The 113520-nt window shown below is 72.0% G+C and carries 107 protein-coding genes and 1 riboswitch; of the genes, 79 read left to right on the forward strand and 28 right to left on the reverse strand.

The features are described from left to right. Positions 1–223: 223 nt before the first annotated feature. The gene (bldD, locus tag ACIPYQ_RS27400; RefSeq protein WP_007263032.1) at positions 224–724 is read right to left on the reverse strand and encodes a transcriptional regulator BldD; all 501 of its coding nucleotides are present in this window, start codon (positions 722–724) and stop codon (positions 224–226) included. A 288-nt stretch (positions 725–1012) separates the two neighbouring features. Between bldD and pyrR the strand changes: the two genes are divergently transcribed. The 14 genes from pyrR to ACIPYQ_RS27470 all read left to right on the forward strand — a co-directional run bounded on the left by pyrR (position 1013) and on the right by ACIPYQ_RS27470 (position 17721). Continuing rightward, on the forward strand, positions 1013–1588 hold the full coding sequence (gene pyrR / locus ACIPYQ_RS27405) for a bifunctional pyr operon transcriptional regulator/uracil phosphoribosyltransferase PyrR (RefSeq protein WP_326592206.1): 576 nt from the start codon (positions 1013–1015) through the stop codon (positions 1586–1588). A gap of 107 nt (positions 1589–1695) precedes the next feature. Continuing rightward, positions 1696–2688, forward strand: a complete 993-nt coding sequence (locus ACIPYQ_RS27410; protein WP_361764765.1) for an aspartate carbamoyltransferase catalytic subunit — start codon at positions 1696–1698, stop codon at positions 2686–2688. A 2-nt stretch (positions 2689–2690) separates the two neighbouring features. Continuing rightward, positions 2691–3977 (forward strand): dihydroorotase, encoded by a 1287-nt coding sequence (locus tag ACIPYQ_RS27415; protein WP_319721156.1) that lies wholly within the window; start codon positions 2691–2693, stop codon positions 3975–3977. Continuing rightward, positions 3974–4555, forward strand: a complete 582-nt coding sequence (locus tag ACIPYQ_RS27420) for a hypothetical protein (RefSeq protein ID WP_361764761.1) — start codon at positions 3974–3976, stop codon at positions 4553–4555. The genes ACIPYQ_RS27415 and ACIPYQ_RS27420 overlap by 4 nt, the downstream gene beginning before the upstream one ends. After that, complete coding sequence (gene carA, locus ACIPYQ_RS27425; RefSeq protein ID WP_361764758.1) at positions 4552–5700, forward strand: glutamine-hydrolyzing carbamoyl-phosphate synthase small subunit; 1149 nt, start codon at positions 4552–4554, stop codon at positions 5698–5700. The genes ACIPYQ_RS27420 and carA overlap by 4 nt, the downstream gene beginning before the upstream one ends. Continuing rightward, entirely contained in the window at positions 5693–9001 is a 3309-nt protein-coding gene (gene carB / locus ACIPYQ_RS27430) for a carbamoyl-phosphate synthase large subunit (RefSeq protein WP_401256105.1), read from the forward strand. Before carA ends, carB begins: the two co-directional genes overlap by 8 nt. Before the next feature lie 99 nt (positions 9002–9100). Further along, complete coding sequence (locus tag ACIPYQ_RS27435) at positions 9101–10210, forward strand: quinone-dependent dihydroorotate dehydrogenase (protein WP_361764752.1); 1110 nt, start codon at positions 9101–9103, stop codon at positions 10208–10210. Then, positions 10207–11049 (forward strand): orotidine-5'-phosphate decarboxylase, encoded by an 843-nt coding sequence (gene pyrF / locus ACIPYQ_RS27440; protein ID WP_401256108.1) that lies wholly within the window; start codon positions 10207–10209, stop codon positions 11047–11049. The genes ACIPYQ_RS27435 and pyrF overlap by 4 nt, the downstream gene beginning before the upstream one ends. A 304-nt stretch (positions 11050–11353) precedes the next feature. Beyond that, positions 11354–11677, forward strand: coding sequence for an integration host factor (locus tag ACIPYQ_RS27445; protein ID WP_030008746.1), 324 nt, complete (start codon positions 11354–11356; stop codon positions 11675–11677). 61 nt (positions 11678–11738) lie between these two features. Continuing rightward, positions 11739–12302: a guanylate kinase gene (gmk, locus tag ACIPYQ_RS27450; RefSeq protein ID WP_361764747.1), complete on the forward strand. Its 564-nt coding sequence runs from the start codon at positions 11739–11741 to the stop codon at positions 12300–12302. Between the two features lie 75 nt (positions 12303–12377). Continuing rightward, the gene (gene rpoZ, locus ACIPYQ_RS27455) at positions 12378–12650 is read left to right on the forward strand and encodes a DNA-directed RNA polymerase subunit omega (RefSeq protein ID WP_004948662.1); all 273 of its coding nucleotides are present in this window, start codon (positions 12378–12380) and stop codon (positions 12648–12650) included. A 107-nt stretch (positions 12651–12757) separates the two neighbouring features. After that, positions 12758–13972 carry a bifunctional phosphopantothenoylcysteine decarboxylase/phosphopantothenate--cysteine ligase CoaBC gene (gene coaBC, locus ACIPYQ_RS27460; protein ID WP_401256111.1) on the forward strand — a complete coding sequence of 405 codons (1215 nt, stop codon included), beginning with the start codon at positions 12758–12760 and terminating at the stop codon, positions 13970–13972. 196 nt (positions 13973–14168) lie between these two features. Continuing rightward, positions 14169–15377, forward strand: coding sequence for a methionine adenosyltransferase (metK, locus tag ACIPYQ_RS27465; RefSeq protein ID WP_079404387.1), 1209 nt, complete (start codon positions 14169–14171; stop codon positions 15375–15377). A gap of 244 nt (positions 15378–15621) precedes the next feature. Then, positions 15622–17721, forward strand: a complete 2100-nt coding sequence (locus tag ACIPYQ_RS27470) for a primosomal protein N' (RefSeq protein ID WP_401256114.1) — start codon at positions 15622–15624, stop codon at positions 17719–17721. A 143-nt stretch (positions 17722–17864) separates the two neighbouring features. Here ACIPYQ_RS27470 and ACIPYQ_RS27475 read toward each other — a convergent pair whose 3' ends face one another. Further along, a complete protein-coding gene (locus ACIPYQ_RS27475) occupies positions 17865–18413 on the reverse strand; it encodes a hypothetical protein (protein ID WP_361764737.1) in 549 nt (182 codons plus the stop codon). 308 nt (positions 18414–18721) lie between these two features. Between ACIPYQ_RS27475 and fmt the strand changes: the two genes are divergently transcribed. From fmt to ACIPYQ_RS27530, 11 genes are all read left to right on the forward strand, one after another. Continuing rightward, positions 18722–19666, forward strand: a complete 945-nt coding sequence (gene fmt / locus ACIPYQ_RS27480; protein ID WP_361764735.1) for a methionyl-tRNA formyltransferase — start codon at positions 18722–18724, stop codon at positions 19664–19666. Between the two features lie 96 nt (positions 19667–19762). Then, entirely contained in the window at positions 19763–21223 is a 1461-nt protein-coding gene (locus ACIPYQ_RS27485; protein ID WP_361764732.1) for a transcription antitermination factor NusB, read from the forward strand. Positions 21224–21355: 132 nt separating this feature from the next. Further along, entirely contained in the window at positions 21356–21814 is a 459-nt protein-coding gene (locus ACIPYQ_RS27490) for a hypothetical protein (protein WP_401256119.1), read from the forward strand. A gap of 7 nt (positions 21815–21821) precedes the next feature. After that, the gene (locus tag ACIPYQ_RS27495; protein ID WP_401256122.1) at positions 21822–23657 is read left to right on the forward strand and encodes an alpha/beta hydrolase; all 1836 of its coding nucleotides are present in this window, start codon (positions 21822–21824) and stop codon (positions 23655–23657) included. Between the two features lie 113 nt (positions 23658–23770). After that, positions 23771–24640, forward strand: coding sequence for a hypothetical protein (locus ACIPYQ_RS27500; protein WP_401256124.1), 870 nt, complete (start codon positions 23771–23773; stop codon positions 24638–24640). Beyond that, a complete protein-coding gene (locus tag ACIPYQ_RS27505; RefSeq protein WP_401256127.1) occupies positions 24637–25197 on the forward strand; it encodes a hypothetical protein in 561 nt (186 codons plus the stop codon). The genes ACIPYQ_RS27500 and ACIPYQ_RS27505 overlap by 4 nt, the downstream gene beginning before the upstream one ends. Before the next feature lie 102 nt (positions 25198–25299). After that, positions 25300–25986, forward strand: a complete 687-nt coding sequence (gene rpe / locus ACIPYQ_RS27510) for a ribulose-phosphate 3-epimerase (RefSeq protein WP_361764718.1) — start codon at positions 25300–25302, stop codon at positions 25984–25986. A gap of 105 nt (positions 25987–26091) precedes the next feature. Continuing rightward, positions 26092–27141: a sugar-binding domain-containing protein gene (locus ACIPYQ_RS27515; protein WP_361764715.1), complete on the forward strand. Its 1050-nt coding sequence runs from the start codon at positions 26092–26094 to the stop codon at positions 27139–27141. Between the two features lie 102 nt (positions 27142–27243). After that, positions 27244–27465, forward strand: coding sequence for a CarD family transcriptional regulator (locus tag ACIPYQ_RS27520; RefSeq protein WP_189740325.1), 222 nt, complete (start codon positions 27244–27246; stop codon positions 27463–27465). Between the two features lie 49 nt (positions 27466–27514). Beyond that, on the forward strand, positions 27515–27979 hold the full coding sequence (locus ACIPYQ_RS27525; RefSeq protein ID WP_401256132.1) for a ribonuclease domain-containing protein: 465 nt from the start codon (positions 27515–27517) through the stop codon (positions 27977–27979). Then, complete coding sequence (locus tag ACIPYQ_RS27530; protein WP_401256135.1) at positions 27976–28395, forward strand: barstar family protein; 420 nt, start codon at positions 27976–27978, stop codon at positions 28393–28395. Before ACIPYQ_RS27525 ends, ACIPYQ_RS27530 begins: the two co-directional genes overlap by 4 nt. Before the next feature lie 84 nt (positions 28396–28479). Here ACIPYQ_RS27530 and ACIPYQ_RS27535 read toward each other — a convergent pair whose 3' ends face one another. The 5 genes from ACIPYQ_RS27535 to ACIPYQ_RS27555 form a co-directional block, all read right to left on the reverse strand. Continuing rightward, positions 28480–28950 carry a group II truncated hemoglobin gene (locus ACIPYQ_RS27535; protein ID WP_401256137.1) on the reverse strand — a complete coding sequence of 157 codons (471 nt, stop codon included), beginning with the start codon at positions 28948–28950 and terminating at the stop codon, positions 28480–28482. A gap of 5 nt (positions 28951–28955) precedes the next feature. Beyond that, a complete protein-coding gene (locus tag ACIPYQ_RS27540) occupies positions 28956–29276 on the reverse strand; it encodes an antibiotic biosynthesis monooxygenase (protein ID WP_319722270.1) in 321 nt (106 codons plus the stop codon). Positions 29277–29349: 73 nt separating this feature from the next. Continuing rightward, the gene (locus ACIPYQ_RS27545; RefSeq protein ID WP_401256141.1) at positions 29350–29859 is read right to left on the reverse strand and encodes a hypothetical protein; all 510 of its coding nucleotides are present in this window, start codon (positions 29857–29859) and stop codon (positions 29350–29352) included. Between the two features lie 54 nt (positions 29860–29913). Then, positions 29914–31659, reverse strand: a complete 1746-nt coding sequence (locus tag ACIPYQ_RS27550) for an FAD-dependent oxidoreductase (protein WP_401256144.1) — start codon at positions 31657–31659, stop codon at positions 29914–29916. Beyond that, positions 31656–31928: a UBP-type zinc finger domain-containing protein gene (locus ACIPYQ_RS27555; RefSeq protein ID WP_401256147.1), complete on the reverse strand. Its 273-nt coding sequence runs from the start codon at positions 31926–31928 to the stop codon at positions 31656–31658. Before ACIPYQ_RS27555 ends, ACIPYQ_RS27550 begins: the two co-directional genes overlap by 4 nt. 281 nt (positions 31929–32209) lie before the next feature. Between ACIPYQ_RS27555 and ACIPYQ_RS27560 the strand changes: the two genes are divergently transcribed. From ACIPYQ_RS27560 to ACIPYQ_RS27700, 29 genes are all read left to right on the forward strand, one after another. Then, entirely contained in the window at positions 32210–33034 is an 825-nt protein-coding gene (locus ACIPYQ_RS27560) for a type 1 glutamine amidotransferase domain-containing protein (protein WP_361764694.1), read from the forward strand. A gap of 42 nt (positions 33035–33076) precedes the next feature. Continuing rightward, positions 33077–34714: a thiamine pyrophosphate-binding protein gene (locus tag ACIPYQ_RS27565; protein WP_401256150.1), complete on the forward strand. Its 1638-nt coding sequence runs from the start codon at positions 33077–33079 to the stop codon at positions 34712–34714. A gap of 50 nt (positions 34715–34764) precedes the next feature. Further along, complete coding sequence (locus ACIPYQ_RS27570; protein ID WP_362238731.1) at positions 34765–35199, forward strand: nuclear transport factor 2 family protein; 435 nt, start codon at positions 34765–34767, stop codon at positions 35197–35199. A gap of 23 nt (positions 35200–35222) precedes the next feature. Further along, the gene (locus tag ACIPYQ_RS27575; protein WP_361764685.1) at positions 35223–35678 is read left to right on the forward strand and encodes a nuclear transport factor 2 family protein; all 456 of its coding nucleotides are present in this window, start codon (positions 35223–35225) and stop codon (positions 35676–35678) included. Between the two features lie 13 nt (positions 35679–35691). Beyond that, positions 35692–36063 (forward strand): nuclear transport factor 2 family protein, encoded by a 372-nt coding sequence (locus tag ACIPYQ_RS27580; protein WP_351297093.1) that lies wholly within the window; start codon positions 35692–35694, stop codon positions 36061–36063. 10 nt (positions 36064–36073) lie between these two features. Then, positions 36074–37678 carry a GMC family oxidoreductase gene (locus ACIPYQ_RS27585; protein ID WP_401256155.1) on the forward strand — a complete coding sequence of 535 codons (1605 nt, stop codon included), beginning with the start codon at positions 36074–36076 and terminating at the stop codon, positions 37676–37678. Then, a complete protein-coding gene (locus tag ACIPYQ_RS27590; protein WP_401256158.1) occupies positions 37671–38282 on the forward strand; it encodes a DJ-1/PfpI family protein in 612 nt (203 codons plus the stop codon). Before ACIPYQ_RS27585 ends, ACIPYQ_RS27590 begins: the two co-directional genes overlap by 8 nt. After that, positions 38282–38725: a VOC family protein gene (locus tag ACIPYQ_RS27595; protein ID WP_361764674.1), complete on the forward strand. Its 444-nt coding sequence runs from the start codon at positions 38282–38284 to the stop codon at positions 38723–38725. Before ACIPYQ_RS27590 ends, ACIPYQ_RS27595 begins: the two co-directional genes overlap by 1 nt. A 1-nt stretch (position 38726) precedes the next feature. After that, on the forward strand, positions 38727–40550 hold the full coding sequence (locus ACIPYQ_RS27600; protein WP_401256162.1) for an AGE family epimerase/isomerase: 1824 nt from the start codon (positions 38727–38729) through the stop codon (positions 40548–40550). A gap of 37 nt (positions 40551–40587) precedes the next feature. Then, positions 40588–40938, forward strand: a complete 351-nt coding sequence (locus ACIPYQ_RS27605) for an STAS domain-containing protein (protein WP_030008823.1) — start codon at positions 40588–40590, stop codon at positions 40936–40938. Next, positions 40935–43073 carry a glycogen debranching protein GlgX gene (glgX, locus tag ACIPYQ_RS27610; protein ID WP_401256166.1) on the forward strand — a complete coding sequence of 713 codons (2139 nt, stop codon included), beginning with the start codon at positions 40935–40937 and terminating at the stop codon, positions 43071–43073. The genes ACIPYQ_RS27605 and glgX overlap by 4 nt, the downstream gene beginning before the upstream one ends. Positions 43074–43089: 16 nt before the next feature. Then, positions 43090–43401 (forward strand): STAS domain-containing protein, encoded by a 312-nt coding sequence (locus ACIPYQ_RS27615; RefSeq protein WP_351297106.1) that lies wholly within the window; start codon positions 43090–43092, stop codon positions 43399–43401. Beyond that, entirely contained in the window at positions 43398–43871 is a 474-nt protein-coding gene (locus ACIPYQ_RS27620) for an anti-sigma regulatory factor (RefSeq protein WP_362234281.1), read from the forward strand. The genes ACIPYQ_RS27615 and ACIPYQ_RS27620 overlap by 4 nt, the downstream gene beginning before the upstream one ends. Further along, the gene (locus ACIPYQ_RS27625; RefSeq protein WP_361764664.1) at positions 43853–45109 is read left to right on the forward strand and encodes a PP2C family protein-serine/threonine phosphatase; all 1257 of its coding nucleotides are present in this window, start codon (positions 43853–43855) and stop codon (positions 45107–45109) included. Before ACIPYQ_RS27620 ends, ACIPYQ_RS27625 begins: the two co-directional genes overlap by 19 nt. After that, positions 45110–45871 (forward strand): P-loop NTPase, encoded by a 762-nt coding sequence (locus tag ACIPYQ_RS27630; RefSeq protein ID WP_401256170.1) that lies wholly within the window; start codon positions 45110–45112, stop codon positions 45869–45871. Between the two features lie 70 nt (positions 45872–45941). Continuing rightward, the gene (locus ACIPYQ_RS27635) at positions 45942–46682 is read left to right on the forward strand and encodes a type 1 glutamine amidotransferase domain-containing protein (RefSeq protein ID WP_401256173.1); all 741 of its coding nucleotides are present in this window, start codon (positions 45942–45944) and stop codon (positions 46680–46682) included. Between the two features lie 33 nt (positions 46683–46715). Further along, on the forward strand, positions 46716–48200 hold the full coding sequence (locus tag ACIPYQ_RS27640; RefSeq protein ID WP_401256176.1) for an aldehyde dehydrogenase family protein: 1485 nt from the start codon (positions 46716–46718) through the stop codon (positions 48198–48200). A 23-nt stretch (positions 48201–48223) separates the two neighbouring features. Continuing rightward, positions 48224–48868 (forward strand): NADPH-dependent F420 reductase, encoded by a 645-nt coding sequence (locus tag ACIPYQ_RS27645; protein ID WP_401256179.1) that lies wholly within the window; start codon positions 48224–48226, stop codon positions 48866–48868. 2 nt (positions 48869–48870) lie between these two features. Next, the gene (locus tag ACIPYQ_RS27650) at positions 48871–49395 is read left to right on the forward strand and encodes a (2Fe-2S)-binding protein (protein ID WP_401256182.1); all 525 of its coding nucleotides are present in this window, start codon (positions 48871–48873) and stop codon (positions 49393–49395) included. A 5-nt stretch (positions 49396–49400) separates the two neighbouring features. Then, positions 49401–51806, forward strand: coding sequence for a xanthine dehydrogenase family protein molybdopterin-binding subunit (locus tag ACIPYQ_RS27655; RefSeq protein ID WP_401256185.1), 2406 nt, complete (start codon positions 49401–49403; stop codon positions 51804–51806). Continuing rightward, the gene (locus tag ACIPYQ_RS27660; RefSeq protein ID WP_401256188.1) at positions 51803–52633 is read left to right on the forward strand and encodes an FAD binding domain-containing protein; all 831 of its coding nucleotides are present in this window, start codon (positions 51803–51805) and stop codon (positions 52631–52633) included. The genes ACIPYQ_RS27655 and ACIPYQ_RS27660 overlap by 4 nt, the downstream gene beginning before the upstream one ends. A gap of 54 nt (positions 52634–52687) precedes the next feature. Continuing rightward, positions 52688–53944, forward strand: coding sequence for an MFS transporter (locus ACIPYQ_RS27665; RefSeq protein WP_401256191.1), 1257 nt, complete (start codon positions 52688–52690; stop codon positions 53942–53944). After that, positions 53941–55452, forward strand: a complete 1512-nt coding sequence (locus ACIPYQ_RS27670; RefSeq protein ID WP_401256194.1) for an ATP-binding protein — start codon at positions 53941–53943, stop codon at positions 55450–55452. Before ACIPYQ_RS27665 ends, ACIPYQ_RS27670 begins: the two co-directional genes overlap by 4 nt. A 12-nt stretch (positions 55453–55464) precedes the next feature. Beyond that, positions 55465–55806, forward strand: coding sequence for a nuclear transport factor 2 family protein (locus ACIPYQ_RS27675; protein WP_030830361.1), 342 nt, complete (start codon positions 55465–55467; stop codon positions 55804–55806). 116 nt (positions 55807–55922) lie between these two features. Then, the gene (locus ACIPYQ_RS27680; protein WP_401256198.1) at positions 55923–56570 is read left to right on the forward strand and encodes a TMEM175 family protein; all 648 of its coding nucleotides are present in this window, start codon (positions 55923–55925) and stop codon (positions 56568–56570) included. Positions 56571–56642: 72 nt separating this feature from the next. After that, a complete protein-coding gene (locus tag ACIPYQ_RS27685; RefSeq protein ID WP_401256201.1) occupies positions 56643–57956 on the forward strand; it encodes an IS701 family transposase in 1314 nt (437 codons plus the stop codon). After that, positions 57956–59116 (forward strand): XdhC family protein, encoded by a 1161-nt coding sequence (locus ACIPYQ_RS27690; protein ID WP_401256204.1) that lies wholly within the window; start codon positions 57956–57958, stop codon positions 59114–59116. The genes ACIPYQ_RS27685 and ACIPYQ_RS27690 overlap by 1 nt, the downstream gene beginning before the upstream one ends. 136 nt (positions 59117–59252) lie before the next feature. Beyond that, entirely contained in the window at positions 59253–60695 is a 1443-nt protein-coding gene (locus tag ACIPYQ_RS27695) for a GuaB1 family IMP dehydrogenase-related protein (protein ID WP_361767935.1), read from the forward strand. Positions 60696–61499: 804 nt separating this feature from the next. Next, complete coding sequence (locus ACIPYQ_RS27700) at positions 61500–62039, forward strand: sigma-70 family RNA polymerase sigma factor (protein WP_401256207.1); 540 nt, start codon at positions 61500–61502, stop codon at positions 62037–62039. Here the strand turns inward: ACIPYQ_RS27700 and ACIPYQ_RS27705 are convergent. From ACIPYQ_RS27705 to ACIPYQ_RS27735, 7 genes are all read right to left on the reverse strand, one after another. Further along, positions 61997–64822, reverse strand: a complete 2826-nt coding sequence (locus tag ACIPYQ_RS27705) for a LuxR C-terminal-related transcriptional regulator (protein WP_401256210.1) — start codon at positions 64820–64822, stop codon at positions 61997–61999. The two genes, ACIPYQ_RS27700 and ACIPYQ_RS27705, sit on opposite strands and share 43 nt — an antisense overlap. Before the next feature lie 61 nt (positions 64823–64883). Continuing rightward, a complete protein-coding gene (locus ACIPYQ_RS27710; RefSeq protein ID WP_361767944.1) occupies positions 64884–66128 on the reverse strand; it encodes a histidine kinase in 1245 nt (414 codons plus the stop codon). Beyond that, complete coding sequence (locus ACIPYQ_RS27715) at positions 66125–67882, reverse strand: cation acetate symporter (protein ID WP_401256214.1); 1758 nt, start codon at positions 67880–67882, stop codon at positions 66125–66127. Before ACIPYQ_RS27715 ends, ACIPYQ_RS27710 begins: the two co-directional genes overlap by 4 nt. A gap of 135 nt (positions 67883–68017) precedes the next feature. Further along, on the reverse strand, positions 68018–68293 hold the full coding sequence (locus ACIPYQ_RS27720) for a hypothetical protein (protein WP_385901520.1): 276 nt from the start codon (positions 68291–68293) through the stop codon (positions 68018–68020). A gap of 196 nt (positions 68294–68489) precedes the next feature. Next, entirely contained in the window at positions 68490–69311 is an 822-nt protein-coding gene (locus ACIPYQ_RS27725) for a LytR/AlgR family response regulator transcription factor (protein ID WP_401256218.1), read from the reverse strand. A gap of 117 nt (positions 69312–69428) precedes the next feature. Further along, positions 69429–70382: an SCO0930 family lipoprotein gene (locus ACIPYQ_RS27730; protein ID WP_401256381.1), complete on the reverse strand. Its 954-nt coding sequence runs from the start codon at positions 70380–70382 to the stop codon at positions 69429–69431. 118 nt (positions 70383–70500) lie between these two features. Continuing rightward, a complete protein-coding gene (locus ACIPYQ_RS27735) occupies positions 70501–71520 on the reverse strand; it encodes a GDSL-type esterase/lipase family protein (RefSeq protein WP_401256221.1) in 1020 nt (339 codons plus the stop codon). Between the two features lie 482 nt (positions 71521–72002). Between ACIPYQ_RS27735 and ACIPYQ_RS27740 the strand changes: the two genes are divergently transcribed. Then, positions 72003–73478, forward strand: coding sequence for an amino acid permease (locus ACIPYQ_RS27740; RefSeq protein ID WP_361767962.1), 1476 nt, complete (start codon positions 72003–72005; stop codon positions 73476–73478). 16 nt (positions 73479–73494) lie between these two features. Further along, complete coding sequence (locus tag ACIPYQ_RS27745; RefSeq protein WP_030027017.1) at positions 73495–73950, forward strand: Lrp/AsnC family transcriptional regulator; 456 nt, start codon at positions 73495–73497, stop codon at positions 73948–73950. Between the two features lie 61 nt (positions 73951–74011). Here the strand turns inward: ACIPYQ_RS27745 and ACIPYQ_RS27750 are convergent, their stop codons facing one another. Both ACIPYQ_RS27750 and ACIPYQ_RS27755 read right to left on the reverse strand, forming a co-directional pair. Continuing rightward, positions 74012–74311 carry a WhiB family transcriptional regulator gene (locus ACIPYQ_RS27750; protein ID WP_401256226.1) on the reverse strand — a complete coding sequence of 100 codons (300 nt, stop codon included), beginning with the start codon at positions 74309–74311 and terminating at the stop codon, positions 74012–74014. Between the two features lie 110 nt (positions 74312–74421). Continuing rightward, positions 74422–75138 carry a GNAT family N-acetyltransferase gene (locus tag ACIPYQ_RS27755; RefSeq protein ID WP_401256229.1) on the reverse strand — a complete coding sequence of 239 codons (717 nt, stop codon included), beginning with the start codon at positions 75136–75138 and terminating at the stop codon, positions 74422–74424. A 451-nt stretch (positions 75139–75589) separates the two neighbouring features. Here ACIPYQ_RS27755 and ACIPYQ_RS27760 point away from each other — a divergent pair, with 451 nt between their 5' ends. The 3 genes from ACIPYQ_RS27760 to ACIPYQ_RS27770 all read left to right on the forward strand — a co-directional run bounded on the left by ACIPYQ_RS27760 (position 75590) and on the right by ACIPYQ_RS27770 (position 78747). Next, positions 75590–76009 carry a hypothetical protein gene (locus ACIPYQ_RS27760; RefSeq protein WP_401256232.1) on the forward strand — a complete coding sequence of 140 codons (420 nt, stop codon included), beginning with the start codon at positions 75590–75592 and terminating at the stop codon, positions 76007–76009. 199 nt (positions 76010–76208) lie between these two features. Next, the gene (locus ACIPYQ_RS27765) at positions 76209–77009 is read left to right on the forward strand and encodes a carbon-nitrogen hydrolase family protein (protein WP_361767974.1); all 801 of its coding nucleotides are present in this window, start codon (positions 76209–76211) and stop codon (positions 77007–77009) included. A gap of 40 nt (positions 77010–77049) precedes the next feature. After that, positions 77050–78747 (forward strand): NAD(P)/FAD-dependent oxidoreductase, encoded by a 1698-nt coding sequence (locus ACIPYQ_RS27770; RefSeq protein ID WP_030729671.1) that lies wholly within the window; start codon positions 77050–77052, stop codon positions 78745–78747. A 68-nt stretch (positions 78748–78815) separates the two neighbouring features. On the opposite strand, the gene ACIPYQ_RS27775 is transcribed toward ACIPYQ_RS27770, so the two are convergent. The 4 genes from ACIPYQ_RS27775 to ACIPYQ_RS27790 all read right to left on the reverse strand — a co-directional run bounded on the left by ACIPYQ_RS27775 (position 78816) and on the right by ACIPYQ_RS27790 (position 82923). Continuing rightward, positions 78816–79397 (reverse strand): hypothetical protein, encoded by a 582-nt coding sequence (locus ACIPYQ_RS27775; RefSeq protein ID WP_401256236.1) that lies wholly within the window; start codon positions 79395–79397, stop codon positions 78816–78818. Between the two features lie 42 nt (positions 79398–79439). Continuing rightward, entirely contained in the window at positions 79440–80117 is a 678-nt protein-coding gene (locus tag ACIPYQ_RS27780) for a DUF5995 family protein (RefSeq protein ID WP_401256239.1), read from the reverse strand. Positions 80118–80193: 76 nt separating this feature from the next. Then, the gene (locus tag ACIPYQ_RS27785) at positions 80194–81591 is read right to left on the reverse strand and encodes a uracil-xanthine permease family protein (protein ID WP_401256241.1); all 1398 of its coding nucleotides are present in this window, start codon (positions 81589–81591) and stop codon (positions 80194–80196) included. A 93-nt stretch (positions 81592–81684) separates the two neighbouring features. After that, positions 81685–82923: an MFS transporter gene (locus ACIPYQ_RS27790; protein ID WP_401256244.1), complete on the reverse strand. Its 1239-nt coding sequence runs from the start codon at positions 82921–82923 to the stop codon at positions 81685–81687. A 55-nt stretch (positions 82924–82978) separates the two neighbouring features. Between ACIPYQ_RS27790 and ACIPYQ_RS27795 the strand changes: the two genes are divergently transcribed. After that, positions 82979–84130 (forward strand): ROK family protein, encoded by a 1152-nt coding sequence (locus ACIPYQ_RS27795; RefSeq protein WP_401256246.1) that lies wholly within the window; start codon positions 82979–82981, stop codon positions 84128–84130. Positions 84131–84691: 561 nt separating this feature from the next. On the opposite strand, the gene ACIPYQ_RS27800 is transcribed toward ACIPYQ_RS27795, so the two are convergent. From ACIPYQ_RS27800 to ACIPYQ_RS27810, 3 genes are all read right to left on the reverse strand, one after another. Further along, positions 84692–85441, reverse strand: a complete 750-nt coding sequence (locus tag ACIPYQ_RS27800; protein WP_401256249.1) for an SDR family oxidoreductase — start codon at positions 85439–85441, stop codon at positions 84692–84694. A gap of 53 nt (positions 85442–85494) precedes the next feature. After that, positions 85495–86394, reverse strand: a complete 900-nt coding sequence (locus ACIPYQ_RS27805) for an RNA polymerase sigma-70 factor (protein WP_401256251.1) — start codon at positions 86392–86394, stop codon at positions 85495–85497. A 78-nt stretch (positions 86395–86472) separates the two neighbouring features. Beyond that, entirely contained in the window at positions 86473–88824 is a 2352-nt protein-coding gene (locus ACIPYQ_RS27810; protein WP_401256253.1) for a chitinase C-terminal domain-containing protein, read from the reverse strand. A gap of 297 nt (positions 88825–89121) precedes the next feature. After that, a riboswitch (FMN riboswitch) is annotated at positions 89122–89252 on the forward strand. Between the two features lie 150 nt (positions 89253–89402). Between ACIPYQ_RS27810 and ribD the strand changes: the two genes are divergently transcribed. From ribD to ACIPYQ_RS27860, 10 genes are all read left to right on the forward strand, one after another. Then, the gene (ribD, locus tag ACIPYQ_RS27815) at positions 89403–90539 is read left to right on the forward strand and encodes a bifunctional diaminohydroxyphosphoribosylaminopyrimidine deaminase/5-amino-6-(5-phosphoribosylamino)uracil reductase RibD (RefSeq protein ID WP_401256256.1); all 1137 of its coding nucleotides are present in this window, start codon (positions 89403–89405) and stop codon (positions 90537–90539) included. Continuing rightward, entirely contained in the window at positions 90540–91169 is a 630-nt protein-coding gene (locus tag ACIPYQ_RS27820; RefSeq protein WP_362239195.1) for a riboflavin synthase, read from the forward strand. Then, positions 91166–91822, forward strand: coding sequence for a nicotinamide mononucleotide transporter family protein (locus ACIPYQ_RS27825; RefSeq protein WP_361765248.1), 657 nt, complete (start codon positions 91166–91168; stop codon positions 91820–91822). Before ACIPYQ_RS27820 ends, ACIPYQ_RS27825 begins: the two co-directional genes overlap by 4 nt. Continuing rightward, the gene (locus ACIPYQ_RS27830) at positions 91819–93108 is read left to right on the forward strand and encodes a bifunctional 3,4-dihydroxy-2-butanone-4-phosphate synthase/GTP cyclohydrolase II (protein ID WP_361765251.1); all 1290 of its coding nucleotides are present in this window, start codon (positions 91819–91821) and stop codon (positions 93106–93108) included. The genes ACIPYQ_RS27825 and ACIPYQ_RS27830 overlap by 4 nt, the downstream gene beginning before the upstream one ends. Before the next feature lie 51 nt (positions 93109–93159). After that, the gene (gene ribH / locus ACIPYQ_RS27835) at positions 93160–93645 is read left to right on the forward strand and encodes a 6,7-dimethyl-8-ribityllumazine synthase (protein ID WP_007262951.1); all 486 of its coding nucleotides are present in this window, start codon (positions 93160–93162) and stop codon (positions 93643–93645) included. Positions 93646–93703: 58 nt separating this feature from the next. After that, the gene (locus tag ACIPYQ_RS27840) at positions 93704–93985 is read left to right on the forward strand and encodes a phosphoribosyl-ATP diphosphatase (RefSeq protein WP_361765254.1); all 282 of its coding nucleotides are present in this window, start codon (positions 93704–93706) and stop codon (positions 93983–93985) included. Between the two features lie 56 nt (positions 93986–94041). Beyond that, entirely contained in the window at positions 94042–94890 is an 849-nt protein-coding gene (gene hisG, locus ACIPYQ_RS27845) for an ATP phosphoribosyltransferase (protein WP_319730507.1), read from the forward strand. Between the two features lie 44 nt (positions 94891–94934). Next, positions 94935–95399, forward strand: coding sequence for a PH domain-containing protein (locus ACIPYQ_RS27850; protein ID WP_401256263.1), 465 nt, complete (start codon positions 94935–94937; stop codon positions 95397–95399). A gap of 200 nt (positions 95400–95599) precedes the next feature. Next, entirely contained in the window at positions 95600–97030 is a 1431-nt protein-coding gene (locus tag ACIPYQ_RS27855; protein ID WP_362241459.1) for a hemolysin family protein, read from the forward strand. Next, positions 97027–98070, forward strand: coding sequence for a hemolysin family protein (locus ACIPYQ_RS27860; protein ID WP_401256267.1), 1044 nt, complete (start codon positions 97027–97029; stop codon positions 98068–98070). Before ACIPYQ_RS27855 ends, ACIPYQ_RS27860 begins: the two co-directional genes overlap by 4 nt. Positions 98071–98223: 153 nt before the next feature. On the opposite strand, the gene ACIPYQ_RS27865 is transcribed toward ACIPYQ_RS27860, so the two are convergent. Both ACIPYQ_RS27865 and ACIPYQ_RS27870 read right to left on the reverse strand, forming a co-directional pair. Continuing rightward, a complete protein-coding gene (locus tag ACIPYQ_RS27865; RefSeq protein ID WP_401256270.1) occupies positions 98224–100143 on the reverse strand; it encodes an AAA family ATPase in 1920 nt (639 codons plus the stop codon). Positions 100144–100531: 388 nt separating this feature from the next. Next, positions 100532–101167, reverse strand: a complete 636-nt coding sequence (locus ACIPYQ_RS27870) for a uridine kinase (RefSeq protein ID WP_401256273.1) — start codon at positions 101165–101167, stop codon at positions 100532–100534. 109 nt (positions 101168–101276) lie between these two features. Here ACIPYQ_RS27870 and ACIPYQ_RS27875 point away from each other — a divergent pair, with 109 nt between their 5' ends. The 5 genes from ACIPYQ_RS27875 to ACIPYQ_RS27895 all read left to right on the forward strand — a co-directional run bounded on the left by ACIPYQ_RS27875 (position 101277) and on the right by ACIPYQ_RS27895 (position 105649). Beyond that, complete coding sequence (locus tag ACIPYQ_RS27875) at positions 101277–102644, forward strand: peptidase C39 family protein (RefSeq protein ID WP_401256276.1); 1368 nt, start codon at positions 101277–101279, stop codon at positions 102642–102644. Between the two features lie 153 nt (positions 102645–102797). Further along, the gene (locus ACIPYQ_RS27880) at positions 102798–103232 is read left to right on the forward strand and encodes an SPW repeat protein (protein ID WP_401256278.1); all 435 of its coding nucleotides are present in this window, start codon (positions 102798–102800) and stop codon (positions 103230–103232) included. Positions 103233–103399: 167 nt separating this feature from the next. After that, positions 103400–103552 carry an SCO1431 family membrane protein gene (locus ACIPYQ_RS27885; protein ID WP_107050446.1) on the forward strand — a complete coding sequence of 51 codons (153 nt, stop codon included), beginning with the start codon at positions 103400–103402 and terminating at the stop codon, positions 103550–103552. Positions 103553–103621: 69 nt separating this feature from the next. Then, complete coding sequence (locus tag ACIPYQ_RS27890) at positions 103622–104329, forward strand: TetR/AcrR family transcriptional regulator (RefSeq protein WP_401256281.1); 708 nt, start codon at positions 103622–103624, stop codon at positions 104327–104329. Positions 104330–104476: 147 nt separating this feature from the next. Continuing rightward, positions 104477–105649, forward strand: a complete 1173-nt coding sequence (locus tag ACIPYQ_RS27895) for an acyl-CoA dehydrogenase (protein ID WP_361765279.1) — start codon at positions 104477–104479, stop codon at positions 105647–105649. A gap of 720 nt (positions 105650–106369) precedes the next feature. On the opposite strand, the gene ACIPYQ_RS27900 is transcribed toward ACIPYQ_RS27895, so the two are convergent. Then, positions 106370–106927, reverse strand: a complete 558-nt coding sequence (locus ACIPYQ_RS27900) for a hypothetical protein (protein ID WP_401256284.1) — start codon at positions 106925–106927, stop codon at positions 106370–106372. Between the two features lie 124 nt (positions 106928–107051). Further along, positions 107052–107780 carry an alpha/beta fold hydrolase gene (locus tag ACIPYQ_RS27905; RefSeq protein WP_401256287.1) on the reverse strand — a complete coding sequence of 243 codons (729 nt, stop codon included), beginning with the start codon at positions 107778–107780 and terminating at the stop codon, positions 107052–107054. 458 nt (positions 107781–108238) lie between these two features. Between ACIPYQ_RS27905 and ACIPYQ_RS27910 the strand changes: the two genes are divergently transcribed. Further along, positions 108239–109372, forward strand: a complete 1134-nt coding sequence (locus tag ACIPYQ_RS27910; RefSeq protein WP_401256290.1) for a hypothetical protein — start codon at positions 108239–108241, stop codon at positions 109370–109372. Positions 109373–109387: 15 nt separating this feature from the next. Next, entirely contained in the window at positions 109388–110479 is a 1092-nt protein-coding gene (locus tag ACIPYQ_RS27915) for a phosphotransferase family protein (RefSeq protein WP_401256293.1), read from the forward strand. A gap of 34 nt (positions 110480–110513) precedes the next feature. Here the strand turns inward: ACIPYQ_RS27915 and ACIPYQ_RS27920 are convergent, their stop codons facing one another. Continuing rightward, entirely contained in the window at positions 110514–110993 is a 480-nt protein-coding gene (locus ACIPYQ_RS27920; protein WP_401256296.1) for a hypothetical protein, read from the reverse strand. A gap of 217 nt (positions 110994–111210) precedes the next feature. Between ACIPYQ_RS27920 and ACIPYQ_RS27925 the strand changes: the two genes are divergently transcribed. Both ACIPYQ_RS27925 and ACIPYQ_RS27930 read left to right on the forward strand, forming a co-directional pair. Further along, on the forward strand, positions 111211–111651 hold the full coding sequence (locus ACIPYQ_RS27925; RefSeq protein WP_030011705.1) for an Lrp/AsnC family transcriptional regulator: 441 nt from the start codon (positions 111211–111213) through the stop codon (positions 111649–111651). A gap of 112 nt (positions 111652–111763) precedes the next feature. Beyond that, positions 111764–113383, forward strand: coding sequence for an amidohydrolase (locus tag ACIPYQ_RS27930; protein WP_401256299.1), 1620 nt, complete (start codon positions 111764–111766; stop codon positions 113381–113383). The last annotated feature ends 137 nt before the right edge of the window (positions 113384–113520 follow it).

Below are 113520 nucleotides of genomic sequence, written 5' to 3' on the forward strand. Positions count from 1 at the left end.
GGTGCGCCCCGGGGTCGTCCCGGGGGGGCGCGCCGGGTCCACGTCCCTCACCCGGCCCCGCCGCCGCGAGCCCCCCCCGGGGGTGGGCCCCCGGGGGGGGCCCCCCGCGGGGGCGCGGCGGCCCCTCCGCTTTTCGAGAACAACGAAAACCGGCGGGTGCCGGGAACCCTCTCGGGCTCCCGGCACCCGCCGGTAACGTTTCTGCTGGTCCTGGAAGCGGGGACTAGATGTCCTCGTGCGCCACCGCGCGGCGCGCGTCCGCGTCCAGCACGCCCCAGCTGATCAGCTGTTCGGTCAGGACCGAGGGGGACTGGTCGTAGATGACGGCCAGGGTGCGCAGGTCGTCCTGGCGGATCGACAGCACCTTGCCGTTGTAGTCGCCGCGCTGGCTCTGGATCGTCGCCGCGTAGCGCTGCAACGGGCCGGCCTTCTCGGCGGGAACGCCCGCGAGGCGCTCCAGGTCGAGGCGCAGTTTCGGCGGCGGCTCGGCAGCCCCGCCGGGAGTCGTGCCGGGCAGCAGTTCCTGCACCGGAACCCCGTAGAAGTCCGCCAGCTCCGCAAGGCGCTGGACGGTCACGGCGCGGTCCCCGCGCTCGTAGGACCCGACCACCACGGCCTTCCACCGGCCCTGGGACTTCTCCTCGACACCATGGAGGGAAAGGCCCTGCTGGGTGCGGATGGCGCGGAGCTTGGCCCCGAGCTGTTTGGCGTATTCGCTGGACATAACGCTCCCGGACGCTGTGACGCTGTGACGACATGGACGCTGTGACGACATTGACCACGTGCGGCTCCGCCGCGCGGCTGGTAACTCACTGTGAGGTTACGCAGCGTTACTTGGATGCGTCAAGCCGAATGGTCTTCGCCGCCCCCTCACGAGGGGCCCCAGCAGCCCCGTGAGAGCCCCTCCGCACCAGGCCGGTGCCGACGACCGGTCGCGCCCTGGTACCGTGGGACACGTACATCAGACGTCCTTTAAGGTCCGTCCCGTGAGGCGGAGAAGGAGGTCCTTTTCATGGACACCCAGCAGCACGCAGATTCCATGCGCCCGGTACTCGAAGCGCAGGACATCGCGCGGGTCCTGACCCGCATCGCCCACGAGATCGTCGAACGCGCCAAGGGCGCCGACGACGTGGTGCTCCTCGGCATTCCCACCCGCGGTGTGTACCTCGCCCGCCGGCTGGCCGCCAAGCTCGAAGAGATCACCGGCACGAAGATCCCGGTCGGCTCCCTCGACATCACCATGTACCGCGACGACCTGCGGATGAAGCCCGCCCGCGCGATCGGCCGCACCGAGATCCCCGGCGACGACCTCGACGGCCGCCTCGTCGTCCTCGTCGACGACGTGCTCTTCTCCGGCCGCACCATCCGCGCCGCGCTCGACGCCCTCGGCGACCTCGGCCGCCCGCGCGCCGTGCAGCTCGCCGTCCTCGTCGACCGCGGCCACCGCGAACTGCCGATCCGCGCCGACTACGTCGGCAAGAACCTCCCCACGTCGCTGCGGGAGACCGTCAAGGTCCAGCTCCAGGAGGAGGACGGCCGTGACGCCGTGTTGCTCGGCCAGCGGACCGCCCAGGCAGCAGGTCAGTAGACCATCCGCGTGACGGGCCCCGACCGGGCCCGCGCCGCGGCCTGCCCTGCCCGCTCGCACCTCCGCCCGTCAGTCCGTCTGCCCTCCCGACCTACGGAGCCATCCAGATGAAGCGCCACCTCATCTCGGCCGCCGATCTCACGCGCGACGACGCCGTCCTGATCCTCGACACCGCCGAGGAGATGGCCCGCGTCGCGGACCGGCCGATCAAGAAGCTGCCCACCCTGCGCGGCCTCACGGTCGTCAACCTCTTCTTCGAGGACTCGACCCGCACCCGGATCTCCTTCGAGGCGGCCGCCAAGCGGCTCTCCGCCGACGTCATCAACTTCTCCGCCAAGGGTTCCTCCGTTTCCAAGGGCGAATCCCTGAAGGACACCGCGCTGACCCTGGAGGCCATGGGCGCCGACGCGGTCGTCATCCGCCACCACGCCTCCGGCGCGCCCTACCGGCTCGCGACCTCCGGCTGGATCGACTCCGCCGTGGTCAACGCCGGCGACGGCACCCACGAGCACCCCACCCAGGCCCTGCTGGACGCCTTCACCATGCGCCGCCGCCTGGTCGGCCGCGACGCCGGCCTCGGCAAGGACCTGAACGGCCGCCGGATCACCATCGTCGGCGACGTCCTGCACAGCCGCGTGGCCCGCTCCAACGTCCACCTGCTGCACACCCTCGGCGCCGAGGTCACCCTGGTGGCCCCGCCCACGCTCGTCCCGATCGGCGTCGAGACCTGGCCGTGCGAGGTCTCGTACAACCTCGACGACGTGCTGCCGAAGTCCGATGCGGTGATGATGCTGCGTGTGCAGCGCGAACGCATGAACGCCGCCTTCTTCCCGACCGAGCGCGAGTACTCCCGCCGGTACGGGCTCGACGGCGACCGCATGGCGAAGATGCCCGAGCACGCCATCGTGATGCACCCCGGCCCGATGAACCGCGGCATGGAGATCACCGCCCAGGTCGCCGACTCCGACCGCTGCACGGCCGTCGAGCAGGTCGCCAACGGCGTGTCCACCCGGATGGCCGTCCTGTACCTGCTGCTCGGAGGCTCCGAGCCCGCCGTCACCACCACCCCCGCCGCCGCGCGCACCGAGGAGACGAAGTAACCATGAGCAAGATCCTTATCCGTGGCGCGAAGGTACTCGGCGGCGAGGCGCAGGACGTCCTGATCGACGGCGAGACCATCGCCGAGGTCGGCACCGGCCTGTCCGCCGAGGGCGCGACCGTCATCGAGGCCGAGGGCCAGGTCCTCCTCCCCGGCCTCGTCGACCTCCACACCCACCTGCGCGAGCCCGGTCGCGAGGACTCCGAGACCGTCCTCACCGGCACCCGCGCCGCCGCCTCCGGTGGCTACACCGCCGTGTTCGCGATGGCGAACACCTTCCCGGTCGCCGACACCGCCGGCGTCGTCGAGCAGGTCTGGCGCCTGGGCAAGGAGTCCGGCTACTGCGACGTGCAGCCCATCGGCGCCGTCACCGTCGGCCTGGAGGGCAAGCAGCTCTCCGAGCTGGGCGCCATGCACGACTCCGCCGCCCGCGTCACCGTCTTCTCCGACGACGGCAAGTGCGTGGACGACGCCGTGATCATGCGCCGCGCCCTGGAGTACGTGAAGGCCTTCGGCGGCGTCGTCGCCCAGCACGCCCAGGAGCCCCGCCTCACCGAGGGCGCCCAGATGAACGAGGGCATCGTCTCCGCCGAGCTCGGCCTGGGCGGCTGGCCCGCCGTCGCCGAGGAGTCGATCATCGCCCGCGACGTCCTCCTCGCCGAGCACGTCGGCTCCCGCGTCCACATCTGCCACCTCTCCACCGCCGGCTCCGTCGAGATCGTCCGCTGGGCCAAGTCCCGCGGCATCGACGTCACCGCCGAGGTCACCCCGCACCACCTCCTCCTCACCGAGGAGCTCGTGCGCTCGTACAACGCGGTCTACAAGGTCAACCCGCCGCTGCGCACCGAGCGCGACGTGCTGGCCCTGCGCGAGGCGCTCGCCGACGGCACGATCGACATCGTCGCCACCGACCACGCCCCGCACCCGCACGAGGACAAGGACTGCGAGTGGGCCGCAGCCGCCATGGGCATGGTCGGCCTGGAGACCGCGCTCTCCGTCGTCCAGCAGACGATGGTGGAGACCGGACTGCTCGACTGGGCGGGCGTCGCCGAGCGGATGTCCTTCGCTCCGGCGCGCATCGGCAGCCTGGAGAACCACGGCCGTCCCGTCTCGGCAGGTGAACCCGCGAACCTGACCTTGGTCGATACCTCGTACCGTGGTGTCGTGGACCCCGCACACTTCGCCTCCCGCAGCCGCAACACGCCTTACGAGGGCCGTGAGCTGCCGGGGCGCGTCACTCACACCTTCCTGCGGGGCCGGGCAACGGTCGTGGACGGGAAACTGGCGTGACACCTGCAGTAATCCAACTGGCCGCCGAGGCCGCCGAACGACAGTCGGCGGAGGTGACCAGCGTCGGCGCCCGCATCGCGTGGGTGATCGGCCTGATCGTCTTCATCGCGTTCGTGTACTGGCTGATGCGGCAGGGCTGGAAATGGCGCGGCGCCCTGCAGAACGATCTGCCGGAGCTGCCCGCCGCCCCCGACGGTCTTCCCGAGCACCGGCTGGCCCTGACCGGCCGGTACCACGGGTCCACCACCGCCGGGCAGTGGCTCGACCGGATCGTCGCCCACGGTCTGGGCCTGCGCAGCCGGGTCGAGCTCACGCTCACCGACGCGGGCCTCGACGTGGTCCGACCGGGGGCCAACGACTTCTTCGTACCGGCCGCGCAGCTGCGCGGCGCCCGCCTCGACAAGGGAATCGCGGGCAAGGTACTCACCGAGGGCGGTCTGCTCGTCGTCACCTGGGCGCACGGCGACAAGCTGATCGACTCCGGATTCCGCTCCGACCGCGCGGCCGAACACGCCGCCTGGGTCGAAGCGATCAACCTCATGAACTCATCCATCACGACGGAAGGCGCCGAACGATGACGACCTCCACCAGGGGAGCAGCCAAAGCTCCCGCCGTACTCGTCCTGGAGGACGGTCGGATCTTCCGCGGCCGTGCCTACGGCGCTGTGGGGGAGACCTTCGGCGAGGCCGTGTTCTCCACCGGCATGACCGGCTACCAGGAGACCCTCACCGACCCGTCGTACCACCGGCAGGTCGTCGTGATGACCGCCCCGCACGTGGGCAACACCGGCGTCAACGACGAGGACCCCGAGTCCTCCCGCATCTGGGTAGCCGGCTACGTCGTGCGCGACCCCGCACGCGTCCCCTCCAACTGGCGCTCGCAGCGCTCGCTGGACGAGGAGCTGGTCAAGCAAGGCGTCGTCGGCATCTCCGGCATCGACACCCGCGCCCTGACCCGCCACCTGCGCGAGCGCGGCGCCATGCGCGTCGGCATCTTCTCCGGCGACGCCTGGACGGGCATCCGCGACGAGGCCCTGCTGGCCAAGGTCCAGTCCCAGCCGCAGATGAAGGGCGCGAACCTCTCCGCAGAGGTCGCCACCAAGGAGGCGTACGTCGTCCCCGCGATCGGCGAGAAGCGCTTCACCGTCGCCGCCGTCGACCTCGGCATCAAGGGCATGACCCCGCACCGGATGGCCGAGCGCGGCATCGAGGTGCACGTGCTGCCCGCCACCGCCACCGTCGAGGACGTCTACGCGGTCAACCCGGACGGCGTGTTCTTCTCCAACGGCCCGGGCGACCCGGCCACCGCCGACGGCCCCGTCGCCGTCATGCAGGGCGTGCTGGAGCGCAAGACCCCGCTCTTCGGCATCTGCTTCGGCAACCAGATCCTGGGCCGCGCGCTCGGCTTCGGCACCTACAAGCTGAAGTACGGCCACCGCGGCATCAACCAGCCGGTGCAGGACCGCACCACCGGCAAGGTCGAGGTCACCGCGCACAACCACGGCTTCGCCGTCGACGCGCCCCTCGACAAGGTCTCGGAGACCGCCTACGGCCGCGCCGAGGTCTCCCACGTCTGCCTGAACGACCAGGTCGTCGAAGGCCTCCAGCTGCTCGACCAGCCGGCCTTCTCCGTCCAGTACCACCCCGAGGCGGCTGCCGGCCCGCACGACGCCGCGTACCTCTTCGACCGCTTCGTATCCCTGATGGAGGCCGAGCGTGCCTAAGCGCACCGATATCCAGTCCGTCCTGGTCATCGGCTCCGGCCCGATCGTCATCGGACAGGCCGCCGAGTTCGACTACTCCGGCACCCAGGCCTGCCGCATCCTCAAGGCCGAGGGCCTGCGGGTCATCCTGGTGAACTCCAACCCCGCGACGATCATGACCGACCCGGAGATCGCCGACGCCACGTACGTCGAGCCGATCACCCCCGAGTTCGTCGAGAAGATCATCGCGAAGGAGCGCCCCGACGCGCTCCTCCCCACCCTCGGCGGCCAGACCGCGCTCAACACCGCGATCTCCATGCACGAGCAGGGTGTGCTGGAGAAGTACGGCGTGGAGCTCATCGGCGCCAACGTCGAGGCCATCAACAAGGGCGAGGACCGCGACCTCTTCAAGGGCGTCGTCGAGGCCGTCAAGGCCAAGATCGGCTACGGCGAGTCCGCCCGCTCGGTCATTTGCCACACCATGGACGACGTCATCAAGGGCGTCGACACCCTCGGCGGCTACCCCGTCGTCGTGCGCCCCTCCTTCACCATGGGCGGCGCCGGCTCCGGCTTCGCCCACGACGAGGACGAGCTGCGCCGCATCGCCGGCCAGGGCCTCACGCTCTCCCCGACCACCGAGGTGCTCCTGGAGGAGTCCATCCTCGGCTGGAAGGAGTACGAGCTGGAGCTGATGCGCGACACCAAGGACAACGTGGTCGTCGTCTGCTCCATCGAGAACTTCGACCCGATGGGCGTCCACACCGGCGACTCGATCACCGTCGCCCCGGCGATGACGCTGACCGACCGCGAGTACCAGCGGCTGCGCGACATCGGCATCGCGATCATCCGCGAGGTCGGCGTCGACACCGGCGGCTGCAACATCCAGTTCGCGATCGACCCGGCCGACGGCCGCGTCATCGTCATCGAGATGAACCCGCGGGTCTCGCGCTCCTCGGCGCTCGCCTCCAAGGCCACCGGCTTCCCGATCGCCAAGATCGCCGCCAAGCTGGCCATCGGCTACACGCTCGACGAGGTCCCCAACGACATCACCGAGAAGACGCCGGCCTCCTTCGAGCCGTCCCTCGACTACGTCGTCGTCAAGGCCCCGCGCTTCGCCTTCGAGAAGTTCCCGCTCGCCGACGCCACGCTCACCACGACCATGAAGTCCGTCGGCGAGGCCATGGCCATCGGCCGCAACTTCACCGAGGCCCTCCAGAAGGCCCTGCGCTCCCTGGAGAAGAAGGGCTCGCAGTTCACCTTCGTCGGCGACCCGGGCGACAAGGACGAGCTGCTGCGCACCGCGGTCCGCCCGACCGACGGCCGCATCAACACCGTCATGCAGGCCATCCGCGCCGGCGCCACCCAGGAGGAGGTCTTCGAGTTCACGAAGATCGACCCCTGGTTCGTCGACCAGCTCTTCCTCATCAAGGAGATCGCGGACGAGCTGACGGCGGCCGACAAGCTCTACCCCGAGCTGCTCGCCGAGGCCAAGCGCCACGGCTTCTCCGACGCCCAGATCGCCGAGATCCGCGGCCTGCGCGAGGACGTCGTCCGCGAGGTCCGGCACGCCCTCGGCGTCCGCCCGGTCTACAAGACGGTCGACACCTGCGCCGCCGAGTTCGCCGCGAAGACCCCGTACTTCTACTCCTCGTACGACGAGGAGTCCGAGGTCGCCCCGCGCACCAAGCCCGCGGTCATCATCCTGGGCTCCGGCCCGAACCGCATCGGCCAGGGCATCGAGTTCGACTACTCCTGCGTCCACGCCTCCTTCGCGCTCAGCGACGCCGGCTACGAGACCGTGATGGTCAACTGCAACCCGGAGACCGTCTCCACCGACTACGACACCTCCGACCGCCTGTACTTCGAGCCGCTGACGCTCGAGGACGTGCTGGAGATCGTCCACGCCGAGTCGCTCGCCGGCCCCATCGCCGGTGTCGTCGTCCAGCTCGGCGGCCAGACCCCCCTCGGTCTCGCCCAGGCGCTCAAGGACAACGGCGTGCCCGTCGTCGGCACCTCGCCCGAGGCCATCCACGCCGCCGAGGACCGCGGCGCCTTCGGCCAGGTCCTCGCCGAGGCGGGCCTGCCGGCCCCCAAGCACGGCACCGCCACCACCTTCACGGGTGCGAAGGCCATCGCCGACGAGATCGGCTACCCGGTCCTCGTCCGCCCGTCCTACGTGCTCGGCGGCCGCGGCATGGAGATCGTCTACGACGAGGCCCGCCTGGAGTCGTACATCGCCGAGTCCACCGAGATCTCGCCGACCCGCCCCGTGCTGGTCGACCGCTTCCTCGACGACGCGATCGAGATCGACGTCGACGCCCTCTACGACGGCCACGAGCTCTACCTCGGCGGCGTCATGGAGCACATCGAGGAAGCCGGCATCCACTCCGGCGACTCGGCCTGCGCGCTGCCCCCGATCACCCTCGGCGGCTACGACATCAAGCGCCTGCGCGCCTCCACGGAGGCCATCGCCAAGGGCGTCGGCGTCCGCGGCCTGATCAACATCCAGTTCGCGATGGCGGGCGACATCCTCTACGTCCTGGAGGCCAACCCGCGCGCCTCCCGGACCGTCCCCTTCACCTCGAAGGCGACCGCCGTCCCGCTCGCGAAGGCCGCCGCGCGCATCTCGCTCGGCACCACCATCGCCGAGCTGCGCGAGGAGGGCCTGCTGCCGAAGACCGGCGACGGCGGCACCCTGCCGATCGACGCGCCGATCTCCGTCAAGGAGGCCGTCATGCCGTGGTCGCGCTTCCGCGACATCCACGGCCGCGGCGTGGACACCGTCCTCGGCCCGGAGATGCGCTCCACCGGCGAGGTCATGGGCATCGACGCCGTCTTCGGCACCGCCTACGCCAAGTCGCAGGCCGGCGCCTACGGCCCGCTGCCCACCAAGGGCCGCGCCTTCATCTCCGTCGCCAACCGCGACAAGCGCTCGATGATCTTCCCGGCGCGCGAGCTCGTCGCCCACGGCTTCGAGCTGATGGCCACCTCCGGCACCGCCGAGGTGCTGCGCCGCAACGGCATCAACGCCACCATCGTGCGCAAGCTCAGCGAGGGCGAGGGCCCGAACGGCGAGAAGACCATCGTCCAGCTGATCCACGACGGCCAGGTCGACCTGATCGTCAACACCCCGTACGGCACCGGCGGCCGCCTCGACGGCTACGAGATCCGCACGGCGGCCGTGGCCCGCGGAGTCCCCTGCCTGACCACGGTCCAGGCACTCGCCGCGGCCGTCCAGGGCATCGACGCGCTCAACCGCGGCGACGTGGGCGTGCGCTCCCTCCAGGAGCACGCGGAGCACCTGACCGCGGCCCGCGACTGATCAGTCCGCACAGCCCGTACAGCCCGGAAACGGGAGGGGGGACACCGGTTTCACGACGGGTGTCCCCCTTTCCATGAGCGCAGAGGGATCCTCTCGACGATGTACGAACTCTTCTTCAACCTGGTCTTCAAGCGGATGGACCCGGAGAAGGCCCACTACACGGCCTTCCGCTGGATCCGCCTCGCGGCCCGCACCCCCGTGCTGCGCACCTTCGTGGCGGCCTGGCTCGCCCCCCGCCACAAGGAGCTCCGCACCGAGGCCCTCGGCCTGCGCATGCACGGCCCCTTCGGCCTCGCGGCCGGCTTCGACAAGAACGCCGTCGCCATCGACGGCATGTCGATGCTCGGCTTCGACCACGTCGAGATCGGCACGGTCACGGCAGAGCCGCAGCCCGGCAACCCCAAGAAGCGGCTGTTCCGCCTCGTGCCGGACCGCGCCCTGATCAACCGCATGGGCTTCAACAACGAGGGCTCCGCGGCCGTGGCGGACCGCCTGGCGGCCCGCCGGCCCGTCTTCAAGACGGTCGTCGGCGTCAACATCGGCAAGACGAAGGTCGTGCCGGAGGAGGAGGCGGTGGCGGACTACGTCGCCTCCACCGAGCGGCTCGCCCGCCACGCCGACTACCTCGTCGTGAACGTCTCCTCGCCGAACACCCCGGGCCTGCGCAACCTCCAGGCCACCGAGTCCCTGCGCCCGCTGCTCACGGCCGTACGGGAGGCCGCGGACCGCACCGTGACCGACCGCCGGGTCCCGCTGCTGGTCAAGATCGCCCCCGACCTCGCCGACGAGGACGTCGACGCGGTCGCCGACCTGGCCCTGGAGCTGGGTCTCGACGGCATCATCGCGACGAACACCACCATCGCGCGGGAGGGACTGGGCCTGAAGTCCTCCCCGTCCCTCGTGAAGGAGACCGGCGGGCTGTCCGGCGCCCCGGTCAAGGAGCGTTCGCTGGAGGTCCTGCGCCGCCTGTACGCCCGTGTGGGGGACCGGCTGGTCCTGGTCGGGGTCGGCGGCATCGAGAACGCCGAGGACGCCTGGCAGCGCATCCTGGCCGGTGCCACGCTGATCCAGGGCTACAGCGCCTTCATCTACGAGGGCCCCTGCTACGCCCGCGCCATCCACAAGGGCCTGGCCGCGCGCCTGGCCGTCAGCCCGTACGCGACGCTCGCCGAAGCGGTGGGCGCCGAGACCCGAAAGGCCGCGAAGTGAGCCCTGTGACCCCGTTCGGCACCCGCCTGCGCCAGGCGATGGACACCCGCGGCCCCCTGTGCGTGGGCATCGACCCGCACGCCGAGCTGCTGGCCCAGTGGGGCCTGTCCGACGACATCGCGGGCCTGGAGCGGTTCTCCCGCACCGTCGTCGAGGCGCTCGCGGAGTCGGTGGCGGTCTTCAAGCCGCAGGCGGCCTTCTTCGAGCGGTTCGGCTCCAAGGGCGTGGCCGTCCTGGAGCAGACCGTCGCGGACGCCCGCGCGGCCGGGACCCTGGTCGTGATGGACGCCAAGCGGGGCGACATCGGCTCGACCATGGCCGCGTACGCCTCGGCCTTCCTGGACCCGGCCTCGCCGCTGTTCTCGGACGCCCTCACGGTCTCCCCGTACCTGGGCTACGGCTCGCTGAAGCCCGCGGTGGACCTGGCCCGCGCCTCGGGCGCCGGCCTGTTCGTGCTCGCCCTGACCTCGAACCCGGAGGGCGCGGAGGTCCAGCGGGCGGTCCGGGAGGACGGCCGGACCATCGGCGCGACGATGCTGGCGCACCTGGCGGAGGAGAACGCGGACGCCGCCCCGATGGGGTCCTTCGGCGCGGTGGTCGGAGCCACGCTGGGCGACCTGTCCTCCTTCGACCTGGACATCAACGGGCCGCTGCTGGCCCCCGGCATCGGCGCGCAGGGCGCGACGGCGGCGGACCTGCCGGCGGTGTTCGGCAAGGCCGTGCGCAACGTCGTCCCGAACGTGTCGCGGGGCGTCCTGAAGCACGGCCCGGACGTCACGGCGCTGCGCGACTCGGCGCGCCGGTTCGCCGACGAGATCGGCGAGGCCGTCTCCGCGTAATCGTTCGCCCGAAGAGGCCGCCCGCGTCCCTCGCGGCGCGGCCTCTCGCACTTCTTGGCGAAACCCGAACGCTCTTCATCGGACAAAACAGAGGTATTTTGTCCGTGATGTACGGTTCAGTGGAGGCTGACCAGGACTTTTCGTCCGTTCTCGCTGACTGGAGCGGTGTTGGCCGCTAGTCTCCGAGCAGAGTGAACGTGCAGCGAACGCGTTTCCATCGCTGTTCGGGAGCTCGCCAGGTGTGGTGCCTTCGGGCTGCCCACCGGTCCGTATCCGACAGTTCGACATCCGAGGTGACGTAGGCGTGGCTCTTCCGCCCCTTACCCCTGAACAGCGCGCAGCCGCGCTCGAAAAGGCCGCCGCGGCTCGCCGGGAGCGGGCCGAGGTCAAGAATCGACTCAAGCACTCCGGTGCCTCGCTCCAAGAGGTCATCAAGACGGGCCAGGAGAACGACGTCATCGGCAAGATGAAGGTCTCCGCCCTGCTGGAGTCTCTGCCTGGCGTGGGCAAGGTGCGCGCCAAGCAGATCATGGAGCGTCTCGGCATCTCCGAGTCCCGGCGTGTCCGAGGTCTCGGTTCCAACCAGATCGCCTCTCTGGAGCGCGAGTTCGGCAGCACCGGCGCCTGAGGCGTCGACTGAAGTTCTCCCGGCGTTCTCAGGCAGTCCCGAGAACCTGGATAATCGCTCTATGGCAGCAGAGGTTCGTCCGCGGCTGACCGTGCTCTCCGGCCCCTCAGGGGTCGGCAAGAGCACGGTCGTCGCGCATATGCGCAAGGTTCACCCCGAGGTATGGCTCTCGGTGTCGGCCACCACCCGCAAGCCGCGGCCCGGTGAGCGACACGGAGTCCACTACTTCTTCGTCAATGACGACGAGTTCGACAAGCTGATCGCCAACGGCGAGCTGCTGGAGTGGGCCGAGTTCGCGGGCAACCGCTACGGCACACCGCGCGGCGCGGTGCTGGAACGCCTGGACAGCGGCGAGCCGGTACTGCTGGAGATCGACCTCCAAGGGGCACGGCTCGTCCGCGAGTCGATGTCCGACGCCCAGCTCGTCTTCCTGGCGCCGCCGAGCTGGGACGAACTCGTCCGCCGGCTCACCGGCCGGGGCACCGAGTCGGCCGAGGTCATCGAGCGACGGCTCGCCTCCGCCAAGATCGAGCTCGCTGCCGAATCGGAGTTCGACACCACCCTCGTCAACACCTCCGTCGAGGACGTGGCTCGTGAGCTGCTAGCCTTGATGGAGGTCGTCTGATTCGTTGGTCGATTTTTCATGATCGAGCGGATCTTGATCGATTCGATCTTTCCCACATTCTTCGGAAGGTAGAGCGTGTCCTCTTCCATCACTGCGCCCGAGGGCATCATCAACCCGCCGATCGACGAGCTGCTCGAGGCCACGGACTCGAAGTACAGCCTCGTGATCTACGCGGCCAAGCGCGCGCGTCAGATCAACGCGTACTACTCGCAGCTCGGTGAGGGCCTGCTGGAGTACGTCGGCCCGCTGGTGGACACCCACGTCCACGAGAAGCCGCTTTCGATCGCGCTGCGCGAGATCAACGCGGGTCTGCTGACCTCCGAGGCCATCGAGGCCCCGGCCCAGTAAGGCGCGAGAAATCCTTTCACCACAGGCCCGGCAGAACATCTGCCGGGCCTGTGGTGTGTCATGGGGAGGAACGACGGACGTCGACAAGGCTCGAAGGGGAGTGCGTGGTGGGTAAGCCGAAGGTCGTGCTGGGGGTCAGCGGCGGGATCGCCGCCTACAAGGCGTGCGAGCTGCTCCGCCTGCTCACCGAGTCCGGCCACGAGGTGCGGGTCGTGCCCACGGCGGCCTCGCTGAACTTCGTCGGCGAGGCGACCTGGGCCGCCCTGTCCGGGAACCCGGCCTCCACCGAGGTGTGGGAGACCGTGCACGAGGTGCCGCACGTGCGCATCGGGCAGTCCGCCGACCTCGTCGTCGTCGCCCCGGCCACCGCCGACATGCTGGCGAAGGCCGCCCACGGGCTCGCCGACGACCTGCTCACGAACACGCTGCTCACCGCCCGATGTCCGGTGGTCTTCGCCCCCGCCATGCACACCGAGATGTGGGAGCACCCCGCCACCCAGGAGAACGTGGCCACGCTGCGCCGGCGCGGCGCCCTCGTCATCGAGCCCGCCGTCGGCCGGCTCACGGGCAAGGACACCGGCAAGGGGCGGCTGCCCGACCCCGCGGAGATCTACGAGGTCTGCCGCAGAGTCCTGGCACGCGGAGTGAGCGAACCGGACCTCGCCGGGCGGCACGTGGTGATCAGCGCGGGCGGCACGCGGGAACCGCTCGACCCGGTCCGCTTCCTCGGCAACCGCTCCTCGGGCAAGCAGGGCTACGCGCTCGCCCGTACGGCCGTCGCCCGCGGGGCCCGCGTCACCCTGGTGGCGGCCAACACCGCGCTGGCCGACCCGGCCGGGGCGGACGTCGTACGGGTGGGGACGGCCGTGCAGCTGCGGGAGGCCGTGCTCAAGGCGGCCGAGGACGCCGACGTCGTGGTGATGGCCGCCGCCGTGGCCGACTTCCGGCCCGCCGAGTACGCGGGCGGGAAGATCAAGAAGAAGGACGGGCAGGATCCCGCGCCGGTCGCCCTCGTACGCAATCCGGACGTTCTCGCCGAGATTTCGGCCGACCGGGCCGCGCCCGGGCAGGTGGTGGTGGGATTCGCCGCCGAGACCGACGACGTCCTCGCCAACGGCCGGGCCAAGCTCCTGCGCAAGGGGTGTGATCTTCTCGTCGTGAATGAGGTCGGCGAGGCACGAACCTTTGGTTCCGAGGAGAATGAGGCGGTCATCCTGGCCTCCGAGGGGTTGGAGATCCAGGTGCCCTATGGACCGAAGGAAGCCTTGGCCGAAGCCATTTGGGACCAGGTGGCCGTCCGGCTGCAGCCGCGACGCGCCTGAGCCGATTGCCCTTCTCCTGATCACCTCCGTGCGTCAGAATGAGGTGCCGCAGGTCACACGGCTCCCATAAGGCGAGACGGGTGGTCCCGGAAACGGTGGCGACCGATAAACTGCATGAGGAACGTGATCGGGCGCAGCCCCCGATGTGGTTCCGCCAAATGATCAGCCAGCAGCCGCTGCAACCCCAGGGAGCGTTGTGTCCCGTCGTCTGTTTACCTCGGAGTCCGTGACCGAGGGCCACCCTGACAAGATCGCTGACCAGATCAGCGACACGATCCTCGACGCGCTCCTCTCCGAGGACCCCACCTCGCGCGTGGCCGTGGAGACCCTCATCACCACCGGTCTCGTGCACATCGCGGGCGAGGTGACGACGAAGGCCTACGCGCCGATCGCGCAGCTCGTCCGCGAGAAGATCCTCGAGATCGGCTACGACTCCTCGAAGAAGGGCTTCGACGGCGCCTCTTGTGGCGTGTCGGTGTCCATCGGCGCCCAGTCCCCGGACATCGCGCAGGGTGTCGACACCGCCTACGAGAAGCGGGTCGAGGGCGACGAGGACGAGCTCGACAAGCAGGGCGCCGGCGACCAGGGCCTGATGTTCGGCTACGCGTGCGACGAGACCCCCGAGCTCATGCCGCTCCCGATCCACATCGCGCACCGGCTCTCGCGCCGGCTGTCCGAGGTCCGCAAGAACGGGACCATCCCGTACCTGCGCCCCGACGGCAAGACCCAGGTCACCATCGAGTACGACGGTGACAAGGCCGTGCGTCTGGACACCGTCGTGGTCTCCTCGCAGCACGCCTCCGACATCGACCTGGACTCGCTGCTCGCACCGGACATCCGCGAGTTCGTCGTCGAGCACGTGCTGGCCCAGCTCGTCGAGGACGGCATCAAGCTCGACACCGAGGGCTACCGGCTGCTGGTGAACCCGACCGGCCGTTTCGAGATCGGCGGCCCGATGGGCGACGCCGGCCTCACCGGCCGCAAGATCATCATCGACACCTACGGCGGCATGGCCCGCCACGGTGGCGGCGCCTTCTCCGGCAAGGACCCGTCCAAGGTCGACCGCTCCGCCGCGTACGCGATGCGCTGGGTCGCCAAGAACGTCGTCGCCGCCGGTCTCGCCTCGCGCTGCGAGGTCCAGGTCGCGTACGCGATCGGCAAGGCCGAGCCCGTCGGTCTCTTCGTCGAGACCTTCGGCACCGCCAAGGTCGAGGTCCAGAAGATCGAGGACGCGATCGGCGAGGTCTTCGACCTGCGCCCGGCCGCGATCATCCGCGACCTGGACCTGCTGCGCCCGATCTACGCGCAGACCGCCGCCTACGGCCACTTCGGCCGTGAGCTGCCGGACTTCACGTGGGAGCGCACCGACCGCGTCGACGCCCTGCGTGCGGCCGCCGGTCTGTAAGCAGCACCGCTTGTAGCGAACGGCCCCGGACCTCCAGGTCCGGGGCCGTATTGCGTTGGTGCGGCCCGTGCCGCGCGGATAGGCTGGCGCAGCCCTCCCGGTGCGAGGGGTGACGGCTTCATCTGGAGCGGGGTGCGAACCCCGTGTCGAAGGATCGCAGGACCCGCCGCCGCCCAGGCCGATCTCGGCAGGGCCCCACGCACCGCGCCCGCCGCTGTCGGTGCCCTTTGGTAAGAATGCTGATGTGAGCAGCGCGAATGATTCCCCGCCGGAGCAGCTCGCGCTGATCCGGGAGATGGTCGCCGAGGCGAAGGCCAAGGCGCCCAAGGCGAAGCCGCGCACCTGGCGGGGGGCCGCGCTCGCGGCCGAGCTGCCCGTCGCCCGGGTCCTCGTGAACAAGGGTGTGCTCCACCTCGACCGGACCTTCGACTACGCCGTGCCCGCCGAGCTCTCCGAGGCCGCGCAGCCCGGGGTCCGCGTCCGCGTCCGCTTCGGAGCCGGCGCCCACCACGTACGCGGGGGCCGCCGCGAGGGCGGCAGCCTCATCGACGGCTTCATCGTGGAGCGCCGCGCCGAGTCCGACTACAACGGGGCTCTCGCCGCCCTCGCCCAGGTGGTCTCGCCCGAGGTGGTCCTCGGCCCCCGCATGCTCGCCCTCGCCCGGGCCGTCGCCGACCGGTACGCGGGCAGCCTCGCCGACGTGCTCCAGCTCGCGCTGCCACCGCGCAACGCCAAGGCCGAGGCCAAGCCCTCACCGGAGCCCCTGCCACCGCCCACCGCGCCCGAGCCCGCCGGCTGGGAGCGGTACGGCGCGGGGCCCGCCTTCCTGCGGGCCCTGGCCACCGGCGCCGCCCCCCGCGCGGTGTGGACCGCCCTGCCCGGACCGGGCTGGGCCGACGAACTCGCCCGGGCCATGGCCGCCACCCTGGCCTCCGGCCGCGGGGCCCTCGCCGTGGTCCCCGACGGACGTACCGCCGCCCGGGTCGACGCGGCGCTGACCGCCCTGCTCGGCGAGGGACGGCACGCGCTGCTGACCGCCGAGTCCGGGCCGGAGAAGCGCTACCGCCAGTGGCTCGCCGTGAGCCGGGGCTCGGTGCGTGCCGTCGTCGGGACCCGGGCGGCGATGTTCGCCCCCGTGCGGGACCTCGGGCTGGTCGCCGTCTGGGACGACGGGGACTCCAGCCACAGCGACGACAACGCCCCCTTCCCGCACGTCCGTGAGGTACTGGAGCTGCGCGCGGTCAGCGACGGCTGCGCCTTCCTGGCCGGGAGCACGAGCTGCACCGTGGAGGCCGCGCAGCTGGTCGAGTCGGGCTGGGCCCGGCCGCTGGTCGCGAGCCGCGAGACGGTACGGGCCTGCGCGCCCCGGATCCGCACGGTGGGCGACGAACTCCTCGCCCGCGACGAGGCGGCCCGCGCCGCGCGCCTGCCGAGCCTGGCGTGGGAGACCGTACGGGAGGGGCTGAAGACCGGGCCGGTGCTCGTCCAGGTGCCGCGGCGGGGCTACGTGCCCCGGCTCGCGTGCGAGCGGTGCCGGACGCCCGCCCGCTGCCGGGTGTGCGCGGGCCCGCTGGAGGCCCCCGACCAGCGGGACCTGCAGTGCGGGTGGTGCGGGCGCGGCGAGCCGTCCTGGCACTGCGAGGAGTGCGGCTCGTTCCGGCTGCGGGCCCAGGTGGTCGGTGCCCGGCGGACGGCCGAGGAGCTGGGCCGGGCCTTCCCGGCCGTGCCCGTACGGACCTCCGGGCGCGACCACGTCCTCGACGAGGTGCCCGAGCGGCCGGCGCTCGTGGTGTGCACGCCCGGCGCCGAGCCGGTGGCCGCCGGCGCGGGGTACGCGGCCGCGCTGCTGCTCGACGGCTGGGCCATGCTGACCCGGCCCGACCTGCGGGCGGGCGAGGACGCGCTGCGGCGGTGGATCGGGGCCGCCTCGCTGGTCCGGGGGGACGGGCAGGTCGTGGTGGTGGCCGAGCCGACGCTGCGGCCGGTCCAGGCGCTCGTACGGTGGGACCCGGTGGGCCACGCCGTACGGGAGCTCGCGGAGCGGGCCCAGCTCGGCTTCCCGCCGGTCTCGCGGATGGCGGCGGTGGCCGGACGGGGCGAGGTGGTGGAGGCCTTCCTGGCGGGCGCCGGGCTGCCGCCGGACGCGGAGATCCTGGGCCCGGTCCCGATACCGGGGCGGCGCGGGGAGCGGTCTCCGGGGGACCGGGCGCTGGTCCGCGTCCCGCCGGGCAGCGGCGCGGCCCTTGCGGCCGCCCTGAAATCGGCGCAGGCGGCCCGGATGGCGCGGGGGGTGCCGGCGGCCGACGCGGTGCGGGTGCGCATCGACCCGCCGGACATCGGCTGACCGGGCCGGCGGCGGCGTCCGCAGGGGGGAACGCCGAAGCCCCCGGCGGGAGACGCGCGGGTCGTCCCGCCGGGGGCGGATCAGGGGCGGCGAGCGGCGGCGGCCGGCCGTCGGGGGTCGGCGTCCCGGCGGCGGGACACAGGTCAGCCGTTGCGCGGACCGGGGAAGGCGGGGGAGCGGGGAGCCTCCCCGAGCGTGCGGCCCGGGGTCCCGCCGGCCGCGGCCTGGGCCTCCTCGCGCACGGGCTGCGGCGGCACCGAGCGGGCGGCCGGCACGGTGGGCAGCGGCCCCAGGGGCCGGGCGGTCGAGCCCTCGGCCAGCGGCTCCGCGGACTCGGCGGACTGGGCCCGCCGGGCACCGTAGCGGCGGTGTACGGCCTGCTTGGTGACGCCGAGCGCCGAGCCGACCGCGTCCCATGAGAAACCGAGCGAGCGGTCGAAGTCCACGGCGGCGGTGACCAGCGTCTCGACGCTGTCCCGCAGCTCCTGCGCGAGGCGGACGGTGGGCGCGGGCGCCCGGCCGTAGACGACGAAGCCCGTGGAGGGACCGGAGCGGCGCGGGCGGTACACGTTGCCGAGCTGGGCGGTGAGCGTACGCAGAGCATCCACCTGCCGGCGAACCCGCTCGATGTCCCGCACCAGGAGGTGCAGGCTGGCCCGGGCTTGGGCGTCGTGGGTGGCGTGGTCGGCCATGAAGAAGCCTCTCGAACCGGTGCTGAAGGGCGGATCGGGCCGCAGACACCGTTCACACGCGGCCCGTTTCGGTCAATCTCTCTTGACCAACGCGCCACCCGGCGCCCAGGTCACGCTGAGGGGGCGTGTCGGCATATGCGAGAGGCGCGTGTGTGTGCGTACGCCCCCTCGGCGCCGCAGGCCACCCCTGGTGGGGTGGCCGGCGGACCCTGGCCGGACGCCCCCCGGACGGCCGCCGGATCGCCCGTGGGCGCGTGCCCCATAGACTGGTGCGCTGCTGACAGCCGAGATAGCGAGGTAGGACCCCAGTGAAGCTCGTCTTCGCAGGCACCCCCGAGGTCGCCGTACCCGCCCTGGACGCCCTGATCGCCTCCGGGCGGCACGAGGTCGCCGCCGTCGTCACCCGGCCGGACGCACCGGCCGGCCGCGGCCGCCGGCTCGTCGCCAGCCCCGTCGCCGAGCGCGCCGAGGAGGCCGGCATCGAGGTCCTCAAGCCCGCCCGGCCCCGCGACCCCGACTTCCAGGCCCGGCTGCGCGAGATCGCCCCGGACTGCTGCCCCGTCGTCGCCTACGGGGCCCTGCTCCCCAAGAGCGCCCTCGACATCCCCAAGCACGGATGGGTCAACCTGCACTTCTCGCTGCTGCCCGCCTGGCGCGGTGCCGCGCCCGTCCAGCAGTCGATCATGGCGGGCGACCAGGTCACCGGCGCCTCCACCTTCCTCATCGAGGAGGGCCTGGACTCCGGCCCCGTCTACGGCATCCTCACCGAGGAGATCCGCCCCACCGACACCAGCGGCGACCTGCTCACCCGGCTGGCCTTCGCCGGCTCGGGGCTGCTGGCCGCCACCATGGACGGCATCGAGGACGGCACCCTGCGCGCCGTCGCGCAGCCCCACGACGGGATCTCCCTCGCGCCCAAGATCACCGTGGAGGACGCCCGGATCGACTGGACGGCGCCCGCGATGCGCGCCGACCGCGTGGTGCGCGGCTGCACGCCGGCCCCGGGCGCCTGGACCGTCTTCCGCGGGGAGCGGCTCAAGCTGATCTCGGTGGCCCTGGTGGCCGACCGCACCGACCTGGCCCCGGGCGAGCTGGCCCCGGCCAAGAACAACGTCCACGTCGGAACCGGCTCGCACGCCGTGGAGCTGCTGTGGGTGCAGCCCCAGGGCAAGAAGCCGATGCGCGGCGCCGACTGGGCCCGCGGGGTGCGGATCGCGCCCGGCGAGCGGCTCGGCGGGGCCGACGTAGGCTGAATCCAGCCGACCCGAATCCGGCCACGCCGACCGTGGCGGCCCGCCCCCCTTTCACGTCATGACCGCAGCACCTCGTAAACCCGGAGCACCTTTCACGTGAGCGAACAGCCCCGTCCCCGTCGCAACCCCGCAGGTCAGCGGCAGGCCAAGCCCTACCGGCGGCCCCAGAAGGACCCCGTCCGGATGCTGGCCTTCGAGGTGCTGCGGGCGGTGGACGAGCGCGACGCCTACGCGAACCTCGTGCTGCCCCCGCTGCTGAAGAAGGCCCGCCAGGACGAGAGCTTCCAGGCGCGCGACGCGGCACTGGCCACCGAGCTGGTCTACGGGACGCTCCGCCGCCAGGGCACCTACGACGCCGTCATCAAGGCGTGCATCGACCGGCCGCTGCGGGAGGTGGACCCGCCGGTGCTCGACGTGCTCTCGCTCGGCGCGCACCAGCTGCTCGGAACCCGGATCCCCACGCACGCGGCGGTCTCCGCGAGCGTGGAGCTGGCCCGGGTGGTGCTCGGGGACGGGCGCGCCAAGTTCGTGAACGCCGTGCTGCGGAAGATCGCCGCGCACGATCTCGACGCCTGGCTGGAACGGGTCGCGCCGCCGTACGAGGACGACGCCGAGGAACACCTCGCCGTGTACCACTCGCACCCCCGCTGGATCGTCAGCGCCCTGTGGGACGCGCTCGGCGGCGGCCGCGCCGGGATCGAGGACCTGCTGGAGGCCGACAACGAGCGGCCCGAGGTCACCCTGGTCGCGCGCCCGGGCCGCTCCACCCCGCAGGAGCTGCTGGACGCGGTCGGCGAGGAGTCGGCGCTGCCCGGCCGCTGGTCGCCGTACGCCGTCCGGATGGCCGAGGGCGGCGAGCCCGGCGCGCTGGAGGCGGTGCGCGAGGGCCGCGCCGGCGTGCAGGACGAGGGCAGCCAGCTGGTGGCGATGGCCCTGGCGGCCGTGCCGGTCGAGGGCAGCGACGAGCGCTGGCTCGACGGCTGCGCGGGCCCCGGCGGCAAGGCGGCGCTGCTCGCCGCGCTCGCGGCGCAGCGCGGCGCGTTCCTGCTCGCCTCGGAGAAGCAGCCGCACCGGGCCCGGCTCGTGGAGCGCGCGCTCGCGGGCAACCCCGGGCCGTACCAGGTGATCGCGGCGGACGGCACCCGGCCGCCGTGGCGGCCGGGCTCCTTCGACCGCGTCCTGATGGACGTCCCGTGCACGGGCCTGGGCGCGCTCCGCCGTCGCCCGGAGGCGCGCTGGCGGCGTCGCCCGCAGGACCTGGAGGGCTTCGCGCCGCTCCAGCGCGGACTGCTGCGGGAGGCGCTGTCGGCGGTCCGGGTGGGCGGCGTCGTGGGCTACGCGACGTGCTCGCCGCACCTGGCGGAGACCCGGGTCGTCGTGGACGACGTCCTGAAGGGGCGCGGCGCGGGCGCGTCGCCGGTGTCCGCGGAACTGATCGACGCGAGGCCGTTCATGGCGGGCGTGCCGGGCCTGGGCGACGGCCCCGACGTCCAGCTGTGGCCCCACCTGCACGGGACGGACGCGATGTACCTGGCCCTGCTGAGGCGCACGGCGTAGGGCCGGGCCCCGGTCCCGTGCCCATCCAGGGGTCCCGTGCCCGTCTAGGTACGGGTACTCATGAGCTGCGCTGCGGTGCGAGGTAGTGTTCCCGGCTGGTGATCAACAAGAACGGTCGGGGGCTGCGCGCGCATGGCGTGGGACGAGTGGGAACAGATCAAAGCCGGTGCGGGCGACGGGCAGCACGTGGCCATGAGGCTCAACCAGGTGCCCGCCGATCCCGGCACCGGCGCCCCGAGCGCCGTGACGGGCGGCCTTCAGTCCAGCAAGAAGGCGTGGACCACGGCCGGTGCGGGCGTCGGATCCCTGCGCCAGACCATCGGCACCACGCTCACCAGGCTCGAGGACGGGCAGAGCGGGATCGGCTCGACCGCCGGGTGCCTGACCGCGGCCGCGCAGAAGGAGGTGTACGACTCCTGGAAGAAGTACGCCGAGAGCGTCAGCGAACGGTGCGGCGCGCTCCAGGGAATCCTGAACCAGGTGGGCCGCGACGTGTTGACGACCGACGACGGCGTCAAGGCGGAGATGGACCGGCTGAACGCCACCTACGCGGACACGGACGTAGTCGGCGGCCAGGCCAAGGGCCGGTGACGGGGCGATGGACTACGCGACCCTCAAGGCCTTCAAGCCGTCCGAGTTCGAGGAAGCCGCCGATGGCTACCGCACCATGGGCAACTCGGCCCAGGCGGCCAGGGAGCACATCGAGAACGCGGTCGCCACGGGCATGCGCAAGTCGCTGACGGGCGAGGCGGCGGACGCCGCGCAGAAACAGCTCCAGGTCTTGGCGAAGAACTTCCACTACACGCAGACCGAATGCGGTGTGATCAGCACGGCGCTCAACGGGTTCGCCTATGACATGGCGGCCGCCAAGCGGAAGCTGGAGGCGGCGATCGCGGACGCGCAGGCGGACGGCTGCAAGGTGAACGACGACGGCTCGGTCGCGTTTCCCGCCGGACAGAAGTCGGGCGCCGAGAAGCCCACCGAGGGCGGCACCGTGACCGGGAGCGCGGGCGGGACCGAGACCTCCGACGCGGTGGAACGCCAGGCGGCGAACATCCACCCGAACCCGAACTACGGCAAGGCGATGGCGTACGCGAACCGCATCGCCGACGCGCTCAAGGAAGCGACGGACGCGGACGCCAAGTGGGAGCCGAAGATACGGGCCCTCAAGGCCGACGACGACCTGACCGTGTCCGGCAGTGACTGGACGGACGTCACGTCGGACACGGACACCGTGCGCGGGGCGGCCGATGCCTACCTCGGCACGATCAAGGCGCCGCCCAAGAACGACTGGCCCCAGGACAACGCCAACTGGTGGAACGGCCTCACCGAGGAACAGCGCGAGGACTACGTCTCCATGCACCCCGCGAGCATCGGCGCGCTCGACGGCCTTCCCTCCGCCGTACGCGACGACGCGAACCGCATCGTCCTCGCGGAGCAGCGCGGCGCCAAGCAGGTGGAGTACGACGCCTGGCTCAAGAAGGAGCCGGAGCAGTACAGGCCCTACATCAGCCCCATCACGGGCCGTGAGGTGAAGGGCGCGATGGTCCCGACGGACGAGTGGAAGAAGTGGGAGGAGAAGAGGAAGGAGATCGAGGACGGCTCCAAGGGCATGGACGCCATACAGAAACGATTCGACACCTACACGAGCGAGAGCAACCGCCCCTATCTCCTCGGCTTCGACGGCAAGGACATGGGGCGCGCCATCGTCTCCATAGGCAATCCGGACACTGCCGACAACGTGGTGACGTACGTGCCCGGGACGTTCGCCGAGCTGAAGTCCATCGACGGGGACATCGGTAGGGCCGAGAAGCTCCAGTTGAGGGCGGAGCGCCAGGACATGGCCCACTCGACGGCCTCGATCGTGTGGCTCGGATACGACGCCCCACAGGGCATCACGACCGATGCGACGGAGACCAAGTGGGCGGACAACGCCAGGGAGCCGCTCGGTAACTTCATCCAGGGCATCGAGGAATCCAACCACCGCGAGGGCGGCGTGAACCAGACGCTCCTGGGGCACAGCTACGGGTCCCTGGTGGTGGGCGAGGCGATGAGCATGCACGTGGACCTGCCGGTCGACAACGCGATCATGGTGGGCAGTCCGGGCGTGGGAGTGGACCACGCGAAGGACCTGAACATCCCGCCGGACCGGGTCTTCGCGGCCACGGCGGGCTGGGACCTCATCAACATCGCCCCGCCGCCGGCCGGGCCCTTGGCCCCCCTCAACCCGAAGGCTTACATGGAGCTCTTCGACGACCATTCGATCGTCCACGGAACCGACCCGACGAGCGACGACTTCGGGGGCCAGGTCTTCGAGGTCCCCGACGGGAAGTTGCCGCTCGAGGACTGGGAAATGATGCCCGCGCACTCCCAGTACTGGGACGAAAGGCCCCTCGACAGCCTGGCGAAGATCGTCACCGGAGGACGACCGTGAATCTACGCAAACTGATCCCGGCTGCCGCAGTGCTGGCCATGACGATCATGGTGACCGCGTGCGGGGCGCAGGGGGATGGACAGAAAACCGGCGGAAAAGCACCGAAGGTCACGATGAACGAGCAGCAGGCGATCGACCGGGCAGAGGAAATCATCCACCAGGCGGTGGGGGGCATGTCCCCCCAGCCGACACTGGAGCGCATAGGCCCCACGCCCGTCGGACCCTGCATCGCCAGAGACGACCATGGCCCCGACGACCGCCTGGCGGTCAATGTCGCCTACAAACTGACGGGCGTTCCGGGGGGCGAGGCCCAGAACCTCGTGCGGCAGGCGCGGGACGCCTGGCTGAAGCAGGGCTACAAGCACAACACGTCGGGCGAGGTCGACTGGTCCAGCCCCTTTCCGACGGTCTACATGCGCACCGGTCCCGACGACTTCTGGATGGACGCCGTGACCGGCGTCGTGGACCGGGCCAAGGGCGAGGGGGTCGCCTCCCTCGCTGTGACGTCGCCCTGCTTCCTCCCGCCGGGCAAGAGCAAGGCCTCGGGGGTGACCCCGGCCAGTCCTGCCGCGTTCGAGGCCCCGTCGGCCGACGATCCCGCCACGCGCCGGGCCCTCGCCCACTCCAGCCGGATCTACGACGCGCTGCAGGTCGGATCGGCGCCCACGCAGCCCGGGGAGGGCCTCAGCACGGTCCGGGACGAGTCGGGCGCCTCGGTGCACCACGCCTGGTCGACCGAGCCGCTGCCGGAGGGCGAGAGGGCGGCTGCCGTGGCGCGCGCGCAGACGTTCTTCCAGAGCGCGGGATGGACCGTGCGCCGTGTACCGACGCCTGAGGGCCCCCCGGCCGTCGTCGCCGGCCACCCCGGAGAGCGCACGGTCGCGCAGGTCGCGGCCTCGACCACCGGGGCGGTGCGCGTCGCGGTGACGACACCCGCCACCGGTCCGGCATCCGCGGACGCAGGAAGGCCGGCCTCCGCGTGACCCCACGGAAGGCGTTCCCGGTCGCCGCGCTGCTCGCGCTGACGGTCACGGCGACCGCATGCGGGGGAGGGGCGGCGAAGCAGGTCACCATGACCGAGCAGCAGGCCGTCGACCGGGCGGAAGAGATCATCCGGCAGGGGGTGGGCACCATGTCGCCCCAGCCGACGCTGGAGCGTTTCGGCCCGGCGACCATCGGCACCTGCATCGCCAGGAACGACAGCCGCAGTGACGACCGGCTGCAGGTGACCCTCTTCTACAAGCTCACCGGGGTCCCCGGGACCGAGGCCGGGCACCTCGTGCTGCAGGCGCGGGACGCCTGGCTGAAGCAGGGCTACAAGTACAACTCGTCGGGCGAGGCGGACATGTCCGGGCCCTTCCCCTGGGTCAGCATGCGCACGGAGCCCGATGACTTCTGGATGGAGGGCATCACCGGGGTCGTGGACCGCGCCAAGGGCGAGGGTCTCGCTTCTCTCAAGGTGACGTCGCCCTGCTTCTATCCGCCCGGCAAGAGCAAGGCCTCGGGGACGGCTGCGGGGCCAGTCCGGCCCGGCCTTTAAGGGGCGGTGAAGTGTTGTCGGTGATCGGTTAAGCGTTGCTACGCCCGTCCCGACTTGCGGGGTCGTGGCCGGAACCGGCCGGAGGCATGGCAGGCTTGGGGCATGGCCGCGCAGATTTATCCCAGCATCCTGTCCGCCGACTTCGCCCGACTCGCCGAGGAGGCGAAGGCCGTCGAGGGGGCCGACTGGCTTCATGTCGACGTCATGGACAACCACTTCGTCCCGAACCTCACCCTCGGCGTGCCCGTCGTGGAGTCCCTGAGCCGGGCCACGGACATCCCGCTGGACCTCCACCTGATGATCGAGAACCCGGACCGCTGGGCCCCGCAGTACGTGGAGGCCGGTGCGGGTTCGGTCACCTTCCACGCCGAGGCCGCGGCGGCGCCGGTGCGCCTCGCGCGGGAGATCCGGGCCAAGGGGGCGCGGGCGTCGATGGCGCTCAAGCCCGCGACGCCCATCGAACAGTACGAGGACATCCTCCCCGAGCTCGACATGCTGCTGATCATGACCGTCGAGCCCGGCTTCGGCGGCCAGCCCTTTCTCGACATCATGCTCCCCAAGATCCGCCGGACCCGGGAGCTGATCTCCAAGCACGGCCTGGAGCTGTGGCTGCAGGTCGACGGCGGGGTTTCGGCCTCGACCATCGAACGCTGTGCCGAGGCCGGCGCCGACGTCTTCGTCGCGGGCAGCGCGGTCTACGGCGCGGTCGATCCGGCCGCCGCCGTGCGCACGCTGCGTGACCAGGCGGGTGCGGCGATCGCCGCCGCGCCGTGGGCTTGCGACCACTGAGCCAAGGGTTGATGAACAGCTCGGTGAACGGGAGCTGTCCAGGCTGATCAACGGCCGTCGGATCTGACAGGATGAACGGCGAGTCGAGAGTGTGAACACGAGAGTGTGAACAGCAGTGAGGAGAACGCGGTGTCTGCAATGTCGGCGGGACGGTCAGCCCTGCGGATGGGACCCGCGGAGCTGGTGCAGGCGGCGGCCATGGCGCGCCGTTTCTACCTCGAGGGCAAATCCAAGATCCAGATCGCCGAGGAGTTCGGCGTGAGCCGCTTCAAGGTGGCCCGGGTCCTGGAGACCGCCCTGGAGCGGGACCTCGTACGGATCGAGATCCGGGTACCGGCCGAACTCGACGCGGAGCGCTCGGACGCTCTCAGGGCCCGGTACGGGCTCCGGCACGCCGTCGTGGTGGAGTCGCCCGCCGACGCCACCGAGGACGCGCCGGACCCGGAGAACCTGGGCGCGGTCGCCGCCGACCTGCTGGGCGAGCTGGTCAACGAGGGCGACGTCCTGGGCCTGGCGTGGGGACGGTCGACCATTCACATGGCCGCCTCCCTGCACCGGCTGCCCCAGTGCACCGTCGTGCAGCTGACCGGTGTGTACGACGCGGGGACCGCCGAGCGCGGTTCGGTCGAGGCCGTGCGCAGGGCCGCCCAGGTCTCGGGCGGCGACGCGCACCCGATCTACGCGCCGATGCTGCTGCCCGATCCGGCGACCGCGGCTGCCCTGCGCAACCAGACGGGGATCGCGCGCGCCTTCGAGTACTTCGACAAGGTGACGGTCGCGGCCGTCTCCATCGGCTCGTGGGAGACGGGCATCTCCACCGTCCACGACATGCTGACGGACGAGGAGCGGGCCCACTACGCCTCGCTGGGCGTCGCGGCCGAGATGTCCGCCCACCTGTTCGACTCCGAGGGTCGGCGGGTCGGCCGGGACCTGGGCGAGCGGTGCATCACCGTCGAGGCGGACCGGCTGCGGCGGATCCCGGAGGTCGTGGCGATCGCGGGCGGGCTGCGCAAGGCCTCCGCGATCGGGGCGGTGCTCCGGTCCGGGCTGGTGACCAGCCTCGTCACCGACACGGCCGTCGCCGACTACCTGCTGACCGAGTCGGCCCCCGGGCTGCGGCCGGCGCTGGACCGGGCCGATCCCGACGACCTGTAGCGGCGGATCGGCGGTCCGCCGCCACGGCTGGTGCGGATGGTGCCGGAATTGAGATCCGAACGGCGGACCGCGCGGCGGCCTGCTGGGCGCATACTGGTTCCAATGACAAAGTCAGCAGTACCTCGCCGCCATTTGCCGTCCAGCCCGTTCAAGGCCCCCGTGGAACAGCCCATCCGGCAGTTCAGCGTCGGCGACCGGGTCACTCACGATGAGCACGGCCTCGGCCGTGTCGTCGGAATCGAGGAGGGGATCGCTGTTCTCGTCGACTTCGGTTCGGTCCAGAAGCGCATTCTGAGTCCCTACACCAAGATGGCCGCACTCTGAGGCCACCGGGCGATTCGCGAGCGAATCGGATATTTGGCACGATCGGTGCATGATCTTTCGGAACGTGCCCCGATCGTTGCTGCGTTTACTGGGGGCCGCGTTCCTCTGTGCCGCGCTGGTCGGCGCGGTGGGCTGTGGCGGGCAGCAGCCCGCGCCCGCCGCCGCCAGCGCCAGCGCCAGCGCGAGTGTGCGCGGGGCCAGTCCCGGCAGTGATACCGCTCCCGCGTGGGCGAAGGGCATGGCCGTCGTACGGGCCGACACGCTGCCGCAGCAGGCCCGTGACGTGCTCGCGCTCATCGACAAGGGCGGGCCGTATCCGTACCGGCAGGACGGCACCGTCTTCGGGAACTTCGAGAAGGCCCTGCCCAAGCAGAAGCGCGGCTACTACCACGAGTTCACGGTGCGGACCCCGGGGGAGCGGGACCGCGGGGCCCGGCGGATCGTGACGGGTGAGGGTGGGGAGTTCTTCTACACGGACGACCACTACGACACCTTCAAGGCGGTTCTCCGATGACCCTGGACCCGCAGCCGCTCGAGCCCGCGCTCGCGGCGGCCGATGCCGCCGGCTGGACGACCGTACGGCTGGACCTGGACGGCGTACGGGGCAAGGCGGAGCTGATGCGGCGCTGCGGGGTCGCCTTGCGGCTGCCGGAGTGGGTCGGCGGGAACTGGGACGCGCTCGCGGACGCGATGCGGGACCTTTCCTGGCTGCCGGAGGCCGGGGGGCGGCTGGTGGCCGTGACCTCGTGGCGTGGCTATGCCGATGTGCGGCCCGCGGAGTGGGAGACCTTCGTGGAGGTGCTGGAGGAGGCGGTGGACTTCTGGCGGGAGCAGGGGGGTGGGCCGGGGCTCACCGTGCTGCTGGCCGAGGCCGGGCCGGCTGCCGCGGCTCCGGCCCGGACCCCGCGCCTCAAGCGCCGTCCGGGCTGAAAGATCGGGGCTCCGCCCCCGGCCCCGCGCCTCAAGCGCCGGCGGGGCTGGATTGGGCGGAGCCCCGGTTCTTTCAGGTGGGACTCAGTCCGACTTCGGGATCCACGGTGGGGTCTGGCCCCAGGACCAGACCGGGATCTTGGCCGCGTCCACCGGGGGTGGGTTGGGGCCCGAGTAGATCAGGGCCATGCGCGTGCCCCACTCGATGTAGTAGGCGAAGACTCCGCGGAACTCGGGGTCCGTCGGGAGGCCGACCTCGTCGGCCGTGTCCATGAGCAGGTCCACCCAGCGGCGGCGCTGCTTCTCGGTGATCCCGCGGCCCAGGTGCTTGGTGGCCATGTGCTGGTGGCCGCCGTGGTGGTCGGTGTAGTCCGAGGGGCCGCCGAAGACCTCCGCCAGCCAGACCGCGACGTGCTGCGGGTGCTCCGAGTCCATGCCGGCGAAGACCGGGGCCAGGATCTCGTCCTGCAGGGCGTGGGCGTAGAAGGCGTCGGTGAGGCGGTCCAGCGCCTCCGCGCCGCCCATCCACTCGTAGATGGTGGGTGTGGTGCTCATCGTCGTCAGGTGGCCTTTCCCGTGCCCACGACGCCCGTCACGAGGTAGTGCTGCATCTCCTCGATGGCCGTCACGTACGGTCGGATCGCACTGAAGAACGCCGGGAAGTGCTCGCCCTTGCGGAATCCGCCCAGGTGGGCCTCGATCGAGGTCCAGCGGATGCGCAGGATGTAGCGCTCCTTCTCCTCCTCGCACCGGGCCAGTTCGTAGTCGATGCACTCGGGTGACGCGGCCAGGGCCTCGGCGGCCCGGGCGTACGCGTCCTCGAAGGCCGGCTGGTCGTCCAATGCGATCCGGTAGCGGATGTATTCGACGGTGGTGGTCATGGGTGCGTGCCTCTCCCTGGTTGGTGGTCCCGGCCAGCCTTACGCGATCATGCGCCGGAGTGGGGCCGATCGGTCATTCGGACCCGGACTTCCTGGAGTCGGTCTCGCCGGAGACGTCCGGGCCCTGCTCGCGGACCTGGCGGACCTTGTCCAGGGAGTCGCGCAGTTCGGTCAGCCAGGTGTCGGTGTTGCGCCCGACGAGGCGGACGCACCAGGCCAGGGCGTCGGCCCGGCTGCGGGCGACCCCGCCGGCGACCAGGGTGTCGAGGACCTGGCGCTCGGACTGGCGCAGGCGGGTCATGACCGGGACGGCGAGGTGGGTGAAGAGCGTTGTCTCCTCACCCGCCCGCACGCCCCAGGCCACCTTGCGGCGGTAGAGGGACTCGGCCTCGCGGGCCACCTCGATGCGCTGTTCGCGGGTGCGTTCGCGGAACTCCTTGACCGACTCGGCCGCCGGTATGACCCCGACGACCGTGATCTCCTCGCGGTCGGCCGTGACCGAGACGAGGGACTCGTAGACGTCCACCGGCAGGCGCTCGGCGAACCACGCGCGGAGCTGTTCGCTCTGTTCGGCTGTAATCATGTAATCAACGTTGCATCCGATACCTTCTTGATCGCAAGGATCCTGCGTTCGCTCTCAGCCCATCGAGCGGTAGCGGTGGATCAGGGAGACGGCCATCGCGCCCTCGCCCACGCCCGAGGCGACCCGCTTGACCGAGTGGGCACGGACGTCGCCCGCCGCGAAGACGCCCGGGACGCTCGTCTCCAGCGGGTAGGGGGCCCGCTCCAGGCTCCACTCGGCCGGGAGTTCGCCGCCGTTCGCGATCAGGTCCGAGCCGGTGAGGACGAAGCCGTACTCGTCCCGCTCGACGACGCCGGCCAGCCAGTCGGTGTGCGGGCGGGCGCCGATGAAGGTGAACATGAACCGGGCCGGGACCTCCTTGTCCTCGCCGGTGTCCGCGTCGTGGAGGGTCAGCCGCTCCAGGTGTTCGTCGCCGTCGAGGCGGACCACGGTCGTGCGGACCCGCACCTCGATGTTCGGGGTGCGGTCGATCTCGTCGATCAGGTAGCGGGACATGCTCGCGTCCAGGGAGGCCGCGCGGACCAGGATCGTCACCCGGGCCGCGTACTTGGCGAAGTGCACCGCCGCCTGGCCGGCCGAATTGGCGCCGCCCACGATGAACACGTGCTGCGAGATGCACGCGGAGCTCTCGGTGGTGGCCGCGCCGTAGTAGAGCCCCGCGCCCTCGAAGCGGTCCGCGCCGGGGGCCTCCAGACGGTTGTACGAGACGCCGGTGGCCAGCAGGACCGTCTCCGCGCTGATCTCCGTGCCGTCCGCCAGGGTGAGGATCTTCGCCGGATCGTCCCGGGTCAGCGAGACCACCTCCACCGGGTGCAGGATCTCGGCGCCGAACCGCGAGGCCTGGATCGTGGCCCGGCGGGTCAGGTCGCCGCCCGAGAGGCCCGAGGGGAAGCCGAGGTAGTTCTCGATGAGGCTGGAGGTGCCCGCCTGGCCGCCCGGGGCGCGGGAGTCCAGCATGAGGGTCGACAGGCCCTCCGAGGCCGAGTAGACGCCCGCCGCCAGGCCCGCCGGGCCCGCGCCGACGATGACGCACTCGTAGTGCGGGCGCGAGGCGGTGGTGGCCAGGCCCAGGCGCTGGGCGAGCTGGGTGTCGGTGGGGGCGGAGAGCACCGTGCCGTCCGGGAAGCGGACGAGGGGGAGCGCCCCGTCGGGCTGGGCCGCGATCAGCGTCAGCGCCTCGGGGTCCCGTTCCACGTTGAGGAAGCGGAACGGCTGGCCGTTGCGGGTGAAGAAGTCCCGGACGGCGTGGGTGCCGGGGGAGACCAGGTGGCCGGCGACTATGATCCCGTCGTACGCGGGGCGGTAGGTGGCCAGCCAGTCCGACAGCAGGTCGTCCAGGACCGGGAAGAGCCGCTCGTGCGGCGGGTCCCACGGCTTGAGCAGGTAGTAGTCCAGCCGGACCCGGTTGATGGCGGTGATCGCCGCGTCGGTCTCCGCGTAGGCCGTCAGCAGCACCCGGCGGGCGTCCGGGAAGCGGCTGACCGCCTCCAGCAGGAACTCGACCCCGGTGACGTCGGGCATCCGCTGGTCCACGAGGAACAGCGCCGGGTCGTGGCCGCGCTCGTCGAGGGAGTCCAGGATCTTCAGGGCGTCGGCCGCGGAGGAGGCGCCAAGCACCCGGTAGCGGTCGCCGTAGGCGCTGCGCAGGTCGCGGCGGACGGCGCGCAGCACCTGCGGGTCGTCGTCCACGGCGAGTATGACCGGCTTCTTGTTCTCGGCGCGCTCGGCGCGCTCGGCGCGCTCGGCGGCGGCCGCCGCGGACACGGCCGGGGCGGCGGAGCTCTCCGGGGCCGCGCTCATGCCGGGTCCAGCATCAGCTGGTCGGCGTAGCACCAGGCCCAGTCCTCGCCGGGCTCGTGGGAGGCGGCGATGGCGTGCTCGGTGGTCCGGTAGTGCCGGGTGGCGTGACGGTTCTTCGACGAGTCGCAGCATCCGACGTGCCCACAGCTGAGGCACATCCGCAGGTGCACCCAGGTGTCGCCGGCTGCGAGGCACTCCTCGCAGCCCGCGGCCGTGGGTTTCACCGGACGTATCTGATCGATGTGTGTGCACAACAGGTCCATCGTCATCGTCCCCGTCCCTCTCTCGTGCTCGTTCACCAACACGGCCCGCGCGCCCGTGATTCACGGCGCGTCCAGACCATAGGGCGGGGGCGCGGGAATGGTTCATCGATTCGGCCGAAGTCAGGTAGTCCTGAAGCTACTTCCTGACGTCCGCCGGTGACTTCATGAGGTGCTGACGCCACCTGGTCGGCTACCTCACGAAGTCGCATACCAGCGCTTTGACGCACGCCCCGGGCGCGGCCAGTGTGGGGGACGCCAACGACAACAGGCGGCGCCTGGAGGAATACGTGAGCAGAAAGATTCTGGTCATTGTCTCCGAACACGGTTACTGGGCCGAGGAACTGATCGGACCCGTGTCGAAGTTCGACGAGCGGGGCTACGAGGTCACATTCGCCACGCCGACCGGAAAGCGTGCACACGCTCTTCCGCCGAGCCTCGACGCGAACTACATCGATCCTCCACTGGGACGCTCGGTCACCAGCGAGGAGAACGCCCGGCTGGGGCGGGAGTTCGAGCAGTCGAGCCGGCTGGACTCGCCGCTCGACATCGAGGCGTGGGTCCCCGAGCGTCCGTACACGAGCGACGAGGGCTACCTGCGCAAGCTGGAGCAGTACCACCGGGACCTGGACAAGCTCGACGCCGACATCGCGGACTACGACGCGATCCTCATCGTCGGCGGCAGCGGCCCGATCGCGGACCTCGCCAACAACGAGCGCGTGCACGCCCTGATCCTGGCCTTCAAGAAGGCCGGCAAGGTCGTGGCCGCGGAGTGCTACGGGGTCGCCTGCCTGGCCTTCGCCCGGGACTGGAGCGACCGCAGGAGCATCATCTGGGGCAAGCACGTGACCGGCCACTGCAAGGAGTACGACTACAAGGACGGCACCGGATTCCTCGGTACCGACTTCAACATGGGGCCGCCGCCGTATCCGCTGGAGTACATCCTGCGCGATGCGACGGGCCCGCGCGGCGCGTACCACGGGAATTTCGGCAAGCCGGTCTCGGTGATCGTCGACTTCCCCTTCGTCACCGGACGTTCCACCCCCGACTCGTATCTCACGGGGCAGAAGATCGTGGAAGTCCTGGAAGACGGTCTCACCCGATACGGCTGGTAATCCCGGAGGCCGCGGAGAAATCGGAGAGTTGAGGGGGAATTCATGGAAGCCACTCCCGGACGGGAAAGGCTGATCGAGCAGTTCAAGGCCGACGGCCTGAAGGTGATGTTCGGAAATCCGGGGACGGTGGAACAGGGATTCCTCGACGCGGTGGACGCGGCGGAGGACTTCACCTACATCCTCGCCCTCCAGGAGACCGTCGCCGCCGGCATCGCCGACGGGTACGCCCGGGCGACCGGCGGCGCGGCCCTGCTCCAGCTGCACTCCGGGGTGGGGCTCGGCAACGGCATCGGCATGCTCTACCAGTCGCTGCGCGGCCACACCCCGCTCGTCGTGGTCGCCGGTGACGCCGGGGTGCGCTACGACGCCATGGACGCCCAAATGGCGTCCGACCTGGTGGCGATGGCCAGGCCGGTGACGAAGTACGCGACCCGGGTCACCGACCGGCACTCCGTGCTCCGCACCGTCCGGCGCGCCGTGAAGATCGCGCTCACCCCGCCCCGGGGGCCCGTGTTCGTGGCGCTGCCGATGGACGTGCTGGACGAGCTCAACTCCGAGCCCGTCCTGCCGGCCACGGTGCCGCTCACGGACGTGGCGCCCTCGCCGGCCTCGGTGGGGCGGGCGGCCGAGCTGCTCGCCTCCGCGCGGCGGCCGGTGGTCCTCGTCGGGGACGGGGTCTCGCTCTCCGGGGCGCAGAACGAGCTCGCCGCCGTCGCCGAACTGCTGGGCGCCGACGTGTACGAGGTCGACTCGTCCGAGGTGAACATCGCGGCCTCGCACCCGCTGCGGCGCGGCCAGACCGGCCACATGTTCGGCCCGCACAGCAAGGAGCTGGTCGGGGACGCCGACGGGGTGCTGATCGTCGGCACCTATGTCTTCCCGGAGGTGTTCCCCGAGCTGGAGAACCCCTTCCGGGCGGGCGCGAAGGTCGTCCACATCGACCTCAACGCCTACGAGATCGCCAAGAACCACCCCGTGGACCTGGGCCTGGCCGCCGACCCCCGGCAGGCGCTGCGCGCGCTGGCCGGCGTACTGGACCGGCTGCTGACCCCGCAGCAGCGGGCGGCGGCGTCCGCCCGGCTCGACGTACGGATCCGGGAGCGGGCCCGTGAGGCGCGGGCGGCCACGGACGACGGCTCGCCGATGGCCGTCTTCCTGAAGACGCTGGCCGAGCGCACCGGCGGGGACCTGATCGTCTTCGACGAGGCGCTGACCACCTCGCCGCTGGTCACGCGGTACCTGCCGGCGGAGCGGCCCGGCGACTACCACCTCACCCGGGGCGGTTCGCTCGGCGTGGGCTTCCCGGGCGCGGTCGGCGCCAAGCTGGCCCGGCCGGACCGGCTCGTCGTCGGCTTCGCGGGCGACGGCGGGTCGATGTACACGTACCAGGCGCTGTGGACCGCCGCCCGGCACGGCATCGACGCGAAGTTCGTGGTCTGCAACAACCGCAAGTACCGGCTGCTGGACGACAACATCGCCGAGTACTGGCGGGAGCGGGACATCCCGGAGCACGGCTTCCCGGGCTCCTTCGACCTCTCGCACCCCGAGATCGACTTCGCCGGGCTGGCCCGGTCGCTCGGCGCCGGCGGGATGCGCGTGGAGAAGCCGGACGAGGCGGTCTCCGCCGTGGGCCGGATGCTGTCCCACCCCGGCCCCTTCCTCGTCGACATCCAGATCTGACAGCCGACAGCCATCCGACGCAAGTCCCAGCACGGACAGGAGGAGACCGCATGCCCGCCGAGCGGCAGCTGACCGAGGACGCGATCCGCAGTTTCGCCGAGAAGTGGTACGTGGCGCTGGACCGGCACGTGGGGGCGGCCGAGGTGCTCGCCCTGATCACCGAGGACCTGGAGTTCAAGGTCCCCGAGGACACCTTCCTCGGACACGAGGGCTTCGGACGCTGGTACGAGGCCGTCACCCACCGCTTCTTCGACGAGGTGCACACGGTCACGAAGGTGGAGCCCGTCATCGAGGGCGACCGGGCGGTCGTCCGGGTCCTCGTCAACTGGCAGGCCAAGATCTGGGACCCGCCGGCCGCCCGCAGCGAGTGGCTCGGCTTCGACGCCGATCAGACGTGGACCGTGGTCGCCGGTCCGAACGGACCGCTGATCAAGCAGTACACCGTCAACGACCTGGCGCCGATGCCCGGTTCCGGCTCCCTCTGACCGCCGGCGAAGGAGAAGCCACCATGACCGAAGTGACGCAGGAGCGGGTGCGGGCGGCCTACGCCGCCCTCGGCTCCGGCGACCGGGCGCGCATCCTGGAGTACTACTCCGAGGACCTGCGCTGGCTGGTGCCGGGCAACCACCCACTGGCCGGCTGGTACGAGAGCCTGGACGCCTTCCTGGAGCTGATGGGCCAGACCCACAAGCTCACGGGCGGCACCTTCCGGATGGACCTGGAGGCGGTCCTCGTCGGCGAGGACTGTTCCGCGGACGTGTGCCGCAACGTCGCCCTGCGGGCCGGCGCGGACGAGGCGAGCGGCTCCCCGTACGAGCGGATGGACTACCCGGTCTTCCACTACATGCGCTGGCGGGACGGCCGGATCGTCGAGGGCCGCGACGGGCTCTTCGGGGACTCGGCGTCCGCCTTCAGCCAGTTCTGGGCGCCGTTCGCGCCGGACGGAACACGCAGGGACCGATAGGGGGATGAGCGCGATGGACGCACGACAGATCCTTCAGAAGTACTACGAGTACGCCAACGCCGGTGACTGGGACCGCTGGTGCGACCTGTTCGCCGACGACCAGGTGATGGACGAGCAGCTGGCCGGCCACATCGAGGGACTCGAAGTCCTGCGCTCGATGATGAAGGGCATGGGCACGATGTACCGGGTCTTCCGGAACGAGCCCGTGCACTTCCTCGTCGACGGTGAGAAGGCCGCGGCCGTCTCGCACCTGACCGCGGTCAGCGCCTCGGGCGAGCCCATCGAGGCCGAGGTCATGAACTTCTTCCGGATCGTGGACGGAAAGATCGCCTACATGGCGAACTACCACGACACGGTTCCCTTCCAGGTGCTGAGCCAGGGCTGAGGGGGGACCCGTGAGCGCGGAAGAGTACGACTACGTCGTCGTGGGATCCGGCACCGCGGGCAGCGTCCTCGCGAACCGGCTCTCCGAGGACCCGGACGTCTCCGTCCTCGTCCTGGAGGCCGGCGGCTCCCGGATCCCGCCCGAGGTGGACGACCCGTCCTCCTGGTACAAGCTCCTCGGCGGCCCCGTGGACTGGGGCTACACCAGCACCCCGCAGCCCGGCCTGGACGGCCGCCGCACCTACGAACCGCGCGGCAAGGCCCCCGGCGGCAGCAGCAACCTCTACATCATGATGCACATCCGCGGCCACGCCTCGGACTTCGACAACTGGGCCTACCAGGGCGCGGCCGGCTGGGCGCACGAGGACGTGCTGCCGTACTTCGCCCTGCTGGAGGGCCAGGAGGACGCCACCGCCGCCACCACCGGCACCCGGGGTCCGCAGCGGATCACCCACGCCGGGCGGCACGGCCCCAACCCGGTCTCGCGCGCCTTCATCGACGCGGCCGTCGAGCTGGGCCACGAGGAGATCGCCGACTTCAACACCGACGGCCCCCGGCGCGGCCTCTTCGGCACCGGCTGGCACCACATCGACGTGGCCGACGGCCGCCGCCAGGGGGTGCTCGCCGCCTACCTGGAACCCGCCCTGGACCGAGCCAACCTGACCCTGCGCACCAACGCGCAGAGCACCCGGCTGCTCTTCGACGGGGACACCTGCACGGGCGTCGAGTACGCCCAGCTCCGGGCCCCTGCCGAGTTCGTCGGCCGGACCGTCCGGGACGCGCACAGCAGTGCCGCGGCGCCCGGGCTGCACACCGTACGGGCCCGCCGGGAGGTGATCGTGGCCGCCGGGGCGATCGAGTCCCCGAAGCTGCTGCTGCTCTCCGGCATCGGCCACCCCGAGCAGCTGCGCGAGCACGGCATCGAGGTCACCGCGGCCCTGCCCGGGGTCGGCGAGAACTTCCACAACCACGTCCTGACCGGACTGATGGCCGAGGTCACCCAGGAGCTCCCGCCGCCGGCGCAGAACCTTTCGGAGAGCGCTCTGTTCCTGTCCTCGCGGCCCGGGCTGCCCGCCCCCGACCTGCAGATCGCCTTCGTCCACGTGCCCTTCGACGTGATCGTCGGCCAGGACCACCCGAACACGGTGTCCATCCTGCCCGGCGTCGTACGGCCGGTCTCGCGCGGCTGGATCAGGCTCGCGAGCGCCGACCCGCTGGCCCACCCGCTGATCAACCCGAACTACCTGGGCGACCGCTGGGACCTGGAACGGATGGTGCAGGGCGTCAAGACCGCCCGGGAGATCTTCGCGACCTCCGCCTTCTCGCCCTGGTACAAGCAGGAGCTCCAGCCCGGACCCGGCTACGTGAGCGACGACGACCTGCGGACCTTCGTGAAGCAGAAGTCGGAGAGCTACCACCACCAGGCCGGCTCCTGCCGCATGGGCATCGACGACCTCTCCGTCGTCGACCCCGAGCTGCGGGTGCACGGCGTACGGAACCTGCGCGTCGTCGACGCCAGCGTGATGCCCGCCGTCCCGTCGGGCAACTGCCACACCGCCATCGCGATGATCGCCGAGCGCGCGGCGGACTTCCTGAGGGGGACCTCCCGTGCCTGACGCCGTGCTGCGCGAGGGTGCGCTGTCCGGGACCCGGATCGCGGTCCTGGTCGAGAGCGACTACTACGAGCCGGAGATCTTCTACTACCAGCACCGGTTCGCGGAGGAGGGCGCCGAGGTCGACTTCCTGACCCGGCTGTGGGGCAACGACTCCATCACCTTCACCGGGCACGAGTACCGGGCCCCCTTCACCGTGAACGGCTCCCTGGAGGGGCTGAGCGACGACGACCTGCGCCGGTACGCGGCGGTCATCGTGCCCTCCGGGATGGTGGCCGACCGGCTGCGCTACACCGAGGACGTGGACGTCCTCGCCCCGGCGACGGAGCTGCTGCGCCGGGCCTTCGAGGAGCCGACGGTCCTCAAGGGGATCATCTGCCACGGCATGTGGCTGGCCTCCTCGATCCCGGACAAGGTGCGCGGCCGCAAGGTGGTCTGCCACAACAACCTCATCGGGGACGTCCGGAACATGGGCGGCCAGTACGTCGACGAGGACGTGGTGGTGGACGGGGACCTGGTCACCGGCCGCACCGGCGCCCACCACCACCTCTTCGCCCGCCGGCTCATCGAGCTGATCGCGGCGGGGCGGGGTCGGGGGGCCGCCTGATGGCCGGCCTGGTCTGGTCGCACGTGGGCCTCAACTGCGTGGACCAGAAGACCACGGAGGACTTCTACACCCGCTACTTCGGCTTCTCCCGGGCCCGGGTGGTCGACCTCGGGGAGTCGCAGATCGTGTTCCTGCGCAAGGGGGACGCGTACCTGGAGCTCTTCGCGGTCGGCGTCGAACCGGCGCGCGCGGCGAACGAAGACGGTCCGCAGACCCCGGGGCGGATGCGCCACCTGGCCTTCCAGACCGACAGCGTGGACGCGTTCCTGGCCGAGCTGGGGGACGCGGCCGAAGTGACCCTGGGGCCGCTGGACTTCGACGACTTCATCTGCGGCTGGCGGACCGTGTGGGTCCGCGATCCGGACGGAGTGATCGTCGAGGTCAGCCAGGGATATGAGGACGACCGCTCTCACGAGGGCTCTCACGACAAGGACGGTGCTTGACATGGCGGATGCCGTGAGCTTCTCCTTCTCCGACACCATCGCCGGCTACGTCGAACGCTTCGACTCCGGGGCGCGCGTGCTGCGTCTGAAGACCTCCGACGGGCGCGGGTTCGACGTCTCGCTCGCCGGCGACCCCAGCGCCGAGCTGGTCCGCAACCTGGACGAGCCCTACATCGACGCCTCCGGGCACATCGACGAGATGCTCTCGCCGGGCCGGTTCCTCTTCGTCTACGGAGTCCACTACCCGGAGCACGGCGGGCGGTTCGACGCCAAGCGCCTGGTCTTCCTGGGCCGCGGCGCCGAGGACTACCGCTTCGAGGAGCCCAGCTGGTGGATCAAGCAGATCGAATCCCTGGCCGACTTCTACAAGCGGGCGCAGTTCGGCGACGGGCCGGTGGACTTCACCGAGTACCGCACCGAGATCCGGCTCGGCGGTGACAAGACCGCCAGCCACGTCCAGGAGACCGACACGATCTCCCGCCTGGTCTACGGCATGGCCTCGGCCTATCTGCTGACCGGCAAGGACGAGTACCTGGAGGTCGCCGAGCGCGGCACCGAGTACCTGCGCAAGCACATGCGGGTCGTGGACAGCGAGGAGGACGTGGTCTTCTGGTACCACGGCATCAGCGTCGACGGGGACAGCGAGCGCAAGCTCTTCACCTCGGAGTTCTCCGACGACTACGACGCGATCCCGATGTACGAGCAGATCTACGCGCTGGCCGGCCCCGTCCAGACGTACCGGGTCACCGGCGACGTCCGGATCAAGAACGACGCGGACGCCACCATCCGGCTCTTCGACAAGTTCTTCTTCGACCCGGAGCAGGGCGGCTACTACTCGCACATCGACCCGATCCTCTTCAGCGCCGACCACGAGTCCCTCGGCGAGAACGCCGAGCGCAAGAACTGGAACTCGGTCGGCGACCACGCGCCCGCGTACCTGATCAACCTCTACCTGGCGACGGGCGAGCAGAAGTACGCCGACTTCCTCGAGTACACCTTCGACACCATCGCGGACAAGTTCCCGGACTACAAGAACAGCCCCTTCGTCCAGGAGCGCTTCTTCCGCGACTGGTCGCACGACACCGCCCACAGCTGGCAGCAGAACCGCGCGGTCGTCGGCCACAACCTGAAGATCGCCTGGAACCTGATGCGGATGAACTCGCTGAAGGCCAAGCCGGCGTACGAGGACCTCGCCAGGAAGATCGGCGAGATCATGCCGGCGGTCGGCAGCGACGTGCAGCGCGGCGGCTGGTACGACGTCGTCGAGCGGACCAAGTCCGGGGACGAGGAGACGTATCGTTTCGCCTGGCACGACCGCAAGGCCTGGTGGCAGCAGGAGCAGGCGATCCTCGCCTACCTCATCCTGAACGGCACGGTCGGCGGCGAGGCGAACCTGCGCGAGGCCCGGCAGGCGCAGTCCTTCTACAACACCTTCTTCCTCGACCACGACGAGGGCGCCGTCTACTTCAACGTGCTCGCCAGCGGTACGCCGTACCTGCTCGGCACCGAGCGCCTCAAGGGCAGCCACTCGATGTCCATGTACCACTCGGCGGAGCTCTGCTACCTCTCCGCCGTCTACAACAACCTGCTCGTCAACGGCCGGGAGATGGACTTCCACTTCCAGCCCGACCCGACCGGCCTGCCCGACCGCGTCCTGCGCGTCTCGCCCGACCTGCTCCCGGCCGGCTCGGTGCGGATCGCATCCGTGGAGATCGACGAGAAGCCCTACACGGACTTCGACGCGGACGCCCTCACCGTGCGGCTGCCCGACGTCCAGGGCCGGGTGAAGGTCAAGGTCCGGCTGCGTCCAGTGGCCAAGAAGTAGCGCTCAACGGGGGGCGCCCCAACCAGAGGGGAATGCAATGACTCTCAACGTCAAGGAACGCCGCAACAAGACGGGCACCGTGCTCGTCGCCACCGGCGAGATCAACAGCGAGACATCCGGTTCGCTGCTCCAGGCCCTGCTGCCGCTCGTCCGCGAGGGCAAGCCGCTGAAGATCGACCTCACGGCCGTCACCTACGTCTCCAGCGCGGGCCTGCGCACCCTGCTCGTCGTCTACCGCGAGGCGCAGCACGCCGGCGTCGCCGTCACCCTCTACGGGGTGAGCGAGGAAGTCCGGTTCGTCATGTCGGCCACCGGCTTCCTCGACTTCTTCGAGACCGGCGAGGCCGTCGCGGCGGCCGCCAAGGCCAAGGCCAAGGCCGCGCGATGAGCGAGACCCGGTCCGAGCAGGTCCTGCGCGTCGACGCGTACCCGACCCACGAGCTGGGCGGGTACCGCGTCCGGGCGGGCAAACCGTTCCCCTTCGGGGCCAACGTGGTCCCCGGCGGGGTCAGCTTCTCCGTCTTCTCCGACCAGGCCACCTCCATGACCCTGGTCATCTACAAGCGCGGAGAGCCCGAACCGATGGCCGAACTGGAGTTCCCCCAGGAATTCCGCACCGGCAGCGTGTTCGCCATGACCGTCTTCGGCCTCGACCACGAGAACATCGAGTACGGGTACCGGGCCGACGGCCCCTACGACCCGGTCACCGGCCACCGCTTCGACGCCCGGCAGGTCCTCTCCGACCCCTACGCCCGGCTGATCGCCGGCCGTGACGTGTGGGGCGTGGAGCCGGACCGCAGCCGCGGCTACCAGTACCGCTCCCGCGTCTGCCTCCAGGACTTCGACTGGGGCGACGACACCCCGCTGGGCATCCCCGCCGAGGACCTCGTCGTCTACGAGGCCCACGTGCGCGGCTTCACCCGGCACCCCAACTCGCAGGTCACCGCGCCCGGCACCTTCGCCGGGCTGCGCGAGAAGATCCCGTACCTCAAGGAACTCGGGATCAACTGCATCGAGCTGCTCCCGGTGTTCGAGTTCGACGAGAGCGACAACCCGCGCTCCAACCCGGAGACCGGCGAGAAGCTCTTCGACTACTGGGGCTACAACACCATCTCCTTCTTCGCGCCCAAGGCCGGCTACGCGGCCACCGGGCGGTACGGGATGCAGGGCGACGAGTTCCGCACCCTGATCAAGGACCTGCACGCGGCCGGCATCGAGGTCATCCTCGACGTCGTCTTCAACCACACCGCCGAGGGCAACGAGCAGGGCCCGACGATCTCCTTCAAGGGGCTCGACAACGCCACGTACTACATGCTCACGCCCGAGGGGTACTACTTCAACTTCAGCGGCACCGGCAACACCGTCAACTGCAACCACCCCGTCGTGCGCAACTACGTGCTCGACTGCCTGCGCCACTGGGTCGCCGATTACCACGTCGACGGCTTCCGCTTCGACCTGGCGGCCATCCTCGGCCGGGACCTGGACGGCACTCCGCTGCCCAACCCGCCGCTGCTGGAACTGCTCGCCTACGACCCGGTCCTGCGGCACACCAAGCTCATCGCCGAGGCCTGGGACGCCGGCGGCCTCTACGAGGTCGGCAACTTCCCGGCGTACGGCCGCTGGGCGGAGTGGAACGGCAAGTACCGCGACACCGTGCGCCGCTTCCTCAAGGGCGACGCCGGGGTCACCGGAGAACTGGCCACCCGCGTCGCCGGCTCGCCCGACCTGTACTCCACCCGCGGCACCGCCGCCTCGGTCAACTTCCTGACCGCGCACGACGGCTTCACCCTCGCCGACCTGGTCTCCTACAACGACAAGCACAACGACGCCAACGGCGAGAACAACAACGACGGCGCCAACGACAACAACAGCTGGAACTGCGGCGCCGAGGGGCCCACCGACGACCCGGAGATCAACGCGCTGCGCACGCGCCAGATGAAGAACGCGATCGCCATCCTCTTCACCAGCCAGGGCATCCCGATGCTGCTGTCCGGGGACGAGGTCGCCCGCACCCAGCAGGGCAACAACAACACGTACTGCCAGGACAACGAGCTCTCCTGGTTCGACTGGGACCAGGTCGACCAGAACGCCGAACTGCTCCGGTTCACCCGCGAGATGATCGCCTTCCGCAAGCACCACCGCGAGCTGCGCTCCACCGCCCACCCCACCGGCCGGGTCCGCGAGAACCTGGGCCTGCCGGACATCAGCTGGCACGGGGAACGGGCCTGGCAGCCCGACTGGTCCGACGAGAGCCGGCTGATCGCCGTGGCCCGCTGCGGCACCGGGGACGACGACGTGGTCTACGTGGCCATGAACGCGCACTGGGAGTCGCACGACCTGGAACTGCCCGCCCTGCCGGGAGGCCGGAGCTGGCACCTGTTCGCCGACACCGGGGCCGAGGCACCGCACGACATCCGCACCCCCGGCGGCGAGCAGGATCTGGACAACGCCGGGAAGTACCTGATCGGCCCGCGCTCGGTCGTGATCCTGGTGGGCCGAACCGATGATCCCGAGATGCTGTGACCGAAGGAGACCTGACATGCCGCTTTCCGTGTCCCTGAGCATCGAGGGCGACACCACCGTCATCGAGCTGACGGGCGAGCTGGACGCCAAGACCGCGCCGGACTTCCACCAGACCATCGAGAAGGCCGCCGGGCACGGCACCAGCACCGTCGAGATCAGGATGGCCGGCGTCGGCTACATGGCCAGCGCCGGACTGCGCTCCCTGGTCTTCGCCCAGCAGAAGGTCGCGAACGACGTCACCATCAAGGTGGTCGGTGCCATCGAGCCGGTGTCCCGGACCATCCGGACGGCCGGACTCGACCGCAGCATCGTGCTCTCCGACGAGTGACCACCGTGACCGACATGGCCGAACTGGCGAGGACGTCCTCCCTGCTGGAGGTGCCCGCGACGGTGGGGGCACTGGGCGACATCGCCGCGTTCGTCCTGCGGCTGGCCGGCCGGGCGGGCCTGGGCAAGGGCGCCACGTACCGGATCCGGCTGGCCGTGGACGAACTGGCCACGAACATCGTGATGCACGGGTACCGGGGCGGCGACGGACGGATCACCGTCCGCGGCCGCTCCGGCCCGGGCGGGGTGCAGATCACCATCGAAGACGCCGCACCCGCCTTCGACCCCGTCGAAGGCCGCCTTCCGCCCGCCCCCGGGGTCCCCCCGCAGGACCGGCGGATCGGCGGCCTCGGCATCCACCTGGCGCTGACCAGCGTGGACGAGTTCAGCTACGCGCACCGGGACGGCCGCAACATCAGCACGCTGACCGTGAAGGCTGAGGAGACGGACCGATGCCCTCCACGACCGTGATCATCCTCGACGCGTACCCGCCACCGCCGCCCGAGCTCCTGCGGGCGCTGCGGATCATGGACGCGGAACTCGTCACCCGCACGCTGACGGAGCTGCTCGCGGGCCCGCTGGAACTGCTGCCCGTCGCGGACGTGCTGCTGGCCCCGGCCGAGTCCGACGGGGAGTCCGTCCGCACGGCCGTACGCCGGCTGCGCCGCTGGGCCGGGGCCCCCATCGTCGTCGTCTGGACCGTGACGGAGTTCGCCGCCCTGGAGGCACACGTCCGGATCGGGCACGACTACCTCGTCCCACCCTTCCTGCCCGCCTTCGTCGGGGCCCGGCTGCACAGCTGCTCGGAGCGCGCCGGACTCGGCCGCACCCTGCGGGAGGCCGATGCCCGCGCCGAACTCATGGGCTACGAGAAGGAACTGGAGATCGGCCGGGAGATCCAGGCGGGCTTCCTGCCCGAATCGCTGCCCGTCCCGGCGGGCTGGGAGATCGACGTGTGCTTCCGGCCCGCCCGGCAGGTCGCCGGGGACTTCTACGACGTCTTCGAGATATCCCGCGGCCGCCGGCTGGCGTTCGTCGTCGCCGACGTCTGCGACAAGGGGGTCGGGGCCGCGCTGTTCATGGCGCTCATCCGCTCCCTGCTCCGGCACACCGCACAGAACAGCGGCCTGCAGCACCTGGTCGCCGGACGCGCCGGCGGCAGCCGGCGCATCCCGGTCGTCGGCGCCACGCCGCTGCTCAACGCCGTCACCGCCACCAACGGCTACCTCACCCGCAACCACCTGCGGCAGGGCTACTTCGCCACCCTGTTCTTCGGGGTGCTGGACCCGCTCACCGGCAGCCTCGTCTACATCAACGGCGGCCACAATCCGCCCCTGCTGCTGCCCGCCGACGGCAGCCCGCCGCTGGCCCTGGACGTCACCGGCCCGGCCGTCGGGGTCCTGCCCGACTGCGTCTACACCCTCGGCTACGCCCAGCTGAACCCGGGCGACACCCTCTTCGCCTTCACCGACGGAGTGCCCGAGGCCCGCTGCCCGAACGGCAGCTTCCTCGGCGACGAACGGATGCTGGAACTGCTCGCCGGCCCTCCGGAGAGCGGCAAGGACGTGGTCGACCGGATGGACCTGGCGGTGCGCGAGCACACCGGCACCGCCGAACAGCACGACGACGTCACCATGCTGGCCCTGCACCGGCCACGCGCGGCGCGGGGGCCGCACGCGGACGGCGCCGGGCACCGGGTGGTGGCCTAGATGGCCCGCACCATCGTGGTGCACTCGCACCGCGGTGGCACCGGGAAGTCCTCGGTCCTCGCGAACCTCGCGCTGCTGATCGCGGCCGGGGGGCGCCGGGTGGGGGTGGTGGACACCGACATCCAGTCACCCACCCTGGACCTGCTCTTCCGGCTCGGACCCGGTCCCTCCCTCGCCGACTACCTCCTCGGCCGCTGCGAGATCGAGGCCACCGCCCAGCATGCGGGCGGCGGCTTCGGACCGGGGCCGGGCGGGCTGTACGTCGTACCGGCCCGGACCGGGACGGCCGCCCTGCGCGAGATCATGACCAGCGGCTACGACGTGGGGCTGCTGCCGGAGGGCTTCGACCGGCTGGCCGGGCACTACGCGCTCGACGTCCTGCTGCTCGACACCCACGCCGGACTCAACAACGAGTCGGTGACCGCCATGGCGAGCGCCGACGTACTGATGATCATGGCCCGGGCGGACCGCATCGACCTCTCCGGGGTCGAGGAGACCATCGCCCTCGCCGGCCGCCTCACCTGCCGGCGGATCCTGGTGCTGAGCATGGCCCCCGAGGGCATCGACCGGGAGAACGCCCGGCGGCGCGCCGAGGAGGTCTACGGGGCACCGCTGGCCGGAATCCTTCCGTACTCGCCGGAAATGGCGGCGCTGTACGGGGAACGCATATTCGCAGACGCCCACCCCGGCCACCCCCTGGTCGGTGAATTCCACACCATCATCTCGGCGTTGGACGCACGTGACGAAGTATCGCGGGCCTGACGTCTCCCCCTTACGCCCCTTGCGGGGGGGCGTGTTGAATCGGCAGCGAATCCAGAACAAGGAGAGAATCATGAAGATTCTCGTCGTCATGACGGCCAAGGCCACACTGCACCTGCTGGACGGAGAACAGCATCCCTCGGGATTCTGGGCCGAGGAATTCGTCGTCCCCTATCAGCTCTTCAAGGCCGCCGGCCACGCCGTGGACGTGGCGACGATCGGTGGCCGGGCACCCACCGTCGACCAGACGAGCATCGACCCGCAGTTCCTCCAGTGGGTCCGCCCCCAGGGCTCGCCGGACGAGGACGCGGCCAACGCCGCCGAGTACGTCCGCGTCATCGGGGACACCCCCCAGCTGAGAACTCCCCTCGCGCTGGAGGACCTCACCGAGAAGGACATCGCCGACTACGACGGCGTGTACGTCAGCGGCGGCCACGGCGCCATCGGCGACCTGCCCAAGTCCGACGAGCTCGCGCAGATCCTGCGCTGGGTCATCGCCCAGGACAAGCCACTCGCCACCGTCTGCCACGGCCACACCTCGCTGCTCGCGCTGCGCGACGGCGAAGGCCGCTGGCCGTTCGAGGGCTACCGGATGACGGCCTTCTCGCACAGCGAGGAACTGGTCACCAACATGGCCGGCCGGCTCCCGCTGATCCTGGAGACCGAGCTGACCCGGCTCGGCGCCCGCTACGAGAAGGCCGAAGCGATCTGGGACTCGCACGTGGTCGTGGACCGCAAGCTGACGACCGGCCAGAACCCCTACTCCTCCAAGGCCCTCGCCGAGACCTTCTTACGGCAGCTCGCGAAGGGCTAGTACCGCCCCCGCACCCGACACCGGAAGGCAGCCATGACCAAGCGTGAGCTGAGCGGCCAGCCCCTCGCGAACCCAGGGAAACTGTTCATCGGCGGCACATGGGTCCCGGCCCGAGACGGCCGTACCGAGCCGGACATCAGCCCCGTGGACGGGCAGGAGATCGTGCCGGTGGCCCAGGCCGCCGCCGCCGACGCGGACGCGGCCGTCGCCGCCGCCCGCACGGCGTACGAGGAAGGCCCCTGGAGCAGACTGTCCGCCCAGGAACGCGCGCTGCGGCTGAACCGGGTCGGTGAGCTCATCGAGCGCGACCTGGAGGAGATCGCCCTGCTGGAGACCGTGGACATGGGCAAGCCGTTCGCCTTCTCCAGCACGGTCGACGCCCCCATGGCCGCCCAGCTCATGCACTACTACGCCGGCGCCGTGACCCGCGTCGACGGCTCCTCGCGGGCCCCGGCCGGCGGACAGCTCGCCTACACCCTGCGCGAACCGCTGGGCGTGGTCTGCGCCATCACCCCGTTCAACTTCCCGCTGCTGCTGTCGATGACGAAGATCGCGCCGGCCCTCGCGGCGGGGAACACGGTGGTCCACAAGCCCTCCCCGGCCACCCCGCTCACCGCTCTGAAGATCGCCGAGCTCTTCCAGGAGGCGGAGATCCCCGACGGCGTGCTGAACGTGATCACCGGTCCGGGCGTGGAACTGGGGGAGACCCTCACCGACCACCCGGACATCGACAAGATCGCCTTCACCGGCTCCACCTCGGTCGGCCAGTCCATCATCCGCAAGGCGGCCGGCACCCTGAAGAAGGTGACGATGGAGCTCGGCGGCAAGTCCGCCAACATCGTCTTCGCCGACGCCGACCTCGACGCCGCCGAGGAACTCGCCTTCTTCGGCATCTACTACAACAAGGGCGAGATCTGCACCGCCGGCTCCCGCCTGCTCCTGCACCGCCCCATCCACGACGAGATGGTCGAACGCCTCGTCCGCCGGGCCGCCGCCCTCAAGCCCGGCGACCCGCGCGACCCGGCCACCCTCTTCGGGCCGCTGGCTCACCGAGGCCAGTTCGACAAGGTCAGCTCCTACATCGAGGTGGGCGAGAAGGAAGGCGCGATCCTGCGCACCGGCGGCACCGGCTGGACCCCCGAGGGCGCCTCCAGCCAGGGCCTCTACTTCCTGCCGACCATCTTCACCGGCGTCGACAACGGCATGCGCATCGCCCAGGAGGAGATCTTCGGCCCGGTCCTGTCGATCATCCCCTTCGACACCGAGGAGGACGCCGTACGCATCGCCAACGACAGCGCGTACGGCCTCGCCGCCGGCGTCCACACCAAGGACCTCAGGCGCGCCCACCGGGTCGCCTCGCAGATCAAGGCCGGCACGGTCTGGGTCAATTGCTACAACCAGTACGACCCCTCCGTGCCCTACGGCGGCTACAAGGCCTCCGGCTACGGCCGCGAGTGCGGCCCCGAGTCGCTGGAGAGCTACACCCAGACCAAGTCGGTCTGGATCGGCATGGACTGAGGTCCCCTCCCCAAGGAGCGGCAATGCGCACAGGCATCATCGGCACCGGGCGGATCGGCTCGACCCTGGCCAGGATCCTGGTGGCGGCGGGCCACCAGGTCGTCCTCGCCAACGCCCGGGGCCCGCAGACCCTCGGCCCGCTCGTGGCCGAGCTGGGACGGGCGGCCTCGGCGGCGCACCCCGCCGAGGCCGCGGCCCAGGCCGAACTCCTGGTGCTGATGGTGCCCTTCGACGGCGTCCGGGGGCTGCTCCCGCCGCGCGTCGTGCAGGACAAGGTGCTGGTGGACGCCACCAACGCGTTCGGCGGCCCGGGCACCCCCGCCGACCTCGGCGGGCGCGGCTCCAGCGACCTGGTCGCCGAGTGGTATCCCGACGCCCAGGTCGTCAAATCCCTGAACACCATGCATTTCGAAACCCTCGCCGTCGCTGGGGGCACCTCCCGGACGAAGTCCAGGGGGAGCACCGCACCCGGAGAGCGCCTGGCGCATTACACGGCGGGCGACGACGCGAAAGCGAAGGAAATCGTCGCGGGAATCATCACGGATCTGGGATTCGCGCCCGTAGACACCGGCCCGTTGCACTCCGGAGGAATTCTCCAGCAGCCCGGCGGGCCCCTCTTCAACCGGCCGCTCACGGAAGCGCAGGCGCTGGCATGGATATCACACTGAATGTGAACGGAAGACCGGAGCAGTTCTCGGCGCAGCCGAACGAACTGCTCGTGGAACGGCTCCGCGACGGCCTCGGACTCACCGGGACCAAGGTCGGCTGCGACACCGGCCAGTGCGGATCCTGCGTCGTCCGGCTCGACGGCAGGTCCGTCAAGAGCTGCCTGGTCCTCACCGCCTCCGCCGCCGGCAGCGAGGTGGCCACCATCGAGGGCATCACCACCCCGGGCGGCGCACTGACCGGACTCCAGGAGGCCCTGCGCCAGGAGCACGGCACCCAGTGCGGCTTCTGCACCCCCGGCATGGTCATGGCGCTCGGCGAACTCGTCGACACCACCGCCGGCGGCGAGGCCCCCACCGAGCCCGAGATCCGCGAATGGCTCACCGGGAACCTGTGCCGCTGCACCGGCTACCACAGCGTCGTACGGGGCGTGCAGCGCGCCTGCGCCGCCGCCCGGGCCGAGGAGCCCGCGGCCCTCGCCGAGTCCGGAGCCGGCGCCGCGTCCACCGCTGCCGGACAGGAGGTGTGAGGGACATGACCGCAGTGACGGGGGACGCCCCTGCCGTGGGAGGCGGAGTGCTCGGGCAGCCGCTGGACAGCCGCGAGGACCCGCAGCTGCTGCGCGGCGAGGCGACGTACGTGGCGGACATCGACCTGCCGGGCACCGTCCACATGGCCATCCTGGGCAGCCCGGTCGCCCACGCGAAGATCCTCTCCATCGAGACCAAGGCCGCGGAGCAGCTGCCCGGCGTGCTGAAGGTGGCCACCGCCGCCGACTTCACCGACGTGATGCCGCTGCCCTGCATCTGGATACCCGGCGGGGTCGAGAGCCACTTCCCGCCCCACCCCTACGGACTTCCCGGCGCCCGCCCGGTCCTCACCGGCGACACCGTCCGGCACGTCGGCGACCCGATCGCCGTGGTCGTCGCCGAGACCCCGCGCCAGGCCACCGCGGCGCTCGCCGCCATCGCCGTCGAGTACGAGCCGCTGCCCGTGGTCACCCGGGCCGACGAGGCGCTCGCCGAGGGCGCGCCCCAGCTGCACGAGGCGGTCCCGGGCAACCTGAACGCGTACTGGACCTGCGGCGACAAGGACCGCACCGACGCGGCCATCGCCGAGGCCGAGGTCACCGTCGAGCTCGACCTGGTCAACCAGCGCACCATCAACAGCCCCATCGAGCCCCGCGGCGCGGTCGGCGACTTCAACGCCGCCACCGGCGAGTACACCCTCTACGCCTCCACCCAGGGCCCGCACAACCACCGCTTCCTGCTCGCCGCACTGGTCCTCGGCATCCCCTTCAACAAACTCCGGGTGATCGCCCCGACGGTCGGCGGCAGCTTCGGCACCAAGGGGTACCTGTACCCCGACATGGCGCTGGTCCTGCTGCTCTCCAAGGCGCTCGGCCGGCCCGTGAAGTGGGTGGACACCCGCACCGGGCTGATGAACTCCACCGTCCAGGGGCGCGACCACCGCCAGCACGTCACCCTCGCCGGCACCCGCGAAGGCCGCATCACCGCCGTGCGCGCGACCAGCTACGCCAACCTCGGCGCCTACCCCTCCACCATCGGCCCCGGTGTCGCCACCGCCCTGATGGGCCGCTCCATCAGCGGCATGTACGACATCGGCGCGGCCTTCTGCGAGGTCTACGCCGCCTTCACCAACACCGTCTCGCTCGGCGCCCAGCGCGGCAGCGGGCGCGCCGAGGCCGCCTTCCTCATGGAGCGCCTGGTCGACCGGTACGCCTCCGAGATCGGCATGGACCCGGCGGCCGTACGGCGCAAGAACCTGGTGCCCAAGGAGAAGTTCCCGTACGACAACGGTCTGGGCTGGACCTACGACTCCGGGAACTACGAGCTGAACTTCGACCGGGCGATCGAGCTGTCGGGCTACGCCGGCATGCCCGCCCGCAAGGCCGAGGCCCGCACCCGCGGCAAGCGCCTGGGCGTCGGCCTCGCCACCTACGTCGCGATCTGCGGCGTCGGCCCCTCCACCCGGATGTCCCAGGAGGGCATGCTCGGCGGCACCTGGGAGAGCGCGAACATCCGCGTCCACCCGACCGGAGAGGTCACCGTCACCGTGGGCTCCGCCTCCACCGGCCAGAGCCACGGCACCGTCTTCGCGATGGTCGCCGCCGACGAGCTCGGCATCGACCCGGAGACGATCCAGGTCCTCGAAGGCGACACCCAGAAGGCCCCGTACGGGCAGGGCACCTACGGCTCGCGCTCCTACAGCATGGCCGCGCCCGCCGTCGCCCTCACCGCCCGGAAGATCAAGAGCAAGCTGGTGAAGGCCGGCGCGGTGTTCCTGGGCGTCCCCGAGGACAAGGTCGTCTACGAGGGCGGCAAGGTATACGAAGCGGGCAACCCGGAGAACACCAAGACCTTCGCCGAGCTGGCCATGGCCATGTGGTACGGCTGGGGGCTGCCCCCGGAGATCGAGCCGGCCCTCGACGAGACCACCCACTTCGACCCGCCGGACTTCAACTACCCCTTCGGGACGCACGTCGCGGTCGTCGAGATCGACGAACTGACCGGCGAGACCGAGGTGGTGGCCTACACGGCCGTCGACGACGCCGGGAACATCGGCAACCCGAAGATCGTCCACGGGCAGATCGAGGGCAGCATCGTGCACGGCCTCGGCCAGGCCCTCATGGAGGCCGCCGAGTACGACGAGAACGGGCTGCTCGTCAGCTGCGACCTCAACCACTACGCCCTTCCGCGCGCCGCCGACGTGCCGTTCTTCGCACTCGACAAGACCGTCACGCCCAGCCCGCACAACCCGCTCGGCGCCAAGGGCGCCGGCGAGATCGCCACCGTCCCGCCCGCGGCGGCCGTCGTCAACGCCGTCGTCGACGCCCTCTCCGACCTGGGCGTCCGGCACATCGACATGCCGCTCACCCCCGAGAAGGTCTGGCGCCGCCTGAGAGGAGAAGCGCAGTGATCCTCACCGAATTCGACTACGTCCGTCCGGCCGGCCTCGACGAGGCGCTGGCCCTGCTCACCGGGGTGCGCGGCGCCCGGATCCTGGCCGGCGGGCAGAGCCTGCTGCCCGACCTGCGCACGGGAGCCGACCGCGCCCGCCTGCTGGTCGACATCCGGCGGCTGGAGGAACTGCGGGGCGTCCGGCGCGACCCCGGCGGCGGGCAGCTGCGGATCGGGGCCCTCACCACGCTCGCCGAGCTCGCCGCGGACCCGCTGGTGCTCGCCGAGGCCCCCGAACTGGCCGCGGCGGCCCGCTCCAACGGCGACCCGCAGGTCCGCAACCTCGGCACCGTCGGCGGCAACCTCGCCGCGGCCGGGCGGGCCACCGACCTGCCGGTCGCCGCGATCGCCGCGGACGCCGTCGTCGAACTGGCCGGCCCCGACGGGCGGTCGGCCCTGCCGGCCGAGGAGTTCGCGGCCGGCAGCGCACCCGCCGCCGCGGTGCTCACCGCCCTGCTGGTGCCCGCCGCCGGCCGGGCCGCCGCCTTCGAGAAGACCGCCGACCGGGCCACCCGCTACCCGGTGTGCGCCGCCGCCGTACGGATCACTCCCGACGGGCCGCGCATCGCCGTCACCGGGGCCACCTCCCGCGCGCTGCGGCTGCGCGGGGTCGAAGACCGCCTGCGCGGGGGCCCGTACAGCACCGGCGCCGTGCTCGCGGCCTTCCGCGCCGAACCCCGGGAGCTCTTCGTCCCCGGGCGCGGCACCTCGGCCGAGTACCTCGGCCACCTCGCGGGGGTACTGACGGCCCGAGCCTTGCAGAGGGCCGGGCAGGCACTCGCCTGACCGCCCATCAAGGGGCCCGGAAAGGGCCCCATCACGGGGGAGTTGAGTGAAGCAGTGGCCGAATCACCGAAGACGACCACGGGGATCACCGTGCAGCCGGCCGCACCCGCGGCCGGTGCGCCCAGAGGCTCCGGCTTCTGGGTGGTGGGAGCGGTCCTCGTCCTGCTGATGCTCTCCTCCTCCGTGCCCTCCGCCCTCTACGTGCTCTACCAGCAGGAGTGGGGCCTGTCCTCCGGCATGATCACGGTGGTCTTCGCCCTGTACGCCGTCACCGTGCTCGCCGGGCTGCTGCTGTTCGGGTCCCTCTCCGACACCCTGGGCCGGCGCCCGGTCCTGGGCGCCGGACTGGTCCTGGCGATCGTCTCGATGACCCTGTTCGCCGGGGCCGACGGGCTCGGCCTGCTCCTCGCCGCCCGCGCCGTCCAGGGCCTGGCCGTGGGCCTGGCCACCGGGGCGATGGGCGCGGCCCTGCTGGAACTCAGCCCCGCCTCGAAGCCCGCGCTCGGCGCCCAGGTCAACAGCGCGGGCCCCACCGTGGGCATCGGACTCGGCGGAATCGGGGCCGGACTGCTCGTCCAGTACGCGCCCGCACCGACCGTCCTGAGCTACCTGCTGCTGGTCGGGGCCTTCGCCGTGACCCTGGTGGGCGTGATCAGGATGCGGGAGAGCGCGCCGGGCGCCGGGGGCCGCTTCCGAGTGGTCCCGCACCGGATCCGCGTACCGGAGGGGGCACGCGGCCGGTTCGCGGTCCTCGTGCTGACCATCGTCGCCGTCTGGTCGGTGGGCGGTTTCTACCTCTCGCTCGGCCCGCACCTGGCGCTCTCGCTGCTGGAGTCCACCAACTACCTCGTCGGCGGCGCCACGGTGGCACTGCTCGCGGGCGCCGCCACCGTCGCCCAGCTGATGCTCGGCGCTACCGCGGCGCTGCGCACCGCCGTCCTCGGGCTGTTCGGCCTGCTCGCCGGGCTCGGCCTGGTCCTGCTCGCGCTGGGCCTCGGCTCGGCCGCGGTGTTCCTGGCGGCCACCGCGGTCCTCGGCAGCGGCTGGGGCGCCGCCTTCCTCGGCTCCTTCCGGGCGCTGAGCGCGCTCGCCGAACCGGCGCACCGCGGTGAACTGACCGCCGCCGTATACGTCTTCGCGTACCTGGCGATGAGCGTGCCGGCGGTCCTCGCCGGGATGCTCACCAACATCCACGGGCTGCACCGCACCTCCGTCGGCTTCATGGCCGCCGTCGCCGGGGTGTGCGCGCTGGCCCTGCTGGCCACCCTGCGGCTGGCCGCCCGCACCAGGGCAGAGGAGGGCGCGGTATGAAACCCGTGGAACTGCGGTCCGCCCTGCGCTCGCTGGAGATCTTCGAAGGGCTGACCGAGGACCAGCTGGACTGGCTGGTCTCGGTGTCCGAACCCCGGGTCCTCACCGACGGGGAGGTGCTCTTCCGGGACGGCGAGGAGGCCGCCGGCTTCCACGTCCTGCTCTCGGGCGGGCTGGTCGTCACCAAGGTCGTCGACGGCCGGGAGGAGGTGCTCACCCGCCACTCCACCGAAGAAGAGAGCGCTTCCGCCGAGGAGCACGACGGCAAACCGTCCGCCGCCCACCGGTTCACCGGCGAACTGCCCCTGCTGACCGAGGGCTCGTACGTGGCCACCGCGGCCGCGAGCGGGCCGTCGACCACCGTCGTGGCGTACCCCAGGCCGGTGTTCTTCGAAATGCTGACCCGCTGCCACGGAGTGGCCGCCGTACTGATCCCCGTACTGGCCTGGCGGATCAAGTCCTCCGAGGTGCAGGCCCGCAAACGGGCCACCGTGGAGGCCCTCGGCACCCTCGCGGCCGGGCTCGCGCACGAGCTGAACAACCCGGCGGCCGCCGTGGCCCGGGCCGCGCAGGAGCTGGCCCCGGCCCTGGACCGGCTCACCCGGACCGCCCAGGCCTGGGGCGCTGCCGCCACCGGCGCGGAGCGGGCCGTCCTCGACCGGCTCGCCGAAGAACTGGACAAGCTGCCGCCGCCGGCGATCACCGACCCGTTCGCCCAGGCCGACGCCGAGGAGGAGATCGCCGACTGGGCAGAGGAGGCGGGCACCGAACGGCCCGGCCTGCTCGGTTCCGGGGTCTCGGACCTCGGACTGGAACTGGGCTGGCTGCTGGAGCGGCTGGAAGGGGTCGGCGAGCCGGCCCTCGCCGGCGCCCTGGACCACCTGGCGGCGTTGCTGGAGATCCGCTCGCTCGCCGCGGAGCTCCGGGCGGCGGGCCCCAGGATCTCCCAGCTCGTCTCCGCCACCCGGGATTACGCCAATCTCGACCGGGCGCCCGAACAGCGCTTCCCGGTGACCGAGGGACTGGAGAACACGCTGGTCGTGCTGCGTGCCAAGCTCACCGGCATCAGCATCGTGCGTGAGTACGAGCCGGATCTGCCCGAACTGACGGGCTATCCGAGCGAGTTGAACCAGGTGTGGACCAACCTGGTCGACAACGCGGCCGAGGCCATGGAGGGCGCGGGCGTACTCACCCTGCGCGCCCGGGCCGAGGGCGTCTGCATGGTCGTCGAGATCTCCGACACCGGCCGCGGCATCCCCGCGGAATCCCTGCCGCGGATCTTCGAACCCTTCTACACCACCAAGGACGTGGGCAAGGGCACGGGCCTGGGGCTGCACCTCAGCTACCGCATCGTGACCCAGCGCCACCACGGCTCGATCACCGCGCGCTCGCGCCCCGGCGAGACCCGGATGGTGGTCCGGCTGCCCTTCGCAGGCAGCACCCAGTCCTGCGCCTCACCTGCCACAACGCCCGATACGGCACCCGCCGAGGGCACCTCACCCAGTTGAAACGGAGTGGACATGGCCACGTACGACATCTCCAAGCTGCACCCGGTGTTCGTCCGCCAGATGGAGGCGCTGGCCGCCCTGGACATCGAGGCGGTGATGAAGAACTACACCGACGACGCCGTGCTGCTGCGCTTCGAGGGGGTCTCGGTGGGCATCGAGGCCGTTCGCGAGACGTTCACCGGCTATCTCACGGTGAAGCCCACGCTCGTCGAACTCCAGGAGTACATCGAGACCGAAGACACCATCTTCTACCGGGCGATCATGAACCTGAACGGCGAACCGGAGCACGCGTTCGGGACACTCGTCGTCCGCGATGGCCGAATCTGGCGGCAGACTGCCGGGTTCGGCGGCTGACGGCCGAAATCTGGGTAGCGTGTGCGGGGAGGGCGGGGGAACGCCCTCCCCGTATGTGTGACATACCGTGCGGTTGCAGACTGCGCATATATGCGAGCAGTGGCAAAGGGGAGGCAATGGAAAACGAAACCGGGCGGATCGAGGCATTCAGTGACGGAGTATTCGCCGTCATCATCACCATTCTCGTTCTGGAATTAAAGGTTCCGGAAGAAACGGGATCGGAGTTCTGGCACGGAGTACGGGAACAGTGGCCCCATTACGCCGCCTACGTCGTGAGTTTCCTCATCATCGGCGTGATGTGGGTGAACCACCACACCATCTTCAGTCACCTGAAGAGGGTCGACCGCCCGTTGCTGTTCCTGAATCTCCTGGTGCTGATGGTGGTGTCGGTGGTCCCTTACACCACCAACGTCCTCGCCGAACACCTCATGGAGGAAGGCGGCTCCGCCAACGCGGCGGCGATCCTCTACAGCGGCGTCACCGTGGCCTACGCCGCGGCGTTCCTGTCCTTCTGGTGGTACGTCACCAGGGTCGGCCACCTCTTCCACGAAGAAGTGGACCGGGAAGGCGCACGCGCCACACGGGTGCGCTTCGGTCTCGGCGCCATCGCCTACCCCCTCACCGTCGCGCTGGCCTTCTACTCCGCGACACTCACGCTTGTCGCACATTTCCTGATCGCGATCTACTATGCGGCGAACCAGATCCCCATCCCCCTCGTGGTAGAGGAAGAGCGGCTCGAAACTGCCAGCGACCTCAGGAAGTAGCCGCCGGGGCCTACGGCCGTTCTCCGCGGTCAAGTAGGGTATTGGATCTAGCTGGTCGCGGGGGAGGCCCAGATGGCTCGCGTAGTCCTGCCGGAGGATTCCACGAAGGAAATCTCCGAATTGATCGACGTCCTGATCTCTCTGCTCTTCGAGTCCTTACCCCGGCGGGACCAGCGAAACTGGGCCCGCGTTTATCTGAACGGGTTGGTGCGGACCACCGGGAAGAAAACAATCCGTAACATCGCCGGAACAGGGGCCAGTTCCGTCGAGCAGAGCCTGCAGCAGTTCATCAGCAAGTCCCCCTGGGACTGGACCCCGGTCCGGCGCTCCCTCGCCCAGCACCTCGAACGCACCGCCCAGCGCCCCCTGGCCTGGGTGCTCCAGCCCATGGTCATAGAGAAGGCCGGCGACCGCTCGGTCGGCGTCGGCCGGCAGTTCGTCCCCCAGCTCGGCCGCACCGCCAACTGTCAGCAGGCCAGCGGGATCTGGCTCGCCTCCAGCGAAGCCAGCTTCCCGGTCGAATGGACCCTCACCCTCCCCGGGCCCTGGACCAGTGAACTCCTGCGCCGCCGACGGGCCGGCATCCCCGACACCGCACGCTCCCTCACCCCCGCCCAGGACGCCGTACACGCCGTCCAGCGGATGGCCGCGACCTGGCAACTCCAGCGCCGGCCCGTGGTGATGGAGGTCGCCAACGGCGATCTGCCGCAGAGCATCGAATCCTTCACGCTGCAGGACATCCCCTTCGTCTTCAAGGTCGACGGCTCCCTGCCCGTCTCCTTCGGCGGCGCCGGCCGCCACAAACCCGGCCCGCACACCGCTCCCGCCCGCGAACTCATCGACTCCCTGCGGTCCCAGCGCCGCGTCGTCGAATGGACCCGGCACGGCCGCGCCGAAGGCTCGGTGACCCTGCTGACCTCGGCCTCGATCCTCGCCACCCCCTGCGAGGACCGGCCCGTGCCCGCGCCGCCCACCCCGCTGCTGCTGGTCGGAGCCTGGACCGAAGCCGCCCTGCTGCCCTCCGAGTTCTGGATCACCAACATCGGCGACCGGCCCCTCGCCCAGCTCTTCCTGCTCGCCAGACTCACCGACAGGGTCTCCCTGGACTTCGCCGAGATCTGCGAACCGGTGGGCATCCGCGACTTCGAGGGCCGCTCCTTCCGCGGCTGGCACCACCACGCCACCCTCGCGAGCGTGGCCCACGCCGCCACACTGCTCGGCACCCGGCCGCACCTGCCCGACGGATACCCCGGGCCCGCCCGCGCCGCCGTCACCCGGCCGGCCGCCACGGCCCGCTCCGCCACAGCCCGGCCGGCGACCCCGGCCGCACTGCCGCCGCGCCCGTACCTCCCCGGCCAGACCCCGCGCCGCGAGTACATCCGCTGATGCTCGACATAGCCGACGAGCTACGCGCGTGGTGCGCCGCGCAACGGGAGTTCGCGCTGGCCACCGTCGTGGCCGTCAGCGGGAGCGCCCCGCGCGGCCCCGGTGCCTCCCTCGCCGTCGACGCGCGGGGCACCGCGCTCGGCTCCCTCTCCGGGGGCTGCGTGGAATCCGCCGTGCACGAGCTGTGCCTCGACGCGATCGCCTCCGGCCAAGGCGGCCTGCACCGCTTCGGCTACAGCGATGACGACGCCTTCGCCGTGGGCCTGACCTGCGGGGGAGTCCTGGACGTGCTGGTCACCCCGGTGCGCGGACTCGACCCGGTACGGCCCGTGCTCGGCTCCGTGCTCGACGCCGCCGCCGGCGGCACCCGCGCCGCCCTCGCCCGGGTGGTCTCCGGCCCGCCCCGCCAGCTCGGCCGGGCGCTCGCCGTCCACGCCGACGGCTCCTACGAGGGCGGGCTCGCCGGTGGCCCCGCCCTGGACCGGGCCGCCGCCGTGCGGGTACGGGCCCTGCTGCTGGCCGGGCGCACCGGCACCGCCGAGCTCGGCACCGTCGGCGGTCTCTGCGGGGAGCCCCTCACCCTGCTCGTCGAATCGGCCGCCGAGCCGCCCCGGCTCCTCGTCTACGGGGCCATCGACTTCGCCGCGGCCCTCGCACGGATCGGCGCCTTCCTCGGCCACCGGGTCACCGTGTGCGACGCCCGGCCCGTCTTCGCGACCCCGGAGCGCTTCCCCGGCGCCGACGAGGTCGTCGTCGACTGGCCGCACCGGCACCTGGCCGCGGAATGGGAGGCGGGCCGCCTGGACTCCCGTACCGCCGTGTGCGTCCTCACCCACGACGCCAAATTCGACGTACCGCTGCTGGAACTGGCCCTGCGGCTGCCCGTGGGCTACGTGGGAGCCATGGGATCGCGGCGCACCCACGCCGACCGCGAGAGACGGCTGCGGGAGGAAGGGGTGACGGACTCCGCGCTCGCCCGGCTGCGCTCACCCATCGGGCTGGACCTCGGCGGCGCCACCCCGGAGGAGACGGCCCTGGCCATCGCCGCCGAGTTCACGGCGGTCCGGCACGGGGGAACGGTGCTCCCGCTGGCCCGGCGCCGCGGCCCGGTCCACCGGAGGGAAGGTCCGGCACGGCCGGCCGTGACCAAGGTCCCGTAGGAAACGACCACGCGGCCCGGTATGTCCTGGACGATCAGCCCGGGCGGTGTGAACGCCAGGTCGTGGGAGAATGAAGTACGTGCGTTTCCTCGGCTGACCCGTCGGGGTACCTCCGATCGACTGGGATGTTCAGCACGTGCGTTTCCTCAATGACTCGAAGCCGCCGTACGACCTGACGTACGACGATGTGTTCATGGTTCCGAGCCGCTCCGCGGTCGGTTCCCGCCAGGGCGTCGACCTCTCCTCGCCCGACGGCACCGGCACCACCATTCCGCTGGTCGTGGCGAACATGACCGCCATCGCGGGCCGCCGGATGGCCGAGACCGTCGCCCGCCGCGGCGGCATCGTCGTCATCCCGCAGGACATCCCGATCGAGATCGTCACCGACGTCATCTCCTGGGTGAAGACCCGCCACCACGTGCTCGACACCCCGATCACGCTGGCCCCCACCCAGACGGTCGCCGACGCGCTGTCCCTGCTGCCCAAGCGCGCCCACGGCGCCGGAGTCGTCGTCGACGGCGAGGGCCGCCCGGTCGGCGTCGTCACCGAGCACGACCTGAGCGGCGTCGACCGCTTCACCCAGCTCTCCGAGGTCATGTCGAAGGAGCTGCTGCTCCTCGACGCCGACATCGACCCCCGCGAGGCCTTCAACAAGCTCGACGCCGGCCACCGCAAGCTGGCCCCCGCCGTCGACAAGGACGGCAAGCTCGTCGGCATCCTCACCCGCAAGGGCGCCCTGCGCGCGACCCTCTACACCCCGGCGACCGACGCCAACGGCAAGCTGCGCATCGCCGCCGCCGTCGGCATCAACGGCGACTTCGTGGCCAAGGCCAAGCAGCTGCTCGACGCGGGCGTGGACACGCTCGTCATCGACACGGCGCACGGCCACCAGGAATCGATGATCAACGCGATCAAGGCCGTCCGCGCGCTGGACCCGCAGGTCCCGATCGTGGCGGGCAACATCGTCGCCGCCGAGGGCGTCAAGGACCTCATCGACGCCGGCGCGGACATCATCAAGGTCGGCGTGGGCCCCGGCGCCATGTGCACCACCCGCATGATGACCGGCGTGGGCCGCCCGCAGTTCTCCGCGGTGCTGGAGTGCGCGGCCGAGGCGAAGAAGTACGGCAAGCACGTGTGGGCCGACGGCGGCGTCCGTCACCCGCGCGACGTGGCGATGGCGCTGGCCGCCGGTGCGTCCAACGTGATGATCGGCTCCTGGTTCGCCGGTACGTACGAGTCCCCGGGCGACCTGCAGCAGTCGGCCGACGGCCGGCTCTACAAGGAGTCCTTCGGCATGGCCTCGGCGCGCGCGGTGCAGAACCGTACGAGCGAGGAGTCGGCCTACGACCGTGCCCGCAAGGGCCTGTTCGAGGAGGGCATCTCCACCTCGCGCATGTTCCTCGACCCGGCGCGTCCGGGCGTCGAGGACCTGATCGACTCGATCATCGCGGGCGTCCGCTCGTCGTGCACGTACGCCGGTGCGGGCTCCTTGGCGGAGTTCGAGGAGAAGGCGGTCGTCGGCATCCAGTCCGCGGCGGGCTACGCCGAGGGCAAGCCGCTCCACGCCAGCTGGAGCTAGCCCCCTCCTCCGTGGCCCCGCCCGTCCTCCCGGACGCCGGGGCCACACCCCTTCCCAGGGCCCGCCACGCCTCGATAGCCACCGGGGCCGGGGCCGTGCCGGCGCGGCCGAAAGACCGGGGCTCCGCCCCGAACCCCGCGCCTCAATCGCCGGCGGGGCTGGGGTGGTGACGGCGGGGCTGGGGTCGTGCCGGTAGGGCCGGGCGGGCGCCGGCGCGGCTGAAAGACCGGGGCTCTGCCCCGAGCCCCGCGCCTCAATCGCCGGCGGGGCTGGATTGCGCCGGCGCCGTGCGCCAGGCGCGGCTGGATTGGCCGGAGGGCGATGTCAGCCCGCTGAAAACTCGCGGCCTCACCGGACACAACCGGACCTGCCCGGCGCAAATCCAGCCTCGCCGGCGTTTGAGCCCCAGGTCTTTTGGCCGCGCTGGCGGGCTGACCGGCCCACGGCCGTTCCTGCCGGGCCGCGCCGGCAATTTCAGCCTCGCCGGCGTTTGAGGCGCGGGGTCTGGGGCGGAGCCACAGGTCTTTGGGCCGTGCCGAAGCCTGACCTTGGGCTCCGGCCGCGCCTGCCGGGCGGGGCCGGCGAATTCAGCCTCGCCGGCGATTGAGGCGCGGGGTGTGGGGCGGAGCCCCACGGCTTGGGCCGCGCCGGAACGTCCAGCCCTGCCGGCGTTTGAGGCGCGGGGGACCGTTCGGCGTGGTGGGGGACCGTTCGGCGCAGGCGGGGGCGGATACGCCAAGCGGCGGATAACTCCCGGGCGCCGGTCGGTCACGCTGAGGTGACCCGACCAGGAAGGGGCACCCCGTGGCCAGAACCGACCCGCACGCCCTCGCCCGGCTCCACGGCGAGCACGGCAAGGCCCTCTACGGCTTCCTCCTCGGCCTGACCCTCGGCGACCGGCACCGCGCCGAGGACCTCCTGCAGGAGACCCTCTTCCGGGCCTGGACACACCCGGAGGCACTGGAGAGCGGCCACACCTCCATGCGGCCCTGGCTCTACACCGTCGCCCGGCGCCTCGCCATCGACGCCCGCCGCGCCCGCCTGGTGCGGCCCACCGAGGTCGGCCCGGAGGCCCTCGCGCACTCCCCGACCGCCGACGACCGCACCGACCAGGCCGTCGCCGTCCTCGACGTCCGCCGGGCCCTGCGATTACTCAGCCCCGAGCACCGCGCCGTGCTCATACAGATCTACTACCACGGGGCCTCCGTCTGCGAGGCCGCCGAAGCGCTCGGCGTGCCCGCGGGGACCGTGAAGTCCCGTACCCACTACGCCCTGCGGGCCCTGCGCGCCGCCATGCCCGGCTACGGACCCTGCGTACCCGGCCCCGGCCGCGCCGCCGCCTGAGCCGCCACCGCCGCCCGCGAGCGCACCTGCAGCTTCGCGAGGATGTGCGACACGTGCGTCTGCACGGTCCTCGGCGAGAGGAACAGCGCGCTCGCGATCTCCGGGTTCGAGCGGCCCTGCGCCACCAGCAGCGCCACCTTCAGCTCGGCCGGGGTCAGCGCCTCCCAGCCGTTCGCCGCCCTGCGCCGGGCCGATCTGCTGCCCCGGCGCACACCCAGGCTGCGCAGCCGGGCATCGGCCCGGGCGATGTCCCACCGCGCGCCCAGGTCCTCGTACGCGGCGGCCGCGCGCGTCAGCGCCGACCGAGCCCCGGTGAGATCGCCGTGCCAGGCCCGCGCCACCGCCAGGTCCTCCAGGGTGTGGCCCAGCACCAGCGGCCACCCGCCGCGCTCGCCCCGCGCCACCGCCTGCGCCAGCAGTCCGGGATCCTGCGCGAACAGGCCCCGGCAGCGCAGCAGGGCCAGCGCCGGCCCCGGGTACTCGGCCAGCGTCCGCGCCGCGCGCCCGCAGCGCTCCACCGCCGTCCGGGCCGTGGCCGTCTCCCCGCACTCCAGGGCCAGCCGGACGATCTCCGACAGCACCCAGGGACGGTCGTACACCACCGCCTCCTCGACCCCTTCCTCCAGCGCGGGCACCAGCGCCGCCAGGGCGTCGGCCGGCCTGCCGTCCCGCTCCGCCAGCAGCGCCCGGGCCAGCAGTACGTGGGAGGCGTAGCGGCGGGCCGCGGGCGAGGCGAACGCATCGGCGGGCAGGCCGTCGAGCTCGGCTCCCGCCGCCTCCCGCTCGTCGCGGTGGCCCCGTACCAGCGCCCGCAGCCCGTGCACCACCACCGGCAGCCAGCCGTCCGAGACCGGCAGCGCGCACGCCCGGGCCACCCCGGCGAGGGCCTCGTCCCAGTCGCCGAGCCGGTAGTGGAACTCGGCGAGCCGCGCCTCGGTCACCACCAGCCGGCCCGTCGAACGGGTCTCCGCCGCCAGCTCCCGCGCCTCCCGCAGCGCCGCCGCCACCGGCCCCGGCTCGTCGAACCGCATGTGGCCCTCCGCCTGGTTCGCCAGCAGCAGCAACCGCATGTCATTGGCCTCGGGGCTGCGCCGCGCGCAGGCGATCCCCTCCGCGACATGGCGCAGCGAGTCCCGGCCGCGGCTCAGGTGGAACAGCGCGTAGGACGCGGCGTGATGGGCCTCCGCCCCGCACAGCGGATCGCGCAGCCGGCGCGCCCGCTCCACCACCGGCCCGGCCAGCGCGTACGCCTCGGCGGCCCGGTGCAGATCGGCGAGGGCCAGTACGCGGCAGGCCTCCAGGCGCAACCGCAGGGCGACGGAGGGGAACTCCTCCGCCAGCGCCCGCTCGGTGACCGCCAGGGACCGGGCCATGTCCCCCTGGATCATCAGCGCGGAGACCAGTTTGAAGTCCACCGCAGCCCGCCGGTCGGGGTCCGTGGTCCGGGCGCGCAGCGTGCCGAGGAGGTCCACCGACTCGGGACGGCGCAGCATCAGCACCGCGTCCGCCAGCCGTTCCTCCAGCGCGTCGCGGGTCTCCGGCTCCCGCAGGCCGCCCTGGGCGATGGCCCGCTCCAGCAGCTCGGCCGCCGCGCCCGGCGCCCCGGCGATCAGCGCCGGCGCCGAGTCCGCCAGCCAGCGCACCGCCCACGGCGCCAGCCGGCCGCCGCGCACCAGCTGTTCGGCGGTCCGGTCCGGGTCCAGCCCCGCCTCGGCGAAGGCCCGCGCGGCGTCCTGGTGCAGTACGGCGCGCACGGCCTCGGGGGTCCCGGCGTACAGCGCCAGCCGCAGCGCCGGGTGGCGGAAGCGCAGGGAGCCGCCCGTGTCCGCCAGCAGCCCGGCCGCCATCGGCTCCTCCAGGTCGGCGAGCAGCTCGCGGGCCGGCGTGCCCCGTACGAGGGCCAGCTCGCGGGCGGTGAAGGCCGGGCCGAGCAGCGCCGCGTGCCGCAGGATGGTGCGCGCCGGTTCGCCGAGCCGGTCCGGCTCGCGCGTCAGCGAGGCGGGCGGCGGCGGCAACTCCTCCTCCGGGGCCAGGAGTTCCGCGCAGTCGCCGTGGACGCGGACGAGCCCGGACCAGTGCGCGAGCAGCTCCTTCAGCAGCCGCGGATTGCCGCCCGCCTGCTCCGCCGCCTCCCGCAGCCGGGGCCCGGGTCCGGCCCCCAGCAGGTCCCGGACCAGCCCGGCGGTCTCCGCCGCGGACAGCGGCTCCAGCCGGAGCGTGCGCCCGCCCGGGGTCGCGCACAGCTCCTCCAGTTCGGGGCGCCCGCGCAGCGGCCGCCGGGTCGCCGCCAGCAGCAGCGGCAGCCGGCCCGTCACCGCCCGGTCGGCCAGGCGCCGCCACAGCAGCAGGCTGGCCGCGTCCGCCCGGTGGGCATCGTCCAGGACCAGCAGCAGGGGCCGCTGCGCGCACCACTCCTCGACCGCGGCCGTCAGCAGGTCCATGGCGGCCAGCAGCGCGCCGCCGGGCCGCGCCGCCTCCTCGGCCTCCCGCAGCAGGGCGACGGCCGCGGCCCGGTCCGGGCCGCGGGGGTGCAGGCAGTCCAGTGCGGCGCGCAGCGGCAGTTCCACGCCGGGGGCGTCGGCCGCCCCGTACCGCACGCGGCAGCCCATGGCCGCCGCCCGTGTCAGGGCGTCCCGTACGAAGTCGGTCCGGCCCGCGCCGGCCTCGCCCTCCACGACCAGGAAGGCCCCGGTGCCCTCGGCGCCCCCGCGCACCCATTGCCGCAACTCGTCACGAAGCCGCTCTCGCCCGACCCGCACGTCGGCGATCCCTTCCGCAGTCACTGCCGGGGGTTCCCCCACCGGTCGCGCCGCGCCCCTCCCAGGATGACACGGGATCGGTCGCTCAGGGGCGGGGGAGATGGTGTCCCGAGGGTGAACTGTGCACGCCCGCACGGTATTTGGGAATGCGGATGGTGACCTTCATGCCGGCGCCGACGCCCGTCTCGATCACCGGCCCGTACTCGTCCCCGTACACCTGCCGGATCCGCTCGTCGACGTTGGGCAGCCCGATGCCGGAGGAGGAACCGCCGTGCTCCCCGGCCAGGATCCGGCGCAGCAGGGCCGGATCCATCCCCACCCCGTTGTCCTCGACGGTGATCACCGCCTCCGCGCCCGCGTCCTGCGCGGTGATGGTGATCCGGCACTCCTCGGTGGAGTCCTCCAGCCCGTGCTTGACGGCGTTCTCCACCAGGGGCTGCAGGCACAGGAACGGCAGCGCCACCGGCAGCACCTCCGGCGCCACCTGCAAGGTCACCTTCAGCCGGTCGCCGAACCGGGCGCCGGCCAGCGCCAGGTACTGCTGGATGGAGCGCAACTCCTCGGCGAGCGTGGTGAAGTCGCCGTGCCGCCGGAAGGAGTACCGGGTGAAGTCCGCGAACTCCAGCAGCAGTTCCCGGGCGTGCTCCGGATCGGTGCGGACGAACGAGGCGATCGCGGCCAGCGAGTTGAAGATGAAGTGCGGGGAGATCTGCGCCCGCAGCGCCTTGATCTCCGCCTCCATCAGCCGGGTCCGCGAGCGGTCCAGCTCGGACAGCTCCAGCTGTACGGACACCCACCGGGCGACCTCCGTCGCGGCCCGCACCAGCACCGCGGACTCCCGCGACCCGTACGCGACCAGCGCGCCCAGCATTCCGTCCTCGCCGGTGAGCGGCGCCACCACCGCCCACTTCAGCGGGCAGTCGGGCCGCTGGCACTCGGTCCGCACGCTCTGGCTGCGCCCCGACTCCAGCATCACCGCCACCCGGGCCATCGCCCGCCGCTCGTGGTGGTCGGCGCCCGGGCCGTCCCAGGCCAGCACCGACTCCCGGTCCGTGAGGCACAGGGCCTCGGTGCCCAGCAGCGACCGCAGCCGCCGGGCGGCCTTGCGGGCGGCGTCCTCGGTGAGCCCGGCGCGCAGCGGGGGAGCGGCCAGCGAAGCCGTGTGCAGGGTGTGGAAGGTGGCCCGCTCCACCGGCGTCCCGAGGTCCGGCCCGGCCGCCCGTTCACCGCGCCGGGCGTGCCGGCGGCCCGCCGCCCAGCCCGCGGCCAGCAGCAGGACCGCACCCGCCACCGCCAGCAGCACCGGCACGGCCGGACACAGCCCGCTCATCGCACGCCCTCCCCCTCGCTCCGCCGGGGGGACCCCCACGCCCCGTCCACGGCCACGTTCTCCGGCAGGTGCAGCCGGGCCAGGGTGGCCGCTGTCCCGGCCGGGACCCGCGACCGGGTGGCCAGCGACACCGCGACCATCGTCAGGAACCCGAGCGGCACCGACCACACCGCGGGCCACGCCAGCAGCGTGTGCACCCAGCCCGCCGGAGCCAGCCCCGTCCGGGTCGCCAGCACCGCGCTCAGCGCCGCCCCGCCGCCGGTGACCAGCCCCGCAACCGCCCCGGGCGGGGTCAGCCCGCGCCACCAGATGCCCAGCACCAGCAGCGGACAGAACGACGACGCGGACACGGCGAAGGCCAGGCCCACCGCGTCCGCCACCGGCACCTCCGTCGCCGCCACGCTCCCGGCCAGCGGCACCAGGATCGCCACGAGCACCGCCGAACGGAAGCTGCGCACCCCGCGCGCCGGCAGCACGTCCTGGTGCAGCACCCCGGCCACCGCCATCGTCAGCCCCGAGGCGGTCGACAGGAACGCGGCGAAGGCGCCCCCGGCCAGCAGCGCCCCCAGCAGCTCGCCGAGCAGCCCGCCCAGCATCCGCTCGGGCAGCACCAGCACCGCCGCGTCCGCGTCGCCGGTCAGGGCGAGTTCGGGGGCGTAGATCCGGCCCAGCGCCCCGTACACCGGCGGCAGCAGGTAGAAGGCGCCGACCAGGCCGAGCACGACCAGCGTGGTGCGCCGCGCGGCCCGCCCGTTGGGGCTGGTGTAGAAGCGCACCGCCACGTGCGGCAGGCCCATGGTGCCGAGGAAGGTGGCCAGGATCAGCCCGTAGGTGGCGTACAGCCGGTGCTCCGGGCGGTCCCCGGACAGCGGCTCCGACCAGCTGGACACCCCGAGACCGGCTTCCGCGCGGGTGTCCGGGACGGGCGTGTCCGGGGCGAACTCCAGCCGCGCGTGCGCCCGTACGGAATGCGCGCCGGGGGCCAGGGTCAGCGGGGCCCCGACGTGGCTCTGCCCGTCCACCTGACCGGTCACGGTGACCGTCAGCGGCTCGTCCAGGGACAGCCGCACGTCCTCCGCGAGCGTCACCGAGGTGTGCTCCCGGAAGACCGCCGGGGTGTCGAAGGTGGCCCGCGGCGCCCCGTCCCCGGCCCAGGCGGCCAGCAGGAAGAAGGCCGGGACCAGCAGGGCGGTGAGTTTGAGCCAGTACTGGAAGGCCTGCACGAAGGTGATGCTGCGCATTCCGCCGGCGGCCACGGCCGCGCTCACCACGAAGGCCACGACCAGCCCGCCGACCCAGTGCGGGGCCCCGGTCAGGATCTCCAGCGTCAGCCCGGCGCCCTGCAGTTGCGGCAGCAGGTACAGCCAGCCGACCCCGACCACGAACAGCACCGCGATCCGGCGCACCGCCTGCGACTCCAGCCGGGCCTCCGCGAAGTCCGGCAGCGTGTACGCGCCGGAGCGCCGCAGCGGGGCCGCCACCAGCGCGAGCAGCACCACGTACCCGGCCGTGTAGCCCACCGGGTACCAGAGCATCGCGGGCCCCTGGAGCAGCACCAGCCCGGCCACTCCCAGGAAGGACGCGGCCGAGAGGTACTCCCCGCTGATGGCCGCCGCGTTGAGCCGGGGCCCCACCGTGCGCGAGGCCACGTAGAAGTCGGAGGTGGTCCGGGATATGCGCAGGCCCAGCGCGCCGACCAGGACGGTGGCCACCACGACGACGGCGACCGCGGTCAGCGCGTACGTCTGGTTCACCGGTGGGGTCCTTCGGCGCAGGGGAGTGGAGTGGAGACCGGAGTCTACGCACGGGCTCCGACCTGGCAACAGGTACGTTCCGGCCCTGCGCCGCCGCTGCCGGGGCGCCGCCCGGGACCCCGCCCCGCGCGTGGATCAGAGGGCCGGGTCGCGGTGCTCGGCGCAGTCGCGCAGGGCGATCTCCAGCTCCACGTACGACTCCTCCGCACGCCGGAAGGCCAGCGTCAGGGCAGCCTCCGCACGCGGCGGCACCTGCTCGCGGACCCCCTCGCGGGCCTCGTACAGGATGTCGGCCCAGCGGGCGGCCGCACTGCGCAGCCGGGCCAGCAGCACCTCCGCCTCGGCGGGCCCGGCGGGCCGGGTACGGGGCAGTCCGCTCAGGGCGTCGACCAGCGCCTGGATCTCGGACATCTCGCTCCTCCCGCGCCGGAAGATCCACGATACGCAGGGGTGCCGGCGGGGACGGGCCGTTCCCGCCGCCGGTGCGGCCGACGGCTCCGGCGGATCGCCGTACGTCCGTCCCGGCGCGACGAACGGCGCCCGCGCGCGCCGGACGGTCGCGCGCCGCCGGACGGGCGGCCCGAACGGGCCCCGGCGGCGGCCGCTTTCAGCCAGTGGCCTGCCGCATCAGGAGGTCCCGCAGCTCCCGTGCGTGCCTGCGGCTGACCTGGAGCTCCGCCGCCCCGACCCGGACACTGGTCGTGCCCGCGTCCAGCCGGATCTCGTCGATCCGCGACAGCGCCACCAGATGGCGGCGGTGGATCCGTACGAACCCGCGCGCCGCCCAGCGCTCCTCCAGCGTGGACACGGGGATCCGGACGAGGTGGCTGCCCTCGTCGGTGTGCAGGCGGGCGTAGTCGCCCTGCGCCTCGACGTAGGCGATGTCGGCGATCGCCACGAAGCGGGTGACCCCGCCCAGTTCGACCGCGATCTGCTCCGGGGCGCGGTCGGCGACCGTGACCTCGGCGGCCGGGCGGCGCGGTGGCACGACGGCCGACGGGCCCGCCGGCTCGGCGGCCACCGGCGCCTCCTCGGCGCGCCCCAGCTGGGCGCAGGCCCGCCGGACGGCCTCGGCCAGCCGCTGGGGGCGCACCGGCTTGAGCACGTAGTCCACGGCCTTCAGGTCGAAGGCCTGTACGGCGAAGCCCTCGTGGGCGGTGACGAACACGATCAGCGGCGGCTGCGCGAACCCGGCCAGCAGCCGGGCGATGTCCAGACCGGTCAGCCCGGCCATGTGGATGTCGAGGAAGACCACGTCGATGCCGTCGGCCCCGTCCGGTCCGGACTCCAGAGCCCGGGTGACCCGGCGCAGGGCCTCGGTGGCGTCCGAGGCGCCCTCCGCGCTGAGCACGCGGGGGTCCGAGCGCAGCAGGTAGAGGAGTTCCTCAAGGAGCGGCTTCTCGTCGTCGACGGCCAGTACGCGCAGCATGCCGCCGAGTCTAGGGAGCGGCGCGCCGCGGCGGAACGGGGCGCGGCCCCCGCCCCGGGGGGATGGGGGGCGGGGGCCGCGCGACCGTGGTGGGGGGAGTGAGGGGATGGGCGGGGGCTACTGGACGGTGATGAGCTTGCCGTCGGGGGAGACGGCGTACCAGGTGCCGCCCACGCCCTGGCCGTTGATGTCGCCGGGCTTCTTGTCACCGGTGAAGGTGTAGACGGGCCAGCAGTCGACGCTCTGCTGCTTCAGGCCGTCCGGGCGGTTGAGCACCGTGTAGTTCTTCTCGGCGATCCCCTTGTCCTTGGCCTTCTCCACCGGCGGAACGACCGGCCACTTGTTCAGGCAGTCGCCCACGCACTTGGAGGTCATCGGCCACTGGGTGTCCGGCTTGAACCGGTAGACGGTCATGCCCTTGCCGTCGACGATGTGGTCGCCCAGCTTGGGGTCCTTGGCCACCGACAGCTTCCCGTCGGCCTCGGCGGCGCCGCCCGCGGCCGGCGGTGCCCCCTCGGTCGCCGCCCCCTTGGCGGCCTTCTTGCCGTCCGGCCCGAGCGCGAACCACACCCCGCCGACGCCCTGGCCGTTGAAGTCGCCCGCCTTGGCGTCCTTGTTGTAGCGGTACGCGGGCCAGCCGGCCACCGTCAGCTGCTTGCTGCCGTCGCTGCGCACGACCTCGCCGAGCAGCGAGGGGTCCATGCCCGCCGCGGCGGTGGCATCGCCGGCGGCGACCACCGGCCAGGTCTTCTCGCAGTCCCCGTCGCAGTTCGACTTCGGCGGCTTGGCCGTGTCCTTGTCGAAGCGGTAGAGGGTGAGCCCCGCGCTGTCGGTGAGCACCGCGCCGAGCTGGTCGTTGTTGGCGATGGCCAGCTGCCCGCCGGGCTTGGCGCCCGATCCCGCGTCCGCGGCGGGGGCCCCGTATCCGCCGTCCGCGGCGGGGGCCTGGGCGGCGGCACCGGCCGGCTGGGTGTTGTCGGCCGCCTTGTCGTCCGACGTACCGCAGGCGGTCGCCGCGAGGACGACCGTCATCGCGACGGCTGCAAGGGTGGTTCCGCGCTTGATGCCCATCTTGATCTCTCCCACGTGTGGTGTCTGTCGTGCCGTCGCCCCCGGTGGCGGCAACTGTGCTCAGGACACGCCCTGATGGCAGGGATCTGTTCAAGGGAGTTCGTGTGGGCTGTTTCACTCACCCCGCGCCGAACCCGGCACGGCGCAGAGCCGTGGCCACAGCGAGGCCGAGTACTTGGTGTCCGCTGTCGTTGGGGTGCAGCCCGTCCTCCAGGTGCTCGGGACCGAGCAGGTCCCGGCCGGGGAGGACGGCGAGCCGGTCGTCCCCGGCGGTGATCCGGTCCCGGGCGGCGCGCTCCATCGCGTCGCGCAGGGCGCCCAGGGTGGCGCCGAGCTTGTTCGGGGTGCGCTCCGCGTCGGGCCGCAGCACCGGCGAGACCAGCAGCAGCGGGGTCCGCGGGTGCCCCTGCCGGACCAGTTCGAGGAAGGCGCGCGTGGTCTCGTACAGCAGGGGCGCCGAGAAGGGCACCCGGGACCAGCAGTTGGTGCCGAAGGCGAGGGTGAGGACGTCGGCGGGCAGGCCCGCGAGCTGTTCGGCGGTGGTGAGCTCGCCGCGCGCGGCGCCCGCGTAGCCGAGGTTGACGGTGTCCCAGCCGAGGGCCCGGCCGGTGACCGAGGGCCAGCCGTGCGCGGGGCGGGTGGACCACCAGCCCTCGGTGATGGAGTCGCCGTGCACCACCCAGCGCGGGGCGGGCGGCGCCGGGGCGAGCGGGCCGCCGATCCCGCGCAGGCCGAGGACCAGCGGGGACTGGGTCTCGGGCGGGTGGATGGTGAACGGGCCGTTGCCGCCCCCCAGGCCGATCCGCACGACGGCCTCCGCGGCCGGTTCGGTGAACACCTCGGCGACCACCCCGTGCCGGTCCCACAGGGCGAAGCCGTGCGCGAGGTCGCGCAGGGCGTCGGTGGGGCCGGGCACGGTCGCCCGGTAGCGGATCTCCACCGCCCACGCGGTCTCGGTGGTGAACTCCAGCCGGACCCCTATGGGCAGGGTGGCCCGCTCGCCGGTGTCCCAGGGCAGCCTCATGGTGTCCGCCGGGTCGGCCCGCACCGGGCGCCCCTTGTCCAGCCAGGCGACCCCGCGCAGGAAGGGCTGCGGATCCTGCCACGGCCACTGCTGGTCAGCGCCCGGTCTGCTCACGCTTCGCCTCCGATCGTGCCCGCGGTCCCGGTCCGGGAACCTTCGGGTCCCGGTCGCGGTCCCTGTCGCGGTCCCTGTCGCGGTCCCTGTCGCGGTCTCGGCGACCCGTACCCCGCGCGGGCCCGGATCCACCGCCTCCGGTCCCACCAATGCCGTCAGGCGGCACGCTGCGGCACATCTGACGAAGTGTCAATAATCGGGGTTCAGGGAGGGCTGCGCAGCGATCGATCATCCGCACGCAACGAAGGACCATCCCGGACAGATCCGCGCAACGATCGTGCGCCAATGTGCAAGGATGGTGCATTACGGGCGGTATCACTCAGCTCGTAGGCTCACTCGCTGTACGTGGAGTGGCGGATCGCCAGCTCGGCGGTCCTCCCATGCTCAGGCCCTTCCCCCGTCGGGCCCTGTCCTGCTCCGGATCGTCGCGGTCGACGCCTCATCCCCGACCTCCCCGATCCGCAGTGACAAGGAGTCCCCTCGTGCTCGACCACGGCCAGGCGCCACCGCTCGCCTCGAAGCCCGTCAACCCGCTGCTCCGCCGCAAGCCGGTGGAGCAGTTGGTCGCCGAGGGCGGCCAGGGTGAGGGCGGTGCGCTCAAGCGCTCGCTCACCATGTGGCAGCTGACCATGATCAGCATCGGTGCCACCCTGGGCACCGGCATCTTCGTCGTCCTCGGCGAGGCCACCCCGATCGCGGGCCCGGCCGTCTTCATCGCGTTCATCATCGCGGGCCTGACCGCCCTGTTCTCGGCGCTCTCCTACGCCGAGCTCGCGGGCTCCATCCCCGTCTCGGGCTCCTCGTACTCCTACGCCTACGCCACCATGGGCGAGCTCATAGCCTGGGTCTGCGGCTGGTGCCTGATCCTCGAGTACGGCGTCTCCGTCGCGGCCGTCGCCGTCGGCTGGGGCCAGTACCTCAACGAGCTGCTCGACGGGACCCTCGGCATCACCATCCCCGAGGGCTTCTCCGCCCCGCTGGGCGAGGGCGGCTACATCAACATGCCGGCCCTGGTCGTGGTCCTGCTCTGCATGGTCTTCCTGCTCCGCGGGGCCAAGGAGAGCGCCCGGATCAACTCGATCATGGTCGCGGTCAAGATCGTGACGCTGGCGCTCTTCATCGTCATCGGCTTCATGGGCATCAAGGCCGGCAACTACACCCCGCTGGCCCCGCTCGGCATCACCGCCATCAGCACCGCCGCGTCGATGCTCTTCTTCTCGTACATCGGCTTCGACGCCGCCTCCACCGCCGGTGAGGAAGCCAAGAACCCGAAGAAGGACCTGCCGCGCGCGATCATGCTCTCGCTCGGCATCGTCACCGTGATCTACTGCCTCGTCGCCCTGGTCGCCGTCGGCGCCATGCCGTGGCAGGAGTTCGAGGGCAGCGAGGCCGCCCTGGCCCAGATCATGGAGAACGTCACCGGACACTCCTTCTGGAGCGTCGTCCTCGCCGCGGGCGCCGTCGTCGCCATCGCCAGCGTCGTCTTCGCCGTCCTCTACGGCCAGACCCGCATCCTCTTCGCCATGTCCCGCGACGGCCTGATGCCCAAGGCCTTCGCCAAGGTCGACCCGAAGTCCGGCACCCCGCGCGTCAACACGATCATCGTCTGCCTCTTCTGCGGACTGCTCGCCGCGTTCATCCCGCTGGGTGAGCTGGCGAACGCCACCAGCATCGGCACGCTCTTCGCGTTCGCCCTCGTCAACGTGGCCGTCATCATCCTGCGCCAGACCCGCCCCGAGATGAACCGCACCTTCAAGGTCGCGCTCTTCCCGGTCACCCCGATCGTGGGCTTCCTCCTCTGCGCCTACCTGATGACGGAGCTGCCCGGAATCACCTGGCTGGTCTTCGGTGGCTGGATGGTCGCCGGGCTCGTGATCTACTTCTTCTACGGCATGCGCCGCTCCAGCCTGGCCACTGTGGCCGCCGTGGCCGCCTCGGCCGCGGAGGTCGCTGAATAGAAGTGATTCACCCCCCGTGCGACTGAACGATCTCGACGAACGCATCGTGCACGCCCTCGCCGAGGACGCCCGCCGCTCCTACGCGGACATCGGCTCCGAGGTCGGGCTCTCCGCCCCCGCCGTGAAGCGGCGCGTGGACCGGCTGCGCGCCGAAGGCGCCATCACGGGCTTCACCGTCCGTGTGGACCCGGCCGCCATGGGCTGGGAGACCGAGGGTTTCATCGAGATCTACTGCCGCCACAACACCTCGCCGGACGACATCCGGCGAGGACTGGAGCGCTACCCCGAGGTGGTGTCCGCGTCGACCGTCACCGGCGACGCGGACGCCCTCGTCCAGATCTTCGCCTCCGACATGCGGCACTTCGAGCGGGTCCTGGAGCGCATCGCGGGCGAGCCCTTCGTGGAGCGCACCAAGTCGGTCCTGGTCCTCTCCCCGCTGCTCCGCCGCTTCACCTCCGGCGCCCCGGCGTAACCCCCTCGGAGACGGCCGGGGCCCGGGCGGCCGATGCCGGCCCGGGCCCGCGGACTTCCGTCTAGGCCCGCGCCGCCAGGGTCTGTCCCGCCGGGCCCTGGAGCGCGTGGCGCTCCTCCTCCGTCAGGCCGCCCCAGACGCCGAACGGCTCGCGGGTCCGCAGCGCGTGCTCCAGGCAGGCCGTCCGGACCGGGCAGGCCGCGCAGACCCGCTTCGCGGCGGCGTCCCGCTCCTCGCGGTCCTCGCCCCGCTCACCGGCGGGATGGAAGAAGCGGCCGGACCCCAGGTCCCGGCAGGCCGCCCCGGTCTGCCACTGCCAGGAGTGGTGGACGGCGCCGGGCAGGCGCGACACGTCGTTCATGACGGTTCCTTTCTTCGGGATGCCCCGCGTGTGACCGCTCGCCGTCCCTTGAAACACCCGTCCCTTAAAACACCCGCCCCTGAAACACCGCCCCGCCCGGTACCTCCCGATCAGGCCTCCAGGGCCGGTGTGCGCAGGCCCAGGAAGAGCGGGTGGCGGCGCGGCGTGAAGCCCATCGACTCGTAGAGCCGGACGGCCCCGGTGTTCGCCGCCGCCGCGTGCAGGAACGGGCTGTCCCCGCGCTCCCGTACCGCCGCCGCGACCGCACGGGTCAGCCGGGCGGCCAGGCCCCGGCCCCGGTGGTCCGGGTGGGTGCACACCGCGCTGATCTCCGACCAGCCGGCCGGCCGCATCCGCTCCCCGGCCATCGCGACGAGCCTGCCCTCGTGGCGGATCCCGAGGTACGTGCCCAGCTCGACCGTCCGGTCCAGGAACGGGCCCGGCCGGGTCAGCCCGACCAGCTCCAGCATCTCCGGCACGTCCGCGCGGCCCAGCGGGACTGCCTCCGGCGCGGCCTCGGCCCGTACCGCCCGGCCGTCCAGCTGCACGCCCGGCACGGTCACCAGCGTCTCCCAGTCCGGCGGCGGGGTCGGCAGCCCGGTCACCCAGACCTCCTGGCCCGGCCCCACCAGCGCGGCGAGGTCCGCCCACGCCCGGGGATCCGCCGGGTCGGCGAGCGCCGCGAAGGGGGACGTGTCCAGGGCGTACCGGGCGGCCAGACCCGCGGGCCCCGACTCGGCGAAACCGCGGTGCGTTCCGGTCAGTGCGGCCCAGACCGGATTGTCGAGTACGGCGCTGTCGGGCAGGGTGCCGGTCTCGGGGGACATGGCTGCGGGACTCCTTCCGTGGGGCGGCGCGATCGTCCGCGACCGCCTTCTTGACGGCCCCGGGCGCCGCCACGAGACTGCGGGGGACGGCCACGACGGACCGTGCCCGCCGCGGGAAGCCTAACCAGCGCGCAGCGGGCCGCCGAGGACAGGACGGGGGTGGAGGACCGGTGGACACACCCCGGACCGCGGAAGCGGGAGCCCCGACCCCGCGGCGCTGGTGGCTGACCCGGCGCCTGCACATCGACCTCCTGCGGGTGTGCAGCGCATTCGGCCCGCGCGGCTGACCCCCCTCACAGACGAGTGACCCGGACCGGGCGTGCGCCACGCCGCCCGGAGCGCAGCCCTGCGCAGCACCGCCCCGCCCCGGGCGGAGCCCTGCCGCCCAGGGCGCCACGCCGGCCCGGCCGCACCGCGCCCGGGCCACCGCCCGCGCCGCCCCAGGAGCGTCATGTCCCACACCGTCCTGCCCCGCACCGGCCCGGCCCCCGCCCTGCGCGGCCGCATCGGGGCCGGGTTCTCCCCCGTCCCGCACCGCTACCGCCTCTACCTCCGCCCCGGCTGTCCGCGCTCCGTGCAGGTGGCCGCCGCCCTCGCCGCGCTGGGCATCGAGGACTCCGTCGCCACCACCGTCCTCGACACCGAGCCCGAGGCCCTCGCCGGCCCCGGGACCGGCTGCGCCACCGAAGCGGCCGGGCACACCGCGCTGCGCCTCGCGTACGAGGCCGCCGGCCACCACTTCGACGGCACCCTCACCGTCCCGGCCCTCGTCGACACCTGGAGCGGCCGCGTCGTCTCCGACCACACCCCCGACATCCTCGACGACCTGCACTTCCTGGCCGGCCACCCGGCCTTCCGCAAGGCCTCGTAGGAGGGGCCCGCCGAGGGGGTCCGCGGCGGTCCCCAGGGGTTCCCCGGGAGCCTCTGGGGGTCCCGCGCAACGAATCGCCGCACCCGTCGTGGAACACGCAACGAATCGATGCGCGCAGCGCAACGGTCACGGCTTGTCCGGGTGCGACGCGCGAACGTACCTTCGTATGACCCCACCCCTCCTGTCACAGAGGTAGCCCATGCCTGCGCTGCGCACCGCCCTCCTCCAGAGCTCCGGAGTTCTCGGCGACACCGCCCAGAACCTCAAGGCGCTCGACGAGGCGGCGGCACGTGCCGCGCAGGGCGGTTCCGGGCTCCTCGTCACCTCGGAGATGTTCCTGACCGGCTACGCGCTGGACCTCCAGGACATCCCCGGGATCGCCGAACCGGCCGACGGCCCGTCCGCCGTCGCCATCGGCGAGATCGCCCGCCGCCACGGCATCGCCGTCCTGTACGGCTACCCGGAGCGGGCCGGCGACGCCGTCTACAACGCGGCACAGCTCATCGGCCCCGACGGGGTGCGGCTCGCGAACTACCGCAAGACCCACCTCTTCGGCTGCTTCGAACAGGACGCCTTCACCCCCGGCGACACCCCCGTCGTCCAGGCGGACCTGAACGGCCTCCGCATCGGCATCATGATCTGCTACGACGTGGAGTTCCCCGAGAACGTCCGGGCGCACGCGCTCGCCGGCACCGACCTCCTCCTGGTGCCGACCGCGCAGATGCACCCGTTCCAGTTCGTCGCCGAACAGCTCGTCCCCGTACGGGCCTTCGAGAACCAGATGTACATCGCGTACGTCAACCGCACCGGCCCGGAAGGCGAGTTCGAGTTCGTCGGACTCAGCTGCCTGGCGAGCCCCGACGGGGTCACCCGGACCCGGGCCGGCCGCGGCGAGGAGATGGTGTTCGGCGAGGCCGACCCCGAACTGCTGGCCGCGTCGCGCGAGAACAACCCCTACCTGCGCGACCGCCGCCCCGGGCTCTACGCCTCCCTCGTCTAAGACCTCTTCCCCCAGCCCTGCCGCAAGGAGACGTACCCCCATGACGTCCACGGTGCCCACCACCGCCGTCCCGCACAGCGACGGACAGCCGCCGATCACCATGTTCGGCCCGGACTTCCCGTACGCGTACGACGACTTCCTCGCCCACCCGGCGGGGCTCGGCCAGATACCCGCGACCGAGCTCGGCACCGAGGTCGCCGTCATCGGCGGCGGACTCTCCGGCATCATCTCGGCCTACGAGCTCATGAAGATGGGCCTCAAGCCCGTCGTCTACGAGGCCGACCAGATCGGCGGCCGGCTGCGCACCGTCGGCTTCGAGGGTGCCGAGACCGAGGGTCTCACCGCCGAGATGGGCGCCATGCGCTTCCCGCCCTCCTCCACGGCCCTGCAGCACTACATCGACCTCGTCGGCCTGGTCACGGAGCCCTTCCCGAACCCGCTCGCCGAGGCCACCCCCTCGACGGTCGTCGACCTCAAGGGCGAGACGCACTACGCCGAGACGATCGCGGACCTCCCGCAGATCTACCGCGACGTCGCCGAGGCCTGGAACGCCTGCCTCGACGAGGGCGCCGACTTCTCCGACATGAACACCGCGATGCGCGAGCGGGACGTCCCGCGCATCCGCGAGATCTGGGCCAAGCTCGTCGAGAAGCTCGACGACGAGACCTTCTACGGCTTCCTCTGCAAGTCGGAGGCCTTCAAGTCCTTCCGCAAGCGCGAGATCTTCGGCCAGGTCGGCTTCGGCACGGGCGGCTGGGACACCGACTTCCCGAACTCCATCCTGGAGATCCTGCGCGTCGTCTACACCGAGGCCGACGACCACCACCGCGGCATCGTGGGCGGCTCGCAGCAGCTGCCGCTGCGCCTGTGGGAGCGCGAGCCGGAGAAGATCGTCCACTGGGCCCAGGGCACCTCGCTGTCCTCCCTGCACGACGGCACCCCGCGCCCGGCGGTCACCCGCCTGCACCGCACGGCCGGCAACCGCATCACGGTCACCGACTCCTCCGGCGACATCCGCACGTACCGCGCCGCGATCTTCACGGCCCAGTCCTGGATGCTGCTGTCGAAGATCGAGTGCGACGACACGCTGTTCCCGATCGACCACTGGACGGCGATCGAGCGCACCCACTACATGGAGTCGTCCAAGCTGTTCGTCCCCGTCGACCGGCCGTTCTGGCTGGACAAGGACGAGGAGACCGGCCGCGACGTCATGTCGATGACCCTCACGGACCGCATGACCCGCGGCACGTACCTGCTGGACAACGGCCCGGACAAGCCCGCCGTCATCTGCCTCTCGTACACCTGGTGCGACGACAGCCTCAAGTGGCTGCCGCTGTCCGCGAACGAGCGGATGGAGGTCATGCTGAAGTCCCTCGGCGAGATCTACCCCAAGGTCGACATCCGCCGGCACATCATCGGCAACCCGGTCACCGTGTCCTGGGAGGACGAGCCCTACTTCATGGGCGCGTTCAAGGCCAACCTCCCGGGCCACTACCGCTACCAGCGCCGCCTGTTCACGCACTTCATGCAGGAGCGCCTCCCCGAGGACAAGCGCGGCATCTTCCTCGCGGGCGACGACATCTCCTGGACGGCCGGCTGGGCCGAGGGCGCGGTCCAGACCGCCCTCAACGCCGTCTGGGGCGTCATGCACCACCTCGGCGGGTCCACGGACTCCACCAACCCGGGCCCGGGCGACGTCTACGACGACATCGCCCCGGTCGAACTGCCGGAGGACTGACCCCTCCCGGCCCCCTGATCACGGGCCGCCGCCCCGCGAACGTCAGCACGCGGGCCGGCGGCCCGTTCTCATGCCCGCCGCCTCCAGACCGGCCGCCACCGCTCCGCCCGGTCGGCGGCGACGCGGGGATCGTGCGGAACCGGCCGGTGGGCGAGGCTCACCCCGCAGCCCGCGCACAGCCGGTGGACCAGGGTCCCGTCGTGCCAGGGCACCGTGCCCCGGCCCTCCGGGCAGACCGGGCAGCGCGACAGGGCTCCCGGCGGGGCACTCAGGATGCGCGGCATCACCGCCGCGAGCGGTCCGGCCGGGTGGAAGCCCGGATCGGGGCACCACAGCACGCGGCGCGGCTCCGGCGACCGGGGGACCCGTACCCCGGCGAGCTTCTCCACCCGGCGCGCGCCCTTCCAGACCCGGAACGCGGCGAACCAGACCTCCCGCGCCGCGTGCAGCTCCTCGACCGCCCGCACCACCGCCTCCGGGTCCTGCTCCGGCTCGGGCGGGATCCCCGCGCTGCGGCACAGGTGGTGGTAGGTCGCGCGGAACCCGTACGGGGCGAACTCGGCGAGGCACGTGCACAGCGCGGCGAAGCGCAGCGCCGGCGAACGCGCGGGGTCGTGCGCCCGGAGGCGGTGCGTGGTGAAACTGCCCATCGCGCGAGCCTAGGCGCCCGTGGTCCGTCCGGGCCGTGCGGGTCAGGCCCGGCTCGGGGACCGGCCCGCTGCCGAGGGCGTCCTGACGGGCGTCAGCAGGCAGCGGCCGACCAGGCCGACGCCGGCGTCCAGGGACTTCGTGAACTCCTCGGCCAGTTCGGGGGAGCGGCGCAGCGTCCACAGCAGGCGGGCCGCCGCCCAGGCGCCCGCGCGGGCGCGCTCCAGGCTCCACGAGCCGACCAGGTGCGTCAGCGGGTCGGCGATCTCCAGCAGGTCCGGGCCCGGCATCAGGTCCTCCCGGATGTGTTCCTCCAGTGAGACCAGCGTGTCGCCGACCCGGTCGAAGTCCGCCTCCAGGGCCCGCGGTTCGCACTCCAGCTCACCGCAGGTGGCCACCACGGCGAGCGCCAGGTCGTGGCCGATGTGCGCGTTGATCCCGGCCAGCGCGTGCTGGAGCGGGCGGATCCCGGGATGGCGCCGGTACTGGAGGAGGGGGCGCCAGCAGGCCGGGGCCCGGTCCGCCTCCACCGCCGTCAGGTACCGCTCCGCGAACCGCACGCTGAGGGTCTGCGCCCGGCGCGGCGCCGGGAACCCCCCGTGCTCGATCCGCCGGTGCAAGGTCTCCGTCACCGTCAGGTAGACCCGGTTGAAGACGGCGACACCGTCCTGCGGCGGCAGCCGCTCGTCCAGGGCGCGCATCCGCGCCAGCACCGCTTCCATGGGAGGCAGAGTCGCAGGCGCCGCCGCGGAACCGGGGAACTTGGCCGTACGCTTCCCCGATTCGGGCGAAACCCCGTCAACGGGGCTTGTCCTGAGCCTCCCCGCCGTCGTCGTAGGCGGACGTGCCCGCGTCGAGCAGGGGCTCCTGCGGCTTCAGGTGCGCGGGGGCGAAATGGCGCAGCGCGTGATAGCCCGCGATCACCACGATCGTGCCCAGCGCGATGCCGCCCAGCTCGAAGCTGTCGGTGATCTGCAGCTTCACACCGCCGACGCCGATGATGATGCCCGCCGCGGCCGGCACCAGGTTCAGCGGATTGCGCAGGTCCACCCGGCCGTTGATCCAGATCTGGGCGCCGAGCAGGCCGATCATGCCGTACAGGATGACGGTGATGCCGCCGAGGACGCCGCCCGGGATCGCGGCGACGACCGCGCCGAACTTGGGGCACAGACCGAAGAGCAGCGCGAAGCCCGCCGCCGCCCAGTAGGCGGCCGTGGAGTAGACCCGGGTGGCCGCCATGACGCCGATGTTCTCGGAGTACGTGGTGTTGGGCGGGCCGCCGACCGCCGTGGACAGCATCGACGCGGCGCCGTCCGCCGCGATGGCCGTGCCCAGTTTGTCGTCGAGGGGGTCGCCGGTCATCTCGCCCACGGCCTTGATGTGGCCCGCGTTCTCGGCGATCAGCGCGATCACCACGGGCAGGGCGATCAGGATCGCCGACCACTCGAAGGACGGCCCGTGGAAGGACGGCAGGCCGATCCAGTCGGCCTTCGCGACCGCGGACAGGTCCAGGCGCCAGTGGTCCACGGCGGCCTCCCCGCCCACCGTCGAGTGGATCTTCCCGAAGATCAGGTCGAAGAGCCAGGAGATCGTGTACCCGAAGACCAGCCCCAGGAAGATCGCGATGCGCGACCAGAAGCCGCGCAGGCAGACCACGGCGAACCCGGTGAAGAGCATGGTCAGCAACGCCGTCCACTGGTCCTGCGGCCAGTACGTGGACGCCGTCACCGGAGCCAGGTTGAAGCCGATCAGCATCACCACCGCGCCCGTCACGATGGGCGGCATCGCCGTGTGGATGACGCGGGCGCCGAAGCGCTGCACCGCCAGACCGGCCAGGAACAGCGCCACGCCGACGGTGAAGCAGGCGCCCGTGACCACCGCACTGTCCCCGCCCGAGGCCCGGATGGCCGCCGCGACACCGACGAACGACAGCGAGCAGCCCAGGTAGGACGGGACCCGGCCGCGCGTCGCGAGGAGGAAGATCACCGTCGCGACGCCGGACATCATGATGGCCAGGTTCGGGTCCAGGCCCATCAGGACCGGAGCGACGAAGCTCGCGCCGAACATCGCCACGACGTGCTGGGCGCCCAGCCCGGCGGTCCGCGGCCACGACAGCCGCTCCTCCGGCCGTACCACCGCGCCGGGGGCGGGGGTCCGCCCGTCTCCGTGCAGGGTCCAGCCCACGCCGAGGCCCATGTTCCACTCCTCTTCTCCGGACGGCCGCAGCGCCGGCCGCTCACACGTCGAGGCCGCAGCGCACGGATCGTGCCGCTGCGGCCAGTCGACATATTACGGCCGGATATCGATGGGTTCGTCCAGATCGGCCGGACCGGCCTTCTCGCCGGTCCCGCCCCCAGACTGCCCCACCGGAGGCCGCCGGCGCAGCACCGCGGCGCCCACGACCAGCGCGAAGGCCAGCAGCGTGACCAGCCCGAAGGACACCACCAGCGAGCTCGCGTCCGCCACCGCGCCGATCGCCGACGGCGCGATCAGCCCCGAGGTGTAGGTGATCGTCGCGACACCGGCGATCGCCTGCGCCGGGGCCGGCCCGCTGCGCCCCGCCGCGGCGAAGGCCAGCGGGACCACCACCGCGATGCCGAGCCCGATCATCCCGAAGCCGGCCAGCGCCGCGGCCGGATCCCGGACGCCGACCACGAGCAGCCCGCCCGCGGTGGCCAGTACGCCGCCCGCCCGGACCGTGCGCACCGGCCCGAACCGGTCCACCACCCGGTCCCCGGCGAGCCGGGCCACGGCCATCGTGAGCGCGAACGCCGTGGTGGAGGCGGCCGCCAGGCCTGCGTCGGTGTGCAGCACGTCCCGCAGGTAGACCGCCGACCAGTCCAGGCTCGCGCCCTCGGCGAACACCGCGCAGAACCCGATCGCCCCGATGAGCAGCGCGGACTTCGGGGGCAGCGCGAAGTGCGGGGGCGCCGGCGCCTCCCCGTCGCTCCTCAGGTCCAGCACCCCCTGTACGGCGACCAGCCCGCCCGCGGTCAGGACGATTGCGGCCACCAGGTGGTGCAGCCGGGCATCGGTCCCGGTGTGCGCGGCGACCGTCCCGGCGGCGGAACCGAGCAGCGCGCCCACGCTCCACATGCCGTGGAGGGAGGACATGACCGAGCGGCCCAGCCGGTTCTCGGTCTCCACGCCCAGCGCGTTCATCGCCACGTCCGACATGCCGGCGGTGGCCCCGTAGACGAGGAGCACGAGGCACAGGACGGGCAGGTTCGGGGCGAGGCTCGGCAGGATCAGGGCGAGGGTCCACAGCGCCAGCAGTCCGCGCAGCGCCGCACGCGCGCCGAACCGGTGGTTGATCCGCCCGGCGAGCGGCATCGCGAACGCGGCACCGAGGGCGGGGAAGGCGAGGGCGAGGCCCAGGGTGCCCGCGCTGAGCTGGGCGTGGTCCTGGATCCAGGGGATGCGGGTGGCGAAGGAGCCGGTGACCGCGCCGTGGACGCAGAAGACGGCGGCGATGGCGAAACGGGCATGGCGCAGGCGCGCCGGGCTGAGGTCGTTGTCCCCGGTCATGACCAATAAACTATCAGGGACCCTGCCTGATAGATAACGGCCCCGACTCCCTAGGATGGGCGCCGTGACTTCCGCCCCCGCCCCGGTACCGTCCCCCGCCTCGCCCAGCACGGCCCGGGCCATCAACGACCGCCTCGCCCTGCGACTCCTCCAGGAGTCCGGGCCGCTGACGGCCACCCAGCTCAAGTCCAAGACCGGGCTCTCCCGCCCCTCCGTCGCCGACCTCGTCGACCGGCTCGCCGGAGCCGGGCTGATCGAGGTCGTCGGGGAGTCCGGCGCACAGCGGCGCGGCCCGAACGCCAAGCTGTACGGGATCGTCGCGAACCGCGCCCACCTGGCCGCCCTGGACGTCCGCACGGACCGGGTCACCGCCGTCGTCACCGACCTGCTCGGCCACCACCTGGCCGAGGCCGCCCTGCCCGTCGGCGCACCCGAGGACGCGGTGGCGGCCCTGCTGCGCACCGCGCACGAGGCCGGCGCCGCGCCCCTCCACACCGTCGTCATCGGGGCCCCCGGCCTGGTCACCCCGGCCACCGGCGAACTCCGCGACACCAGCGGCCTGCCGGCCTGGCACCGCGACCTGGTGACCGCCCTGCAGCGGACCCTGCCCGCCGTGGTGGTGGTCGAGAACGAGACCAACCTGGCCGCCCTCGCCGAGCAACGCCTGGGCGTCGCCCGCGGCCTGGACTCCTTCGTGCTCCTGTGGCTCGGCGCGGGGGTGGGCGCGGCGGTGGTCCTGGACGGGCGGCTGCGCCGGGGCGCCTCGGGAGGGGCGGGCGAGATCGGCTTCCTCCCGGTACCGGGCACAGGGGGCCTGCCCTCGGCCGCCGACTGCGGGGGCGGCTTCCACGCCCTGGCGGGCCGGGACGGCGTGACCGCGCTCGCACGCGAACACGGCTTCGCCGGACCGGCGGAGGAAGCGGTGGCCGGAGCCGCCGGCGAGGCGTTCCTCGAAGCCCTGGCCGAGCGGCTCGCGCTGGGCGCGGCGGCCGCCGCGGCGATCCTGGACCCCGGCTGCGTGGTCCTCGGGGGCGAACTCGGCCGCGCGGGCGGCCCCGCCTTGGCGGCCCGGGTCGCCCACCGCCTGACGAAGCTGACCCCGGTCCCGACGGAGATCCGCGCCACGACCCTGGGCGACCCGGCGGTCCTGGCCGGAGCCCGGCTGGCCGCACGGGAGGCGGCACAGGAGGCGCTGTTCGGGGGGTAGGGGGTAGGGGGTAACGGGGTAGGGCTAGTGGCTGCGCCGCTCGGGTGGGGCCGGGCCGGTCGGCTACGCCGGGGCCGGGCCGGTTGGCTGCGCCGGTTCGGCTTGGGCCGGGTGTGTTCCGGTGCGTCTCCTCGGGCGTCGAACGTGTCGGGGGGTCGGTGGGCCGGGGCACCTTGTGTTCGACGCCCTGCGGGGAGCGCCCCTGCACACACCCGGCCCCGCACCATCCAGCCCCGCCGCACAATCCAGCCCCTCCGGCGTTTGAGGAGCGGGTCCGGGCAGAGCCCGGCGGGGTCCGGGCGGAGCCCCGGGCTTTGAGCCGCACCAGCCCTCCCCGGCGGAGCCGCGCTGGGGGTCGGCGGGCCGGGGCACCTTGTGTTCGGCGCCCTGCGGGGAGCGCCCCTGCACACACCCGTCCCCGCACCCTCCAGCCCCGCCGCACAATCCAGCCCCTCCGGCGTTTGAGGAGCGGGGTGCGGGGCGGAGCCCCGGGCTTTGAGCCGCGCCAACCCACCCCGCCGGAGCCGCGCTGGGGAGCGCCCCTACACGCACCCGGCCCTGTCATCTAGTGCGGGCCGCGAGGAAGTCCGCGAACGTGACCTTGCCCACCGCGTGGGACGGGGTCAGGTGGCCGCCGCGGCGGAAGGCGGCGTACGTCCTGCCCGCCAGCGGGACGGGGACCACCCGGCCTCTGCGGCCGGTCGCCTCCAGGTAGGTGCGGGCCAGGTCCGTCAGGTGGCGGATCTGCGGGCCGCCCATGTCGGGGACCCGGCCCGCCGGGGTCGGGACCGCGAGCTCGGCCAGCCGGTCCGCGACCTCCTCGACGGCGATCGGCTGCACCGGGACCCCCTTCGGCATCGGCACGACCGGCAGCTTCGCCGCCGTGTCGGTCACCTGCGCCACCAGGTCGTGGAACTGGGTGGTGCGCAGGATCGTCACCCCCAGCCCGGATCCCTCCAGCATCCGTTCCACCCGCAGCTTCGCCTGGTAGTAGCCGAGCGGAACCACGTCCACCCCGACGATCGAGATGTAGACGATGTTGGCGACCGTCCCCGCCCGGCCGGCCGCCTCGATCAGGTGCCCCGTGCCCACCTCGTCGCCCTTGCCCGCGCGGCGCGTGTTGCTCGCGCAGTGCACGACCACCTCCGCGCCCGCCATCGCCGCGTCCAGTCCGCTTCCGTCCTGCAGGTCCACCGGGTACTCGGGGGCGTGCCGGCTCAGTACGCGGACCTCGTGGCCCGCCTCCCGAAGCCGGGACACGACCAGCGTGCCGAGGGTGCCGGTGCCTCCGGTGACGAGGATGGTGCTCATGGGGTCCGCCTTCCGCCGGGAACGTCTCTTCGCCAGCTCGGACCGGACAGCCCTCAGGAATGTGACAGCTGCCGCCGGAGGAAGGCCAGCTTTTCCGGATTGACCACCGTGTTGATGCCGCTGACCAGTCCGTTCTCGAATTCCACCAAGAGGACCGCCGCCTCGCCGAAGAGCAGCGCGGGCGTGCCGTTGACCTCCGCGACGGTGACCGGCAGGCCCCCGGCGAATTTCGCCAGCACCCCGATCGAGAACCGGGCCACCTTGTCCCGCCCCAGGATCGGCCGCAGCGCCGCGCCGACCACGCCGCCGCCGTCCGACACGTACCGCACGTCGGCCGTCAGCAGGCCCTCCAGTCGTTCCAGGTCCCCGCCGCGGGCCGCCGAGAGGAAGGTCTCCACGAGGCTCTGCCACCGCTCGGGGTCCGGTTCGAAGCGCCGCTCCTCGGTGGCCGCCCGCTCCGCCGCCACCCGGGCCGCCGCCCGCCGGTAGAGCTGGCGGCAGTTGGCCTCGCCGAGGTCCAGGAGCTCGGCGATCTCCCGGTGGCCGTACGCGAAGGCCTCGCGCAGCACGTAGACCGCCCGTTCCACCGGCGTGAGCTGCTCCAGCAGCACCAGCAGGGCCATGGACACGCTGTCCCGCTGCTCCGCCGACTCCAGCGGGCCGAGCGTCCCGTCCCCGGTGAGCACCGGCTCCGGCAGCCAGGGGCCGACGTACTCCTCGCGCCGGACGCGCGCCGAGGTGAGGTGGTTGAGGCACAGGTTCGTGACGACCTTGGCGAGCCAGGCCCCCGGCTGCCGGATGTCGGCGCGGTCCGCCGACACCCAGCGCAGGTACGCGTCCTGCACGGTGTCCTCGGCCTCCGCGGCGGAGCCCAGCATGCGGTAGGCGATGCCGAACATCCGGGACCGGTGTTCCTCGAAGTCCGCGTCGGTCGCGGCGACATGGGTGTTCACCGGGACAGCCTAGGCAAAGGCGAGGACCCGGTGGCCGCCGGGCCACCGGGTCCTCACCCGCTCATGCACGGATCGGGGTCAGCAGGCGCCCTGGTCCTTCCAGACGCCCCATTCCCCGGTGGTGCCGGGCTCCTCGTTCTGCGTCCACCACTGGGCCTTCCAGGTGCGGCCCTTGTGGGAGACGAGGTTGCCGCTGTTGTAGACCGTGCCCGCCACGTACGCCGGGCTGGTGCAGGTCCCGCCCGTCGGGGGAGGAGTGGTGGGCGGCGTGGTCGGGGGAGTGGTCGGCGGGGTGGTCGGGGGCTGGGTGCCGCCCGGTTCCGTCACCGTGGTGCCGCGTGCCAGGTCACCGGCGAGGGCGTAGGTGGTGCCGGCGATGTTCACCGTCCAGTTGGAGGGCGTGGAGACCGGCAGGTAGTAGTTGAACGCCAGGTCGACGGAGGCGCCGGGGGCCAGCGTCTGCCAGGCCGGGAGCTTCAGGGAGACCCGCTGGAAGTCGCCCTTCAGGCCGCCGACGTTGGTGCCGGTGTGACCGCTGCTGATCACCTTCGTGCCGAAGCCCGACTGGTCGGAGGCGTTGTCCGGGGCCGAGGTCCCGTAGTCGAACTGGAACTCGGTGCCGCCGGGCAGCGTCGTGTTCGTGTTGTTGGTGATCTTGAGCTTCGGGGTGAGCGGGTAGTTGGAGTCGCCCAGCTTGAACTCGGTGAACTCCGTCTTGATGTTCACCGCCTGGGCGGGAAGCGCCGCGTTGGACTTCTTCGCGCCGTACGGGGAGGCCGACTTGAACTTCTGGTACATCACGTCGGTGAGCGTGTCGCCCATCTCGTACTGGCCCTTGGCCGCGTTGTACGCGTAGTCGCCCGCGAGCTCCCAGACCATCGTGCCGCCGATGCCCTTGTTCACCACGTAGTCGGCCTTGGCGGCCACCGACTGCTCGTCCTCCGTCGAGAGGAAGACCTTCTTCTGCGCGTTCCACAGCCACGGCGCCACCAGGGTGGAGTCGTACTTGCGGACGTAGCTGCCGGTCAGCGTGGTGTTCGCCGGGAAGCCGTACTTGGTGACGTAGTCGCCGACGACCCCCTTCTCCAGGTTCTTGGCGTGCCACATCGGGTTGGAGCCCGCCGGGGACTCGACGCCGTTGGTGTCCTTGTCGTGCCACAGGTTGTCGATGCCGACCGCGCCGTCACCGCACTTGGTCAGGCCCGCGCCGGCCGGGCAGGTGGTCGCGGGTGCCTTGCCCCACAGGCCGTCGGTGCCGCCCTGCACGTTCTTGAAGCCGCGGGTGTAGTAGGGCAGGCCGATGTTGATGCGGCCGCCCGGCATCGAGCCGCGGAAGTAGTGGTAGGCCCAGTCGGTGTTGAGGTAGCCGATGCCGCCGTACTGGGAGGTGGAGTAGACGCCCGCGGCGGCCAGTTCGCCGTCCTTGCCGTCGTCGAAGAGCGAGGCGTTGGGGCCGACGTACTCGTTCCAGGCGCCGTGCAGGTCGTAGGACATGATGTTGACGTAGTCCAGGTACTTCTGGACCTGGAAGGTCTCCATGCCGCGCAGCAGGTAGCCGGAGGAGGGGGCGGCGACGGAGAGCAGGTAGTGCTTGCCGTCGGCGGCGCCCGCGCGGTCGAGCTTCTCGCGCAGGGACTTCATCAGGGCCGCGTAGCCCTGGACCAGGCCGGCGCGGCGGGCGTTGGCCAGCTGCCAGTCCAGCGGGTTGCCCGCGTCCTTCATCGTCGTCGGGTACTCGTAGTCGATGTCGACGCCGTTGAAGCCGTACTTCCGGATGAACTCGACCGAGGAGTCGGCGAAGGTGTCGATGCCGGCCTGGTTGACCGAGCCGTCGGCGTTCGTGGCCATCGAGTAGAAGCCGCCGGAGGCGACGCGGTTGCCGTCGTCGCCGAAGTAGCCCCCGGTCTCCGCCCAGCCGCCGACCGAGATCAGCGTCTTGACGTTGGGGTACTGCTTCTTGAACTTGGTGAGCTGGTTGAAGTGGCCCTTGTACGGGAGGGCCGGGTCCATCTCGGCTCCGGCCACGCCGGGCCAGGTCATCCCGGTGGCGGCGTTGTTCGTGCCGTCCGCGCCGACCGAGATCTTGTTGTCGGCGCCCACGTGGGCGAAGGCGTAGTTCAGGTGGGTGACCTTGGACCACGGGATGTTGTTGGCGAGGTAGGCGGGGGTGCCGTCCTTGCCGGTGCGCCAGCCGGTGAAGTATCCGATGACGCGGCGCTGGTGGTCGGCGCCCATCTTCTCGCGGCCTTCGGAGTCGTAGACCGAGCAGTACGGGACGTCGACCCCCGCGGTCTTGTACAGCCCGTCGGGGCGACACGACTCGTTGTCGGCAGCGTGCGAGACGCCCGCCGAGAGCCCGCCCACCAGCAGTCCGGCGATCGCGGCGCCGGATGCCAGGAGCATCGCTCTCGTACGTGTGGGGGACAGCATGGTGCCTCCTGGGGAGGGGAGGATGCGGGACACAAGTGGACACAACGTGAAGCAACAGGACTGGTGTGTAGGCGTGTTGGCCCGTGACGTGCGCACATCTGACGGGCTGTTCCCGGGAGGATGAAGGGAACGTTAAGAGGACTAGACCACCCCGTCAATAGGTCTGGACCAACCCCGGCTCCACTTGGCCGGGTCGCGACCGCGGTCACCCCCGGGTCACCCTCTGTGAGCCAGGCCACACCGCAACACCTGCATGGCGGCGGATCACCCGTGGCAAACTGGCTGGAGTACCAGTAGCAGCGCACTCCGGGGTCGGTGTAATTCCGAACCGGCGGTTATAGTCCGCGACCCGTCCGCAGCCAGCGGCCGGTTGACCAGGTGAGATTCCTGGACCGACGGTTAAAGTCCGGATGGGAGGCAGTGCGCGGCGGGCCAGTCACGGGTACGCCGCCGTCGGCGGTTCATCGGCATATCCCTGCGGACATGCCCGATCGGACCGTTTTTTCGGCCTCGGCGTCCCCCTGTGAGCTGGACCGCTTCATCTGTCGTATCCCGACAGGCCCCGGAGTCCGTGCCCGATGAGGCAGGAGGACCCGGTGGCGACACACGCCGCGCACGCAGCACCCGCATTCGACGCGGGTACCCGTGCCATGCGCCGAGCCGTCGAGCTCGCCGCCCGCGGACTCGGCTCCACCAGCCCCAACCCCGTCGTCGGCTGCGTCATCACCGACGCCTCCGGCACCGTCGTGGGCGAGGGCTGGCACGAACGGGCCGGCGGCCCGCACGCCGAGGTCAACGCCCTGCGCGCCGCAGGCGCCGCGGCCCGCGGCGGCACCGCCTACGTCACCCTCGAACCCTGCAACCACACCGGCCGTACGGGACCCTGCGCCCGCGCCCTCGTCGACGCCGGGATCGCCCGCGTGGTCTACGCCGTCTCCGACCCGAACCCGCAGGCCAGCGGCGGCGCGGCCACCCTGCGCGCCGCCGGGGTCGACACCGAGGCCGGGTTCCTGGAGGCCGAGGCCGAGGCCGGCAACACCGCCTGGCTGACCTCCGTACGGCTCGGCCGCCCCCACGTGACCTGGAAGTACGCCGCCACCCTCGACGGCCGCAGCGCCGCGGCCGACGGCACCAGCCGCTGGATCAGCTCCGCCGAGTCCCGCGCGGACGTCCACCGGCTGCGCGCCGAGGCCGACGCCGTCCTGGTGGGCGGCGGCACCCTGCGCGCCGACGACCCGCACCTGGCCGTACGCGGCATCGAGGGAGCCGCCCAGCCCCTGCGCGTGGCCCTCGACACCCACGCCGGACTCCGGCCCGGCGCCCGCATCCTCGACGACTCCGCGCCCACGCTGCTGGTGGTCGCCGAGGACGCCGACACCCGCCACCTGCCCGGCGTCGACCTCCTGCGGCTTCCCCTGCGGGACGGCCGGATCCCGGTCCGCCGGCTCCTCGCGGAGCTGTACGCCCGCGGCGTGCGCTCCCTCCTCCTGGAGGGCGGCCCCACCCTGGCGGGCGCCTTCGTCGAGTGCGGAGCCGTCGACCGGGTCGTCGGCTACCTCGCCCCCGCCCTGCTCGGCGCCGGCCCCGCGGCCTTCGGCGACGCGGGCATCACGAACATCTCCCACGCCGTACGCCTCGACATCACCGAAGCCGTCCGCGTGGGCCCCGATCTCCGCATCACCGCCATCCCCACCACCGCCCCCAAGGAGCACTGAGTGTTCACCGGAATCGTCGAAGAACTGGGCGAGGTCGCCGCCGTCGAGCAGCTCGAGGAGGCCTCCCGCTTCCGCCTGCGCGGCCCCCTGGTCACCGAGGGCGCCAAGCACGGCGACTCGATCGCCGTGAACGGCGTCTGCCTCACCGTCGTGGAGACCGCCGACGGCGAGTTCACCGCCGACGTCATGCAGGAGACCCTCAACCGCTCCAGCCTCGGCGCCCTCGCCCAGGGCTCCCGGGTCAACCTGGAGCGCCCCATGGCTCTCGGCGGACGCCTCGGCGGCCACCTGGTCCAGGGGCACGTGGACGGCACCGGCGAGATCCTCTCCCGAACCCCCTCCGAGCACTGGGAGATCGTCAAGGTCGCCCTCCCGGAGAACCTCTCCCGGTACGTGGTCGAGAAGGGCTCCATCACGGTCGACGGCGTCAGCCTCACCGTGGTCGAGGCGGCCGCCGACTGGTTCACGATCAGCCTCATCCCCACCACCCTCGCCCTGACCACGCTCGGCATCAAGCAGCCCGGCGACCCGGTCAACCTGGAGGTCGACGTCCTCGCGAAGTACGTCGAGCGCCTCCTGGCCGCCGGGGTGGACCCGCTGCACGCGCACCCGACGGGAGACGCCCGGTGACCGCCCTGACCTGGCTCAACGCCGAGGCCTTCACCGTCTTCGGCCAGAAGGTCATCTGGTCCGACATGATCGGCAACCTGATGGGCCTGGCCGCGCTCGCCCTCGGCTGGCGCCGCTCCATATGGACCTGGCCCGCCCAGCTCCTCTCCGGCCTGATCCTCATCGCCGCCTACGCCTCCGCCCACCTCGCAGGCGGCGTCGGCAAGCAGCTCCTCGTCATCGGCGTGGCCGCGTGGGGCTGGCGGGCCTGGCAGCTCGGCCGGCAGCAGGCCCAGGACGGCTCCATCGCCGTGCGCACCGCCACCTGGAAGGAGCGCGGCCTGCTCCTTGCCGGAGCGGCGCTCGGCACCCTCGCCGTCGGCGGCCTGTTCACGCTCTACCCGGACCTGTCCTGGAGCCCGTGGGCCGACGCGTACATCTTCGTCGGCACCATCGTCGCGATGGTCGCCCAGGCCCGGGGCCTCGTCGAGTTCTGGATCGCCTGGCTCCTCGTCGACCTGGTCGGCGTCCCCCTCGCCTTCAACAACGGCCTGGCCTTCTCCGGCCTCGTCTACGTCGTGTACTTCGCCCTCGTGGTCTGGGGCGCCTACGACTGGTACCAGCGCTCGCGCACCACCACCCCCGCCCCGGCCCTGGAAGGAGCAACGGCATGACCACCCTCAAGCCCGTGCCCGAGATCCCCGAAGAGACCTTCCGCCTCGACCCCGTCGAGCAGGCCGTCCGCGACATCGCGGCGGGCCGGCCGGTGGTCGTCGTCGACGACGAGGACCGCGAGAACGAGGGCGACCTCGTCATCGCCGCCGAGAAGGCCACCCCCGAGATCATCGCCTTCATGATGAGCGAGTGCCGCGGCCTGATCTGCGCCCCCATGGAGGGCCCCGAGCTGGACCGGCTCGAACTGCCCCAGATGGTCCAGAACAACACCGAGTCGATGAAGACCGCGTTCACCGTCTCCGTCGACGCGAGCGCCGCCCACGGCGTCACCACCGGCATCTCGGCCGCCGACCGCGCCACCACCCTGCGCCTCCTCGCCGACGGGGTCTGCGGCCCCGGCGACTTCGTCCGCCCCGGCCACATCTTCCCGCTGCGCGCCAAGCCCGGCGGCGTCCTCGTCCGCAACGGCCACACCGAGGCGGCCGTCGACCTCGCCCGCCTCGCGGGCCTGCGCCCGGCCGGCGCCATCGTGGAGATCGCCGGCGAGGACGGCGTCATGCTGCGCCTGCCCGAGCTGATCCCCTTCGCCCGCAAGCACGGCCTGACGATCATCTCCATCGAGGACCTGATCGCCTACCGCCGCTCCGCCGAGCCCACCGTGCGCCGCGAGGCCGAGGTCAGCCTGCCGACCGCCTTCGGCGCGTTCACGGCCTACGGCTACCGCTCCACCGTCGACGGCGTCGAGCACGTCGCCCTCGTCCACGGCGAGATCGGCGACGGCACCGACCTCCTGGTCCGCATGCACTCCGAGTGCCTCACCGGCGACATCTTCGCCTCCCAGCGCTGCGACTGCGGCCCCCAGCTGCACGCCTCCATGGAGCGGATCAAGGCCGAGGGCCGCGGAGTCGTCGTCTACCTGCGCGGCCACGAGGGCCGCGGCATCGGACTGCTGTCCAAGCTGCGCGCGTACGAACTGCAGGAGCGCGGCCGCGACACCCTCGACGCCAACCTGGAACTCGGCCTGCCCGCGGACGCCCGCGACTACGGCGCCGGCGCCCAGATCCTCGCCGACCTCGGCGTGCACGACGTCCGCCTGATGACCAACAACCCCGAGAAGTCCGACGCCCTCGTCCGGCACGGCATCGCGGTCACCAGCCGGGAGCCGATGCCGATGGAGGCGGGCGAGCACAATCTGCGGTACCTGCGCACCAAGCGGGACCGGATGGGCCACGACCTGCCCTGGCTGGACGGGGCCGTGACCACGTCCGCCTGCGGCAACCAGTAAGCAAGCACCACCACCCCTACGTACATCCACGAACCACCGAGGAGCAGAGCTGTGAGCGGCAAGGGCGCACCCGAACTGAGCGTGAAGAACTGCGGAGACCTCCGAGTCGCCGTGATCGCGGCCCAGTGGCACGAGAAGGTCATGGACGGACTGGTCGACGGCGCCCTGCGGGCCCTGCACGAGCTGGGCATCGACGAGCCCACCCTGCTCCGCGTCCCGGGCAGCTTCGAGCTGCCGGTCGTGGCGAAGGTGCTGGCCGGCCGCGGCTACGATGCGATCGTCGCCCTCGGCGTGGTCATCCGCGGCGGCACCCCGCACTTCGACTACGTCTGCCAGGGCGTCACCCAGGGCCTGGTGCAGGTGTCGATCGACACCGGAGTCCCCGTCGGCTTCGGCGTGCTGACCTGCGACAACGACGAGCAGGCGCTGGACCGCGCCGGGCTCGAGGGGTCGAACGAGGACAAGGGGCACGAAGCGGTCACCGCCGCCGTCTCCACCGCCATGACCCTGCGGACCGTCAGCGAACCCTGGCGCTAGTCCAAGGAGTGAACCCCGGCACGGGGACACCCGGGTGAGCCCTTACTCTAAGGACATCATGGCGAACAAACCCTCCAAGACCTTCGAAGAGCTCTTCACCGAGCTCCAGCTCAAGGCCACCGAAGGCGACCCCAGCACCTCCCGCACCGCCGAGCTCGTCCACAAGGGCGTCCATGCCATCGGCAAGAAGGTCGTCGAGGAGGCCGCCGAGGTCTGGATGGCCGCCGAGTACGAGGGCAAGGAAGCCGCCGCCGAGGAGATCTCCCAGCTGCTGTACCACGTCCAGGTGATGATGGTCGCGCGCGGGATCTCCCTCGACGACGTCTACGCGCACCTCTGAGCCACGGCTCGCACACCCGCCCGTACCCCCGCACACCACGCACCAAAGGAAGCCCCATGCTGCGCATCGCCGTCCCCAACAAGGGTTCACTCTCCGGACCGGCGTCGGCGATGCTCCATGAGGCCGGCTACCGGATGCGCAAGGAGTCCAAGGAGCTCGTGGTCGTCGACCCCGAGAACGAGGTGGAGTTCTTCTACCTCCGCCCCAAGGACATCGCGATCTACGTCTCCTCCGGCAAGCTCGACATCGGCATCACCGGCCGCGACCTGCTGCTCGACTCCGGCGCCAGCGCCGAGGAGATCCTGCCGCTGAACTTCGGCCGGTCCACCTTCCGCTACGCCACCACCCCCGGCACGGCGAAGGGCCCCGAGGACTTCCACGGGATGACGATCGCTACCTCCTACGAGGGAATCGTCGCCAAGCACCTCGCCGAGAAGGGGATCGACGCCTCCGTCGTCCACCTTGACGGCGCGGTCGAGACCGCCATCCAGCTCGGCGTCGCCCAGATCATCGCGGACGTCGTCGAGACCGGCACCAGCCTGCGCAACGCGGGCCTGGAGGTCATCGGCGAGCCGATCCTCACCTCCGAGGCCGTCGTGATCCGGGGCAACGGCGCCGACGCCGACGACCCGCAGGTCCAGCAGTTCCTGCGCCGCCTCCAGGGCGTCCTGGTCGCCCGCAGCTACGTGATGATGGACTACGACTGCCGCGCCGAGCACCTGGAGCGCGCGGTCGCCCTCACCCCGGGCCTGGAGTCGCCGACCGTCTCCCCGCTGCACAACGAGGGCTGGGTCGCGGTCCGCGCCATGGTCCCGGCCAAGGAGGCCCAGCGGATCATGGACGACCTGTACGAGCTCGGCGCGCGCGCGATCCTCACCACGTCGATCCACGCCTGCCGGCTCTGACACCTCCGACCCGCGCCACCACTGCAGAAGGCACCTGAACCACCATGGCCGAGCCCGTCGCCCAGCCCGCACCGCCCGCCCTGCCGGTCACCTTCCGGCCGACCCGTACCCGGGCGGTCCTGCTGGGCGTCGGGACCGCCATGTTCGTGACCATCGGATCGATCGCCCTCCTCCTGGAGAACCTCAGCCCGGGGGAGCGGATCAGCTTCCTCTTCACCGCCGTGCTGCTGAGCTCCGTCCTCGTCCTGCTCAGCCGCCCCAAGGTGGTCGCGGACGAGGCCGGGGTGACCGTCGTCAACATCACCACCACCCGCCGGCTGGAGTGGGCGCAGATCCTGCGCGTCAACCTCCGCCCCGGCGACCCGTGGGTGTTCCTGGACCTCAGCGACGGCACCAGCCTGCCCGTCCTCGGCATCCAGCCGGGTGTCGCCAAGCAGCGGGCGATCGGCGACGCCCGCGCCCTGCGGGCCCTCGCCGAATCCCGCGGAACCGGTGCGAACGACAACTGAGACCGCCGATCCTCGTCGCTGCGTACCGTTGCGGCCGGGATCTCAATGACTACCCTGGTGGCGGGGCGCAGTCGTGCGCCCTCCCACCGGCCCCGGGACCCCGAGGTCCGTGGGCACCTGCAACTTGAGGAGTGACTCCCTCCAGCAATGGACGGATCGTCCGGTAGTACCCGCGCCGCCCTCCCTCCGGAGGCGGCGGCATGACCATTCCGCTACTCCTGCTCGCGGCGGCATTCGCCCTGATCCTCGCCAACGGTTTCTTCGTGGCAGCCGAATTCGGCCTCGTCACCGTCGAGAGACCCGAGGCCGAGCGCGCCGCAGCCGACGGTGACCGCCGTGCCCGCACGGTGGTCGAGGCCCTGAAGGAGCTCTCCTTCCAGCTCTCGGGCACCCAGCTCGGCATCACCATCACCTCCCTCGTGGTCGGCATGCTCGCCGAGCCCGCTCTCGCCGCACTGCTGGCCGGGCCGCTCGCCGCGACCGGCCTGCCGCAGGGGGCCGTCCCCGGCGTCGCCGTCGTCATCGGCATGCTGCTCGCCTCCGCCGTCCAGATGGTCGTCGGCGAGCTCGTACCGAAGAACTGGGCGGTCTCCCGCCCGCTCCAGGTGGCCCGCTTCGTCGCCGGCCCCCAGAACGCCTTCTCCCGCGCCTTCCGGCCGGTCATCGCCGGCCTGAACGCCGTCGCCAACCGGCTCGTCCGGGCGCTCGGCGTGGAGCCGACCGAGGAGATGGCCTCCGCCCGGACCCCCGGCGAACTGGTCTCCCTGGTCCGCCATTCGGCCCAGGCCGGCGCCCTCGAACAGGACACCGCCGACCTCTTCGTACGGACCCTCTCGCTGGGCGAGCTCACGGCCCAGCACGTCATGACCCCCCGGGTGAAGGTCAGCGCCCTCATGCACACGGCCACCGCGGCCGACGTGCTCAACCTGACCCGCGCCACGGGCCTGTCCCGCTTCCCGGTCTACCGCGACCGCATCGACGAGGTCACCGGCGTGGTCCACCTCAAGGACGCCCTCGCCGTGCCCGAGTCCGACCGCGACCGCACCACCGTGAGCCGGATCTGCGTCGCCCCGCTGCTGGTGCCCGGCTCCCTGCCGGTGCAGCCGCTGCTGGAACGGTTGCGCAGCGAACAGCCGATGGCCGTGGTCGTCGACGAGTACGGCGGCACCGCCGGCGTGGTCACGCTGGAGGACATCGTCGAGGAACTCGTCGGCGAGGTCCGCGACGAACACGACCTCGCCGAGGACGACAGCCCCGAACTGGCCGCCGTGACGGCCGAGGACGGCCGCCCCTCCTGGGAGGCCGACGGCAGCTGCCGGGTGCAGACCCTGCGCCGGATAGGCCTGGAGGTGCCCGAAGGGCCGTACGAGACCGTCGCGGGCCTCGTCGCCGACCTGCTCGGCCGGATCCCCGCCCCCGGGGACCGCGCCGAACTCCCCGGCTGGAGGCTGTCCGTCCGCCGGGTCGGCCGCAACCGCGCCGAGCTCGTGCGCCTGGTCCGGCTGACCGCGGTGCCCGCGGCCGGTGGATACCGGCCCGCCTCCGTGGCCGACGGCGCCGGCCTGCTCGGCTCCGGCCGGCACGGCGACGGCGCCCCGCAGCGGGCCGAGCTGGAAGGCGCCTCCCGGTGAACGTGCTCCAGCTCCTCTTCGCCCTGCTGCTCGTCCTCGCCAACGGCTTCTTCGTCGGCGCCGAGTTCGCACTCGTCTCCGTACGCCGCAGCCAGATCGAGCCCCTCGCGGCCGGCTCCAAGCGGGCCCGCCAGGTGCTCCACGGCCTGGAGAACCTGCCGCGCATGATGGCCGCCGCACAGTTCGGCATCACCATCTGCTCGCTCACCCTCGGCGCGGTCGCCGAACCCACCGTGGCCCGGCTCCTGGAGCCCGTCTTCCACGCCGTCCACGTACCGCAGGGCCTGATCCACCCCCTCGGCTACGCGCTCGCGCTCGCCGCCGTGGTCTTCCTGCACCTGGTCATCGGCGAGATGGTCCCCAAGAACCTCGCCATGGCCGCCCCCGAGAAGACCGCCCTGTGGTTCAGCCCCGGCCTGGTCGCCTTCGCCCGTGTGTGCGGGCCGGTCACGACCGCGCTCGGCGCCTGCGCCAAGCTCGTCCTGAAGCTCTTCAAGGTCGAGCCCAAGGACGAGGTCGAGGCCGTCTACACCTCCGCCCAGCTGGGCCGGCTCCTCAAGGACTCCCGGCAGGCCGGGCTCCTGGAGCCGGTCGAGCAGGAGCGGCTGGAGGACGCCCTCGAACTGGGCAGCCGCCCCGTCAGCGACGTCCTCCTCGACCGGGACCGCCTGGTCACGGTCGGCCCCGACGTGACCCCGCGCCAGATCGAGCAGCTGACCGTGCGCACCGGCTACTCCCGTTTCCCCGTCCGTGCCGCCAGCGGCGCCTTCATGGGCTACCTGCACGTCAAGGACGTCCTGGACCTGGAGGACCGGGAGCGGGCCGTGCCCCAGCGGGTCTGGCGCCGGATGACCACCCTGTGCGCCACCGTCCCGCTGGACGACGCCCTCGGCGTGATGCGCCGCGACGCCACCCACCTGGCGCAGGTCGCCGACCCCGGCGGCCGGGTCCTGGGCCTGGTCGCCCTGGAGGACGTCCTGGAAATGCTGGTCGGCGAGGTCCGCGACCCGTCGCACCGGTCGTACGTACGGGGCGCGTAGCCGCGGCTGCGGGGCTCCGCCCCGGACCCTGGTCCTCAATCGCCGGACGGGCTGGCAGATTCAGCCTCGCCGGCGTTTGAGGCGCTGGGGGTCCCCCCGGACGGAGTCTGGGGGAGGGTCCGGGGGCGGAGCCCCCGATTCGCCGCGCCCCGGCTACAGCGGCGGCGGCTCCGGCCGCTCCTGCGGCCCCCGGCCCGACAGGACCTCCCCGTACGCCTGCATCAGGTCCGGCAGCCGCAGCGTGGCCAGATCGTCCCGCGACGGCTCCCCCGCGAAGCCCGCCAGCCGCAGGTCCCGGTACGCGCAGCTCTTCTCGTACAGCGTCCGCAGGAACCGCCCGTTGCCGAGCTCGTCGATCCAGCCCTGCTCCACCACGTGCCCGCTGATGCTGCGCAGCTCCTCCAGCGACTCCTCGTCCCAGCGGTCCCCGTTCGCGTCCGCCAGCACCCCGCCGATCGCGGTCAGCTCCAGCGGCCGGTAGCTGGGGAAGTCCACCCGCGTGGTGAACCGCGAGGACAGCCCCGGATTGGCGGCCAGCAGCCGGTCCATCCCCGCCGGGTAGCCCGCCAGGATCACCACCAGGTGGTCCCGGTTGTCCTCGGCCCGCTTCAGCAGCACCTGCAGGGCCTCGTCGCCGTACGCGTCGCCCTTGCTGTAGCCCGAGTTCGACAGCGAGTACGCCTCGTCCACGAACAGCACCCCGCCGATCGCCGAATCGATCAGCTCGTTCGCCTTCACCGCGGTCTGGCCCAGGAACTCGCCCACCAGGTCCGCCCGCTGGGCCTCCACCAGATGGTCCCCGCCCAGCAGCCCCAGCGCGTAGAAGACCCGCCCCAGGATCCGCGCCACCGTGGTCTTCCCCGTCCCCGACGGCCCCGAGAAGACGAAGTGGCGTTTCGGCGGCTGCACCGGCAGCCCCTGACCCGCTCTCAGCCGCGCCATGTGCAGCTGCGCCGAGAGCGCCTTCACCTGCCGCTTGACCGGCTCCAGGCCCACCATCCGCTCCAGCTCCGCCAGCGCCTCGGCGAGCGCCGCCGGGTCGGCCGGACCGGCCGGCAGCCCCTCGGGCCCGCCCTGCGGCGGGACGGGCACCTTGCGCCGCGCGCCCTCCACCCGGCCCACCGGAGGAGGCGGCGGAGCCAGCGGGTCCGTCTCGGCCTGGTTGTCGGCCGCGATGTCCTGGACGGGCCCGCCGCCCAGCGCGACCGCCGCGAAGTCCCCGCCCGCCGGGGACGGGCCGTGCCCGGCGTAGGCCCCGTAGCCGGCGTACCCCGCAAGACCCGCCAGATCGGCCATGCCGTCGGTGTCGTCGCCGTCCTCGATGGCCGTCAGCCGGGCCGCGGTGTCCATGAACGAGGGATCCACCCGGTGCACCGCCCGGTACAGCGGCAGCGCCGCCGCGCTGCGCCCGGTGCCCTCGTGCGCCCGCGCCAGCCAGTACCGCAGCTCCTTGCGCTGCGGCTGCTCGCTGCGACAGCGCATCAGGGCCGCCGACAGCATCGGCTCCGCCTGCCCGTACATCTCCAGCCGGACCCGGGCCATCCCGCCGAACAGCCCGGCCTCGATCCCCAGCAGCGGATCGTTCACCAGCGGCTCGGTGTGCCGGACCAGTTGCTCCCAGTCCTTGACCAGGTAGGCCCGGCAGGCGTGCAGGAACCGTACCTGGGAGTCGGTGTCCACCGGCGGCAGCGCCGCGAGGGCCTGGTCCAGCTCGGGCACGTGGCGGCCGTCCAGCCAGTGCGAGGCGTGGGCGAGCAGCAGGTCCCGCCGGCTCTCCAGTACCGGCTGCACCCACCAGCCCAGCCAGTACCAGGAGTTCAGCGTCCTCCGGTGCCGGGCCCGCTGCTCGCCGAAGCGGTCCCGGTGCGCGTACATCCGGAGTAACGCGTTGCCGGTGTCCACCCGCAGCGCGTGCAGCCCCAGCCAGGCGTCGGCCATCGAGGGATCGAGTCGTACGGCCGCCCGGAACTCCTCCTCGGCCTGCGGATAGGCGCCCATGGTGCAGGCGTCGACTCCGCGCAGCCAGGCGAGTTCGGCCGGGGCGTGCATGCTGCCCGGCGTGCCGAAATCCATCACGTCCCCCACAAGCCTGCCCCCGTGGTGCGCGGCAACCCCCGCTTCGAGCGCGCGAGTTGACCGGTGCCACCGGCTGGCGTCGCTGAAATCAGGGCTGCATCGTACCTGCGGTTTCGCACCTTACGTAGGGCGCGACGGGCCGGGTTCGGGCGCGCGCCCCAGGGCCGGTCGGTGACTCAGGGTGAAGGATCGGGGAGGATCCGCCCCGCGCGGCACCCGCGGGAAGGGGGTTCGCGGGCAGAACGAAGCCCCCGATCACGGGGGAACAATCGGGGGCTTCGTGTCTGCGGCAGCCGCAAGGCCGCGCATTGAGAACGTAAGGCCGGTGCGGGCCCCAGGTCAAGCAGGTCGGTGGAGGCCCGGCGGAGAGGAATTTCAGGGCCGCTCAGGCCCGGGGGAGTTCGTCACCCTCGGTGACGGAAGCCGGGGTTCCCGCCGTCGCTCCGGCCCCGGAAGACCACTCGTATCCCGTACCGCTCTGGCGTACCAGGGTGTCGGCGAAGGGGCGCGAAGGGTCATTGGAGAAGTGCGCGCGCTCCGCGCGCTCCCATCCGTCCCAGAAGTCGGAAAGTTCATGCCCGTCCCGGTTTCGCCCCCGCAGCCAGGACTGCGCACGAGGAGTCTCCATCCACAGCAGCCCCGCCAGATGCGGGCGCAGCGCCCGCCGGCCGGCCCCGACCCCCTCGACCAGCAGCACCGGCGCCGGCTCCAGCACCCGCTCCGGCCCGAAGCGGCGCTCCACCCAGTCGTACGGGGCCCAGAGCGCGGGCCGTCCCTCGGCGAGCGGCTCCAGCACCTGCGCGCGCAGCCGCTCCTCCCAGCCGAACAGCTCCGCGTGGCTGGCCACGTCGTCCAGGTGCAGGACGGGCGCCCCGCCCAGCGCTTCGGCGAGCCGCCCCGCGAAGGTGCTCTTCCCGGATCCGGCGTGACCGTCGATCCCGATCAGGCGCACCGGGCCGAGGGAGACCGGCAACGCGGCAAGCTCCCGGGCGAGTGACTCGAGTGACTGCTGTGGCTCCACCCGACCAGCGTAGACAAGCCCGACACGACCCGTGGCTTCGGCGTACGGCCGCCGGGAACTGGAAGGGTGAAGCCACCGAAGCGCCGACCCACTCCGGGGGAACCTCGCGATGACAGCATCCACGCCACGCAGGGCCGTACTCGTCGCCGCACTTGCGGTCGCCACCGCGGCGACCGCCGCCGGTGTCCCCGGCGGCAGCGCCTCGGCGGCCGCCCGGCCCGGCCCGCGGGCAGCGGGCCGCACCGTCGACAACCGCTTCTGGTACTCCTTCGCCCACTGGCTGGCCGGCACCCACCAGGGCACCACCGCCGTCGGCGGCGCCCGTCCCGGCCTGGAGATCAAGACCGCCGCCGGCCGCACCGAGTACGCCGATCCGCACACCGGGAGGAAGAGCGTCTGGGAGTACGCCACCTGGACCTCCCCGGTGCACCGCTCCACCGTGCCCGCCACCGAAGCCATCGCCTCCTGGAACGCCCGCACGCCGGCCGGCACCTGGATCCAGATCGAACTGCGCGGCACCTACACCGACGGCGCCGCCACCCCCTGGTACGTGATGGGGCGGTGGGCCTCCGGGGACCGGGACATCCGCCGCACGTCGGTGGACGGCCAGACCGACGGCAAGTCCACCGTCTGGACCGACACCCTGGCCGTCGACGCCCCGGCCGCGGCCGCCGGGCTGCGGATCACGGACTGGCAGCTGCGCCTCACCCTGCACCGCAAGCCGGGTGCGGACCGCGGCCCCACCGTGTGGCTGGCGGGCGCGATGGTCTCCGACGTCCCGGACCGGTTCACGGTCCCCGCCTCGGCCCCCTCCGGCCGCGCCCACGAGCTGAAGGTCCCGCGCTACTCGCAGGAGACCCATGCCGGGCAGTACCCCGAGTACGACAACGGCGGCGAGGCCTGGTGCAGCCCGACCTCCTCGCAGATGATCATCGAGTACTGGGGAGGCAAGGCCAGCGCCAGCGCCCTGACCTGGGTGAACCCGAGGTATGTCGACCCGCAGATCTGCCACGCGGCCCGCTCCACCTACGACGCCGCCTACAAGGGCTGTGGCAACTGGCCCTTCAATCCCGCGTACGCGGCCACCTACCGCGGGCTCGCCGGAGTCGTGACCCGCCTCACCGCCCTGTCCGACCTGGAGACCCTGGTCCGGGCCGGAATCCCGGCCATCACCTCGCAGTCCTTCCGCACGGAGGAGCTCGGCGGAGCCGGCTACGGCACCGCCGGCCACCTGATGACCGTCATCGGCTTCACGGCCGCCGGGGACGTGATCGCCAACGACCCCAACTCACCCGACAACCCCTCCGTCCGCCGCGTCTACAAGCGGGCCGAATGGGAGACCATCTGGCTGCGCACCAAGCGCCACGGCGCCGCCGGCAAGGTCGCCTCGGGCACCGGCGGCATCTGCTACCTCTACTTCCCGGCGGCGCTGGGTGCGGCGCACGCGGCCGCGCTGACGGCGGTCGGGGTGCTGTGAGAAGGCGCCGGGAAAGCCCGGGAAAGCCCGGGAAAGCCCGGGAAAGCCCGGAAAACTCCGGGAAACCTCTACTGGTCCGGATGGCTTAACTGGCGGAATATGGGCATAAGTGCATAAAGGGCATATAAGGCTCCTTGTAGGAGGCAGTCCGCCATGACCACTCATCCCAGCAGCATCGAGCACCACCCGGACCTTGCCGAGATGCGCACTCGGTTCGAGCGGGTGACCAGCACCCCTGCCGCGCAAGCCGTTGAAGCACTGGCCCTGGTCACGGGTCTGTACCTGGCGGCTTCGCCGTGGATAGCCGGGTTCAGCGCCCTGACCCCGCTGGCCATCAACAACCTGATCGCCGGCCTGGCGTTCTGCCTGTGCATGGGCGGTCTGGGGTCCGCTTACGAACGCACCCATGCGATGGCCTGGACCGCAGTCGCACTCGGCGCGTGGACGATCATCGCCCCGTGGGCCATCGCCGGAGAGATGGACACGACCCGGTCGGTGGTCAGCAACGTGATCACCGGAGCCGTCGCACTCTGCCTCGGCCTCGCGATGGCGGGCTTGGCGAGCCGTGACCGCGATTCCCGCATCTGACGATTCCTGCGTCTGGTGACGGAGCCGAACAGGCCGCCGGGCCCTCGCCGCACCCTTCGTTTTCGGGGTGGCGGGGGCCCGGCGGTGTGGTGTGCGGTGTGATGCGTGCCACCACGTGACCAGCGTCATCTACCGCGAAGGCCGCGAACGCTGGCACATTGGACATCATGACTGCCGACAGCGCCACCCCGACCGCCCCCGCCCTGGACCTCGTCCGCACCGGAGGCCCCAAGGACGACTCCTCCTGGCTGGAGCACGTCCTCGGCTGGACCCTCGTGGTCGTCGTCGCCATGTTCGTGACCCAGGTCGGCTGGCTGTAACCGCCTCTGCCCTCGCTCGCTCCTGCCATACTTCGGGCACGTTGTGCCGGTTCGAGGCTGGGGCTGAATTTGAATCATGGTCAACAGCGCGGTACGACCGAGCGTTCGCAGGTTCGTAGGGCCGAACTCATAGCAACTGGCCGCAAGTTGTTCGCCGACACCTCGTACGACGCGCTCTCCGTGGACGACATCGCCAAGCAGGCGGGCGTCGCCAAGGGGTTGATCTACTACTACTTCACGAGCAAGCGCGGCTACTACCTCGCCATCGTCGAGGACTCGGTCGCCGAGCTCGTCGCCCGCGCCGGCGGTGACGCGGACCTCCCCGGCGCGGAGCGCGTCCGCCGCACCATCGACGGCTACCTGCACTACGCCGAGCACCATCGCGCCGCGTACCGCACCATCGTCACCGGCGGCGTCGGCTCCGACGCCGAGGTGCTCGCCATCCGCGACGCCGTCCGCGAGGAGCTGGTCGCCACCATCGCCGAAGGCGCGTACGGGCACCGCGGACTCCCGCCGGTCGCCCGCCTCGCCCTCGTCGGCTGGCTCTCCTCGGTCGAGGGGATCACCCTGGAATGGATCGGCGGGCTGGGTGGGCCGGGTGGGATCGAGGTGGCGGCGCAGCCCGATCGTGCCGAGCTCGGCGCGATGCTCGTGCGCCAGCTGCGCGCGACACTGATGGTGATCGAGGAATTCGTCCCGGAGTGTCCGGCACCTCCCGCTACCGAAGGACCGTTCGGTCAGCGTGACGATCTTGCCCCGGTGACGGGAAGCTCCTGATCGGGCATACTCAAGCCGCCGCAGCCGCTGAGCAGCCCATTCCGTGATCCGGGAGGGCAGTATCGGCTGTGAGAGCACCGAGACCCGGCGGCGCGTCCCACACCTCACGCGTCGTCGCCGTGCCCGACCAGGGAGGAGAGCGCCGCCATGACAGACCGCGCCCCGCAGCCGGTGGACCGTCAGCTGCCCACCGAGGAGTCCCGCGACCTCCTCGCCCTCGTACGCGAGATCGCCCAGCGGGAGATCCGCCCGAAGGCCGCCGAGGAAGAGGACTCCGGGAGGTTCCCCCGCGAGGTCTTCACGCTGCTTTCCGAGGCCGGGCTGCTCGGCCTCCCGTACCCCGGCGAGTACGGCGGCGGCGAGCAGCCGTACGAGGTCTACCTCCAGGTCCTGGAGGAGCTGGCCGCGGCCCGCCTGACCGTCGGCCTCGGCGTCAGCGTGCACTCCCTGGCCTGCCACGGCCTGGCCGGCTACGGCACCAAGGAGCAGCAGGGCGCGCACCTGCCCGCGATGCTCGGCGGAGGCCTGCTCGGCGCCTACTGCCTGTCCGAGCCGGCCGCAGGCTCCGACGCCGCCTCGCTCACCACCAAGGCGGTGCGGGAGGGTGACGACTGGATCATCACCGGCACCAAGGCCTGGATCACCCACGGCGGAGTCGCCGACTTCTACACCGTCCTGGCGCGGACGGGCGCCGAGGGTCCCAAGGGCATCACCGCCTTCCTGGTCCCCGGTGACGTGGAGGGCCTGACGGCGGCCGTGCCCGAGAAGAAAATGGGAATGAAGGGCTCGCCCACCGCCCAGCTGCACTTCGACGGCGTACGGGTGCCGGACGCGCGCCGGATCGGCGAGGAGGGGCAGGGCTTCACCATCGCTCTGGCCGCGCTGGACGCGGGGCGTCTGGGCATCGCCGCCTGCGCCATCGGCGTCGCGCAGGCGGCGCTGGACGAGGCGCTCACGTACGCCCTGGACCGCAAGCAGTTCGGGCACCCGATCGCGGACTTCCAGGGGCTGCGCTTCATGCTGGCCGACATGGCCACCAAGATCGAGGCGGGGCGCGCGCTGTACCTCGCGGCGGCGCGGCTGCGGGACGCGGGCAAGCCGTTCTCCCGGCAGGCGGCCATGGCGAAGCTGTTCTGCACGGACGCGGCGATGGCCGTCACCACGGACGCCGTGCAGGTCCTCGGCGGCTACGGCTACACCGCGGACTTCCCCGTCGAGCGCCTGATGCGCGAGGCGAAGGTGCTCCAGATCGTGGAGGGCACCAACCAGATCCAGCGCATGGTCATCGCCCGCCACCTGGCGGGGCCGGAGACCCGCTGACCGGGGTCGGGGGCTGGGCCGGGGGCTAGGGCTCTTTAGTAGAGCCCGCTGCTGGTGGTGGGCCAGATCGGGGAGGACGTGAGGCGGGACCATTCCGCGTCGCGCCGACCGGGCAGCGTACGGCCGGCGTCGGCCCACCGGGCCAGCAGGTCGCTATAGATCGGCGGATCGGGCGTCTGGGTCTGTTGGTGTTGCGGTTGCTGATGCGGTTGCTGTTGTTGCTCACGCTGGTGGGGATGCCGCCGCTGAACCGATTCTTCGAATCCCGGCGGCGTCGGCCGGCGCCTTCGGCCGGCTGAAGACTGAAGCATGGTCATGCACGGCCAACGCGGGAGCGAAGGGCCGGGTAATCGCCCCCGGGGTACGGGTATCCGTTCGAGCCGTCCCCGGGGCGGCCGGGTTTCGGTGGGGCGGGGTCGGTGAGGGGGCGGGGGTTTCCCGTCGGTCTCATCGTCTTCCGTGGCGGGCCGGTCCCTCAAGGGCGCTCCTTCGTCGCGTCGCTGCGCGATGGCCTGCGGCCACCCTTGACCGACCGTCCCGCCACGGAAAATCGAAGACAGCCGGGAAACCCCCAAAAGAACGGGCCGGGCGAACGGGACAGGGACGGGCGTGTCGGCCACACCCGGCGGGGTCGGGGGGCGCGTCAGATCGCTACGCGGTTTCGCACGTCTCAGCGGCTGCGAGCCGTCTGTGGCGAGGCTATGGCTGCCTGCACCCCTCTCAGATTTCCCGGAAGATCAGGGCTGCACCGAGGGCCGCATCGGCGGGAACGAAGGGCTCCCCTTGGGCTGTGTCGCGTACGGGCAGGCCGCTCTCCGCAAGCAGCGCACGCACCCGACCGATGGCGGGGACCGCGAAGGTGCAGGCGACGAGCGCCGGGAGCGTGGGCGGTACTTCACCCGGCAACAGATCCGGAAGGTCGGACCTGGTCAGGAGGGTCACCGGGTCCTCTGCGGAGAGCGGTCGGCCCAGATACCGCTCGTACCGTTCGCGAACGAGGGGGAGCTGTCCGTCGGGTACGCACAGCACCGCCTCGACGAGGTCCTGGGCGCCGTTGGGGTGGTCGAGGTGGCGGGTGTGCTGGAACTCCGGGTCCAAGTCGGCGACGACGCCGACCCGGCCTTCCGGCGTACCGTCGATCTCCAGATAGCGGATGGGTTCCGTGCGCACGCCGTGGGGGGTCTCGACCGGCCGGCCGACGGTGTTCACCCCGCCGTGCCCGACGCCGGCGGCCTTGAGCCGGTCCGCCGCGCCGTCGATGTCCGGCGAGGAGAACATCAGGATGTGGAGCCCTTCGAAGCGATCACGCCATTCGTTGAGCTGGGCGCTGGTCGTTTCGATTCTCGACAGGACCAGCGGGAGCTTTTCCCGGCCTGCGGCCCGTCCGGCCTGGGCGGTGTCGTCAAAGTCGCGTCTGAACCGCCGCCCACGCCGTGGTGAAGAACGTGGTGAGTACGGGTGCGAGGGCGTGCGGGTCGACGTTGTGGTTCTGGCCGGGGAAGGTGTGGAGGATGTAGTTGTCCCCATGGGAGGCGAGTTCCTTCGCCGCGTTGGCCATGTAGGGCTCGCCCGTGTCGCCGTGACCGACGAGTACCGGGATGGTCACACCGGCCCAGCGATCGGTGGGCAGTGGGCGGCCTGACATGAAGTCGGCCATGAGCAGGCCGTCATAGGGGAGGGTGCGGGCAGCGGCTTCCCACGCCGCCCAGACAGGAGTGTGCCGCATTCCGTCCATGGCTGCCGGAGGCATGGCCAGGCCATCTGTCAGGAAGTGGGTGAGGGCTGCCGTGGTGTCTCCTCGCGCGACCATGGCCTCGAGGCGGTCGACGTAGTCGGCCGGCAGGGGCGCACGGGTCCCGTCAACGACGAACGGCGGTTCGTACAGGGCGAGGGCGCAGACCTCGCTGCCCCTGGCCACGGCCTCCAACGCCAGAACGGCTCCGGAGGACATCCCGAAGAGCAGCACCGGCCCGCCCGCCCGCTCGATCAGAGCGTCCAGGTCGTCGATTTCTCGCTGCACGTCGTAAGGCGGATGGTCACCGCTGTCGCCGCGTCCTCTGCGGTCGTAGTTGTAGACGCTGAAGTCCCGGGACAGCAGCGAGGCGAGGGGTGTGTGCCGTGCCCGGGTCATCAACGTACCGCCAACGAGAATCAGCGCCGGGCCCGTCTCCCCGTGCCTCTCGCAGGCTATGGGCGTGCCGTCGGACGAGACCACCGTGAACATGCTGCTTCCCCCATGTCGCCGCGGCCAGGCCCGGCCGGCGTTCTCTCCCGAAGGTTACAGCCGGCGCACTCCAAGGTGATCTTGTGGGATGAACAAGATCACGAGGTGCCCATCCGGCCGAAGCGCCACACAACTCCCGAACCAGCCCTACCGGCGGGTCCGGTGATGCGTCGTCATGAACTGTCGGACGCTGAGTGGGAACTCGTGCAAGCACCGAAACGTGGTTCAACCGCCTCAAGCAGCGGCGCGGCGTGGAGTGTCGCCGTGTCAGAGCGTGCCAGAAGGGTGGTCTTGGGTGGCGTTTCTGACGTACCGTCATATCCGCCTGAGCCGCCCCCCGAAGCCGTACGTCCAGGAGGTCCGCCATGTCCGTCGACCGGCCCGTCGCCCTCGACGAGTACCCCATCCACCAGGCCCCCCTGTCGATGAAGCACCTCGTCAGCGGCGACCGCAACGCCTACGACCGCTGCATCTTCCACGTCTTCGACCACGCCGGCCGCGCCGTGCTCATCCTCGGCCTCGGCGTGTACCCGAACGCCGGGGTCATCGACGCCTACGCCACCCTCCGTATCGGCGACGAGCTCCTCGCCGTACGCGCCTCCGATGCTTTGACCGATGATCGGATGAACCTGTCGGTGGGGCCCCTGTCCATCACCGTCGACGTTCCGCTCAAGCGGCTCACGCTGCGCTGCGCGGCGGACCCGGAGGACCCGGACGGGCTCTCGTACGACGTCACCTGGAGCGCCGAGTTCCCCGCCGTCTGGGAGCCCCACCACGTCCAGCGGCGCGGCGACCGGCTCATGCTGGAGGGGCGCCGCTTCGTCCAGGCCGGTGGCGTGAGCGGCGTCATCCGGGCGAAGGGGGAGGAGTTCGTCCTCACGCCGGGGGAGTGGACCGGTACCCGTGACCGGAGCTGGGGGGTGCGGCCGATACCCGGTGAGGACGGGGGAAGGGCCGCCGAGGAGTACCGGCCCGAGGGGTTTCACTGGCTCTGGATCCCCGTTCGCTTCGAGGACCGTTTCGTCATGGTCATCGCTCAGGAGGACGCCGACGGGCACCGCACGCTGAACGAGGCCGTGCAGGTGTTCCCCGAGGGCAGCGGCCGCCACGACGTCCAGCTCGGCTGGCCGCACACCGAGATCGGATACCGGCCGGGCAGTCGGCACCCCGAGCGGGCCGTCGTCCATCTCACCGACCCGTCCCGCAAGCCCCTCGAGCTCGGTGTGGAGATCCTGAACTCCTCGCCGCTGGCCGTCGGCGCCGGCTACCCGCCCGCCGGCGACTGGCAGCACGGCACCTGGCAGGGGCGCGGCTGGACCGACCGTCGTACCTACGACCTTTCCGACCCCGCGGCCCACCCCATGGCCGCCTTCGGGGTCACCGACCACTCGGCCCGCTTCACCCTCGACGGGCAGACCGGGCACGGCATCTTCGAGCACGGCAGCTTCGGGCGCCACGACCCGAGCGGATTCGTCGACTACTCCTCCGTCGCCCAGTAGGAAAGGGGATCGACCATGGCCACCGCACCACGTCCGCGTACCTCCACCCGGGAGCCCGAGGAGCTCGGTCGCCGCCTCGCCGTCTGGCTGGACGGCAGGCTCCCGGGAGCGAAGGTCACCAACGTCTCGGTCCCCGGATCCAACGGGATGTCCAGTGAGACCCTGCTCTTCGACATAGAGCACCCCGACACCCCGCTGCGCGCCTGCGCGCTGCGGCTCGCCGCCGACCCGGCCGCCTACACCGTCTTCCCGACGTACGACATGCCGCGCCAGCACCGCGTGATGCGTCTGGTCGCCGACCACACGGACCTGCCCGTCCCGCGGGTGCAGTGGCTGGAGGAGGATCCGGGGCCGCTGGGGGCGCCGTTCTTCGTGATGGCCCGTGCCGAGGGCCGGGTCCCGCCCGACGTCATGCCCTACACCTACGAGGGCAACTGGCTGCACGCCGCCACCGACACCGAGCGCGCCGCGCTCCAGGAGGCGAGCATCTCGCTACTGGCCCGGCTGCACGACCAATTCCCGGCCAAGGAGGCCGAGTTCCTCCTGCCCGAGGGCGCGGGCAGCCCCCTGCGCCGGCACGTGGACGCCCAACGCGCCTACTATGCCTGGGTGGTGGCCGGACTCGCCCCGTCCCCGCTCATCGAGCGGGCCTTCGACCGCCTGGAGGAGCTGTGGCCGGCGGACGAGGGCCCCGCGGTCCTCAACTGGGGCGACGCCCGCATCGGCAACGTCATCTACGACGGCTTCACGCCGGTGGCCGTCCTGGACTGGGAGATGGCGGCCTGCGCCCCGCGCGAGGTGGACCTAGGCTGGACCGTCTACCTCCACCGGTTCTTCCAGGACCTCACCGTCGGCTTCGGACAGCCCGGCCTGCCGGACTTCCTGCGCCGCGAGGACCTGGAGCGCCGGTACGCCGAACTCACCGGGCACACCCCGCGCGACATGGAGTTCCACACCCTCTACGCCGCCCTGCGGCACGCCATCGTGATGCTGCGCATCGCCTACCGGCAGGCGCACTTCGGCGAGGTGGAGATCCCCGCGGACCCGGACGGTCTGATCCTGCACCACGCCAGCCTGGCCGCCATGGTGCAGGGAACGTACTGGTAGGGGTCGGAGCAGGGGCGGGACGCCCGGGCGGTGGTCAGGCCGCCTGGGCGTGCTGCTGCCGCGTCTGCGCCTGCGGCTGCGGGAGCACCGGGCTCACCACACGGACCGGACGCGAACCCGGGCCGCCGACGTGCGAGAAGGGCTGCGTCCGCCAGTCCAGCCCCTGGGGCAGGGCCGACAGGACGATGGAATCGAGCTCCGGGGCCTCCACCGGCTGGATCATGCCGACGGTGGGCAGCGCGTCCGTGGCCGGCCGCCCGGTGCCCGCGCACACCGTGAGCCCGAAGGGGTTCCACGGGGTCAGGCAGAGCGCGTGCTGCGGCAGGAACTCCTCGTCCGCGACGAGGGCGATCGACTGGCCGCAGTCGGGGCAGATCGCGTGGTGGATCTCGAATCCGTCGAAGTCGTCCGGGTATTCGGCGTAGGCGCCGTCCTCGGGGTACGGGTCGTCCCCGGATTCGAGCGGCTCCAGGGGCTCCGGTTCGGTGCGACCGGCGCGCTTGGTGTTCAGCATGGATGTACTCCCCCTTGGGTGGGCCGGGCGGGCAGGTTCTACGGCCTCGGCCACAGCAAGCACTTCCCGTCGAGCGTCACGAGTAACCACAACAGACCGGCCTGCACCTGCATACCCCTGTGGCCTTGGTCACATGCCTGGCGCAGATGCCTCCAGTGGGCGGACACCACTGGGCCTGGAGTGCCCTTGGGCCTTAAGTTGAGCGGCTATGAGCGCAATGGAGGAGCTGGACCGCCAGATCGTGGATCTGCTCGTACGGGACGGGCGGATGAGCTACACGGATCTGGGCAAGGCCACGGGACTGTCCACGTCGGCAGTCCATCAGCGAGTACGCCGTCTGGAACAGCGCGGGGTGATCCGCGGGTACGCGGCCGTGGTCGACCCGGAGGCCGTCGGCCTGCCGTTGACGGCGTTCATCTCGGTGAAGCCCTTCGACCCGAGCGCCCCGGACGACATCGCCGACCGGCTGGCCGGCGTCCCCGAGATCGAGGCCTGCCACAGCGTCGCGGGCGACGAGAACTACATCCTCAAGGTGCGCGTCGCCACGCCCCTGGAGCTGGAGGACCTCCTGGGCCGGCTGCGCGCCCTCGCCCACGTCTCGACGCGCACGACGGTGGTCCTGTCCACCCCCTACGAGGCCCGCCCGCCCCGCGTCTGATCCTTCACGCACCCAGCCCGCGTGTGACCCGGCCCCCGGGGCGGAGCCCCACGGGGGCCCCGCCCCGCACCCGTGTCCGCGCGTGCCCGGCGGACACGCGAAACTTGTCCCCATGACCGAGCGCGCGACACCCGCCCCCACCGACCCCACCCGCACCGTCCTCCTCCGCGGGGGCGAGGTCCACAGCCCCGCCGACCCCTTCGCCACCGCGATGGTCGTCGAGCGCGGCCGCATCGCCTGGGTCGGCTCCGAGGGCGCGGCCGACGCCTTCGCGCAGGGCGTGGACGAGGTCGTCGACCTCGGCGGGGCGCTCGTCACGCCGGCGTTCACCGACGCCCACGTCCACACCACCTCCGCCGGCCTGGCCCTCACCGGGCTGGACCTCAGCCGCGCGCGCTCGCTGACGGCCGCGCTGGACCTCGTCCGCGCGTACGCCGCGAGCCGTCCGGCCGACCGGGTGCTCCTCGGGCACGGCTGGGACGCGGCCCGCTGGCCCGAGCGCCGGGCGCCGCACCGCGCCGAGCTGGACGAGGCCGCCGGCGGCCGCCCGCTCTACCTCAGCCGCATCGACGTCCACTCGGCGGTGGTCACCACGGCCCTGCTCGACCTCGTCCCGGCCGTGCGGCCCGACGGGGACCGGCCGCTGACCGCCGACGACCACCACGCCGTACGGCGGGCCGCCCTGGCCGCCGTCACCCCGGCCCAGCGCGCCGAGGCCCAGCGGGCCGCCCTCGACCACGCGGCCTCCCTCGGCATCGGCTCCCTCCACGAGTGCGGCGGGCCGGACATCTCCTCCGCCGAGGACTTCACCGGCCTGCTCGCGCTGGCCGCCGAGCGGCCCGGGCCGCGCGTCTTCGGGTACTGGGCCGACCGGGACCTGGGAATGGCCAGGGCGCTGGGGGCCGTCGGTGCGGCCGGTGACCTCTTCGTCGACGGCGCCCTCGGCTCGCACACCGCCTGCCTGCACGCCCCCTACGCCGACGCCGCGCACACCGGCACCGGCTACCTCGACCGGCAGGCCGTCACCGCACACGTGGCCGCCTGCACCGAGGAAGGTCTGCAGGCCGGTTTCCACGCCATCGGCGACGCCGCGATCACCGCCGTCGTCGAGGGCGTCCGGGCGGCCGCCGAGAAGGTCGGCCTGGCACGGGTCCGCGCCGCCCGGCACCGGGTCGAGCACGCCGAGATGATGACGCCCGCCGCGATCGCCGCCTTCGCGGAGCTGGGGCTCACCGCCTCCGTGCAGCCCGCCTTCGACGCGGCCTGGGGCGGCGAGGACGGCATGTACGCGGACCGGCTGGGAGCCGAGCGCGCCCGCACCCTCAACCCGTACGCGGCCATGCTCAAGGCCGGCGTGCCGCTGGCCTTCGGCTCGGACGCACCGGTCACCCCGCTGGACCCCTGGGGCACGGTCCGCGCGGCCGCGTTCCACCGGACGCCCGAGCACCGCATCTCCGTACGGGCCGCCTTCACCGCCCACACGCGGGGCGGCTGGCGGGCGCTGGGCCGCGACGACGCGGGCACCCTCGTACCCGGCGCCCCGGCCGACTACGCGGTCTGGCGGACCGGTGAACTGCTGGTCCAGGCCCCCGACGACCGGGTCGCCCGCTGGTCTACCGACCCCCGCTCGGGCACCCCCGGACTGCCCGACCTGACCCCCGGATCCGAACTGCCGGTGTGCCTCGCCACCGTCGTCGGCGGGCGGGAGGTATTCGTACGCCCACAGGGGTGATCCGGTGTGCCTCGGCTCGGTACGGGCGGTCGGACCCGGATAGGTTCGCTCGGGTCCACCACAGGACGTCCGTGCCGGACGGATCCGTCTGCTCAGCGCGCCCGCGCCTCGGGGGCGAGGGAAGGTTTCGCCGGTGG

It is taken from the genome of Streptomyces sp. NPDC090045 (genome assembly GCF_044747975.1).
Classification (GTDB): domain Bacteria; phylum Actinomycetota; class Actinomycetes; order Streptomycetales; family Streptomycetaceae; genus Streptomyces.

Excerpts from the sequence above, each read along its gene's own strand:
- bldD (WP_007263032.1), bottom strand. The coding sequence starts at position 724 with ATGTCCAGCGAATACGCCAAACAGCTCGGGGCCAAGCTCCGCGCCATC.
- pyrR (WP_326592206.1), top strand. The coding sequence starts at position 1,013 with ATGGACACCCAGCAGCACGCAGATTCCATGCGCCCGGTACTCGAAGCG.
- ACIPYQ_RS27410 (WP_361764765.1), top strand. The coding sequence starts at position 1,696 with ATGAAGCGCCACCTCATCTCGGCCGCCGATCTCACGCGCGACGACGCC.
- ACIPYQ_RS27415 (WP_319721156.1), top strand. The coding sequence starts at position 2,691 with ATGAGCAAGATCCTTATCCGTGGCGCGAAGGTACTCGGCGGCGAGGCG.
- carA (WP_361764758.1), top strand. The coding sequence starts at position 4,552 with ATGACGACCTCCACCAGGGGAGCAGCCAAAGCTCCCGCCGTACTCGTC.
- ACIPYQ_RS27435 (WP_361764752.1), top strand. The coding sequence starts at position 9,101 with ATGTACGAACTCTTCTTCAACCTGGTCTTCAAGCGGATGGACCCGGAG.
- gmk (WP_361764747.1), top strand. The coding sequence starts at position 11,739 with ATGGCAGCAGAGGTTCGTCCGCGGCTGACCGTGCTCTCCGGCCCCTCA.
- ACIPYQ_RS27475 (WP_361764737.1), bottom strand. The coding sequence starts at position 18,413 with ATGGCCGACCACGCCACCCACGACGCCCAAGCCCGGGCCAGCCTGCAC.
- ACIPYQ_RS27490 (WP_401256119.1), top strand. The coding sequence starts at position 21,356 with ATGGCGTGGGACGAGTGGGAACAGATCAAAGCCGGTGCGGGCGACGGG.
- ACIPYQ_RS27495 (WP_401256122.1), top strand. The coding sequence starts at position 21,822 with ATGGACTACGCGACCCTCAAGGCCTTCAAGCCGTCCGAGTTCGAGGAA.
- ACIPYQ_RS27500 (WP_401256124.1), top strand. The coding sequence starts at position 23,771 with ATGAACGAGCAGCAGGCGATCGACCGGGCAGAGGAAATCATCCACCAG.
- rpe (WP_361764718.1), top strand. The coding sequence starts at position 25,300 with ATGGCCGCGCAGATTTATCCCAGCATCCTGTCCGCCGACTTCGCCCGA.
- ACIPYQ_RS27520 (WP_189740325.1), top strand. The coding sequence starts at position 27,244 with ATGACAAAGTCAGCAGTACCTCGCCGCCATTTGCCGTCCAGCCCGTTC.
- ACIPYQ_RS27525 (WP_401256132.1), top strand. The coding sequence starts at position 27,515 with ATGATCTTTCGGAACGTGCCCCGATCGTTGCTGCGTTTACTGGGGGCC.
- ACIPYQ_RS27530 (WP_401256135.1), top strand. The coding sequence starts at position 27,976 with ATGACCCTGGACCCGCAGCCGCTCGAGCCCGCGCTCGCGGCGGCCGAT.
- ACIPYQ_RS27535 (WP_401256137.1), bottom strand. The coding sequence starts at position 28,950 with ATGAGCACCACACCCACCATCTACGAGTGGATGGGCGGCGCGGAGGCG.
- ACIPYQ_RS27540 (WP_319722270.1), bottom strand. The coding sequence starts at position 29,276 with ATGACCACCACCGTCGAATACATCCGCTACCGGATCGCATTGGACGAC.
- ACIPYQ_RS27545 (WP_401256141.1), bottom strand. The coding sequence starts at position 29,859 with ATGATTACAGCCGAACAGAGCGAACAGCTCCGCGCGTGGTTCGCCGAG.
- ACIPYQ_RS27550 (WP_401256144.1), bottom strand. The coding sequence starts at position 31,659 with ATGAGCGCGGCCCCGGAGAGCTCCGCCGCCCCGGCCGTGTCCGCGGCG.
- ACIPYQ_RS27555 (WP_401256147.1), bottom strand. The coding sequence starts at position 31,928 with ATGACGATGGACCTGTTGTGCACACACATCGATCAGATACGTCCGGTG.
- ACIPYQ_RS27565 (WP_401256150.1), top strand. The coding sequence starts at position 33,077 with ATGGAAGCCACTCCCGGACGGGAAAGGCTGATCGAGCAGTTCAAGGCC.
- ACIPYQ_RS27570 (WP_362238731.1), top strand. The coding sequence starts at position 34,765 with ATGCCCGCCGAGCGGCAGCTGACCGAGGACGCGATCCGCAGTTTCGCC.
- ACIPYQ_RS27575 (WP_361764685.1), top strand. The coding sequence starts at position 35,223 with ATGACCGAAGTGACGCAGGAGCGGGTGCGGGCGGCCTACGCCGCCCTC.
- ACIPYQ_RS27580 (WP_351297093.1), top strand. The coding sequence starts at position 35,692 with ATGGACGCACGACAGATCCTTCAGAAGTACTACGAGTACGCCAACGCC.
- ACIPYQ_RS27595 (WP_361764674.1), top strand. The coding sequence starts at position 38,282 with ATGGCCGGCCTGGTCTGGTCGCACGTGGGCCTCAACTGCGTGGACCAG.
- ACIPYQ_RS27600 (WP_401256162.1), top strand. The coding sequence starts at position 38,727 with ATGGCGGATGCCGTGAGCTTCTCCTTCTCCGACACCATCGCCGGCTAC.
- ACIPYQ_RS27605 (WP_030008823.1), top strand. The coding sequence starts at position 40,588 with ATGACTCTCAACGTCAAGGAACGCCGCAACAAGACGGGCACCGTGCTC.
- glgX (WP_401256166.1), top strand. The coding sequence starts at position 40,935 with ATGAGCGAGACCCGGTCCGAGCAGGTCCTGCGCGTCGACGCGTACCCG.
- ACIPYQ_RS27615 (WP_351297106.1), top strand. The coding sequence starts at position 43,090 with ATGCCGCTTTCCGTGTCCCTGAGCATCGAGGGCGACACCACCGTCATC.
- ACIPYQ_RS27625 (WP_361764664.1), top strand. The coding sequence starts at position 43,853 with ATGCCCTCCACGACCGTGATCATCCTCGACGCGTACCCGCCACCGCCG.
- ACIPYQ_RS27630 (WP_401256170.1), top strand. The coding sequence starts at position 45,110 with ATGGCCCGCACCATCGTGGTGCACTCGCACCGCGGTGGCACCGGGAAG.
- ACIPYQ_RS27635 (WP_401256173.1), top strand. The coding sequence starts at position 45,942 with ATGAAGATTCTCGTCGTCATGACGGCCAAGGCCACACTGCACCTGCTG.
- ACIPYQ_RS27640 (WP_401256176.1), top strand. The coding sequence starts at position 46,716 with ATGACCAAGCGTGAGCTGAGCGGCCAGCCCCTCGCGAACCCAGGGAAA.
- ACIPYQ_RS27645 (WP_401256179.1), top strand. The coding sequence starts at position 48,224 with ATGCGCACAGGCATCATCGGCACCGGGCGGATCGGCTCGACCCTGGCC.
- ACIPYQ_RS27655 (WP_401256185.1), top strand. The coding sequence starts at position 49,401 with ATGACCGCAGTGACGGGGGACGCCCCTGCCGTGGGAGGCGGAGTGCTC.
- ACIPYQ_RS27670 (WP_401256194.1), top strand. The coding sequence starts at position 53,941 with ATGAAACCCGTGGAACTGCGGTCCGCCCTGCGCTCGCTGGAGATCTTC.
- ACIPYQ_RS27675 (WP_030830361.1), top strand. The coding sequence starts at position 55,465 with ATGGCCACGTACGACATCTCCAAGCTGCACCCGGTGTTCGTCCGCCAG.
- ACIPYQ_RS27680 (WP_401256198.1), top strand. The coding sequence starts at position 55,923 with ATGGAAAACGAAACCGGGCGGATCGAGGCATTCAGTGACGGAGTATTC.
- ACIPYQ_RS27685 (WP_401256201.1), top strand. The coding sequence starts at position 56,643 with ATGGCTCGCGTAGTCCTGCCGGAGGATTCCACGAAGGAAATCTCCGAA.
- ACIPYQ_RS27690 (WP_401256204.1), top strand. The coding sequence starts at position 57,956 with ATGCTCGACATAGCCGACGAGCTACGCGCGTGGTGCGCCGCGCAACGG.
- ACIPYQ_RS27710 (WP_361767944.1), bottom strand. The coding sequence starts at position 66,128 with ATGAGCGGGCTGTGTCCGGCCGTGCCGGTGCTGCTGGCGGTGGCGGGT.
- ACIPYQ_RS27720 (WP_385901520.1), bottom strand. The coding sequence starts at position 68,293 with ATGTCCGAGATCCAGGCGCTGGTCGACGCCCTGAGCGGACTGCCCCGT.
- ACIPYQ_RS27725 (WP_401256218.1), bottom strand. The coding sequence starts at position 69,311 with ATGCTGCGCGTACTGGCCGTCGACGACGAGAAGCCGCTCCTTGAGGAA.
- ACIPYQ_RS27730 (WP_401256381.1), bottom strand. The coding sequence starts at position 70,382 with ATGGGCATCAAGCGCGGAACCACCCTTGCAGCCGTCGCGATGACGGTC.
- ACIPYQ_RS27750 (WP_401256226.1), bottom strand. The coding sequence starts at position 74,311 with ATGAACGACGTGTCGCGCCTGCCCGGCGCCGTCCACCACTCCTGGCAG.
- ACIPYQ_RS27755 (WP_401256229.1), bottom strand. The coding sequence starts at position 75,138 with ATGTCCCCCGAGACCGGCACCCTGCCCGACAGCGCCGTACTCGACAAT.
- ACIPYQ_RS27760 (WP_401256232.1), top strand. The coding sequence starts at position 75,590 with ATGTCCCACACCGTCCTGCCCCGCACCGGCCCGGCCCCCGCCCTGCGC.
- ACIPYQ_RS27765 (WP_361767974.1), top strand. The coding sequence starts at position 76,209 with ATGCCTGCGCTGCGCACCGCCCTCCTCCAGAGCTCCGGAGTTCTCGGC.
- ACIPYQ_RS27770 (WP_030729671.1), top strand. The coding sequence starts at position 77,050 with ATGACGTCCACGGTGCCCACCACCGCCGTCCCGCACAGCGACGGACAG.
- ACIPYQ_RS27775 (WP_401256236.1), bottom strand. The coding sequence starts at position 79,397 with ATGGGCAGTTTCACCACGCACCGCCTCCGGGCGCACGACCCCGCGCGT.
- ACIPYQ_RS27780 (WP_401256239.1), bottom strand. The coding sequence starts at position 80,117 with ATGGAAGCGGTGCTGGCGCGGATGCGCGCCCTGGACGAGCGGCTGCCG.
- ACIPYQ_RS27785 (WP_401256241.1), bottom strand. The coding sequence starts at position 81,591 with ATGGGCCTCGGCGTGGGCTGGACCCTGCACGGAGACGGGCGGACCCCC.
- ACIPYQ_RS27790 (WP_401256244.1), bottom strand. The coding sequence starts at position 82,923 with ATGACCGGGGACAACGACCTCAGCCCGGCGCGCCTGCGCCATGCCCGT.
- ACIPYQ_RS27795 (WP_401256246.1), top strand. The coding sequence starts at position 82,979 with ATGGGCGCCGTGACTTCCGCCCCCGCCCCGGTACCGTCCCCCGCCTCG.
- ACIPYQ_RS27800 (WP_401256249.1), bottom strand. The coding sequence starts at position 85,441 with ATGAGCACCATCCTCGTCACCGGAGGCACCGGCACCCTCGGCACGCTG.
- ACIPYQ_RS27810 (WP_401256253.1), bottom strand. The coding sequence starts at position 88,824 with ATGCTGTCCCCCACACGTACGAGAGCGATGCTCCTGGCATCCGGCGCC.
- ribD (WP_401256256.1), top strand. The coding sequence starts at position 89,403 with ATGAGGCAGGAGGACCCGGTGGCGACACACGCCGCGCACGCAGCACCC.
- ACIPYQ_RS27830 (WP_361765251.1), top strand. The coding sequence starts at position 91,819 with ATGACCACCCTCAAGCCCGTGCCCGAGATCCCCGAAGAGACCTTCCGC.
- ACIPYQ_RS27840 (WP_361765254.1), top strand. The coding sequence starts at position 93,704 with ATGGCGAACAAACCCTCCAAGACCTTCGAAGAGCTCTTCACCGAGCTC.
- hisG (WP_319730507.1), top strand. The coding sequence starts at position 94,042 with ATGCTGCGCATCGCCGTCCCCAACAAGGGTTCACTCTCCGGACCGGCG.
- ACIPYQ_RS27850 (WP_401256263.1), top strand. The coding sequence starts at position 94,935 with ATGGCCGAGCCCGTCGCCCAGCCCGCACCGCCCGCCCTGCCGGTCACC.
- ACIPYQ_RS27855 (WP_362241459.1), top strand. The coding sequence starts at position 95,600 with ATGACCATTCCGCTACTCCTGCTCGCGGCGGCATTCGCCCTGATCCTC.
- ACIPYQ_RS27865 (WP_401256270.1), bottom strand. The coding sequence starts at position 100,143 with ATGGATTTCGGCACGCCGGGCAGCATGCACGCCCCGGCCGAACTCGCC.
- ACIPYQ_RS27875 (WP_401256276.1), top strand. The coding sequence starts at position 101,277 with ATGACAGCATCCACGCCACGCAGGGCCGTACTCGTCGCCGCACTTGCG.
- ACIPYQ_RS27880 (WP_401256278.1), top strand. The coding sequence starts at position 102,798 with ATGACCACTCATCCCAGCAGCATCGAGCACCACCCGGACCTTGCCGAG.
- ACIPYQ_RS27885 (WP_107050446.1), top strand. The coding sequence starts at position 103,400 with ATGACTGCCGACAGCGCCACCCCGACCGCCCCCGCCCTGGACCTCGTC.
- ACIPYQ_RS27895 (WP_361765279.1), top strand. The coding sequence starts at position 104,477 with ATGACAGACCGCGCCCCGCAGCCGGTGGACCGTCAGCTGCCCACCGAG.
- ACIPYQ_RS27900 (WP_401256284.1), bottom strand. The coding sequence starts at position 106,927 with ATGTTCTCCTCGCCGGACATCGACGGCGCGGCGGACCGGCTCAAGGCC.
- ACIPYQ_RS27905 (WP_401256287.1), bottom strand. The coding sequence starts at position 107,780 with ATGACCCGGGCACGGCACACACCCCTCGCCTCGCTGCTGTCCCGGGAC.
- ACIPYQ_RS27910 (WP_401256290.1), top strand. The coding sequence starts at position 108,239 with ATGTCCGTCGACCGGCCCGTCGCCCTCGACGAGTACCCCATCCACCAG.
- ACIPYQ_RS27915 (WP_401256293.1), top strand. The coding sequence starts at position 109,388 with ATGGCCACCGCACCACGTCCGCGTACCTCCACCCGGGAGCCCGAGGAG.
- ACIPYQ_RS27920 (WP_401256296.1), bottom strand. The coding sequence starts at position 110,993 with ATGCTGAACACCAAGCGCGCCGGTCGCACCGAACCGGAGCCCCTGGAG.
- ACIPYQ_RS27925 (WP_030011705.1), top strand. The coding sequence starts at position 111,211 with ATGGAGGAGCTGGACCGCCAGATCGTGGATCTGCTCGTACGGGACGGG.
- ACIPYQ_RS27930 (WP_401256299.1), top strand. The coding sequence starts at position 111,764 with ATGACCGAGCGCGCGACACCCGCCCCCACCGACCCCACCCGCACCGTC.